The organism is Shewanella aquimarina (assembly GCF_023349185.1).
Classification (GTDB): domain Bacteria; phylum Pseudomonadota; class Gammaproteobacteria; order Enterobacterales; family Shewanellaceae; genus Shewanella; species Shewanella aquimarina.
In genome coordinates this window covers 115,343-230,685 of the sequence record NZ_JAKIKY010000004.1, presented here as the reverse complement: position 1 = coordinate 230,685, position 115,343 = coordinate 115,343, and the positions used below count along the sequence as shown (strand labels likewise).

General features: G+C 53.5%; 103 protein-coding genes and 1 riboswitch (1 of these 104 cut by a window edge). Of the genes, 44 read left to right on the top strand and 59 right to left on the bottom strand.

Annotated features, from left to right (window positions below; translation table 11 throughout):
- The 6 genes from folA to rplU form a co-directional block, all read right to left on the bottom strand.
- A protein-coding gene (gene folA, locus L2731_RS07160; protein WP_249252455.1) for a type 3 dihydrofolate reductase crosses the window boundary here: on the bottom strand, positions 1-140 show its start. The gene continues 343 nt to the left of window position 1, outside the view; 140 of the gene's 483 nt are visible here — the first part of the coding sequence; it begins with the start codon at positions 138-140; its stop codon lies off the left edge, out of view.
- Positions 141-180: 40 nt separating this feature from the next.
- Entirely contained in the window at positions 181-651 is a 471-nt protein-coding gene (locus tag L2731_RS07155) for a threonine/serine exporter family protein (RefSeq protein WP_041510206.1), read from the bottom strand.
- Positions 648-1,409 carry a threonine/serine exporter family protein gene (locus tag L2731_RS07150; RefSeq protein ID WP_249252453.1) on the bottom strand — a complete coding sequence of 254 codons (762 nt, stop codon included), beginning with the start codon at positions 1,407-1,409 and terminating at the stop codon, positions 648-650. Before L2731_RS07150 ends, L2731_RS07155 begins: the two co-directional genes overlap by 4 nt.
- A gap of 35 nt (positions 1,410-1,444) precedes the next feature.
- Positions 1,445-2,608, bottom strand: coding sequence for an Obg family GTPase CgtA (gene cgtA, locus L2731_RS07145; RefSeq protein ID WP_041510204.1), 1,164 nt, complete (start codon positions 2,606-2,608; stop codon positions 1,445-1,447).
- Positions 2,609-2,824: 216 nt separating this feature from the next.
- Complete coding sequence (gene rpmA, locus L2731_RS07140) at positions 2,825-3,079, bottom strand: 50S ribosomal protein L27 (RefSeq protein WP_011864676.1); 255 nt, start codon at positions 3,077-3,079, stop codon at positions 2,825-2,827.
- A gap of 15 nt (positions 3,080-3,094) precedes the next feature.
- Entirely contained in the window at positions 3,095-3,406 is a 312-nt protein-coding gene (rplU, locus tag L2731_RS07135; protein ID WP_011864675.1) for a 50S ribosomal protein L21, read from the bottom strand.
- Between the two features lie 275 nt (positions 3,407-3,681).
- On the opposite strand from rplU, the gene ispB reads away from it, so the two are divergent.
- A complete protein-coding gene (gene ispB / locus L2731_RS07130) occupies positions 3,682-4,653 on the top strand; it encodes an octaprenyl diphosphate synthase (RefSeq protein WP_041510203.1) in 972 nt (323 codons plus the stop codon).
- 107 nt (positions 4,654-4,760) lie between these two features.
- On the opposite strand, the gene mdh is transcribed toward ispB, so the two are convergent.
- Complete coding sequence (gene mdh, locus L2731_RS07125) at positions 4,761-5,696, bottom strand: malate dehydrogenase (RefSeq protein ID WP_239849723.1); 936 nt, start codon at positions 5,694-5,696, stop codon at positions 4,761-4,763.
- A gap of 318 nt (positions 5,697-6,014) precedes the next feature.
- Between mdh and argR the strand changes: the two genes are divergently transcribed.
- Together argR and L2731_RS07115 are read left to right on the top strand one after the other, a co-directional pair.
- Entirely contained in the window at positions 6,015-6,485 is a 471-nt protein-coding gene (gene argR / locus L2731_RS07120) for a transcriptional regulator ArgR (protein WP_041510202.1), read from the top strand.
- 231 nt (positions 6,486-6,716) lie between these two features.
- Positions 6,717-7,175 (top strand): cupin domain-containing protein, encoded by a 459-nt coding sequence (locus L2731_RS07115; protein WP_249252451.1) that lies wholly within the window; start codon positions 6,717-6,719, stop codon positions 7,173-7,175.
- Positions 7,176-7,235: 60 nt separating this feature from the next.
- Here the strand turns inward: L2731_RS07115 and L2731_RS07110 are convergent, their stop codons facing one another.
- The 4 genes from L2731_RS07110 to L2731_RS07095 form a co-directional block, all read right to left on the bottom strand.
- Entirely contained in the window at positions 7,236-8,174 is a 939-nt protein-coding gene (locus L2731_RS07110; RefSeq protein WP_249252449.1) for a Dyp-type peroxidase, read from the bottom strand.
- Between the two features lie 187 nt (positions 8,175-8,361).
- Positions 8,362-9,390, bottom strand: a complete 1,029-nt coding sequence (locus tag L2731_RS07105) for an ABC transporter ATP-binding protein (protein ID WP_249252448.1) — start codon at positions 9,388-9,390, stop codon at positions 8,362-8,364.
- Position 9,391: 1 nt separating this feature from the next.
- Positions 9,392-11,023, bottom strand: a complete 1,632-nt coding sequence (locus L2731_RS07100) for an ABC transporter permease (protein WP_249252447.1) — start codon at positions 11,021-11,023, stop codon at positions 9,392-9,394.
- A gap of 158 nt (positions 11,024-11,181) precedes the next feature.
- The gene (locus L2731_RS07095) at positions 11,182-12,189 is read right to left on the bottom strand and encodes a Fe(3+) ABC transporter substrate-binding protein (RefSeq protein ID WP_239849718.1); all 1,008 of its coding nucleotides are present in this window, start codon (positions 12,187-12,189) and stop codon (positions 11,182-11,184) included.
- Positions 12,190-12,359: 170 nt separating this feature from the next.
- Here L2731_RS07095 and L2731_RS07090 point away from each other — a divergent pair, with 170 nt between their 5' ends.
- A complete protein-coding gene (locus L2731_RS07090) occupies positions 12,360-12,830 on the top strand; it encodes a hypothetical protein (protein WP_249252446.1) in 471 nt (156 codons plus the stop codon).
- A gap of 42 nt (positions 12,831-12,872) precedes the next feature.
- Here L2731_RS07090 and L2731_RS07085 read toward each other — a convergent pair whose 3' ends face one another.
- The 3 genes from L2731_RS07085 to L2731_RS07075 all read right to left on the bottom strand — a co-directional run bounded on the left by L2731_RS07085 (position 12,873) and on the right by L2731_RS07075 (position 15,271).
- Positions 12,873-13,472, bottom strand: a complete 600-nt coding sequence (locus L2731_RS07085; protein ID WP_249252445.1) for a glutathione S-transferase N-terminal domain-containing protein — start codon at positions 13,470-13,472, stop codon at positions 12,873-12,875.
- 10 nt (positions 13,473-13,482) lie between these two features.
- Positions 13,483-14,223, bottom strand: a complete 741-nt coding sequence (locus L2731_RS07080) for a ferredoxin--NADP reductase (protein WP_249252444.1) — start codon at positions 14,221-14,223, stop codon at positions 13,483-13,485.
- A gap of 466 nt (positions 14,224-14,689) precedes the next feature.
- Positions 14,690-15,271 carry a DUF5610 domain-containing protein gene (locus tag L2731_RS07075; RefSeq protein ID WP_041510196.1) on the bottom strand — a complete coding sequence of 194 codons (582 nt, stop codon included), beginning with the start codon at positions 15,269-15,271 and terminating at the stop codon, positions 14,690-14,692.
- 153 nt (positions 15,272-15,424) lie between these two features.
- On the opposite strand from L2731_RS07075, the gene L2731_RS07070 reads away from it, so the two are divergent.
- Positions 15,425-15,961: a phosphoglycerate mutase family protein gene (locus L2731_RS07070; protein ID WP_249252443.1), complete on the top strand. Its 537-nt coding sequence runs from the start codon at positions 15,425-15,427 to the stop codon at positions 15,959-15,961.
- A gap of 353 nt (positions 15,962-16,314) precedes the next feature.
- Here L2731_RS07070 and L2731_RS07060 read toward each other — a convergent pair whose 3' ends face one another.
- Together L2731_RS07060 and L2731_RS07055 are read right to left on the bottom strand one after the other, a co-directional pair.
- The gene (locus tag L2731_RS07060; protein WP_239849713.1) at positions 16,315-16,572 is read right to left on the bottom strand and encodes a hypothetical protein; all 258 of its coding nucleotides are present in this window, start codon (positions 16,570-16,572) and stop codon (positions 16,315-16,317) included.
- A gap of 75 nt (positions 16,573-16,647) precedes the next feature.
- Positions 16,648-18,423: an ABCB family ABC transporter ATP-binding protein/permease gene (locus tag L2731_RS07055; protein WP_249252442.1), complete on the bottom strand. Its 1,776-nt coding sequence runs from the start codon at positions 18,421-18,423 to the stop codon at positions 16,648-16,650.
- A 398-nt stretch (positions 18,424-18,821) separates the two neighbouring features.
- Between L2731_RS07055 and L2731_RS07050 the strand changes: the two genes are divergently transcribed.
- Positions 18,822-18,998: a hypothetical protein gene (locus tag L2731_RS07050; RefSeq protein WP_011864658.1), complete on the top strand. Its 177-nt coding sequence runs from the start codon at positions 18,822-18,824 to the stop codon at positions 18,996-18,998.
- Between the two features lie 95 nt (positions 18,999-19,093).
- Here L2731_RS07050 and aroG read toward each other — a convergent pair whose 3' ends face one another.
- Positions 19,094-20,146, bottom strand: a complete 1,053-nt coding sequence (gene aroG, locus L2731_RS07045) for a 3-deoxy-7-phosphoheptulonate synthase AroG (RefSeq protein WP_249252441.1) — start codon at positions 20,144-20,146, stop codon at positions 19,094-19,096.
- A 338-nt stretch (positions 20,147-20,484) separates the two neighbouring features.
- Here aroG and L2731_RS07040 point away from each other — a divergent pair, with 338 nt between their 5' ends.
- Entirely contained in the window at positions 20,485-21,252 is a 768-nt protein-coding gene (locus tag L2731_RS07040; protein ID WP_249252439.1) for a substrate-binding periplasmic protein, read from the top strand.
- Positions 21,253-21,381: 129 nt separating this feature from the next.
- Here L2731_RS07040 and L2731_RS07035 read toward each other — a convergent pair whose 3' ends face one another.
- The 4 genes from L2731_RS07035 to L2731_RS07020 form a co-directional block, all read right to left on the bottom strand.
- Positions 21,382-22,533, bottom strand: coding sequence for a tetratricopeptide repeat protein (locus tag L2731_RS07035; RefSeq protein ID WP_249252437.1), 1,152 nt, complete (start codon positions 22,531-22,533; stop codon positions 21,382-21,384).
- A gap of 122 nt (positions 22,534-22,655) precedes the next feature.
- Positions 22,656-22,982 (bottom strand): hypothetical protein, encoded by a 327-nt coding sequence (locus L2731_RS07030; RefSeq protein WP_249252435.1) that lies wholly within the window; start codon positions 22,980-22,982, stop codon positions 22,656-22,658.
- A 105-nt stretch (positions 22,983-23,087) separates the two neighbouring features.
- A complete protein-coding gene (locus tag L2731_RS07025; protein WP_249252433.1) occupies positions 23,088-24,338 on the bottom strand; it encodes an ammonium transporter in 1,251 nt (416 codons plus the stop codon).
- Between the two features lie 13 nt (positions 24,339-24,351).
- Positions 24,352-24,690, bottom strand: coding sequence for a P-II family nitrogen regulator (locus L2731_RS07020; protein ID WP_011864652.1), 339 nt, complete (start codon positions 24,688-24,690; stop codon positions 24,352-24,354).
- 252 nt (positions 24,691-24,942) lie between these two features.
- Here L2731_RS07020 and L2731_RS07015 point away from each other — a divergent pair, with 252 nt between their 5' ends.
- Entirely contained in the window at positions 24,943-25,485 is a 543-nt protein-coding gene (locus tag L2731_RS07015) for a hydrolase (protein WP_249252431.1), read from the top strand.
- A gap of 57 nt (positions 25,486-25,542) precedes the next feature.
- On the opposite strand, the gene nrfA is transcribed toward L2731_RS07015, so the two are convergent.
- Entirely contained in the window at positions 25,543-26,943 is a 1,401-nt protein-coding gene (gene nrfA / locus L2731_RS07010; RefSeq protein WP_239849705.1) for an ammonia-forming nitrite reductase cytochrome c552 subunit, read from the bottom strand.
- A 248-nt stretch (positions 26,944-27,191) separates the two neighbouring features.
- Between nrfA and narQ the strand changes: the two genes are divergently transcribed.
- The gene (gene narQ, locus L2731_RS07005) at positions 27,192-28,895 is read left to right on the top strand and encodes a nitrate/nitrite two-component system sensor histidine kinase NarQ (RefSeq protein ID WP_239849704.1); all 1,704 of its coding nucleotides are present in this window, start codon (positions 27,192-27,194) and stop codon (positions 28,893-28,895) included.
- Between the two features lie 61 nt (positions 28,896-28,956).
- Positions 28,957-29,586, top strand: a complete 630-nt coding sequence (locus L2731_RS07000; protein WP_011864648.1) for a response regulator — start codon at positions 28,957-28,959, stop codon at positions 29,584-29,586.
- 148 nt (positions 29,587-29,734) lie between these two features.
- On the opposite strand, the gene L2731_RS06995 is transcribed toward L2731_RS07000, so the two are convergent.
- Both L2731_RS06995 and fkpA read right to left on the bottom strand, forming a co-directional pair.
- Positions 29,735-30,109, bottom strand: a complete 375-nt coding sequence (locus L2731_RS06995; protein WP_041510175.1) for a YacL family protein — start codon at positions 30,107-30,109, stop codon at positions 29,735-29,737.
- A gap of 184 nt (positions 30,110-30,293) precedes the next feature.
- The gene (gene fkpA, locus L2731_RS06990; RefSeq protein WP_041510174.1) at positions 30,294-31,061 is read right to left on the bottom strand and encodes an FKBP-type peptidyl-prolyl cis-trans isomerase; all 768 of its coding nucleotides are present in this window, start codon (positions 31,059-31,061) and stop codon (positions 30,294-30,296) included.
- A gap of 180 nt (positions 31,062-31,241) precedes the next feature.
- Between fkpA and L2731_RS06985 the strand changes: the two genes are divergently transcribed.
- The 6 genes from L2731_RS06985 to L2731_RS06960 all read left to right on the top strand — a co-directional run bounded on the left by L2731_RS06985 (position 31,242) and on the right by L2731_RS06960 (position 37,714).
- Complete coding sequence (locus L2731_RS06985; protein ID WP_249252428.1) at positions 31,242-32,210, top strand: WD40 repeat domain-containing protein; 969 nt, start codon at positions 31,242-31,244, stop codon at positions 32,208-32,210.
- Between the two features lie 13 nt (positions 32,211-32,223).
- Positions 32,224-32,436: a SlyX family protein gene (locus L2731_RS06980; RefSeq protein ID WP_239849701.1), complete on the top strand. Its 213-nt coding sequence runs from the start codon at positions 32,224-32,226 to the stop codon at positions 32,434-32,436.
- Positions 32,437-32,496: 60 nt separating this feature from the next.
- Positions 32,497-33,906 carry a COG3014 family protein gene (locus L2731_RS06975; protein ID WP_249252426.1) on the top strand — a complete coding sequence of 470 codons (1,410 nt, stop codon included), beginning with the start codon at positions 32,497-32,499 and terminating at the stop codon, positions 33,904-33,906.
- Between the two features lie 25 nt (positions 33,907-33,931).
- Positions 33,932-34,525, top strand: a complete 594-nt coding sequence (gene lpoB, locus L2731_RS06970; RefSeq protein ID WP_041510170.1) for a penicillin-binding protein activator LpoB — start codon at positions 33,932-33,934, stop codon at positions 34,523-34,525.
- A 218-nt stretch (positions 34,526-34,743) separates the two neighbouring features.
- Positions 34,744-37,371: an ERAP1-like C-terminal domain-containing protein gene (locus tag L2731_RS06965; RefSeq protein WP_249252424.1), complete on the top strand. Its 2,628-nt coding sequence runs from the start codon at positions 34,744-34,746 to the stop codon at positions 37,369-37,371.
- A gap of 130 nt (positions 37,372-37,501) precedes the next feature.
- A complete protein-coding gene (locus tag L2731_RS06960; RefSeq protein ID WP_249252423.1) occupies positions 37,502-37,714 on the top strand; it encodes a hypothetical protein in 213 nt (70 codons plus the stop codon).
- A gap of 72 nt (positions 37,715-37,786) precedes the next feature.
- On the opposite strand, the gene L2731_RS06955 is transcribed toward L2731_RS06960, so the two are convergent.
- Positions 37,787-38,353: a phosphoribosyltransferase gene (locus L2731_RS06955; protein ID WP_239849697.1), complete on the bottom strand. Its 567-nt coding sequence runs from the start codon at positions 38,351-38,353 to the stop codon at positions 37,787-37,789.
- A gap of 273 nt (positions 38,354-38,626) precedes the next feature.
- Positions 38,627-40,399 (bottom strand): alkaline phosphatase D family protein, encoded by a 1,773-nt coding sequence (locus L2731_RS06950; protein WP_249252422.1) that lies wholly within the window; start codon positions 40,397-40,399, stop codon positions 38,627-38,629.
- A gap of 359 nt (positions 40,400-40,758) precedes the next feature.
- Between L2731_RS06950 and L2731_RS06945 the strand changes: the two genes are divergently transcribed.
- Positions 40,759-41,178, top strand: coding sequence for a CBS domain-containing protein (locus L2731_RS06945; RefSeq protein ID WP_249252421.1), 420 nt, complete (start codon positions 40,759-40,761; stop codon positions 41,176-41,178).
- Between the two features lie 40 nt (positions 41,179-41,218).
- On the opposite strand, the gene L2731_RS06940 is transcribed toward L2731_RS06945, so the two are convergent.
- Both L2731_RS06940 and L2731_RS06935 read right to left on the bottom strand, forming a co-directional pair.
- Positions 41,219-41,908: an LrgB family protein gene (locus tag L2731_RS06940; protein WP_415837067.1), complete on the bottom strand. Its 690-nt coding sequence runs from the start codon at positions 41,906-41,908 to the stop codon at positions 41,219-41,221.
- Positions 41,909-41,921: 13 nt separating this feature from the next.
- On the bottom strand, positions 41,922-42,341 hold the full coding sequence (locus tag L2731_RS06935; protein WP_249252419.1) for a CidA/LrgA family protein: 420 nt from the start codon (positions 42,339-42,341) through the stop codon (positions 41,922-41,924).
- Between the two features lie 100 nt (positions 42,342-42,441).
- On the opposite strand from L2731_RS06935, the gene L2731_RS06930 reads away from it, so the two are divergent.
- Positions 42,442-43,335, top strand: coding sequence for a LysR substrate-binding domain-containing protein (locus L2731_RS06930; protein ID WP_249252418.1), 894 nt, complete (start codon positions 42,442-42,444; stop codon positions 43,333-43,335).
- Positions 43,336-43,339: 4 nt separating this feature from the next.
- Here L2731_RS06930 and L2731_RS06925 read toward each other — a convergent pair whose 3' ends face one another.
- Together L2731_RS06925 and L2731_RS06920 are read right to left on the bottom strand one after the other, a co-directional pair.
- Positions 43,340-43,987, bottom strand: a complete 648-nt coding sequence (locus L2731_RS06925) for a peptidylprolyl isomerase (RefSeq protein WP_249252415.1) — start codon at positions 43,985-43,987, stop codon at positions 43,340-43,342.
- 110 nt (positions 43,988-44,097) lie between these two features.
- Positions 44,098-45,021, bottom strand: coding sequence for a DUF808 domain-containing protein (locus L2731_RS06920; RefSeq protein ID WP_249252413.1), 924 nt, complete (start codon positions 45,019-45,021; stop codon positions 44,098-44,100).
- Positions 45,022-45,586: 565 nt separating this feature from the next.
- Here L2731_RS06920 and rpiA point away from each other — a divergent pair.
- On the top strand, positions 45,587-46,246 hold the full coding sequence (rpiA, locus tag L2731_RS06915; protein WP_041510159.1) for a ribose-5-phosphate isomerase RpiA: 660 nt from the start codon (positions 45,587-45,589) through the stop codon (positions 46,244-46,246).
- Positions 46,247-46,348: 102 nt separating this feature from the next.
- On the opposite strand, the gene L2731_RS06910 is transcribed toward rpiA, so the two are convergent.
- On the bottom strand, positions 46,349-46,990 hold the full coding sequence (locus tag L2731_RS06910; RefSeq protein WP_249252411.1) for an NAD(P)-dependent oxidoreductase: 642 nt from the start codon (positions 46,988-46,990) through the stop codon (positions 46,349-46,351).
- Between the two features lie 131 nt (positions 46,991-47,121).
- Here L2731_RS06910 and L2731_RS06905 point away from each other — a divergent pair, with 131 nt between their 5' ends.
- The 4 genes from L2731_RS06905 (at position 47,122) to L2731_RS06890 (ending at position 50,499) form a co-directional block, all read left to right on the top strand.
- Positions 47,122-48,021: a LysR family transcriptional regulator gene (locus L2731_RS06905; RefSeq protein WP_249252408.1), complete on the top strand. Its 900-nt coding sequence runs from the start codon at positions 47,122-47,124 to the stop codon at positions 48,019-48,021.
- 256 nt (positions 48,022-48,277) lie between these two features.
- Positions 48,278-48,871 (top strand): LysE family translocator, encoded by a 594-nt coding sequence (locus tag L2731_RS06900; RefSeq protein ID WP_249252406.1) that lies wholly within the window; start codon positions 48,278-48,280, stop codon positions 48,869-48,871.
- Between the two features lie 62 nt (positions 48,872-48,933).
- Entirely contained in the window at positions 48,934-49,227 is a 294-nt protein-coding gene (locus L2731_RS06895) for a helix-hairpin-helix domain-containing protein (RefSeq protein ID WP_239849686.1), read from the top strand.
- Positions 49,228-49,311: 84 nt separating this feature from the next.
- Entirely contained in the window at positions 49,312-50,499 is a 1,188-nt protein-coding gene (locus L2731_RS06890) for an AAA family ATPase (protein WP_249252404.1), read from the top strand.
- A gap of 49 nt (positions 50,500-50,548) precedes the next feature.
- Here L2731_RS06890 and L2731_RS06885 read toward each other — a convergent pair whose 3' ends face one another.
- The 5 genes from L2731_RS06885 to nagB form a co-directional block, all read right to left on the bottom strand.
- Positions 50,549-50,923 carry a PH domain-containing protein gene (locus L2731_RS06885; RefSeq protein ID WP_249252402.1) on the bottom strand — a complete coding sequence of 125 codons (375 nt, stop codon included), beginning with the start codon at positions 50,921-50,923 and terminating at the stop codon, positions 50,549-50,551.
- A 40-nt stretch (positions 50,924-50,963) separates the two neighbouring features.
- Entirely contained in the window at positions 50,964-52,877 is a 1,914-nt protein-coding gene (locus L2731_RS06880; RefSeq protein WP_249252401.1) for a peptidase U32 family protein, read from the bottom strand.
- A 167-nt stretch (positions 52,878-53,044) separates the two neighbouring features.
- Positions 53,045-53,362, bottom strand: coding sequence for a cupin domain-containing protein (locus tag L2731_RS06875; RefSeq protein ID WP_249252400.1), 318 nt, complete (start codon positions 53,360-53,362; stop codon positions 53,045-53,047).
- Between the two features lie 17 nt (positions 53,363-53,379).
- Positions 53,380-53,916, bottom strand: a complete 537-nt coding sequence (locus tag L2731_RS06870; RefSeq protein ID WP_249252399.1) for an SRPBCC family protein — start codon at positions 53,914-53,916, stop codon at positions 53,380-53,382.
- 278 nt (positions 53,917-54,194) lie between these two features.
- Positions 54,195-55,001, bottom strand: a complete 807-nt coding sequence (gene nagB, locus L2731_RS06865) for a glucosamine-6-phosphate deaminase (protein ID WP_249252398.1) — start codon at positions 54,999-55,001, stop codon at positions 54,195-54,197.
- Positions 55,002-55,301: 300 nt separating this feature from the next.
- Between nagB and L2731_RS06860 the strand changes: the two genes are divergently transcribed.
- Entirely contained in the window at positions 55,302-55,850 is a 549-nt protein-coding gene (locus L2731_RS06860) for a pseudouridine synthase (protein WP_249252498.1), read from the top strand.
- Positions 55,851-55,919: 69 nt separating this feature from the next.
- Here the strand turns inward: L2731_RS06860 and L2731_RS06855 are convergent, their stop codons facing one another.
- The 3 genes from L2731_RS06855 to prfB all read right to left on the bottom strand — a co-directional run bounded on the left by L2731_RS06855 (position 55,920) and on the right by prfB (position 61,582).
- Positions 55,920-58,400 carry a sensor domain-containing protein gene (locus L2731_RS06855; RefSeq protein ID WP_249252397.1) on the bottom strand — a complete coding sequence of 827 codons (2,481 nt, stop codon included), beginning with the start codon at positions 58,398-58,400 and terminating at the stop codon, positions 55,920-55,922.
- 568 nt (positions 58,401-58,968) lie between these two features.
- Entirely contained in the window at positions 58,969-60,471 is a 1,503-nt protein-coding gene (lysS, locus tag L2731_RS06850; RefSeq protein WP_144203950.1) for a lysine--tRNA ligase, read from the bottom strand.
- Between the two features lie 12 nt (positions 60,472-60,483).
- Positions 60,484-61,582 (bottom strand): peptide chain release factor 2 gene (prfB, locus tag L2731_RS06845; RefSeq protein ID WP_249252396.1). Its coding sequence is split into 2 segments (ribosomal slippage): positions 60,484-61,506 and positions 61,508-61,582, totalling 1,098 coding nucleotides; the frame shifts between segments, so codons are not numbered across the junction.
- A 189-nt stretch (positions 61,583-61,771) separates the two neighbouring features.
- Between prfB and L2731_RS06840 the strand changes: the two genes are divergently transcribed.
- Both L2731_RS06840 and fdhF read left to right on the top strand, forming a co-directional pair.
- Entirely contained in the window at positions 61,772-62,752 is a 981-nt protein-coding gene (locus tag L2731_RS06840) for a pentapeptide repeat-containing protein (protein ID WP_249252395.1), read from the top strand.
- A gap of 295 nt (positions 62,753-63,047) precedes the next feature.
- Positions 63,048-67,280, top strand: coding sequence for a formate dehydrogenase subunit alpha (gene fdhF, locus L2731_RS06835; RefSeq protein WP_249252393.1), 4,233 nt, complete (start codon positions 63,048-63,050; stop codon positions 67,278-67,280).
- A 191-nt stretch (positions 67,281-67,471) separates the two neighbouring features.
- On the opposite strand, the gene L2731_RS06830 is transcribed toward fdhF, so the two are convergent.
- The gene (locus L2731_RS06830; RefSeq protein WP_249252391.1) at positions 67,472-69,136 is read right to left on the bottom strand and encodes a methyl-accepting chemotaxis protein; all 1,665 of its coding nucleotides are present in this window, start codon (positions 69,134-69,136) and stop codon (positions 67,472-67,474) included.
- A gap of 279 nt (positions 69,137-69,415) precedes the next feature.
- A complete protein-coding gene (locus L2731_RS06825) occupies positions 69,416-74,533 on the bottom strand; it encodes a S8 family serine peptidase (RefSeq protein WP_283165034.1) in 5,118 nt (1,705 codons plus the stop codon).
- A gap of 716 nt (positions 74,534-75,249) precedes the next feature.
- Between L2731_RS06825 and L2731_RS06815 the strand changes: the two genes are divergently transcribed.
- From L2731_RS06815 to L2731_RS06800, 4 genes are read left to right on the top strand one after another with little or no spacing between them, the layout of a single operon-like run.
- The gene (locus L2731_RS06815) at positions 75,250-76,086 is read left to right on the top strand and encodes a MipA/OmpV family protein (RefSeq protein WP_239849674.1); all 837 of its coding nucleotides are present in this window, start codon (positions 75,250-75,252) and stop codon (positions 76,084-76,086) included.
- A complete protein-coding gene (locus L2731_RS06810) occupies positions 76,076-76,471 on the top strand; it encodes a DUF3019 domain-containing protein (RefSeq protein WP_239849673.1) in 396 nt (131 codons plus the stop codon). Before L2731_RS06815 ends, L2731_RS06810 begins: the two co-directional genes overlap by 11 nt.
- Positions 76,468-77,172, top strand: coding sequence for a response regulator transcription factor (locus tag L2731_RS06805; protein ID WP_249252390.1), 705 nt, complete (start codon positions 76,468-76,470; stop codon positions 77,170-77,172). The genes L2731_RS06810 and L2731_RS06805 overlap by 4 nt, the downstream gene beginning before the upstream one ends.
- On the top strand, positions 77,169-78,425 hold the full coding sequence (locus L2731_RS06800) for an ATP-binding protein (RefSeq protein WP_249252389.1): 1,257 nt from the start codon (positions 77,169-77,171) through the stop codon (positions 78,423-78,425). Before L2731_RS06805 ends, L2731_RS06800 begins: the two co-directional genes overlap by 4 nt.
- Before the next feature lie 2 nt (positions 78,426-78,427).
- On the opposite strand, the gene chrA is transcribed toward L2731_RS06800, so the two are convergent.
- The 4 genes from chrA to ohrR form a co-directional block, all read right to left on the bottom strand.
- Complete coding sequence (gene chrA / locus L2731_RS06795; RefSeq protein ID WP_249252496.1) at positions 78,428-79,624, bottom strand: chromate efflux transporter; 1,197 nt, start codon at positions 79,622-79,624, stop codon at positions 78,428-78,430.
- A gap of 152 nt (positions 79,625-79,776) precedes the next feature.
- Positions 79,777-80,916, bottom strand: coding sequence for a 23S rRNA (uracil(747)-C(5))-methyltransferase RlmC (gene rlmC / locus L2731_RS06790; protein ID WP_249252388.1), 1,140 nt, complete (start codon positions 80,914-80,916; stop codon positions 79,777-79,779).
- A gap of 42 nt (positions 80,917-80,958) precedes the next feature.
- Positions 80,959-82,200 carry a glycerol-3-phosphate dehydrogenase/oxidase gene (locus tag L2731_RS06785; protein ID WP_249252387.1) on the bottom strand — a complete coding sequence of 414 codons (1,242 nt, stop codon included), beginning with the start codon at positions 82,198-82,200 and terminating at the stop codon, positions 80,959-80,961.
- 33 nt (positions 82,201-82,233) lie between these two features.
- Positions 82,234-82,701: a transcriptional regulator OhrR gene (ohrR, locus tag L2731_RS06780; RefSeq protein ID WP_249252386.1), complete on the bottom strand. Its 468-nt coding sequence runs from the start codon at positions 82,699-82,701 to the stop codon at positions 82,234-82,236.
- A 322-nt stretch (positions 82,702-83,023) separates the two neighbouring features.
- Here ohrR and L2731_RS06775 point away from each other — a divergent pair, with 322 nt between their 5' ends.
- The 4 genes from L2731_RS06775 to L2731_RS06760 all read left to right on the top strand — a co-directional run bounded on the left by L2731_RS06775 (position 83,024) and on the right by L2731_RS06760 (position 86,030).
- The gene (locus L2731_RS06775; protein ID WP_249252385.1) at positions 83,024-83,461 is read left to right on the top strand and encodes an OmpA family protein; all 438 of its coding nucleotides are present in this window, start codon (positions 83,024-83,026) and stop codon (positions 83,459-83,461) included.
- Positions 83,462-83,691: 230 nt separating this feature from the next.
- Positions 83,692-85,110, top strand: coding sequence for a cytochrome C biosynthesis protein (locus L2731_RS06770; protein ID WP_249252384.1), 1,419 nt, complete (start codon positions 83,692-83,694; stop codon positions 85,108-85,110).
- A gap of 108 nt (positions 85,111-85,218) precedes the next feature.
- On the top strand, positions 85,219-85,416 hold the full coding sequence (locus L2731_RS06765; protein WP_011864602.1) for a hypothetical protein: 198 nt from the start codon (positions 85,219-85,221) through the stop codon (positions 85,414-85,416).
- A 209-nt stretch (positions 85,417-85,625) separates the two neighbouring features.
- Positions 85,626-86,030, top strand: a complete 405-nt coding sequence (locus tag L2731_RS06760; protein ID WP_041510135.1) for a hypothetical protein — start codon at positions 85,626-85,628, stop codon at positions 86,028-86,030.
- A gap of 86 nt (positions 86,031-86,116) precedes the next feature.
- Here the strand turns inward: L2731_RS06760 and L2731_RS06755 are convergent, their stop codons facing one another.
- From L2731_RS06755 to L2731_RS06740, 4 genes are all read right to left on the bottom strand, one after another.
- Positions 86,117-87,262 (bottom strand): GGDEF domain-containing protein, encoded by a 1,146-nt coding sequence (locus L2731_RS06755; RefSeq protein ID WP_249252383.1) that lies wholly within the window; start codon positions 87,260-87,262, stop codon positions 86,117-86,119.
- 111 nt (positions 87,263-87,373) lie between these two features.
- The gene (gene ahpF, locus L2731_RS06750) at positions 87,374-88,939 is read right to left on the bottom strand and encodes an alkyl hydroperoxide reductase subunit F (RefSeq protein WP_249252382.1); all 1,566 of its coding nucleotides are present in this window, start codon (positions 88,937-88,939) and stop codon (positions 87,374-87,376) included.
- A gap of 172 nt (positions 88,940-89,111) precedes the next feature.
- A complete protein-coding gene (gene ahpC / locus L2731_RS06745) occupies positions 89,112-89,681 on the bottom strand; it encodes an alkyl hydroperoxide reductase subunit C (RefSeq protein ID WP_041510132.1) in 570 nt (189 codons plus the stop codon).
- Positions 89,682-89,876: 195 nt separating this feature from the next.
- A complete protein-coding gene (locus tag L2731_RS06740; protein ID WP_249252380.1) occupies positions 89,877-90,623 on the bottom strand; it encodes a spermidine synthase in 747 nt (248 codons plus the stop codon).
- A 308-nt stretch (positions 90,624-90,931) separates the two neighbouring features.
- Here L2731_RS06740 and L2731_RS06735 point away from each other — a divergent pair, with 308 nt between their 5' ends.
- Both L2731_RS06735 and L2731_RS06730 read left to right on the top strand, forming a co-directional pair.
- Positions 90,932-91,483, top strand: a complete 552-nt coding sequence (locus L2731_RS06735) for a mechanosensitive ion channel domain-containing protein (protein ID WP_249252378.1) — start codon at positions 90,932-90,934, stop codon at positions 91,481-91,483.
- A gap of 16 nt (positions 91,484-91,499) precedes the next feature.
- Positions 91,500-92,468, top strand: a complete 969-nt coding sequence (locus L2731_RS06730) for a magnesium transporter CorA family protein (RefSeq protein ID WP_239849661.1) — start codon at positions 91,500-91,502, stop codon at positions 92,466-92,468.
- A gap of 74 nt (positions 92,469-92,542) precedes the next feature.
- Here L2731_RS06730 and L2731_RS06725 read toward each other — a convergent pair whose 3' ends face one another.
- Both L2731_RS06725 and L2731_RS06720 read right to left on the bottom strand, forming a co-directional pair.
- Positions 92,543-93,280 carry a dienelactone hydrolase family protein gene (locus L2731_RS06725; protein ID WP_249252377.1) on the bottom strand — a complete coding sequence of 246 codons (738 nt, stop codon included), beginning with the start codon at positions 93,278-93,280 and terminating at the stop codon, positions 92,543-92,545.
- 114 nt (positions 93,281-93,394) lie between these two features.
- Positions 93,395-94,384 carry a 2-hydroxyacid dehydrogenase gene (locus L2731_RS06720; protein WP_249252376.1) on the bottom strand — a complete coding sequence of 330 codons (990 nt, stop codon included), beginning with the start codon at positions 94,382-94,384 and terminating at the stop codon, positions 93,395-93,397.
- A 218-nt stretch (positions 94,385-94,602) separates the two neighbouring features.
- Between L2731_RS06720 and L2731_RS06715 the strand changes: the two genes are divergently transcribed.
- The 6 genes from L2731_RS06715 (at position 94,603) to L2731_RS06690 (ending at position 101,280) form a co-directional block, all read left to right on the top strand.
- Complete coding sequence (locus L2731_RS06715; protein ID WP_249252495.1) at positions 94,603-95,019, top strand: hypothetical protein; 417 nt, start codon at positions 94,603-94,605, stop codon at positions 95,017-95,019.
- Positions 94,994-95,524 (top strand): class I SAM-dependent methyltransferase, encoded by a 531-nt coding sequence (locus tag L2731_RS06710; protein WP_249252375.1) that lies wholly within the window; start codon positions 94,994-94,996, stop codon positions 95,522-95,524. Before L2731_RS06715 ends, L2731_RS06710 begins: the two co-directional genes overlap by 26 nt.
- 25 nt (positions 95,525-95,549) lie before the next feature.
- Positions 95,550-95,837: a hypothetical protein gene (locus L2731_RS06705; protein WP_249252374.1), complete on the top strand. Its 288-nt coding sequence runs from the start codon at positions 95,550-95,552 to the stop codon at positions 95,835-95,837.
- A gap of 113 nt (positions 95,838-95,950) precedes the next feature.
- Positions 95,951-96,628 (top strand): bifunctional tRNA pseudouridine(32) synthase/23S rRNA pseudouridine(746) synthase RluA, encoded by a 678-nt coding sequence (gene rluA / locus L2731_RS06700; protein ID WP_249252373.1) that lies wholly within the window; start codon positions 95,951-95,953, stop codon positions 96,626-96,628.
- 118 nt (positions 96,629-96,746) lie between these two features.
- Positions 96,747-97,208 (top strand): transcriptional regulator AsnC, encoded by a 462-nt coding sequence (asnC, locus tag L2731_RS06695; protein WP_011864588.1) that lies wholly within the window; start codon positions 96,747-96,749, stop codon positions 97,206-97,208.
- Between the two features lie 220 nt (positions 97,209-97,428).
- Positions 97,429-101,280 carry a S8 family serine peptidase gene (locus L2731_RS06690; RefSeq protein ID WP_239849656.1) on the top strand — a complete coding sequence of 1,284 codons (3,852 nt, stop codon included), beginning with the start codon at positions 97,429-97,431 and terminating at the stop codon, positions 101,278-101,280.
- A gap of 114 nt (positions 101,281-101,394) precedes the next feature.
- Here the strand turns inward: L2731_RS06690 and L2731_RS06685 are convergent, their stop codons facing one another.
- The 3 genes from L2731_RS06685 to L2731_RS06675 all read right to left on the bottom strand — a co-directional run bounded on the left by L2731_RS06685 (position 101,395) and on the right by L2731_RS06675 (position 104,696).
- Positions 101,395-102,501: a succinylglutamate desuccinylase/aspartoacylase family protein gene (locus tag L2731_RS06685; protein ID WP_249252372.1), complete on the bottom strand. Its 1,107-nt coding sequence runs from the start codon at positions 102,499-102,501 to the stop codon at positions 101,395-101,397.
- A complete protein-coding gene (gene lysC / locus L2731_RS06680) occupies positions 102,498-103,856 on the bottom strand; it encodes a lysine-sensitive aspartokinase 3 (protein WP_249252371.1) in 1,359 nt (452 codons plus the stop codon). The genes L2731_RS06685 and lysC overlap by 4 nt, the downstream gene beginning before the upstream one ends.
- A gap of 129 nt (positions 103,857-103,985) precedes the next feature.
- Positions 103,986-104,162, bottom strand: a riboswitch (Lysine riboswitch).
- A gap of 102 nt (positions 104,163-104,264) precedes the next feature.
- Positions 104,265-104,696 carry a DUF3293 domain-containing protein gene (locus L2731_RS06675; RefSeq protein ID WP_249252370.1) on the bottom strand — a complete coding sequence of 144 codons (432 nt, stop codon included), beginning with the start codon at positions 104,694-104,696 and terminating at the stop codon, positions 104,265-104,267.
- 577 nt (positions 104,697-105,273) lie between these two features.
- Between L2731_RS06675 and arcA the strand changes: the two genes are divergently transcribed.
- Positions 105,274-105,993: a two-component system response regulator ArcA gene (gene arcA / locus L2731_RS06670; protein ID WP_011864583.1), complete on the top strand. Its 720-nt coding sequence runs from the start codon at positions 105,274-105,276 to the stop codon at positions 105,991-105,993.
- Positions 105,994-106,703: 710 nt separating this feature from the next.
- Here arcA and L2731_RS06665 read toward each other — a convergent pair.
- Complete coding sequence (locus L2731_RS06665; protein ID WP_249252368.1) at positions 106,704-108,956, bottom strand: S9 family peptidase; 2,253 nt, start codon at positions 108,954-108,956, stop codon at positions 106,704-106,706.
- Between the two features lie 203 nt (positions 108,957-109,159).
- Between L2731_RS06665 and L2731_RS06660 the strand changes: the two genes are divergently transcribed.
- A complete protein-coding gene (locus tag L2731_RS06660; protein WP_249252366.1) occupies positions 109,160-110,149 on the top strand; it encodes a class 1 fructose-bisphosphatase in 990 nt (329 codons plus the stop codon).
- An 85-nt stretch (positions 110,150-110,234) separates the two neighbouring features.
- Here the strand turns inward: L2731_RS06660 and L2731_RS06655 are convergent, their stop codons facing one another.
- From L2731_RS06655 to L2731_RS06640, 4 genes are all read right to left on the bottom strand, one after another.
- The gene (locus L2731_RS06655) at positions 110,235-111,263 is read right to left on the bottom strand and encodes a DUF2157 domain-containing protein (protein ID WP_249252365.1); all 1,029 of its coding nucleotides are present in this window, start codon (positions 111,261-111,263) and stop codon (positions 110,235-110,237) included.
- A gap of 65 nt (positions 111,264-111,328) precedes the next feature.
- Positions 111,329-111,673, bottom strand: coding sequence for a hypothetical protein (locus tag L2731_RS06650; protein ID WP_249252364.1), 345 nt, complete (start codon positions 111,671-111,673; stop codon positions 111,329-111,331).
- A 430-nt stretch (positions 111,674-112,103) separates the two neighbouring features.
- Positions 112,104-112,985 (bottom strand): NAD-dependent epimerase/dehydratase family protein, encoded by an 882-nt coding sequence (locus L2731_RS06645; RefSeq protein WP_249252363.1) that lies wholly within the window; start codon positions 112,983-112,985, stop codon positions 112,104-112,106.
- 354 nt (positions 112,986-113,339) lie between these two features.
- Positions 113,340-115,130, bottom strand: a complete 1,791-nt coding sequence (locus tag L2731_RS06640) for a flavocytochrome c (protein ID WP_249252362.1) — start codon at positions 115,128-115,130, stop codon at positions 113,340-113,342.
- Positions 115,131-115,343: the final 213 nt, after the last annotated feature.

The following is a 115,343-nucleotide window of genomic DNA, read 5'->3' as shown; positions in this document are numbered from 1 at the left end:
GTCTTGCGGCCCATGACCACAGGCTTGCCTAAGGTCATCTGTTTAAAGTGGCGTAGGTCTTCGGGCAGATGCCAAGGCATCTGATTATCTTTGCCGATAACCCGGTTATTTGCCATCGCGGCAATCATCGCTATTTTCATGGGCTCTCCAACGGTCTTATGCCGTTTCTAGGGTTAAGAATTAGATCACTGGGCGGGTACGAAAATAGAGCAGACTAGGCATGGCGAGTCCGACAGATAGCGCCCCTAAGATAAAGATGGTCTTCAAGCCATTGCTGATCACCTCGGCAGTCAGCTCAGGGCTCACCTCTGACTGGGCAGACAGCTGCACCAGGGCGATCACTGTGTTGTAGGCATAGGTTCCGGGGATCATAGGAATGATCGCTGCCACCGCGTACATCAGAGGCGGTGCCAGATGCTTCTTCGCAAAGCCTATGGTCAACACGCCCACCAAGGCGGCCGCGGCAAAGGTGCACCACTCTATCGGCATGCCGAAATGCAACAGCAGGGTACGCAGGCTGTGACCCAGGGCGCCGGCGAGGGCGCAATATGGCAAGAAACGTCTGGGAACATTGAAAACCATGGCAAATCCCACGGCCGGAACCGCGGAGAAGGCGGCGTCATTGAGCAGCTTAAGCAGGAGCTCCATCATAGGAAGAGTCCTCCCAGTTGCATGGCAATGGTGATCCCTATGACGGATGAGACGGTCAACAGGGTGGCGTGTCCCCAACGGGAGATCCCCACGTTAAGGTGTCCCTTCACCATATCCGAGATGGCATTGATCATGGGAAAGCCCGGCACTAACATCAGCACGCTGGCGGCCATCGGCAGCTTAGGGGTATCGGTCAGTTGCAGGTGATAGCCCATCTGCGCCACCAATGTGGTGATAAATGCGGTCACCGCAAAGTTCACCAGCAGGTTGAAATGATGCTTGGCGATGGCCAGACGCACCGACATACCCACAGAAGCCGCCAGTATGGTGATCAACACCGCCATGGTATCGCCACCAAACAGATGACAGAAGCTGCCACAGGAGAAGCCTATCATGGGCACCAGATAGCGCTTGGGATAACTCTTAGGCTGAATCCTGGAGACACGCTTGCGCACCTCATTGAGACCGTAAATCCCCTTCTCGGTCAACAGACAGATGCGCTGCAGCTCGCAGATAACAGTCATATTGATGCCATGTTCACGAATACGTCGGGTAGTGGTAATACAGCGACCGTGGACCAGGCTGGTCAGCACCAGGGAGTTAGAGGAGATAGAGATCTCGACGCTGGCGAGACCTAATGCCTTACCCAGGCGCTGGCTGATCTCTTCGACGAGGTCAGACTCAGCACCATAGGCTAGCAAGAGTTGAGCAACCCGGACAACCTGCCGGGTAATATCATTTTGAGTATCGGCGTACACAATTCTCTCAGAATGAAAGGGGTAGCTTAATAAACTTACCTTTGATAGATGATTTCGACATCATAGTCATCATCATCGAAGTCATCGTCGAAGTCATCATCATAGTCTTCGTTGACCACTTCCTGGGTCTTCTGATGATAGTTGTCCCACTTGAACTCGACCTCGGCATCGGGATCTTCCTCGACCTCTGCAGGCAGCGAATCGATAAAGTCCATCAGCTTGAGTGCCAGCTCCTGGGTGCCTTCACGGTTGTAGGCCGAAATACAGTAGACCTCGCCCTGCCAATCCAGCTCTTTGACGATGCGATCGACACGCTCTTGCAGCTCTTCTTCGAGCAGCAGATCAGTCTTGTTAAACACCAACCAACGCGGCTTACTGGCCAGCAGAGGTGAATGCTTCTCTAGCTCACCCACGATGGCGCGGGCACTGTCGACAGGATCTGTGCCGTCGATAGGCTCGATATCCAGGATATGCAGCAGCACGCGACAGCGCTCGAGGTGCTTGAGGAAGCGAATCCCCAGGCCGGCCCCTTCGGCTGCGCCTTCGATCAGACCCGGAATATCGGCGATCACGAAGCTCTGACCATGTCTTGGCGTCACCACACCCAGGTTAGGTACCAGGGTGGTAAAAGGATAATCGGCAACCTTCGGCTTGGCGCGAGAAACGGAGCGAATGAAGGTCGACTTACCGGCGTTTGGCATACCCAAAAGACCCACGTCCGCCAACAGCATCAGCTCGAGTCTCAAGCTGCGTACCTCACCCGGTGTACCCAATGTCTTCTGACGCGGTGCACGGTTGGTACTGCTCTTAAAGCGGGTATTACCCAGGCCGTGAAAACCGCCCTTGGCGACCAACAGCTTCTGACCATGGGTCTTGAGATCCCCCAAGGCTTCCTGGGTTTCTTCATCGACGGCGCGAGTCCCTACGGGCACCTTAAGAATAAGGTCTTTACCGCCATGACCGGTACAGTCACGACCACGACCATTCTCACCGCGCTCGGCAAAATGAAAGCGCTCGAAACGGTAATCGATCAGGGTGTTGAGGTTTTCATCGGCCTGCAGATAGACACTGCCGCCATCACCACCGTCACCGCCATCTGGGCCACCATCAGGCACATACTTTTCGCGTCGAAAACTAACGCATCCACTACCGCCATCACCAGCTTCTACTCTGATCACGGCTTCATCGACAAACTTCATACCAACTCCAGGCGCCAAACAATAGACCGATTATACTGCCTATCGAAACTTACCGCCAAAAAACAATGATGCAACTACCCCAGCTCAAAAGTGGCAGAGGCAATATTGGACTGGTGCTGGAGCGATATACAGGCTCATTCACCAGTAATGATTCTTCATAAACAATAAAGCCCCACCAGAGGCAGGGCTTTAGAAACTAGCTTGGGTAGCTAAGTATTAAGCTTCGATGCTAATGAACTTGCGGTTCTTAGGACCTTTAACTTCGAACTTAACTTTACCGTCAGTTAGTGCAAATAGAGTATGGTCACGACCGATACCTACGTTAACACCTGCGTGGAACTTAGTACCACGTTGACGAACGATGATGTTACCAGCTAGAACTGACTCACCACCGAAACGCTTAACACCAAGACGTTTGCTTTCTGAATCGCGGCCGTTACGAGTAGAACCGCCAGCTTTTTTATGTGCCATTAGTTAGACCCCTTATTAAGCGTTGATAGCTGTAATTTTAACTTCGGTGAACCACTGACGGTGGCCCATCTTCTTGTCGTGGTGCTTACGACGACGGAACTTAACGATAGTTACCTTCTCGCCACGGCCATGGCTGATCACTTCAGCTACAACCTTACCACCTTCAACTAAAGGTGCACCAACGTGTACAGTTTCACCATCGGCAACCAAAAGAACTTGGTCGAATTCGATAGTTTCGCCTGTAGCAACTTCTAATTTTTCTAGACGTACAGTATGGCCTTCAGCAACACGGTGTTGCTTACCACCACTTTGAAAAACAGCGTACATAGCTATTTTACTCCGATATTTCTAGCACGCAGACCCTTTTTGTTTGGCTGGGTGCTATAAAAGCTTTAATGACAATGGTCGCGGAGTTTACGCTAAGTTCGCCTGGCTGACAAGTCCTAATTCACTTTGATCAAAAAAAGATCGGAATTACTCGCACAATACTCTTCTGCTACTGTCAGGCGAGGCTTTTTTAGGTAGAATCTAATAATTATAACATTTTCGCCTTAATTTGGGCTGTCTGAATTACCTTACAACCCTCAAAGTAGAGCCATTATATGGATTTGAATGCCATTCGTCAGCTGGCAGACGCTGATATGAAAGCCGTCGACCAACTTATCTATAAGCAGTTGGAATCGGATGTCGCCCTTATTAATCAACTCGGATTCTACATCATCAACGGCGGCGGCAAACGCATGCGTCCGCTACTGTCTATTCTGGCCGCCCGCGCCATCGCCTATGAAGGTGAAGCGCATGTCAAGTTGGCGGCAATCGTCGAATTCATTCATACCGCCTCCTTGCTACACGACGATGTCGTCGACGAATCCATGCTTAGACGTGGCCGCGAGACGGCTAACGCCCTCTTTGGTAACAGTGCCAGCGTACTGGTAGGTGACTTCCTCTATACCCGCTCATTCCAGATGATGACTGAGCTGAAAAACATGCTGGTGCTAGAGGTACTGGCCGACACTACCAACGTGCTCGCCGAAGGTGAGGTTCTACAGCTGATGAACTGTAACGACCCTGACACCAGCGAAGAGAGCTATATGCGCGTCATCTACTGCAAGACGGCCAAGCTATTTGAAGCCGCCACCCGTCTGGCAGGCGTGCTGGCCGATAGTAGCATAGAGGTTCAGACCGCCCTGGCCGACTATGGTAAATACCTTGGTACAGCCTTCCAGCTGACCGATGACCTACTGGACTATACAGCCGATACAGAGGCGCTGGGCAAGAATATAGGTGACGATCTCGCCGAGGGTAAACCCACCCTACCGCTGATCTACGCCATCGCCAACGGTAACGAGGTAGAGCGTCAGCTGATCCGCGATGCCATCGAGAAGGGCGACGGCACAGAACATATCGACACCATATTAAAGGCCCTAGATCAATGTGGCGCCCTCAGCTACACAGAGAAACGTGCTCAGGAAGAAGCAGAGAAGGCCATACGCGCGTTAGATCCGCTTGCCGATAGCGACTATAAGCAGGCCCTGATATCGCTGGCGAAAATCGCCGTGGCGCGTAATCACTAACGAACTAGTTAGTCGGTTTGTCATGACGAGTTAAACATTACCCATAAAAAATGGAGCCGATTGGCTCCATTTTTTTATTTAGGACTAAACCTTACTCACACAGTGCCTTACTTAACAAAGTCTACACCCAGGGTGATATCGGCTTTCAGCGTGTCTAGCATAGCGTCGCGTGCGTTGGCTTCGAACTCGCTAACCTCACCATAGGCAAGTACCTGCTCGATACCCTTCTTACCCAGTAGTACAGGTTGTGCAAAGAAGTCGGCATGCTCGCTGCCACCATCTACATAGGCACATTCAACAACGTTAGCTTCACCCTGTAGGCCACGAACCAGTGACAAACCGAAACGACATGCCGCCTGACCCATAGACAGAGTCGCGCTACCGCCACCCGCCTTAGCTTCAACCACTTCTGTACCCGCGTTCTGGATACGAGTCGTCAGAGCCGCCACTTCTTCATCAGAGAAGCTTACGCCTTCGATTTGAGACAGTAATGGCAGGATGGTCACGCCACTGTGTCCACCAATAACATTGACTTTAACGTCGGCAACATTTAGGCCCTTCGCTTCGGCAACGAAAGTTTCAGAACGGATCACATCAAGGGTAGTCACACCGAACAGACGGTTCTTGTCATATACACCGGCCGCCTTCAATACTTCGGCAGCGATAGCCACAGTCGTGTTAACTGGGTTAGTGATGATACCGATCAGTGCCTTAGGGCAAGTTGCGGCACACTTCTCAACCAGGTTTCTCACGATACCAGCGTTGATGTTAAATAGATCTGAGCGATCCATGCCTGGCTTACGCGCAACACCAGCAGAGATAAGTACCACGTCGGCACCTTCCAGTGCTGGCGTTGGATCTTCACCCGCAAAACCCTTTACTTCTACCGCAGTAGGGATGTGGCTTAGGTCAACAGCAACACCTGGGGTTACTGGCGCGATATCATAAAGGGATAGTTTTGAACCGGCAGGCAATTGAGTTTTGAGTAGTAGGGCAAGAGCCTGGCCAATACCACCGGCGGCACCAAGTACAGCAACTTTCATAGTTATCTCCGTTAATTCTTGGATATTATGTGATATAGATCTAGATTTACCGATGGCGCAACATTACTGGAATCACGGTAAAAATTCAATTATCCCTTAGTCGTGTGGCCAGATAATTTCGAATTGCCCCAGTCAACTGCCATTTACAACAGATATAAGTTATACTGCCCGGCCTTGCCCACGGTGCTACGTCACAAGACCGCCACAAAACCCACCCGACAAACCTGAATTTTTATTCACGCAATCCGAATAACGCTTGACTAATGGCGCAAAAATATTCAAAATAAGCCAGTTTTTTGAATATAAGAATAATTCGATATGCAAGCCAATAAAAATCAAGACGAACTTGTAAAGACCTTTAAGGCTATCTTGAAAGAGGAGCGTTTTGGCTCCCAGAGCGAGATAGTCAATGCCCTGCAAGCTGAGGGCTTCAACAACATTAACCAATCCAAAGTCTCTCGTATGCTGAGCAAGTTTGGGGCGGTGCGCACCCGCAACGCCAAGCAAGAGATGGTCTACTGCCTACCCGCCGAGCTTGGGGTCCCGACGGCTGGCAGCCCGCTGAAGAACCTAGTACTGGACGTCGACCATAACCAATCTATGATAGTGGTCAGAACCAGCCCTGGTGCGGCGCAGCTGATCGCCAGACTGCTGGACTCTATCGGCAAGCCCGAAGGTATACTGGGCACCATCGCCGGTGACGATACTATCTTTATCTGCCCTTCCAACATTCAGGAAGTGGACAAGACACTCGAGACGGTCAAGTCGCTGTTTAACTATGCCGATTAAGTCTGCCGACTAAATCTAGCGACTCATTATTCGCCGATTAATCCACGCTCGGGCTTAGCCCCAGTCATACTCCTCGGCGAAAACCTCGGCGATAGATATAGAGACACCCTTTGCGCTGTTAACGCCAAAGGGTGTCTTTTTTTATTTACGCTCAAATTGAATACTGTATATACGATAGGATACACTGATGCCAAACCATCCCCTCTGTCACCCGATGGTTAAGGACCCGAGATGAATAACAATAAGATAATCAATATCGACAACCTTTGCTGGGAATCTTGGCAACACTCAGATCAATACGCCAGTCATCAGAAACATATCGGCGATGCCGCCGGTTGCCAGCAGATAGGTGTCACCATGGAGCGACTGGAACCCGGTAAACTCTCCTCCGTCGCCCATTATCACACCAAGGAAGAGGAGCACCTCTACGCGCTACAGGGCGAAGCCACTCTGTATATCGACGGCGAGCCGCATCCCTTTAAACAGGGCGACTATATCTGTTTTACCGCCAACTCAGGTATTTCCCATACCTTAAAAAACGAGTCAGATGCCGACTTTCTGTTTATGGTGTTAGGCAATCGCGATACCCACGATGTGGTGGTGTATCCAGAGCACAATAAGGTGCAGGTGCGCTCCATCGACGAGGTTTATGCCAAGAGGCCGACCAACTATTGGGATCCAGACCGCTAATCCGCTTGTAAGCGAGCATAAAAAACACACCTTAGGGTGTGTTTTTTGTTGGGTTAGGCCCTAGATATCGGCTTCGCGCGCCATAAAATCCAGCGAAGGGGCAAAGAATGCCGAGCCGGTCAGCGCCTGAGTAAAGTGCATCAGGTGATCGTGATTTCCCTCGCCGTCACCATGGATCATGCTGTGTAGCATCTTCTCGAAATTCACAGAATTGCGACAGACTGAGATAAACATCAGCCCCTGCTCTTTCATCGAACCGTAAGGCATACTCTGACGCAGGATCTCCATCGACTTGCCGTCGGCATCTTTCAGGTTAACCCGCTTGATATGACTGGTAAGCGGCTTGTCCTCGGAGGCATACTCGATATTGTCTATCTTAGTACGGCCTATGATATCTTCCTGCTTCTTCTGTGGCAGGCGATTCCACTTGCTGAGGTTATGGGCGAACTTCTGCACATGGATATAGCTGCCGCCTCGGAAGTATTCGTCTTCGTCTCCCACCAGAGCCACATCCTGGCGATGACGTCCCTTGGGATTCTCAGTGCCGTCGACAAATCCAGTCAGATCTCGGGTATCCATAAACTGGAATCCCCGCTCCTCGTCCACCAACTCGACGAGATCTTCAAACATCTGACACACCTCATTAGCCACCAGATGCAGGATATCGTAGCGATCGCAGCGCAGATGCACGAAGAGATCATACTCATGGGCCGGTGCATCGCGGTTGTCGGCATGCATGGCCGGGAAAGGCTTGAGCTCTGAAGGTCTGCGCTCACCATAGAGGCTATCCCAATAGTTAGCACCTATGGCCACGAAGCCGTTGAAGGCACTGTCGGCATACTGGTCGGCCAGTTCATAGATATACTGAGCGACATTGGCGACGCAGGGGCGCAGCTGAGACTCGACGCCATCATTGGCGTTGAACATCAGATACACACTATGTAAATTTCCTTCGGCACACACACCCAGCTGTTCACGTGGCATAACCAGATTATCCATAAATAAACCTACCCTTCGTCAGTCTCAATTTCGGCGCTATTATCCGAAACTTTAGCGATAATTAGTATTACACAACCCACAAACCGTTAAAGCGAAACGTCATTTAATGGCTAGATTAACTTTTTTTTAAGTTGGCAACCATAGCAAGACGTAAATGCGCTTCACAAAAGTGTTACATCAGCCCAGTTTAGAACAATACCGCCGGATGAGGCGTCACCGACAAGGCAACATTCTGCCCCTCTGTGAAATGATGCAAAGGCGATCGCACTGCCAATACCTCCTCGCCAATCAAGATACTGTAGTGGCAGAGGTTACCGAGGAAGCGCCGCGCTATGATGGTGCCCTCCCCTCGCTCATCCTCTGCTATCTGCAGCTGCTCTGGGCGCAGCAAGAGCTCACCGCGATAGCCTTTGGCCTTGTCCAAGTCACTACTGCTTTGCACCTCGCCCAGCAAGGTATTTAGCCTATTACGCGCACTCACCTCACAGCTGAGATAATTCACCTGACCGAGAAATTCCGCCACATACTTGTCGGCAGGCAAGGCATAGAGGGCCTCGGCATCACCGTATTGCGCGATAGCCCCCTCTTTAAACAGCGCCAGCTTGTCGGCAAAGACGAAGGCCTCATCCTTACTATGGGTCACGAACACAGCACTGACCCCGCGCTGTTTTAAGATCTCGCGGATCTCCACCATCATCTCGCCGCGCACCTTAGCATCGATATTGGAAAAGGGCTCATCAAGTAACAGCAGCTCCGGCTCATAGGCGAGTGCCCGGGCAATCGACACCCGCTGTTGCTGACCACCGGAGAGCTCGTGGGGATAACGCCCACCTAGGCCTTCCAGCTTAACCAGCGCCAGCATCTCACTGAGCCGCGACTGCCTATCAGACTTACTCAACCCTTTGACACCAAAAAGTATGTTCTCGGCTACGGTCAGGTGCGGAAACAGGGCGTAATCTTGAAAGATCATGCCGACCTCACGCTGCTCGCTGGGCACAAAAACATCTGGACCAGACAATAATCGGCCATTGATACTGATGCGTCCCTGAGAGATAGGCTGTAATCCGGCTATCGCTTTGAGTAGCGTGGTCTTGCCACAGCCACTGGGCCCGAGAAGGGCGGCTATTTCCCCCTGATGCAACACGAGATCTAAGCCTTTCAGTATCGCCTGCCCCTGATAATCGCTATGCACTTGTTCTATGGTAAGAGTCGACATTTTAGTTACCTTGCTCCAGGGAGCGATTGAGATAGATGAGTGGAACCAGACCTACCAAGACGATCACTATGGCCCCCAGGGCCCCCTGCTCAAGCTGCTCATCTGAGACAAACTGATAGACATAGGTGGCAAGATTTTCAAAGCCGACAGGCCTGAGTAGTAATGCCGCCGGTAGCTCCTTCATGCACTCGATAAACACCAGCAAGATGGCGGCAAAGATGCCGCTACGCAGCAATGGCAGGTGGATCCGTGTAAGTATGCTCCCAGGCCTCATCCCCATGGTCACAGACGCCATATCCAGCGAGGGACTGATCTGTTTATAACTGTTTTCTATGCTGCCGATGGCAATGGCAGCAAAGCGGATGGCGAAGGCAAAAATTAACACAAACAGGGTACCGCTGAAGATAAGTCCCGGCCCATTCAAGTCAAAATAGGCATAGAGATCATTTACCGCAAAATCCAGGTAGCTGAGGGGCACTAAGACACCGATAGCCAGCACTGTGCCTGGCAGGGCATATCCGGTAGAGGCCAGGCGCGAGGGCAACATGTCTATTTTCCTTGGGCTACAGCGCCGGACAAACATCAACAACAAGGCGAACACCACGGTGATCAGGCTAACCACCAAGGCGATCGTCAGACTGTTCAAACTGTATTGCCAGAAATCCTGACTCCAACTCACCTCAAAGTAATCCCAGGCGTACCCCAGCAACACCCACACGGGAAGGCCGAAGGCCAATAAGAGCAGCACCGCGCAATAACCACTGGCCAGCCACGCCTTACTCCCCGATAGCGCGTATCTTTCGTGGGAGGTGATTGGTGTCTGTTTCTGAAACAGCTGCTGCTTACGCCGGGCAAAACGCTCGGCACCGATCAGACAAAAGACCACCAACAGGATGATGGCAGACAACTTAGCAGCCGCCGCCAGACTGCCGTAGCCCAGCCAGGTATCGTAGACCGCCGTCGTTAGCGTGGGCACGGCAAAGTAGCTGACGGTGGCAAAATCGGCAGCCGTCTCCATCGCCACAAGAGCCGCTCCCACCGCCAAGGCCGGCCTCGCCATAGGCAGGTTAAGGCGCCAAAAACTGCGCCAGGGGCCGGCCCCCATCACTCGGGAGGCGTGCAGCAGGCTAGGCGACTGCTCCATAAATGCGGTGCGCGCCAGAAGATAGATATAGGGAAACAACACCAGCGCCAGCATCACAGACGCGCCGCCTAAGGTGCGCACATCGGGAAAGTAGTAATCCATGGGCGACTGCCAGCCATTGACCTGCCTCAGCCAGCCCTGCACCGGCCCGGCATAATCCAGCAGATCCGTATAGACATAGGCCACCACGTAGGCGGGCATGGCTAAGGGCAGCAGCAGCGCCCACTGAAACCAGTTGCGCCCAGGAAAATCACAGCGAGCCACACTCCAGGCGGCAGGCACGGCGATCAGCAAGGCACCCAAGCTGACAAACAACATCAAGGCCAAGGTGTTGAAAATATAGGTAGGCAGTACAGTCTGCATCAGGTGACCGAATACCGCCTCATCTGGCACCAATGCCTGAATGCAGATGGCCCCCAAGGGTAAGGCAAAGCAGATGGCGGTCAGATAACTCAGGGTAGACCAAGATTTGGGGAAGCCTAAAATCATAGAAAATCTCAATAGATCGAGTCAGGTCATTATCGGTGACCAACTTAAATCTAAGCTTAAACGCAAACGATAATTAGTTGAATGATGACCCATCTGGCATAAAAACGAGATAGCCTTCCCGAGGGAAGGCTATCAACTGATGAGTATTCGAGCTCGATTTAGAGGTCAAACTTCACCTGGTCGAGCAACTTCACCGCCGCGCCGTGGAATTCCGCCAGCTTGTGGATAGGCAGCTCATCGGCCTTGTAGTCTCCCCAGGATGCCACCAGCGTTGACGGCTTTACGTCCAACTTAACCGGGTATTCCATGTTAAGTTCGGCGTAGGTCTGCTGCGCCTGTTGACCCGAGAGATATTCCATCAGCTTGATGGCGTTCTGACGCTCTGGGGCATACTTAGCCAAGGCCATGCCAGAGACATTGATGTGAGCGCCGCGATTTTTCTGATTCGGGAAGTTGATGTTAACCGCCTCGGCCCAAGGTACCTGCTTGGGGTCTTGCAGCATCTTACCCAGGTAGTAGCTGTTACCTATGGCGATGTCGCATAAGCCTTCCTTGACCGCCTTCACCTGCGCCCTGTCGTTGCCCTGTGGCTTGCGAGCAAGATTTGCCTTAACGCCTTCTAGCCAGGTCTTGGTATCCGCCTCGCCATGATGGGCGATCATCGACGCGACCAGAGAGATGTTGTAGGGATGCTTGCCACTACGAGTACAGATCTTACCCTTAAATTTAGGATCCGCCAGATCTTCATAATCGATATCCAGCGGGCCAAGTCGCTCTTTAGAGGAATAGATGTTTCTCACGCGCTTGGTGAGGGCAAACCAATCGCCGTCGGGCGAACGAAGATTAGCAGGAATGTTCTGCTGCAAGGTCTCGCTGTCGACCGAGGCCACGAGCCCCTTGTCAGCCAGCTCCATCAAACGGGAAAAATCTGAGGTGAGCACAAGATCCGCCGGTGAAAGACGCCCCTCTCGGGCGATGCGTTCGGCGATGCCCTGCTTGGCAAACACCAGATTAACCTTAATCCCTGTCTCCTTGGTAAAGTCAGCCAGAATAGGATCGATAAGAAAAGCCTGTCGATAGGAATAAACCGTGATGCTGTCGGCCGCATTGGCCATTGAAGTGACACAAGCAAAACCCAAAACAGCCAAACGTTTCATGAATCTCATGCAGATACTCCGCGCTAAAGTTAATGATAATAATTATCAATTGCGACAAGGGTAATCAATCTGGCATGAAACGGCAAGCCAGATTGGTCAAAATTTGCGAGGCCGCTCATTTTGACCAAAAATGCCTCGCTGACTAGACTCAAAGGACTCGGCCAATAAAAGGATCTTATATGCTACTGGAAATTCTCGCGCTGATGCTTGCCGTCATTCTGCTTCTGTTCCTCTTTAAACATAGATTTACTCGGGGACGAGTCCGCCGAGCCCGCAGAGCCGCCATGACTCAGGCAAGCCACGGCACCAGTACGATAAGCGAAGAAGTTCCCCATACTCCAATCCATGATCAGAGCACTAGTCACCCCTATCACTGCGTCGAGATTGTCAACGACAAAGGTGTGTGTGACAGCGCGAAGAAACTAAAAGATAAACGTTTTCTCTCCAAAGACGCGCCGACACTCCCCCTCCCTGACTGCAACGAGGCCGAGTGTCACTGTCGATATCTACATCATGAAGACAGAAGAGGACAAACCGAGGACAGGCGGGTCGACTTTGGCGTGACCAGCGAACTCTATGGCGTTTTCGGCGAGCCCAATCGACGCAATCAACCGGCTAAGGGGCGGCGCCTTACCGATAGCCGCCACTAGAGGCAGAGCCTCAAATGCAAACGGCCTGATGCTAGGCAAAGGCTAGGCGCGGGGACGCGTGGTTAACATGGCCGCGCCCATAGAGAAAGTCTGTAGCCATCTTGCCGTAGCGGGCGCCACCTTACGCCAATCCAGGTCAGGATGTCGAAAATCTATATACTCTAACAGGCAGGCGAGACAAATCTGCTGCAACGACAACTTGCTATGCCCAGAAATGGCCATCAGCTCTATTTGTGCCAGCCCCCTGAGTAAGGCTTGCTCGAATCTCGCCGTCCAGAACGGGCTACGCAATCCTTCATCGTCCCGCATCTGCTCCTGCCTTAATGCCACCGCACTGTCGATCAGCCCCTTGATCAGGGAGTATTGAGTCTCGCCATACCAAGAGTCACCCGGCTGACCAAACAGCTCACCACCGCAATATTCATGATCCAGGTAGCGCAGGATCACCTCGCTGTCATACAAGGCGCCGCCATCGTTTAACAACAAACAGGGGATCTTGGCCAGCGGATTGGCATCTAACAGTAGCTCGGTATTGTCCAATGGGTTCACCGCTACCGGCTCGATCCCCCTGATGGCAAACTGTGCGATGACGACACGCACGGTTCTTGCGTAGGGTGATGCGTCAGAAAACAGTAATTGCATCTCGCTTCCTCTACCAATATTTCTCGACGGTGATCTGTCCTGGCGCGCGGCGAAGATTTTTAGCCAGGCCGCGAGACTGCAACAGGGTATTGAGTTCTTTTATCATCTCGGGATGACCACAGATCATCACCTGTGAATCTTGTGCGCTTAGGCTGAGGCCAACTTGCTGCTCTATCACGCCGCTCTCTACCCCTTGGGTGATGCGGCAACCCAGCGCCCCTTCTACCGGCTCTCGGGTCACTGAGGTGACTAAGGTAAACTGCTCAGGGTATTGCGCCTCGAACGATTTAAGCTCCTGATAATAGGCGAGATCGTCTTGATACCTCACCCCATATACTAAGATCACACGCTCAAATCTCTGCCAGGGCTCGGCGGTTCTCATCATGGAGATAAAGGGACCCACTGCTGTACCCGTAGCAAAAAACCACAGATGTTTGCCCTGCTTAGGCAGCTCATCCAGCGTCAAAAAACCCGCCGCCTTGGTAGAGATATCGACGCTATCCCCCGGCCCTAAGGCCTGGAGCTTAGGCGAAAGCAGCCCGTCGTCGACACTTACCGCCAGCACCTCAAGCAGCGGCGCATCGGGCGCATTGACCAAAGAATAGGCCCGGGCGACACGTTTATCGTCGATATGCAGCGACAACTTGATAAATTGCCCAGCAATAAACTCGCCGATATCCGCCGACAGCTTCAAGGTAAATAACTGATCGCTCCAGTCAATCCGCTCTACAACCTTTGCCTCTCCCCACATATCGCCACCTCTGCTGGCATCAATCGACACTGATACTCCCATGATTCATAGATTTTCCATCCGAGTCAAGACAACAAAAAACCCCTTATATGAAGGGGTTTATCTTAGGGCCTGTTGATCTTTTAAGTTTAATTTTTGTTCAATCTAAACGCGTTTTGCGCGAGGCGAGAGCCATGAAGCATAGTTACTCTATGTGAATGGCGAACAACAAAGAAATCGTCTGGAACGATTTCTAACAGCGTAGCTGACCGCCTGCGGTGAAAGGCAGGAAGCCTTTCATAAAGTGCAGCGCGCGTTTAGATGAACCCGTTGGGCAGCGTTTGTAGGCCTTTTCTACGGTGTTATCGCCAGTTTGTGTAGAAGACTACACGACACAGGCTCTGCCTTGTATAAATCACCTTCAAAATGCTGCAAAAACAAACGGCAAAGATCAACAGGCCCTAGCCAAATGGTATCGAAAGAGACGCTATTCTTGCTCAGGCTCCTGATTGAAACTGTCTCTGAATGCCTGCAGCCCTTCCTGTACCAGGCCGTAGGTCTTGTCGACCCCGGCCTCAATGTCACCTTCAAGCACCTTGAGCCCAGAGAGGATATCTTTGGCCTCATCGAAACCTTGGTCTATCGCCCCGCCGATAATGTCCATGAAGGAGCTCAACTGTTCGTCGAACGACATGCCACTGTTTTGCTCCTGGTGTATGGCAAAAAACTGGGTGGCAAAGCTAACGATGCGCTCGGCCGTCGCCTCAGGCGAGGTATCGACCCCTTGAGCCACAGCCGTCTCAATGGCGTGCTCTCCCATAGTGGGCGCCAGCTCCTCATTGATCGCCTCGATTGCCGCCTTATAGAGCAGCTGCATGGGCTCATTGCCTGCGCTCAAGTTCACATCTTGCTGCGCTTCCAGGATCGCCGTATTCATCAACTGTTTACTGGCCGCCAGGGCCGTCTTGTTCTTAGCCACTTCGGAGACTTGCTGACCATGGTTAGTCGTCGAATCTGTCTTGTTATGCGCCGCCGCAGATACGGCTCCGCCGTGATTTTGAATCTCCATAATCGCCTCACTCACCAAATTAAATTAACCCTCAGCTATAATTATCGTCCATTTTATAAACAACTTTAGCCCTAAGGCCCAATTAATCTGTCATCGGCATACTCAGCGAAATAGGATATGCTAGCCAACTCGTTAAGACAGATAGGGATGCTTATGTTAAGACTCATCAGCTTTGGGCTTCTGGCCCTATTAGGTTACCTGCCTATAGCCCAGGCCAATGCGGCGATTGTCAGTAAGACAGTGATTCTGGTACGTCATGGGGAAAAGGCCACTCAAGGTCGCGACCCTAGCCTGAATGACGCGGGCAAGTTAAGGGCACAAGCCTTGGTAGAGAGCCTGGCCGATACCCCACTCACCCTGGCCATATCGACACAATTTAAGCGCACTCAGGAAACTTTGGCACCGCTTATCGCCGCGAAAGGGATTCCTCTGATCGTTATCGACGCGGGCAGGGAGATGGACAAGCATATAGCGGCTATCGTCGATAGCATCATGGCGCAGGAAGGCAATGTGGTCATTGCGGGGCATTCCAATACTGTACCACTGCTCATCAAGGCACTGAGAGGACCAGAGATACCTCAATTGGGAGAGGATGAATATGACAATTTATTTATCCTTTCCCTGCACCAAGATGGCCCAAGTAGTCTGATAAAAACCCAATATGGTGCAAGTTCAAGCAATACCCAATAAGGATTAGACATTAGTCTAGATAGCGCTAGCTTTATAGACTAAACTTGATTACATTAGCGATATATGGATTAGCAGCAGGTGCTGGCAACAAGCCCAGCCATGGAGAGTCACAGGTGAGTAATTCGTTTTTTGGAGCGGGAAATAAAAGTAAACCCTTGTCGGTTAGCTGTCAAAACTGCAACCGATTAACGGTTATCGAAGGTGAGACTATCTGCTTCAAGGGTGGAGAGATCATTAGGCTTACGCCTTATGAACCGCAAAATAGCAAACTCAGCCTCCTTTGCGACGGCTGGAGACCGGTCAATACCTCAAAGTCAGCCTAATCTTTCTACCTGCCACTCAGGCAATAACCTCTATAACATCCCCGCATAGTCATTCGCGCAATGTTTTACCTCGCGAGTCAGCCCCTCGATCACGGTCGAGGGTGGTATCATCGCCAGGGTCAGGCCCCGAGTCGTGACCCTCAAGTAGGAGCTAAGTTGGGCATAGACGGTTACCAACTCCTCCTGTTCCAGCCCCCGCTCTTTCAAGGTCGCCATGATGGCTAGCCAATCGGTATCCACAACCCGCGCCTGGCCTTCGATACTTGCATGTATAGGGATATTTTTCACGGGACCGCCTCCACAGGTTTGTTATTGACAAATATTATGCAAATCAAACCTGAACGAATACTTAATCCCCTACAATTAATGTTGATTTTGTACCGTCCACAGCTTCTTGTAGAGACCATTAGCTGCCAGCAGGCTCTGATGATCGCCGCGCTCGACGATCTTCCCTTGACTCAGCACCAAGATCTGGTCGGCATCCACGACCGTCGACAGCCTGTGGGCGATAACCAGACTGGTATGTCCCTTGGCCATCTCCTTGAGGGCATTGAGGATCGCCTGCTCCGAATGACTATCTAGGGACGAGGTCGCCTCGTCGAACACCAACAGGGGCGACCCCTTAAGAATCGCCCTGGCGATCGCCACCCTCTGCTTCTCGCCACCGGATAGCTTTAGCCCGCGCTCGCCCACCTTGGTATTCCAACCTTCGCTGAGTTGTGAGACAAAATGAGAAAGATGGGCCAGTTCTATCGCCTCCTTCACTTGCTCATCGCTCGCCCCCGGCAGACCATAACGAATATTCTCCAGCAAGGAATCGTTAAACAACACGGTATCTTGCGGCACTATGGCGATGGCGCTACGCAACGCGTGTTGGGTCAGCGCCTTAGTATCATGCCCATCTATGGTGATAACCCCCTGCTGCGCCTCATAGAAGCGAAACAGCAGCTTCACTATGGTGGATTTACCCGCGCCGCTATCCCCCACAATCGCCACCTTATGACCGGCAGGGATCTCGAAACTCACATCGGACAAGATAGGCCTGTCGCCGTAACGAAAATTGACTCCCTCAAATCTAAGGCTCCCCTGCGTGATCTGGGGCGACTTAGCGCCGGGCGCATCCTTAATCTTTGGCACTCTATCTAGCAGACTAAACATGCGCTCGATATTAGCCAGCGCGCCGCGTATCTCACGATAGACAAAGCCTAAAAAATTCAGCGGCATAAACAGCTGCATCATGAAGGCGTTGATCAGCACGAAGTCACCTATGGTCATGGCTCCCTGGCTGACCTGGCTCGCGGCCAATGCCAACATCAGCGTCATCGCCAGCGAGATGATCAACGCCTGACCGGCATTGAGGGCAAACAGAGAGAGTCGATTCTTTCGCTTGGCCACCTCCCATCGCTCGAGGGCCTGATCATATTGCCCAGACTCATAGGCCTCGTTGTTAAAATACTTCACCGTCTCATAGTTAAGCAGGCTGTCGATGGCGCGGGTATTAGACTGAGAATCCGCCATAGCAGCCTCACGCACGAAGCCGGTGCGCCACTCGGTGGCAAAGATGGAAAAGAGGATATAAGCGACGACGGCGCTTAACGTAATGATGGCAAATGCCCAGCCATAGTTATAAAGCAAGATACCCACCACCAGTGCTATCTCGAGCAGGGTCGGTACTATATTGAACACCATGAAGCGCATCAAGAAGCTGACCCCACTGGTGCCCCGCTCTATATCTCGAGACAGGCCGCCGGTGCGCCGCTCCAGGTGAAACGCCAGATCCAGCCGATGCAGATGATCAAACACAGACAAGCCCAAACGCCTTATCGCCCGTTCGGTAACCCGACCAAATAGCGTGTCTCTCACCTCGGAGATCACTGTGTTCAGCAGGCGTAGACTACCGTATGCCAGCACCAGGGCGATAGGCACCGCAATTATCTGCTCACTCGAGGCCTCGCTCAGGGTATCCACCAGGTGTTTGAGCACGAAAGGCAGGCCGACGCTTGCCATTTTCGCCACCACCAGACAGGCCAGCGCCAATACCACCCGCCCCTTGAACTCCAATAGATAGGGCCAAAGCAGTTTCAGGACCTGCCAGTTCAATTTATCGATAGGACCATCAAAATAGAGAGTGGGACGCATGGCAACTCCAGCTAGCATCAATATTGGGAGGATGGCATTTAGATGAAATCGAGATAAAAGCCATAACATCCACCATCTTACCTTAGTAGACTCATCCGCCACTAGCGCAATTGTTTAGCTTTGCCAAGGGGTTAGCATTTTGCCCTATGCAAGCTGTCCAATATCAGACTTTAGGAGCATTCGCCCGTACAAGTTAGCACAACTTTTGAATGATAAAATGATGGCAAAATTAGAAAAAAGCATTATTCTTGAGAGAATAATTATCACTTTAATGTTTCAACGGGGTAATTATTGTTATCTCTTGCCGGAGATTTTGATAATCTCAAGATCAGCTTAAGGCAGTTCAAGCCGAGCAAAAGCAGAGCGGGAATAACCCCAATTTTTTAAAGGAAGCCGATATGCCACAATCATCTGACGTGCAATACCCTCCACTGCCATTGGTACAAACTTGGGTATGGATGATGACAGAATCGAACAGCCCAGAAATTCAGCAAAAGGGTCAAAACAATTTAATATCGTCTTTTGGCAGTCTGGCTAAGGCCAATGAATATCTGGTGAAACAACAAGCCAAATAAACGGGCCAGCAGAATGCAAAAAAGGAAGCCAATTGGCTTCCTTTTTAGTTTCTCGTCGACTCCCGGCTGAGCAAGCTCAGCAGATGAAGGCCAGACTAAGCGCGACGTTCGAGCACACTCTGGTTGAGCTGTGCCAGCAAGGTTTCGGTATCTTCCCAACCAATACAGGCATCTGTGATACTTTGGCCGTAACACAAAGGTTGCCCTTCGATATAGTCCTGACGTCCCTCAACCAGGTGACTCTCAACCATCACACCGAAAATAGCCCGCTCACCGGCACTTACCTGGCTGGCCACATCTTCGGCCACCAGCATCTGACGCTTAAACTGTTTGCTGCTGTTAGCGTGGCTAAAATCCACCATGATATTTTGCGGCAGGTTAGCCTTAGCCAACTGCTCGCTGATCGCCTGCACGTGCTCGGCGCTATAGTTAGGCTCCTTGCCACCACGCAGAATGATGTGACAATCAGGATTGCCCTTGGTGGAGACGATCGCCGAATGGCCATACTTGGTCACCGACAGAAAATGGTGAGGTGCACTGGCGGCGCCGATCGCGTCGATAGCGACCTTGATGGTGCCATCGGTCCCATTCTTGAAACCGACAGGGCAAGAGAGGCCCGATGCCAACTCTCTGTGTACCTGTGACTCTGTGGTACGAGCGCCAATTGCGCCCCAACACATGAGATCCGCCACATATTGTGGGGTGATCATATCCAGAAATTCACCCGCGGTAGGCACACCTAAGTCGTTAAGATCTAACAGCAGTTTACGCGCGGTACGCAAACCATCGTTCAACTTAAAACTGTTATCCATGTAAGGGTCGTTGATCAGGCCTTTCCAGCCCACAGTGGTACGCGGCTTCTCGAAATAGACGCGCATCACCACCTCTAATTGATCCTTATATTGCTCACGCAATTTGACGAGTCTCTCACCGTATTCAAGCGCCGCCTTAGGATCATGGATAGAACAAGGGCCAATGATCACTAACAGGCGATCATCTTCTTTTTTCAGGATATTGTGTATATTCTGCCGTGCGTTAAACACTGTTGCCGATGCATTTTCGCTTGCCGGAAATCGCTCAAGAATGGCGACAGGGGGTAACAACTCTTTAATTTTATTAATGCGAACGTCATCAGTTTGATAATACATGATATTTATTTTCCACTCCGGCTCTGGATTAAATAAGGGTCTCTCTATTGCACTACTGATTTCAATTTATCCAGTATCCTCCACTATTGCAACCAAACATTAATAAAATTAAAAATATAAAAATAACCAATTGTTATATAAGATTAAATTATTATTTTTATTTAAAACTTCCCCACCTAAGCCTGCGATATAAACGGATTGAGATAAAACAAATTGTTAACATTTGTCTGGAAACCGGCTAGAAGCCTATCTATAGTAGATTATTAATGGTCATAAGAGAGTGATACCGAGGCTCTCGAGATGGCGCTACGGCCCCTGTTGAGGTAACCATCGCCCCGATGAGAAAATTGTTGTTGGCATCTGGTTTTATACTTTTTTCAAATCCGCTTCTGGCACATGCTGCAAACACAGAGATCACCTTTGCGGTCAGCAATACCATTCCCCCCTATTTCTTTGCCAACGGTCAGAGCGGGATTCAATATGAGCGTCTCACGGCGGTGTTAGCCAGGCAATCGTTATCGATCGGGCACATTCATCTATCCCCCAATAAGAGAGCGTTCCGCCAGGTCGCCAGTGGCAATGTCGATTGCCTCATCAATGCCCCCGAGAACCTAGCGGGCCTCTACTACACCCGCAGTCTTATCAGTTATCAAAACAGCGTGTTTACTCTGGCCAGCAATAAACTGCTCATCGACTCAGTCTCCGACCTGGCGGCGATCTCTGTCATGGGATTTCAGAACGCGACGCAATATTTAGGTAAAGACTTCTACCAGATGGCACTCAATAACCCGCAATATGGCGAATCCAACAGCCAGAAAAGCCAGGTGATGATGCTGTTTTCTGGAAGGGTCGAAGCCATTATCTTGGAAGGGCGCATATTTGAATATTACCGCGAACAGCTCAAGTTTAGAGTCGACACCCTTCAGGCAACGGTTCGCCATCCCCTGTTTGCGCCGGCACCACGCAAGATAGCCTGTCACAGCCAAGCCATTGCAGAAAAGATAGACTTGGGTATCGCCCAGCTGGACAGAGAGGAAGCTGAGGAAAAAAGCCAAAGCATCGACTCAGCGCCAGAGCATGAGAAGATGCCTGTAGAGCTAAAATAGTGTTGGTATACGCTGGCGATTCAAATCGCGTCATTCAACCGAGACAGGCGTGACATGAAAGACGCCTCTCACAGGCGCCTTATTTATGAATACCTTAGTGAATATATGCCTTAATTAATAAATACCGGTTTAATGAATACCTTGATGCGACTGCATCGCCTGCAACTTGGCCTGATAGCGTCGCTGGTTATATTCATCCACAGATAAGGACAAGGCCTTTTGCATATTCAGCTTAGCCCTGCGCTCATCCCCCGTGGCCCAATAGGCTCTGGAGAGACCGAAGTAAAACTCATGGCGATAGTCAGCCTTCTCCACCGCGCGTTTGTACCAGGCCAGCGCTGTCTGGTACTCGTGCTCTGAGTAGGCCTGCTGCGCCATGTCATAGTAATAATAGGGATTACGGATCCTGACCAGTTCCAGGGTCTTATGTACCTCAGTCCACTCCTCTAATCTGTCTTGGCTGGCCAGCAGCACACTGTAATTAAACAGGGCATTCATATCCTCACTGTCTTGGGATAACGCCAGCTTATAGAGGGTCTCCGCCCTATCATCCAACCCCTTGTAGCGGTAGAGAATTGCCAGAGTATTCAAGGCGGGTATAAAGTCGGCCTTCAACATGAGGCTCTGTTTCAGGTAGGCATAGGCCTGATCGTAACGTCCCTCCACCAGCGACTCCGCCGCGACATTGTTATAGAACATCGCCATGACGGTAGTTCTAGCAATACGCCGCTTAGCGTAGCCACGCATGGTACGTTCGGGCAGAAAATCGATCTGCAGCGCATTCTTGTCGGCAAGGAAGGTATCACTCGTCTCTCGTGGAATAAGCCGCAGATTGATGTGACCATTCACCAGATAGAAATCACCTGCCTTATCCCACACGGGCGGAACCTCGACCTCTTGAAACTCGACATCAACCCCTAAGGCATCGGCCAGCGAGGCACTCAGCAGCACCAGCGACAGGCAGTTACCGGCCCGGGCGTCAAAGGTATCGGCGGGGATCTTGGTCAGATTATCTCGGTACTTGAAGCCACCTTTATCGGCGTTGATGTAATTAGCCAACCACAAGTTAGCGGCAATATAATCCCTTGCCATTCGGCTACGCTTATAATCTTGCCGCAGATCCACAGTCACCTGTGTGGGCAATGCAAACAGCTTATCTGGGGTGACTTGAACCGCTACCGCCGTGAATTCTTCGTCGGCAAAGTATTGATCTATATTAGCGAGGGTTTCCTTACCCGGGCCGCTGGCACAACCGCTCACTATGAAGAATAACAGCAACATAGCGCGCCTATACTCAAATAGCCTTTTCATATTAAACCTACGCTGATGAGGGCACCGTAAGATCTATCATAAAGTAGGCTTTTTCATTTTGCCCCACGCAAAGCGTTACAAAATATTAACAATCACTGAGCAACTGGCGGATCGACCTGAATATAGAGCTGCCTAGTGGCCTTGCCCTCGTCTCGATACTGATAGGGACGATAGAAATTCGCGCCACAACGATAGTAGGCATAGGGCAGCTTAAACATCACACAGCCCAGGGGGAGACTCTGCAATATATTGATCTGTTGCTGCATACGCAAAGATTCTCGCCACGCGAAATCCTGCTGCACCTTATCTCGCACGGCAAAGGCATCGAAAGGCTCACTCGACTTACGCACCACCACCTGGCCCGCCTGCAGCTGAGCCGACATCATCATCAAAACCAATACCCAGAGAGACTGCTTCATGTTAACGCTCCTCACACCATCCCTGTCGATAGCATAATACAAAAAACAGGGTCCGCACCATGAGGCAGGGACCCTGTTTATCAGACTATCTAGTCTAGAGGAGTATCAGCTGGCGCTCTTGAGCGACACAAACTCAGGATAGGCATCGATACCACAGTCCGATGCGTCCATGCCGTTGTACTCTTCCTCTTCAGAGACACGGATACCCATGGTGACCTTGAGTAGATACCAGGCCGCAAAGGAAGCCGAGAACACCCAGGCGAAGATAACAGCCGCGCCATAAAGCTGACCCAATAGCGTCGCATCGGCATTTGATAGTGGCACTAACACCAGGCCAAACAGACCGGCAACACCGTGCACCGAAATCGCGCCAACAGGATCGTCAATCTTGATTCTATCGAACATCACGATAGAGAAGACCACCAGACCACCGGCTACCAGGCCGATAACCCCGGCCAGAGGCAGCGAAGGCGACAAAGGATCTGCGGTGATCGCCACCAGGCCCGCCAAGGCGCCGTTTAAGATCATGGTCAAGTCCGCCTTACCCCATACCATCTTACAGACTACCAGGGCTGAAACGGCGCCGAAGGCGGCAGCTGAGTTGGTGTTAACGAAGATCTTCGCCACCGCCGAGGCATTTTCGGCGTCAGACACCAGCAGCTGAGAGCCACCGTTAAAGCCGAACCAACCCATCCACAGAATAAACATACCTAAGGTTGCCATCGGCAGGTTAGAACCTGGGATAGGATTCACCTGACCGTTAGGGCCATACTTACCCTTACGAGCGCCGAGTAACAAGACGCCCGAGATAGCCGCAGCCGCGCCCGCCATGTGTACTATGCCACTACCGGCGAAGTCGACAAACCCAGCCTCGGAAAGGAAACCGCCGCCCCAGGTCCAGTAGCCTTCGACAGGATAGATAACACCAGTCATTACCACGGAGAAGATCAGGAAGGCCCACAGCTTCATACGCTCGGCAACGGCGCCAGAGACGATAGACATAGCGGTTGCCACAAACACCACCTGGAAGAAGAAATCCGATTCCAGCGCGTGGTCGGCGTCACTTGCCTGAGCACCGATGAGACTGGCGAACGATGGCAACCAGCCCCCCTCGGCGTTATCCACATACATGATGTTGTAACCCACCACCAGATACATGATACAGGCGATAGAGTAGAGACAGACGTTCTTGGTTAAGATCTCTGTGGTATTCTTAGAGCGCACCAGGCCCGCTTCCAACATGGCAAAGCCCGCCGCCATCCACATCACCAGCGCGCCTGAGATCAAGAAATAAAAGGTGTCGAGCGCAAACCTCAACTCAGATACTGTCGCACCTAATTTTACTAACTCTTCCATTGGAATTTCCCCCTTAAAGTGCTTCGTTATCGAGTTCGCCGGTACGGATACGGATCACCTGATCGAGATCCGTCACAAAAATCTTGCCGTCGCCTATCTTGCCCGTGTGCGCCGCCGCCACGATGGACTCGATAAGGTGGTCGACGTTTTCAGCCTTAGTCGCGATATCCAGTTTGACCTTAGGCAGAAAATCTACCTGGTATTCGGCGCCACGATAGAGCTCAGTATGGCCTTTCTGACGTCCGAATCCCTTCACCTCGGTCACCGTCATCCCCTCAATCCCCAACCCTGCAATGGCTTCTCGCACATCATCGAGTTTGAATGGCTTGATTATTGCGCTGATTAATTTCATTACCGCCTCCGACTCATCTTAGTATTCTTGCTGATGCCAAAGGCAATTCAATCATCAGGCCAACATTACAAACCCTTAACATTCATAAGCTTAGCAACACAGGCTCACTTAGGGGTGAATATAAATGCACCAAATAGGTGCGGCTATGCATTGGCTGCACAGAAATAGCGCAGCCAACTATTCGACTTATGACGGATTGGTAGAGGGGATTATCTGGGTATCATGGAGTCACCACCCATTGAGGAGCGCCCCATGTTAAAACCACAGGAATGTGTACTCATCATCGTCGATGTTCAGGGAAAGCTAGCCACCCTGATGCACCAGGCTGAGGAACTGGAAACCCGGCTCACCACACTGATAAAGGCGGCCGAGCTGTTTGAGATCCCTGTCATCTGGCTCGAACAACTCCCAGATAAGCTAGGCGCCACCAGCCCGGTGTTAGCTGAGCTACTTGCGCCTCACTATCAGCCTATCGCCAAGGCAACTTTTAGCGCCTGGCAGGCCGAGCCCTTCAGACAGGCACTGCGCCAGTATGACAGACCCAAGGTGCTGCTCGCCGGCATAGAGACCCACATCTGCGTCTATCAGACCTGCCGGGATCTGCTGGACAATGAGTACGAGGTGCACTTGGTGACCGACGCCGTCTCCTCGCGAACCAAAGCCAATAAGCAGTTAGGCTGTGAGATGATGACCCAGCACGGCGCCTTGCTGACCAACAGTGAATCTTTGCTGTTCGAGCTACAGGCTGAGGCCTGCGGCGACAGGTTCAAGGCCTTATTGAAGATGATTAAATAAGATCAGACATAAAAAAGCCCCGGATAACCGGGGCTTTTACTATGCAGGGGGGAGAAATTAGTAAGTTGCTTCGCGCTTCTTAGCTTCGGCATCCCACTTAGGAAGTACAGTCTTCTTGAACTCTTCCTTGTCGCCATTCAACTTCTTCATATCCATACCCAGCGCAGCTTGTGCCTTAGCCTTGGTAGAGACATCAGGGAAGGCGATAGGTTGCTTAACACCTTTCTTCGCTAGCAGCTGAGCAAGCTTAACGCGAGCATCACCAGCCTTATCTACTGAGGTACCTAAAATACGCAGTGCTTCATCAGCCGCGTGAGCCGCAACACCGTGAGAGGCAGTTGCATAGTCCCAGCGCCATTGTGAATGACGGATATCCATTAAGATAGGCTTCATTTCAGCTTCGGTTGCACCGGCATCCCAAGCAGCTTTAGCTTCGAAGTGCGCCTTAACTAACTGAGATTCAGCTCGTGCTTTAAGGTCAGCAACTTTCGCTTTACGTTCTTTAGTTAGGTTAACCATGAACTCTTTGCTTTGAGTATGACAAGTCGCACAAGTCTCTTCGAAGCGATCGAATGGATTACCTACCTTATGGTCTGTAAACTTACGGCCTTCAGCATTCTTCACCTTAGGCATGTGACAGTCGGTACAGGTCACATTGTTCTTACCATGCACACCCAGCTGCCAAGTTTCATAACCTGGGTGCTGTGCTTTCAGCATAGGCGTCTTAGAAACAGCATGTGTCCAGTCTTTGAACTCCATGTTGTCGTAGTAGACTTCCATCTGCTCAACAGTTGTACCCATATCCCATGGGAATTTCACGAAGCCCTTACGATCTTTGGTCTTCTCGAAGTAGTACTCTACGTGACACTGGCCACAAACCATAGACTGCTTGTCTTTCTTAGAAGCCTTGTCAAACGGTGTGCCTAGTGTAGCCATTGCGCGCTCGGCGAATGGACGTGACATGCGTAGCTTAGAAGAGCCTTTCTCGTGACAGTCTGAACAACCGATAGTGTTAACGATTTCGGCGCCGCCTTTGTACCACTTACCAGTGAAGTAGCCATCTTCGCCCTGCTCTTCGATAACGCGCGGTACGTCTGGGCTCTTACAAGACCAACATGCCATCGGCATTGGACCATCGTCGGCAGACTTAGGCGCACCGGTACGCAGAGTATTGCGTACGTCGGTTACCGCATACATATGACCACGTGGCGCATTGTAATCTTTCGCGAAACCATAACCTGCCCACAATACGACTAGGCTAGGAACCTCTTCAAGCATATCGACAACTTCTTTGCTTTCGGCAGTGTCATGCCAGCTGTTGTACTGCTTTGAAAACTTGTCTTTGTAGACTTCATTGCGTGGCTCGGTCTTGTCGCTTGCCATAACGCCGGTAGCCATCAGGCCAGCGGCGACCAAAGCACTCAGTGCAAAGGTTTTTGTTGTTAATGTTCTCACCATCTCATCTCCGTGTTACTTTTTTATAGTAGTCTTTAAAACCACAACATCTCCAGGGCCAAAGTTAGTCCCTTAACCCCGTTAAAAATATACCCCTTATGGGGTATCCGGGTTAAAACTTGAGGCAGATCATAATGTGAATGTGTTGTTGGTCACATTTTTACCACATTGTTAATTTTATCAGCGATTGCTAAACAAGTATGATAGTCCAAATTTCCGATTTTTCCCTATTATTTAATGAGTTCTAATACATGAAGAAAGGTAGTCTTACCTCCACCATCTTAAGGTTAATGCTGGCCTTAATTTTACTTTCCACTGGACTTGCCACCTTCGCCATAGCTAATTTGGCTTATAGCCTGGGAGATGCCAGAGCCATCAACGCCTCCGGCTCTCTGCGTATGCAAAGTTACCGCCTGATGTTCTATGCCAACTCGGGCAGCGAAGAAGCCGACGAGAAAATTAAGGAATTTGAGGCCACACTCCACTCGGATGCCCTGAAACGCTCACTCGACTGGATGACGCCGGACGATCTCGCCTCCCAATATCTGCTGGTTATCGAGAAATGGCAGGTAATGAAGCAATATATCGAAGAGGAGAACTCCCGCCTCTATGTCTCCGCCCTCAAGGATTTCGTCGACACCATAGATCTCTTCGTGCTGGAGACTGAAGAATTCGCCGCCTTCAAGCTTAAGCTGCTGGCCGCCAGCCAGATCAGCGGCCTGGGGCTGATGCTGTTGATTGCCTTCTTCGCCGTGCGCTTTACCAAGCGCAAGGTGGTCAAGCCGCTCAATCAGTTGATGGAGTCAGCCAACACCATCTCTAAAGGCGAGTTCGATGTCACCATGCCAGACAGTGAATATGTTGAGCTCAGCTCGCTGAGCAACGCCCTGGCCACCAGCGCCAGGGAGCTGTCGACCCTGTATAACAACCTGGAAAATCAGGTTAAAGAGAAGACCTTCGCCCTCACCCGCGCCAACAACGAGTTGAAGCTGCTCTATGACAACCTGGTGATGCTGCATTCGGGCAAGCTGGAGATCAGCACGTTGAAGCAGGCACTGAATCAACTCAGGGCCCATGAACCCCATAGCTTCCTCAGGCTAGTGATCGCCCAGGACGACAAGGAGAAGCTCTACATAGATGCCGATGGCGGCTGGCCGATAGCCTCCCTGAGCCAGACACGCTTCCCGCTGAAGTTTGCCGACAATGAGCTGGGCTATCTCGAGGTCACCTCCCTGGGCGAGATCAATCACCCCCTGTTTGAGAACTTCGCCATCATGTTGGCCCGCTCTATCGTCATCTATAACGCCGGCGAGCAGCGCCAACAGCTGGCACTGATGGAAGAGCGCGGCGTAATCGCCCGTGAGCTACACGACTCCCTGGGCCAGCTGCTGTCGTTTCTTAAGATTCAGGTCAACCTGCTCTCCAAGGGACTCGATAGCCAGTGCCGCAGCCCTCAGGTGGAGGAACAACTCCAGGAGATCAACGAAGGGGTTAACACCGCCTATGTTCAGCTGCGAGAACTGCTATCCACCTTCCGCCTGACCATTAAGGACCCCAACCTGAATCACGCCATCGAGATGATGCTGGACCAACTCAGGGGGCAAACCACCGCCGAGATCACCCTAGAAGATAAACTGCCGATCCAGCTGCTGGGAGCCCATCAGCATATTCACGTGCTGCAGCTCACCCGGGAGGCGACCCTCAACGCCATCAAGCATGCCCAGGCGAATCATATTCATATCTGCTGCACCCGTAGCGGGAACAATGTGAAGATCAGCATCAGTGACGATGGCGTAGGTCTGGAGAAGCTCAAGGAAAGAGACCAACATTTTGGCATAGGAATCATGCATGAACGCGCAAGTCGCCTCTCGGGTGTGGTAGACTTCAGCAGCAACGAACAGGGCGGGACCACGGTCACCTTAGTTTTCCCTCCCGAAAAAGAGCCAAACCAGTAGGATGCTGGTAATATAAGACACTAATTTTTAAATAAAACAGACCTCAGTGGAGGCATAAAAAATGGGCAAACCCTATTCAGTTTTGGTTGTAGACGATCACCCCCTGTTACGTCGCGGGATCTGTCAACTTATCACCTCTGACTCAGACTTCACCCTATTTGGTGAAGCAGGCAGCGGCCTAGATGCCCTGTCGGCAATTGCCGAGAATGAACCGGATATAGTGTTACTGGATCTCAACATGAAAGGGATGACAGGACTAGATACCCTCAATGCATTGCGTCAGGAAGGGGTCACCAGCCGCATAGTGATCCTAACGGTATCCGATGCCAAGCAGGACGTTATCCGCCTGGTCAGGGCCGGCGCCGACGGTTACCTTCTCAAAGATACCGAGCCGGATCTGCTGCTGGAGAAGCTCAAGAATGCCATGCAGGGTCACCGCGTGATCTCTGAATCGGTGGAAGACTTCATCTATGAGCTGAAAGATGGCGCCGACGAGCAGGCCTGGATAGACAACCTGACACCGAGAGAGCTGCAGATCCTCGAGCAACTGGCCGAAGGCAAGAGCAACCGGGTGATCTCAGAGCAGCTGCATATCAGCGAAGGCACGGTCAAGGTGCATGTAAAGAATCTGCTGCGCAAGGCCAACGCCAAGTCGCGCACGGAGATGGCGGTACGCTACCTGAACCAATAGGCCTTGATGTAGCTTGATTTGGTTTGATTAAGCTCAAAAATGCTCATTAGACGCTAAAAAGGCAGCCCAGGCTGCCTTTCTTCTTTGTAGATTTTTCCCCTAAGCTTTCCCCTAGGTTTCAGGTTCCCCCTAGGTTTCAGGTTCACAGCTATCGACTCTCTTCGATGAAGGCCTGCCAGCTCTTGAGCGCAGCCTCAAAATCCTCCAGGCCACAGAAGGCCTGGGACTCGCCGTCATATAGCGACATAGACTCATCCAGGGGCGTGTCATCATCCATCTCTAAGGCGTTGGCAAAGACTCTCGCCTGCTCCTCATCCAGCTCGAGAGAGATGGCTTTACCGATAAAACCTTGCTCTGTCAGCTTACCCTGCTGCAATGCCTCGATAGTCGAGGCAATCTGAGCGATAAGCGCCTTATCTTCGCCCAGCTCATCGACAAACCAAAGCCCCATAATCTCATGATCCATGGTGAACTGTGCCACCAGGGTGCCGGTCAATGTGTTGCGGCGAAATTCATATTCCATAAGCTGTCTTCCCCAAGGTTACTTTGCAAATTCTAACCTAAGGCCAAGACAATTGCAGAGATATCCAAGCCGCCTGGCGCTAAGCGGCGAAAATTCCCCCTCGGGCAGTTCACTCTGGCATTTCATACAGACGCAAAAAGGGCGCCGAGGCGCCCTTTTTCAATCTCTTTAGGAGAACAGCGAATTACTTAGCCGCTGCCGCCTCTTCTGCTGCCGGTGCGGCCTTCTCGATAGAAAGCAGCTCAACTTCGAAGATCAGCGTCGAATTAGCCGGGATGCTGCCGGTATCGCGGCTACCATAGGCCAGCTCGGCTGGGATCACGAAACGGTACTTAGAACCCACAGACATCAGCTGAACACCCTCGGTCCAACCTGGGATAACGCGGTTTAGCGGGAACTTAGCGCTCTGACCACGGGCGATAGAGCTATCGAACTCTGTGCCGTCGATCAGGGTACCGACATAGTGCACTTCAACTGTGTCTTCTGCAGCCGGCTTATCACCAGTACCTTCGGTGATCACTTCATACTGCAGACCAGATTCTGTCGTCACAACGCCTTCTTTCGCCTTGTTGGCTTCTAGGAAAGCCGCGCTCTCTGCCTGAGCTTTCTCGGCCAGTGCAGTCGCCTGGGCCTGACGCTTCTCGTTTAGTTGCTCGTCAAGGCCTTGCAGTACTGTCTGCATCTCTTCTTCGGTCAGCTTCAGTTCGTCGTTCAGACCGTTGCTAAAACCTTGAATAATCAGGCTACGATCTACGGGTAGACCTAGCTCTTCCTGCTCCTTGATATGACCAGACATATATTTACCGATCGACGCGCCTACGCTATAGGCTTGCTTCTGCGCCTGGGTCTCGAGTTTAACTTCTGCCGGTTTTGTTGTTTTTTGTTCTTGGTTACAAGCAGTTAGACCAACCACCGCCAACGCGACCAGTGACATCTTATAAATGGACTTCATTAAAGCTTCCTCAGCATTTTCTTGTGGTTACAATAACCTTACTCTTCTAAGACGAACCACTTTATACTAGTTAATTAACATATACCAATTACATTGATTAAGTTTCATCAATGATGGTTTGGTAGCCTTGCGCAAGGCGAAAACCTTTGAGCTAAAGACAACTCAACCAGGAACAAGTTCATGAGCAGAAACGGCTTGCTGTATTTTTGTACACTGATTGCTTGTACACTCCTGCTGAGTGCTTGTCAGCCTAAACCTGAGGTCGATAGCCTGATCGCCGAACCTAGCTATGATGCCAGCCTCTCCCCCCAGGCGCGTTTACTTCTGGTCAGCACCACCAGCAACAACCTGCAACTCTGGGACCTCACCCAAAAAGCGCTTAAGTATCAGTGGCTCCATGGCAAAGCGGGCGGCACAGCGATCGCCACCGCCCTGTCGGACAACCTCAAATACGCCGCCTCCCTCAGCAGCGATTCGGTCGCCCTGTGGAATATACAAGATGGACAGCCCCTGGGATGGTGGTCCCTGCCCGCCAAGGGGCAGTGTCTGGAACTTGCCGACAATGGTACCCTGCTGATTGGCCTCACCGACGGCAGCGTCATGTCACTCAATCACCAGACCGACACCCTGATCAAATTCCTCGGGCACAGCGAGAAGGTTAACAGCGTCGCCCTCTCTGCCGACGGCCGTTGGGCACTATCGGGCGGCAACGACAACCGGGTCATTCTTTGGCAGGCCAACACGGGGCAGCCCCAGCAACAGTGGCAACTTCCCAGCCGGGTACTCAGTGTCAGCCTGACCCAGGACGCCAGCCTGGCTTTCGCCGCCGATAGCACCAATAGGGCCGAGATCTGGAAGACACAGACAGGCGAAACTTTGTCTCGCCTTAAAATAAAACGTCGCACGATGAACTTTTCCACCGCACGCTTTACCAAAGATAACCAGACACTACTCACCGGCACCCCTGCCAGAGAAGTGAGCGTTTGGCGGGTAGCCGATGGAAAAATGCGCGCCAACTGGCAAGTTACCCGCACCGAGCGTGCCCAAATCAAGGGCGCCGTTGTATACTCTGTGGCTGAAACCCTTAATGGGCAGATCATCAGCTTTAGCAGTAATGGCTTGCTGGAAACCTGGCCCATGCCCGATTGATAGAGGACTAACATTGGTGCAACTAGAACAAAGAATCGAAGATCTTGAGATGAAACTGGCTTTTCAGGACGACACCATAGAGTCGCTGAACCAGCAGGTGATCAAGCTCAACGACCTGCTGGCCGAGCAACAGGAAAAACTGCGCCTGCTCACCAGCAAGCTCTCCCAGGTCGAGCCCAGCAACATCGCCAGTCAGGCGGAAGAGACGCCGCCTCCCCACTATTAGACCGGCGTACATCGCCCAGGCCATTGAACGGAACTTGCTTCACAAAGGAACTGACCAACTATGCCACACCAAAGCAGCCCTCATAGTCGAGTCTCAAGGCGATACCGCACGACATTTGTTGGCGCGCTCTTATCGCTCACCTTGTCGGGCTGCGCCTTTAACAGCGTCTTTATCAGTTATCCGTCACAGCTTGCGCCGGTAAAGGCCGATCTCACCAGACAGAGCGATGCTGCCCTCTATCGACAATTCGACGATGCCATCACAGGCCAAGATGGGCTCCTGTATGCCCAGGAGGCGGGGCGTATTGCCCAGATCACGGGAGACTTCGAGGCCAGCAAGGCCTATTACCGGCAGGCCGTCGATGCCTACACCAAGTTTGACGACCAGGCGGTGATCAGCGCATCTGATCTTGGTGCTACCGCCAGCAGCCTGTTTATCAACGACAACGTGATCCCCTATCGTGGCCCCGGCTATGAGCGGATCATGTTGCATCAGTATCAGGCCCTTAACTACCTCTTTAGCCGAGATAGCCAGGGAGCGCTGGTCGAGGTGAGGCGCAGCAACGAGCTACAGCAGAGCGAGCAGGCCAGATACCAGAAATCCCAGGCGTCGGTACAGGCGATGGCCAACGGCACCATAGACGCCGAGGTCAATCGACTCGGGCAAGCGGCCGGCACCACCACAAGCTCCTTCCTCAACGCCTATAGTTACTACACCACAGGCCTGCTGCACGAGCTGCTGGGCGAAGAGAATGACGCCTTCATCGATTATCGCAAGGCGGCGCAGATAACCCCGGACAACCCCTATCTACAGCAAGATCTGGTGCGTCTAGCCAAGAAACTGGCCATGCCGCAATATGAGGATTTTAAGCGCCGCTGGGGCGATGCCAAGCTGGCCAAGCCCGGCCAGGGCCAGGTGGTGATCCTGCTCGAGCGAGGTTTTGTCCCCGAGAAGCAAAGCTTTACCGTGCCGTTTCGCATTAGCGGCAACTGGCAGACGGCCTCCTTGGCCACCTACGTTCCCAGCCGGAACAGCGTCCCCCAAGGGGAAATCATTGGCCTGGGTACTGTGCTGAAGACGGCGCCGCTCGCCAATATCGACGCCCTGGCAATCACCGCGCTTAAGGAAGAACTCCCCAGCGCCCTGTTTCGCCAGGCTGCGAGGATCTACGCCAAGGCAGAGATGGCCCGCAGCGTGCGCAGCGAATCGAAGCGGCGCAATGATGAGTTCGATGCCGGTGCCATCGCCATGCAGATCTTCAATGTGGTTACCGAGCAGGCAGACAGACGCAGCTGGTTGACCCTGCCCAGCCAGGCCCAGTTAGGACGTCGCTATCTGGATGCGGGCCAGTATCAGATCCGTCTGGGACAGTCTCAGGTGCAAGCAGTTGACGTACAAAGCGATAAAACCACATTAATTTGGATAATTGAGACTGGTAATTTCACCCGTTTTCATTCAATAATCATCTAATCAAGACTAAGGAATCGGTATTTTTATGAAAAAGTTCAACCTCATTTTTATCATCGCCGTGGCGATTGGCCTGGCGGGCTGTCAATCTAAGGTGCAGTACGGTGATGCCACTGAAGTCGAAACCGTCAATGAAAACTTCGGTTCTACGGATCTGCAGGCGATCACCGCCAAGATGGTCGACAGCATGCTGAGCTTTCCGCCCGTGGTAGCCATGACGGCCAAAGATCGCCCTGTCATCTTTGTCGACAAGATCAAGAACAAGACCTCAGAGCATATCGATACCGAATCTGTCACAGATTCGATCAGCAACAAGCTGCTACGCTCGGGCAAGTTCCGCTTCATCGACATGACCAAGGTCGACGCGGTACGCAAGCAACTGGATTATCAGAACAACGCTGGCATGGTTGACCCATCGACCGCCATCAACTTCGGTCGTCAGATCGGTGCCCAGTACATGCTGTACGGCAACCTGTCGAGCATAGTTAAGCAAGATGGTAGCACCAAGGATGTCTACTACAAGATGACCATGCGCCTGATGGATCTGGAAACCGGCCTAATCGAATGGTCAGACGAGAAAGAGATCCGCAAGACCAAGTCGAAATCTTTCCTCGGCATGTAAGCCAGGTTCACCGTTAAAAACCAGCCTAGTGCTGGTTTTTTTATGCCTAAACCTGGATAACGAAGAGAAATTTTGTCGATAAATTCTACTGCCAAGGGGCAGAGTCGGGTAGAATGTGGCGGCCTTTGGCACTCATGTATGGCGCGGGGTTTTGCCCGCCCATTGAATGCTAGCCGAACCGATAAGCCCTCGAGCCAATAATATAAGAAGGACCCGTTTTGAGACTGTTTTCCCTGTGCGCTAGCCTCCTCCTCTGCCTCCTTATCGGCGCATGCCAAAGCACCTCCCCCGGCAGTCAACAGACAGACGAGAAATCCCTCGGCATCAGCGCCAGCGTCGCCAAACAGCGTGCCAGCCGAGTTAGTCAGGTCAGCTACCAGCTACACCTAGATCTGACCCAGGCGCGACGCTTTAAGGGCGAGGCGCTGATCCAGTTTGAGCTCGCCGACAGCGAACAAGCCTTGAGCCTAGATCTGGAGCAGGCGCTTATCAGCCAACTGCTCATCAATGGTCAGAAGCTCTATCCCAACTATGATGGTCACAGGCTAGTGATCCCGGCCAGCCTGTTACAGGGCGGCAGTAACCAGATAAAGGTGGACTTTAGCAGTCCCTACAGCCATGAAGATCAGGGCCTTATCGAGTTTGTCGACCCTAAGGATGGTCGTCGCTATCTCTACAGCCATTTCCTGCCCTCCAGCGCCCAGACCCTGGCACCACAGTTTGATCAGCCAGATCTCAGGGCCAGCTATCGGCTGAGCGTGTTGGCACCCAGCGACTGGCAGGTCGCCAGCGCGGCCAAGGTGCAGAGCCATCAGGCATTAGATGAGAGCCGTCAGACTGTGGGCGAGAACCATCAGCCAGCAGGCGAAAACAGTCTTTGGCAGTTTATGCAGAGCGAGCCGGTCAGTCCCCATAACTTCTCCCTGCTCGCCGGGCCTTATCAGACCTGGCAGAGTGAGGCCGAGGGCATAGCGCTGCTGCTGTTCGCCCGTCAGTCCCAGGCAGAATCAATCGATGCCGAGACCTGGCTGTCACAAACCCAGCAGGCCCTTAGCTATTATCAGCAGCGCCTGGGCAGCCAATATCCCTTCGGTCACTACACCCAGGCGATAGTGCCTCACTTGCCGAGTGAGTTTCGCGCCAGTCAGGCGCAGACCAGCTTCAGTGAGGAGAGTCTGCCTAGAGTCACGCCTCGGAGGGCTATCCTGCGGGCATTGGCCGAGCAGTGGCTTGGCAATCTGGTCACCCTCAAGTGGTGGGATCAGCTCTGGCTCAATCAGAGCCTGGCCTATCTGGTTGCAGATGATGCCGAGGCGCAGCTGTTTGGCCAGGCCCATACAGGCAGCCAGGCTAGCTTTATTCGCAGCCCTGAACAGGTGCAGCAGCAGATCGCCAACAGCCTGGAGCTGTTTTCACAAGATCCCCTACCGAGTCAAAATAAGGCGATCGCCCAGCTCAATCAGCTCAAGTTCATGCTGGGCGACGCCAGTTTCTACCAGGGTATAGGCCAGTATCTCGAGCGCTTTGCGCTGCAAAATGCCGATCTTAACGACTTTATTTCGAGCCTAGAGCAGGTTACCAAGCAGCCTCTGAGCCAGTGGAGTCAGACGGCCTTTAAACGAGCGGGCATCATCCGCCTGGAGGCAGAGTTCAGCTGCCGCGGCGATCGCATCTCACGTTTTAACCTCATACAGCATAACGGCGATGCCGAGAGCATGCAGAGGGTCAAGGTGGGCCTGTTTACCTTGGGCCGTCATGGCCTGCACAAGAACCTGGTGAGCGAGGTCAATTACCAGGGGGAGCGCACCGAGGTGAAGCGCCTCAAGGGGGTGCGCTGCCCGGATCTCGTGTATACCAACTACCAGAACAAGGCCTATGTCAGGGTCAAGCTGGACAAGGCCTCTCTCGAGACCGCCCTCTTGCACCTTGGCAGCCTGGAAGAGGCAGAACTGAGGCGCATGCTGTGGCAATCCCTGTGGGAGTCTGTGCTGGCGGGCGAACTGCCTCTGCCCCGCTTTATTGGCAGCGCCCTGGTGAACCTGCCAGCTGAAACCGATCCCCAGGTGCTGCTCAGCGTGCAAGACCAGCTTAGAGAGGCCAAGGCCCTGCTGGAGCAGATGAGTCCCAATCAGCGGCGCTATAGCCGACAGGCGCTCAACGCCATCGCCCAGATGAGCCTGCGCCTGACCATCACCAATAAGGCCGAACCCGAACTGCAATCTCTGTGGTTCGACAACTACCAGCACTTCGCCGTCAGCCATCAGGCAAAGCGTCATCTGGCGGCGCTGCTCGAGGAGAGAGAATCGCTACCCGGCATCACCCTCACGCCCGAGCGTCGCTGGCAGATAGTGACCCACCTCAATCGCTATGATTACCCGGGCAGCGAACGACTCCTGCTCAAGGAAAAGCAGCATGACGGTTCGCCCGAGGGCGAGCAGGCAGCGCTCGGCGCCTTGGTGGCCCGCCCCAGCGCCAAGGAGAAACGCCAGTGGTTTGAGCGTATTCAGGCCCACACCAAGGAGAGCGACCCTCAGCTACTGGAGAAGTTGACTCAGGTGATGCGCCACCTCTACCCCAGCGAGCAGAAGGCCCTGAGTCAGGCCAGCGCCGAGCAGCGCCTGACGGAGCTGGCAAGCCTGGATAGACGCAACAGCCAGCGCTTTATGCAGAGCTACACCGCCAATCTGCTCCCCAGAAGCTGCAATTACGCCAGCCTGCTCAGGCTGCAGGCACTGCTCGATAAACCAGAGGGCTTTAGCCCCACGACGCTGAGAGGCATCAACCAGACGATTGCCGCCGAGCAGGAGTGTATTCGCGTGCAAGAAGCGATGCAGCAGCGGCCCTAGCCCACTGCGCAGCCTGATAGACTCAACTAAACAACTTGCTTGAAATGGACTAAGGGGCTGGTGACAAGCCAGTTTTGGGTTATAGTGGGATAATAAGTACAAGGACGCCTAACATCGACAGGAGCACGACATGGGCATTTTTCAAATCGCCGCCATCGCCATCATAGGCGCCTTCGCCTTAGCAGCCTTTAAGGAACACAACCGGCGAAAAGCCAGCGTGGACAATAGTGAAATTGATGCGCTTAAGGCCGAGATAGACAAGCTGAAATCCCGCATCGCCACGTTGGAGAAGATAGTCACTGACAAGGCCTACCAGTTGGGTGACGAGATAGACAAGCTCTAGCCAGGCTAGAGCAAGACTTAGCACCAATAAAAATGCCACCCTAGGGTGGCATTTTTTGTTGGGCTCAGAATATTACACGAAAAGCTCTTTGATGTTCTTCAGATCGCCCTTACCGTTGGCAATCTCCTCTGGCGACAGGCCAGACACCTCGTGCGGGAACACCAACCAGTCTTCAGATTCATGGATGAAGTAATCCGGCTTCAAAGATACCGCGGTATTCTTTGGCTTGTAGTATGGGCAGGCGATGCGCACGTCTCTTGGCATGTTGAGACGCATTAGCTCAGCCAGCTTCTCTTTCAGGGCGTGGATGCTGCGGCCAGAATCGAACACATCGTCGACGATCAACAGGCCATCATCGGCGTTGGCGTTCTCGACGATATAGTGCAAACCATGCACCTTGATCTGCTTGCTCTGCTTGTCTGTGCCTATGCCATAGTAAGAAGAGGTACGTACGGCTATATGATCTGTCTCGACCTGCTTAAAATCGAAATATTCTTGGACCGCGATCCCTATCGGGGCACCACCACGCCATATGCCGACAATAAACTGTGGTCTAAAACCGCTCTCATAAACTTGCGCCGCAAGGCGAAAAGAATCTTCCAGCAATTCCTGTGCGGTAATAAAGTGTTTCTCAGACATCAGGCCGTCCCCATCTTGTTCTAATTTGGTCTTTGAGAGGGAGGAAGGTAATCCATCGATTAGGCTTCGCCCCAAATCCAGCGTAGCACAAGGGGCGCGTATTGAACTTCAACACGACGACAATCGGCGCTGCGGGATTTGGAGCTGAATTTTATACTAAAAAAGCCCCCCATGCAGAACTAAATAACGAAACTTGGACGGGGGATGCACTTTTTAAGACAAAAAAGCCGCCTCTAAGGCGGCTTCAGTTACTTTGAGTCAATTTGCCTCGACTTATGCCGCGCTGATCTTGGCCTCACCCGCCTTGGTCATCGCCGCGTAGTGCTTGTCAGTTGCCTCGCTAAACTCACTATCGAGAATAGTATCGACGAAGTGCCAGTCGCTGCGTACCGACTCAGGAGTGAAGGTCAGCACCATGAAACCACGATCCCTCAAGTTGGTGTACTTGAGGCCATCGACCAGGTCGACGACACCGGCCTCGGTCACGCTCTGCTGATCGGCAGGAATACCAAGGTAATACTCGAGTCCTGGAGAGGATACCGAGCTGGTCGCGTACTCGACGCCAACGATATCGCCATGGCTGTCCTTAAGCTCGTTAGCCCAGGCGTTATGGGTATCACCGGCAATCACCACCAGGTTAGCGCCCGTCGATTTCGCCGTCGCCAGGATCACCTCTCGCTCGTAGGCGTAACCATCCCAGGCATCTAAATTGTAAGGAATAGCAGGCAATTGCAGCAGCGCCATCACCTCGGGTGTCAGCTTGTGCTGGTTACCGATAAGGTAGCTGTATTCCTGCGCCGTCAGAGTCGGGTCATTGGCCGCCGCTCGGGCCGCCAGCTGCGCCAAGGCACCTAGCTCGGCATACTCGTAGACAGAGAGCTTCTGCATGGCGATCGCCGCTGGCAGCATCATGGTGCCCATCAACACCTGCTGTCCCAGCACCTGCCACTTACCCGTGGCACTCAGCAGACTGGCCTGCAGCCACTGTAGCTGATCGGCGCCCAGTAGGGTGCGGTCGCTGCTGGTGACATCTGCCATGAAGCGAGCACTGTCCATGGCGCCAGTGGCGGCATCGACATAGTCGGCATAGTCCAGCTGCTTGTCACGGGCCAGCACCCGGGTGTCTAGCATATGCAGGTCGACCAGATCGCCGAAGCTAAATGAGCGATAGATCTCCTCGTGGTTACCCTCGCGCCATGGGCGGATAGGCAGCCACTCGAAGTAGGCTTGTAACGCAGCCGTCTTACGGGCCTCGAAGTCACCCTCACCCTCGTTGTGGTTTTCGGCGCCGCCTGACCAAGTGTCGTTCGCCACCTCATGGTCATCCCATACGGTAATAAAAGGTACCTTGGCATGTAGGCCCTGCAGTGAGCCATCGCTGCGGTATTGACCGTAGCGGGTGCGGTAATCAGACAGGGTAAAGAGCTCACCCGCAGGCATGACTTCACGGCCCAACTCGGCCGCATTTTCGCTGGCATAACCGCCGCGACCATACTCATAGATGTAGTCGCCAAGGTGCACCACTGCGTCCAGAGCGTCCTGCTCGCTTGCAAGCTGATACACATTGAAATGACCGGCCGGGTAGTTAGCGCAAGACATCACCGCCAGCTTAACCTGCTCAACCGCGCCCTGCGGCAGCGTCTTGGTCATGCCAGCATTTGATACCTGCTCGCCCGACATGAAGCGATAATAGTAGGCCGTGCCCGCGTCCAGGCCGATGGCATCCACCTTGACGGTATAGTCGCGATCGGCGTTAGTGGTAGTCTCACCGTTGGAGATCATCTGGGTGAAATTAGCATCGGTTGCGATCTCCCAGCCGACCTTGACGTCACCGTCGGTGTCAGGAGTGACTCGGGTCCAGAGGATCACAGCGCTGTGGGTCGGGTCACCACTGGCGATACCGTGTAAAAATTGAACCTTAGGGGCGGTTTCTTGCTTATCGTCGTCACTGTTCGAGCAGCCCATCAGGCCATAGGAGACAACGGCGGCACCAACACCCTTGGCCGACATGGCCAGAAAATCCCTGCGAGAATACTTGGTTTTCATTATTATTCCTTTATTTGAGCCGGTTATCCCTTGTGCCCTCGTTTCACAACATGTGAAGCTGAAAACGCCTACTGCGAAAGATAACTGACCTTGTTATTGTTATTCCTGGTAAGAGGTCTAATGACTCTAATTATCAATTAACAATATTGCAAAATTATTATGATCACGGCAACCGCTAGTTTCGACTGAGGGAGATAGCCAAGGCAGCAGAACATCTCGAAAGGGGCGGGGTTAATGCCATGCAGCAGCATTTTTCGCCGTGCGGATATCTGCACCCTCACGCCGATGGCGTGCATTTTTTAATCGCGTCGTAAATAACTGTTATGATAAATGCATCCCCATAGTTGAAGGAGTCGACCATGAGAGTCAGCGATATCATGTCCAAAGACACTGTGTGCATCAGCGATCAGGCCACCACCAAGGACGCCCACCTCCTGATGAGCAGCCGCGGCGTGCGTCACCTGCCCGTCATCAGCGAAGCCGACGGCACCCTGGTGGGCATTCTCACCCACAAGAAGATGATCAGCACCGTCATGGGCATGCTGACCCATTACGGCAACGAAGGGCTGGATCGTCAGGAGCGGCGCACCTCGGTGGCCGAGATCATGGATAGGGAATTTCAGAGGGTCACGCTGGACGAGCCTCTTGCGGTCGTGGTGGATTACTTCATCGACAACAAGCTGGGCTGCCTGCCGGTAGTCGACGAGGCCCACAAGGTGATCGGCATCCTGACCTCGTCGGACTTCGTTAAACTCTGCGCCTCACTGCTAAAACAATGAGGCATCAGAATAGATAGCCGCTCTAGCCGATACAGCCAGGCTAGACCAGCAGATAGGCGAACAGCGGCGCACCGACCACCATGGCGATACCGGTAAAGATCATGGTGAGGCTGGCCACTACGCCCTCTTCCCGACCATATTCGGCGGCCTTGGCCGCCCCCACCCCATGGGCACTGGCCCCAAGGGCGGCGCCTTTGGCCAGCGGGCTGGAGATCTTCGCCAGCCTGAACACCGGGCCACACAAGAGCATACCCAGCACCCCCGTCATCAACACCAGTACGGCGGTGAGATCCGGCACGCCGCCAAATTCGCGGGTCGCCTCCAAAGCAAAGGGGGTCGAAACCGACCGCACCAGCAGGCTGTGAGACAACTCGGGCGGCAGATAGATCACCCGGGTCAGCAGCCAGGAGGAGACCAGGCCCGCCAGCAGGCCGGTGAGCACACCCAGACTCAGGGTCAGCGGGTAGCGACGGATCAGATGACGCTCACGATAGATGGGCAAGGCGAACGCTATGGTCGCCGGTGCCAGCAACAAACTGAGGTAGTGGTTGTACTCGAAATAAGTAGGCAGCGGAATGGCAAACCCCACCACCAAGGCCAACAAGAAGCCCGGCGTCAGCACCATGGGCGATAGCCACCAGTGACCGAAGCGGCGATAGAGACGCTTACTCAGGCCATAGCTGACCAGGGTCGCCAGCAAGCAGCCAAGACCAAGCAGCGACAGGTGCATAGAAGCCAACATATCAGACGCCCACCGCTTTGGCCGCGCCGGCCTGTCTGAGGCGGCGCTCATACTTGAACACCCTGTCTATCACGAAGCCGGTGATCAGCAAGACACTGACACTCCCCAGCACTAAGGTGCAGAGCAGGCTGACACCATACTGCTCCAGCAGCGGCGCATAATGCATGGAGGCGACAACCGGCGGAATGAAGAAGAGCAGCAGCTCGCCGAGCAGCCAGGCGGCGCCGCGGGCCACGAAACGTTCGGGCAACCAGTTGAGCGCCAACAGGGCCAGAAGCGCCGCCAGGCCAATCACCCCGCTCGGCAGGGGTAAGGCCAGGCGAGTCACCAACCATTGGGCGGCCAGGGCCAGTAGAGACAATAACCCCACCTGCAACAACAGCTGCAGCAGATTTCGAAGTGGGGGGAGAAAAGTTGCCATGAAAAACTCTGTGTAACGAGATGATATGGCGATCTTACGCTTGCCATTTAAATAAAAAAAATGAATATTATTTATAAAATAAATCACCAAAAGCTATTTAATGGATCTTAAGGCACTACACTACTTCGTCGAGATCGTCGCCTCGGGAGGCTTTAACCGCGCCGCCGAGCGGATCCATATTAGCCAGCCCGCCCTGTCAAAGTCTATCGCCCTGCTGGAGAGCGAGCTGGCATTGCCCCTGCTCACCCGCGGCAAACGCGGCACTAAGGTGCAGCTCACCCCCCATGGCGAGGTGGTCTACCGCCACGCCATTAGGCTACTGGAAGACAAGCAGGCGATGATGGAGGAGCTGGCACAGCTCAAGGGCCTCAATCGCGGCATACTAAAACTGGGGCTGGCGCCGCTGGGCAGCGCCGAACTGTTCGCCCCCATCATCGCTAAGTATCGCCAGGCCTACCCTGAGATAGAGACCCAGCTGCTGGTTCGCGGCGGTGTCGAACAGACCCAAGCCCTGCAACAGGGTGAAATTGAACTCGCCACCGGCATCATAGATCTCAAGGATCGCTATGAGGGGATTGCCATTCATACCGAGCCTATGGTGGTGGTACTTCCCAGCGAGCATCCGCTGGCGAGGCACGCAGAGATCCCCCTAGGCGAGCTCGATGGCCAGGCGCAGATCCTGTTTGAATCGGAATTTTCACTCCATGAGATGGTGATCAAGGCCTGTCAGCAGGCCGGTGTGAGCATCAAGAATCCCACCCAGGTGAACCAGCCCGAGTTTGGCGTCGCCCTGGTCGCCGCCGGGATCGGCCTGATGCTGCTGCCTAAATTTATTGCCGAGCGCTACCGGCCCAAGGGCGTGGTCATCCGCCCCCTCACCCAGACCGCACTCAGCTGGCAGATGAGCCTGTTTTGGCGCAAAGATCTCAGCCTCTCCTTCGCGGCTCAGGCGATGATAGACCTGGTCAAACGCCATCAGGCGAGCGGCGAATAGCCTATTAGTCTTCCACGATGGGACACTCGCTGGGGGCGATACGCTCGATAACGACCTCCTCCAGCGGGACATCGCTGTACTCCCCCACCCGGGTGGTGGCCACTATGCCTATCTGATCCACCACCTCCATGCCGAAGAGCACCTTGCCGAACACGGCGTAGCCTGGGCTGCTGGCGCTGTAATCCAGCTGAGGGTTGTCTAGGATGTTGATGAAAAACTGCGAGGTGGCCGAATCACTCTGACGCCCACGCGCCATGGCCAGTGTTCCCCTGAGATTGCTAAAGCCCACCCGGGCCTCGTTAGATATGGGCGCACCTCCCGGCTTAGCTACCATACCCGAGGTGAAACCGCCCCCCTGAATGATAAAGTTGTGGATCACCCTGTGGATCAAGGTGCCGTCGTAAAAGCCATCGTCGACATAGCCGATGAAGTTGGCGGCCGATTGCGGCGTATGAAGGCTATCTATCCCCAGCCCAACCTCCCCCAGACTCGTGGTCATGGTGAAGCAGGCATCTATGCTCATATCGGGCACTGGGCCGGTCACCGGCGGATTGACTATCACCCCGTTGCTGCCTGCCTCACTGCCGCAGCCACCCAAGCCCAGGAGCAACAGAGCCCCCAGGACTAACTTGCCTCTTAATTGCTTTTTCATCACAGTCCCCAAAGCGTGTCACGAGAGGGATGTTACGAGTCCGTAAATTAGAAAACAATATAAGATACAAGTTGTTACTGATACATTATGCTACATCTAACGGCCAAATATCAGTTGCGAAGCCGCCCAATCAGCGACATCACAACAAGGGCCACCGCGCCCACCAGAACACCAAACAGGGCGTTGAGCAGACTCGGGGTCATCCAGGCTAAAACCGGCCCCACCAGGCTAAGCTCTGCCACCCAATGGGCCGCCTGCTCAAAATAGTCTGCGATCAGGTGAATGCCATGGGTGAGGATGCCGCCCCCCACCATGAACATGGCGATGGTGCCCACCACGGTCAGGCCGCGCATCAGGTAGGGCGCGGCGTTCACCAGGGCGCCGCCTAACTTACGACCCAGACGGCGCAGCAGGCCATCCCCCTGGCGCTGGCTCAGGTAGAGCCCCGCATCATCCAGCTTCACGATGCCCGCCACCAGGCCGTAGACACCTACTGTCATCAGCACGGCGATGATCGCCAGAGTCACCACTTGGGTCATGAAACTACTCTCGGCCACCACCCCAAGGGTAATGGCGATGATCTCCGCCGACAGCACGAAATCGGTGCGGATCGCGCCGGCCACCTTCTGCTTCTCGAAGGCCTTGAGATCCTCCGCCGCCTTAGCCATCTCGCTCTGAGTCATGGCAGGCTCATGCTTGTGGGTCAGGGAGTGATATACCTTCTCGAAGCCCTCATAGCAGAGAAACAGGCCGCCGAACATCAGCAGCGGTGTCACCGCCCAGGGGATGAAGGCGCTAATCAAGAGCGCCGCCGGCACTAAGATCAGCTTGTTTCGCAGCGAGCCCTTGGCCACCGCCCACACCACGGGCAGCTCACGATCGGCGTTGACGCCTGATACCTGTTGAGCGTTTAACGCCAGGTCATCCCCCAGCACCCCGGCTGTCTTGCGCGCCGCGACCTTACTCATCAGGGCCACATCATCCAAAATGGCTGCAATATCATCCAACAAGCTCAATAGACTCGCGCCTGCCATGCTCTCTCCTTTTCTCTACTCAATATCCTTTACCCGCTACCCGACTTGGGCACGAGGCCTCTAACCAATTAATCGCAAGAGGGCTAATGTTGACAGCTAACGTACTCTGAACCCGGGTATTTTTCCAGTCAGTCCCATGCAAATCCCCCACCACAGGCCTAAGTTGAGAGATTTCACACAAATTTCCCCTAGGGCCTGTTTATCTTTCGCGTTCATTTTTGCAGCATTCTGTATCGCTTTTATACAAGGCAGAGCGATTGTAATGTGGTGTGCTACATCAATGAGCGATAACGCAGTAGAAAAATGATACAGACGCTGCCCGCAGGGTTCGTCTTGAGCACGTTCAACTCTTTGTTACTCGGCTTTTATATAGAATAACTATACTTCAAGCCTCATACCGCGATTTGAACGTGCTCAATTAGAACAAAAATTGTTCTCAAAAGGTCAACAGGCCCTAGATAAATTCTTCGCTAAAGTAACAAACTGCGTCATTTGACATACTCCCGAGGAGAACTAAAGGTATAATGACGACAAAATACTTCGTTTATCCTTATAGGAACTCCTTATGACTCAAGATGAAATGAAAAAAGCCGCCGGATGGGCTGCGCTCGAGTATGTTGAGAAAGACAGTATTGTCGGCGTAGGTACCGGCTCGACCGTTAACCACTTCATCGATGCCCTGGCCACCATGAAGGCCGACATCGAAGGTGCAGTGTCTAGCTCTGAAGCCTCTACCGAGAAGATGAAGGCGCTGGGGATCCCGGTTTTTGACCTTAACTCTGTCGATCAACTCTCTGTCTATGTCGATGGTGCCGATGAGATCAACGGCCACATGGACATGATCAAGGGTGGCGGCGCCGCATTGACCCGCGAGAAGATTGTCGCCGCCGTGGCCGACAAGTTCGTCTGTATCGTGGATAACACCAAGGAAGTTGAGGTATTGGGCGAGTTCCCGCTGCCGGTCGAAGTGATCCCTATGGCGCGCTCTTACGTGGCACGCGAGCTGGTGAAACTAGGTGGCGATCCTGTCTACCGTGAAGGCGTTGTCACAGATAACGGCAACGTGATCCTCGATGTCTACAACATGAAGATCGTTAATCCAAAAGAGCTGGAAGAGCAGATCAACCAGATCGTCGGCGTGGTCACCAACGGCCTGTTCGCCAACCGCGGCGCAGACGTGCTGCTGGTCGGCACCCCTGAAGGCGTCAAGACGGTTAAGCCATAGGCCAGACTAAACCTTATAAAACAGCCTTAAAATAAGGCCTCATAAAAAAGCCACTCATAGAGTGGCTTTTTCTGTATCAGGGCCAGATCCCCTTGTCGCTTCTTAGTAGGCGACGCTGATCCGCTGACGGCCATAGTCATCTGAAGCGATGAGATCTAACATCGCCTTAGCGTAATCCGTTACCGAGATGCGGCTGCGTCCCACGTCATCGGTGAAAAACTGATCCCCGCCAATGCGGTAAGCAGCTTCGCTATCACCTGGATAGATCTCGGCGGCCGGGCTGACAAAGGTCCAGTTAACGGCCGAGTCGCTCTCTCTAAACACCTTAAGCGCTTCACCCTGCGCCAAAGCCTCATCCTTATACTCTGGCGGAAAGTCCGGCGATTGCACTAAGGTCACACCGGGAGCCACCTCAAGGCTACCTGCACCGCCGACCCACAACAGACGCTTCACCTGCGTCTTAGGCAGCACCTCGAGTAGCGCCTTGGCGCTCGATGGCATCAGCTGATGCTGACCCGAGGCGCGTCCGCCCACGGCGGCGATCACCAGATCGATCCCCTCAAACACCTGAGGGTCTATGGCCAGCTCAAGATCTAAGGGCCGCGCCGTAACCTGATCTGCTAACTCACCGGTTAATTTAGCCGGGTCTCTCACCAGGGCGGTGACCGGCAATTGGCGGCTTAAGGCTTCCTGCATCAAGGTACTGCCTATCCAACCCGTGGCGCCAATGATCGCTATATTCATCTTCTGTTCCTCACTATCTGACTAAATTGGCATCAGTTTACTTAGCCCGCTTATCGTGATAAACAGCTTAGGTAGAGCATCATTGTTTCACTCTGTGTTACTAATCTGGATTGCAAAATAAGGTTACTAATTTGGATAAGATCAGGGCTATCCGCAGCTTCGTCGAGGTCGCCAGCTGCGGCAGCTTCACCCAGGCCGCCGAGCAACTGAACCTGAGCCGACTACAGGTCTCCCGCCATATTCAAGAGGTGGAATGCTGGCTGGGGCTGCGCCTGCTGCATCGCACCACACGTAGCGTCAGCCTGAGCGTGCAGGGCGAAGAGGCGTTTCTCTATTGTCAGAAGATCCTCGATGAGGTCGCCGCCCTGCAAAACCGCGCCCAGCGCCACCGACAAGAATTGGTCGGCAGCATACGCATCGCCAGCCCCATCGGCCTGGGTCAGGCGCTACTGTTCGATGCGGTAGACGACTTCACCCAGGCACACCCAGAGGTCAAGGTACAGCTGGTGCTGTCGGATGAGATGGTGCAGCTGGTCGACGAGCGGGTGGATATCGCCCTGCGTTATACCCAGCAGCCCGACGAGAGCCTGATCGCCCGCCGCCTGATGCAGATTGACTCTGTGCTGTGCGCCTCGCCGGACTATCTCGCCGGGCATGAGCCCATCACTGAGCTCGGCGAGCTCGCCGTGCACAACTGCCTGATCCATGTCAGCCAAAACAGCTGGCGATTTGTAAAAGACAATCAAAACATTGAGCAACCGATTAGCGGCAACCTACAGGCTAACGACATGGGCGTGCTCCTCAAGGCCGCGCTACGGGGTAAGGGCATCATCCACCTGCCCTGCGACCTCGCCAATGCACACCTGAGCTCGGGGGAGCTGGTCGAGCTGCTGCCCGACTATCATCTGCCGAGCAAGCAGCTATGGGCCGTCTATCTGTCGCGAAGCTATCAGCAACATCTCATTCGTCACTTCATCGACTTTCTCGCCGAGCGCTGGCAGCAAGACATAGTCAAACACCAGCCCGAATAGCGCTGTCGAAGTAGAGTGAGAAACAGCGAAACCAAGCAAGGGCTGTCATTAACAACAGTAAGTGCAACAGAAAGTGCAACAGTAAGCGCTGCTATATGAGAGTCTGTAAGGAAAGCTGTGCAGGTGTAGCGATAAACTTGCAGCCAGGTCGCCTCGACAGTTTAGGTGATGACTTTACACGCCTGCCATTCAGGATATGATGCTGAGTCCGGGTAAATGGGTTACCCAATGAAATATGCGTCACAAGGAGCCTGGCATGTTGGAATCACTACTTTCGTTAATCGCAGCAACTGGATTACTCCTGGGCTCGCCAGGGCCCGCGCCACTGGCGCTTGCCGCCACAGGGGCCACCTTTGGCATCAGACGCGGCGCCCCCTTTCTTGCGGGCATACTCCTGGGACTCTCGGTCGCCATTGTTGGCGCCAGCATTGGACTCGCCGCCCTGTTTAGCCGCTTTCCCGAGCTAAGGCTCACCTGCCAACTACTGGGCGCCGCCTATATCGCCTTTATCGCCTATAAGATCGCCAGCGCCCCCTGCACCCAGTTGGATGCGGCCCAGCGTGCGCCGAGTTTTAGGGATGGCTTTATCCTCAACCTGCTCAACCCCAAGGCCTATGCGGCCTTTCTGGCCATCTTCTCCCAGTTCTTGCTGCCACTCGAGAACACCAGCCTGGGCTATCTGGCCACAGGTATCTGCGCCCTGCTTGTCGCCACCCTGGTAGACAGCCTCTGGCTAGCCTTCGGAGGCCTGCTGCGACCGCTGTTTTCCCGCCCGCGCGCGGCAAGAGCGCTGCGAATTTTCTTCGCCATCGCCATGCTGATCGCCGTCGGCTACGCCCTGTGGGCATAAAAACCACCAGCAGACCGCCAGTAATAGACCCTACACTTTAACCATATCAATAGGAGCAGCTCATGAACAAAGCCGGGCGAGATTGCATCACCACATTTACCATGATCCCCAATGTGGGCAAGGCCACCGCTGAGGACTTTCAAAAGCTTGGGCTAACGCAGCCGAGCGATCTTATTGGGCAAGATCCTTACCAGATGCACGCCAGGCTCGAAGCCATCACGGGCGAACGTCACGACCCCTGCGTCATCGATGTCTTTATCGCCGCGGTGCGTTTCATGGAAGGGGAGGAGGCGCAGCCCTGGTGGCACTACACGCCCGAGCGTAAGGTGCATCTGGCCAAGCAAAATCAGGGCTAAGCTCATTTTCCTCCTGGCCTTTTATGGCATCGAGAGATTAAAGATGCCACTATTGATCCAAGCTCATCTCAATCCGAATAAGCCATGCTCACCACCTTAGCCATCAGTAACTACCGTTCATTACGCGACATACGTCTGCCTCTTGGCCAGCTCAATCTGGTGACAGGCGCCAACGGCAGTGGTAAATCCAATCTCTATAAGGCGCTACGCCTGCTGGCACAAACGGCACAAGGCGGCGTAGTCAATGCCCTGGCTCAGGAGGGCGGATTAGACTCCTGCTTCTGGGCGGGACCGGAAAACCTTACCAAAGGAATGTTAAGCGGCGAGACAGAAATCACGCCTACGGTTCGCCAACAGACTAAGCGGTTAAAACTGGGCTTTGCCGGCGACGAGTTTAGCTACCTGATTGAGCTTGGTCTGCCTAAGCCCGACAGCACCACCCTCTTTGGGCTAGATCCTCAGATAAAACGTGAGGCGATCTGGGTCGGCAACAAGTATCGACCCGCCGCCGTACTGGTGGAGCGACGTGGCCCCATGGTGAAGGGGCGTGCCCAGCAAGGGGGGCAAGATGGCTGGCAGAGCCTGAATCAGCATATGCAGCACGGCGACAGCATCTTCACCGAGCTGTCGGATCCCACCCGCACGCCCGAGGTGTTAAGACTCAGAGACAGCATCCGCGCCTGGCGCTTCTACGATCATTTTCGCAGCGACAGCGAGGCGCCCGCGCGTCAGCCGGAGCTGGGTACCCGCACCCCAGTGTTGCACCATGATGGCCGGGATCTGGCCTCGGCGATTCAGACCATCTTCGAGATAGGCGATAAGGAAAGCTTCGACGAGGCGGTGAGTGATGCCTTTCCCGGCGCCCATGTCACCATAGACTACCAGGCAGGTGGCCTGTTAAGCGTCAACTTTCATCAGCAGGGGCTGCTCAGACCCCTCAATGCCAAAGAACTCTCCGATGGCACCTTAAGGTATCTGCTGTTGATCGCGGCCTTGCTGACACCCAGGCCGCCGGAGCTGATGGTATTGAACGAGCCAGAAACCAGCCTGCATCCGGATCTGCTACCGGCACTGGCCAGGCTTATCGCCAAGGCATCTGAGGTGTGTCAGCTATGGGTGGTCTCCCACGCCAATCGCCTAATTAACGCCCTGAACGAATTTGAATCCTGCCAGCTCATCGAACTAGATAAACAATTGGGGCAGACCAAGGTATTGGGGCAAGATCTGCTCTCGACCCCAAGCTGGAACTGGCAACAAAAAGCCCAGGGCTAGGCCTGGGCTTGTAAGGGTCGATAAGGCGACTAAATCGAGGAGTCATCGCCTAGAGCGAGAAGTTAGCGATCGTCTTCTGGATACCCACCACGTCTGTGCCCTTCTTCAGCTCCTTCACCAGGGGATCTTTCTGGCCCGAGATCCACAGCTTTAACTCGGCGTCCATGTCGAAGGTCCCGGCGGTTTCCACCTCGAAATGGGTGATCGCCTTATAGGGCACAGAGTGATAACTCACCTTCTTGCCGGTCACGCCCTGCTTGTCGATGAGGATAAGGCGCTTGTTAGTAAACACAAACATATCACGCACCACTCGGTAAGCCAGCGCTAACTGCTCGTTGTCGCCCATGATGGGTCCCAGCTCCTGGGCTAACTCATCCAGGTTCACTTCGGCAGCATTGCCCATCAGCGCATCTAACAGTCCCATATTTGATCTCCTTGAAAGTGAACTTAATTTGTTCCCTAGCCTATACCTGACGGTTAGCGCCGACAACCATCATTTCGCATTTAGGACAGTCGAAGACCAGCTTAAGCACATCTTTACCTATCTCAATCTGCAGCGGCTCCGCCTTTATACCGGGTACCTCTTTCGGGCAGAGGTTGAAGTTAAAGCGCAGGCAGTGCTTAGTCACCATCAGCGGCGCATCCTCGGTCACGCCGTTCTTCTCATAGGTGTCTTCTATCTCGATCACCCCATGACGTGTGTAGAAGTCTTTCGCCTTCTCGTTGGCCACGTTGCCCATGAAGCTAAGATGCTTGAAGGGATAGACGGCGTCTTGGTTGTATTTCCATGCCTGAGGGCGCTCGTAGCCCTCAACGCGCGCCAGCTCCAGGGCGGCAACCGTGTCACGGCGCAGGCCGTTAAGCTGGGAAGCCGGCATAAACCAGGGACTGGCGGTCTCGATATTGATCTCGCGGGCCTCGAAGTCCGTGCTGCCCAGCTTTCTTAGCTGCTTGTTCAGGTTCTTCAGCGCCTTCTCGACGTCTGTGGCCGGGCTCTTGTCGAGTTCCAGCTCGCGGGTGGCGCTCAGGCCATATTGGTCGGTCATGGTCAGGGCGACCCCCTCCGGGGTATCGCTCAGCGTCATGTCCACCTTGATGATCCGCTTAGACGACTCCTTGGCCAGCACGGTTTCGAACGCCTGATCATGGTTACGGTATAGGGTAGCGCCCACCTTAAGATCGCCCGGCACGGCGATCACATACAGCTTGTTGCCGTCGGCGCGGTTGACCCTGAGCCCCTGTAGCTTATCGTCAGACTGCTTGGCCTTCTCATAGTTAGGCGGGAAGTAACACAGGCCGTCACCATTGTTGAAGCTGTGGCTCGATTCTACCTGAATAAAGTCTTTGCCCAGGGCCGCCACCTTGCCCACCTCTTCGCCGATGTATTTTGGCGAACGGAAGTCGCTGACCCCCTGGCTACGCTCGTTAACGAAGTAGTCGGTGCGGCCACGGTTAAAGGTCTTCTCTGTGTTAGGCGTAAAGCTGTGCTCGCAGCGGCCATGGCTCGAGGCGACAAACTCGGGGCGGCGCGCGATGATCTTATCTAGCTCCTGACGATAGTGAGCGGTCACGTTCTTTACATAGCTGAGATCTTTAAGACGCCCCTCAATCTTGAATGAGCGAATGCCCGCGTCGATCAGCGCCTCTAAGTTATCCGTCTGGTTGTTGTCTTTGAGAGACAAGAGGTGTTCGTTCTGCGCCAGCACCTCGCCCTGACGAGTCTTGAGATCCCCCGGCAAACGGCACATCTGCGAACACTCGCCGCGGTTGGCACTGCGATTGCTAAAGGCATGACTCAGGTTACACAGGCCACTGTAGGCGACACACAGGGCGCCGTGGATGAAGAACTCCAGCTGCATATTAGTCTTAGCTGCCACGTCGCGGATCTGACTCAGGCCAAGCTCTCGGGCAAGCACCACCTGTGAGAAGCCTACCTGCTCTAAGAAGGCGACCTTCTCTGGGTTACGGTTATCCATCTGGGTACTGGCGTGCAGGGCGATAGGCGGAATATCCAGCTGCAGCACGCCCATGTCCTGCACGATCAGCGCGTCGGCCCCGGCCTCATATACCTGCCAGATCAGCTTCTGCGCCGCGTCCAGCTCATCGTCCATCAAGATGGTGTTGATGGCGACAAACACCTGGGCGTGATAGCGGTGGGCAAACTCACACAGACGCGCGATATCCTCGACGCTGTTGCCGGCAGTCGCCCTGGCACCGAAGGCTGGGCCACCGATATAGACGGCGTCGGCACCATGCTTGATGGCCTCGATACCATAGTCGGCATTCTTGGCGGGGGCCAGGAGCTCGAGGCGGTTTGAGCGGGTGGTTACCGGCGCACTGGCGGCGCTATCGGGGATAAAAATCTCAGGCTTGTCCATGAGGAGTCTCGAATCAGATCACAGATAGATAAAAATTAGGGGCGCGATTATAACAGACCTGGCTCACAAAACACTTCGATATCGCGCGTTTTTTCACCAAGCCAGCCATTCATCAGGCTCAGATACCACTCGAGCCTCGGCTTTAACTAATGCCGGTCGCCATATACTCAATAATGCACCGCCAGCCAGAGGGTCTCCTCCTGCTCGCTGGTCCAACTGACCCTGTGGCGACAGTGGGCAGGAATATTAAGGTGATCGCCCACCTTAAGGTGCACCACCTCGGCGCCCTCGAACACTAGGGTCGCCTCCCCTTGGAGCACCATGACCCACTCGTTTCTGTCCTGATCGTACCATTGCCCCTCTGGCGTGCGGTGGGCCTTAGAGACGATACGCTCGATCAACACGCCGCCAGTTTCCACCAAGGGTTCGAACGCCTCTAGGGTTAGATCCTCCGGCAAAGACGTAAAGAAGTTGTGCTTTTCCATCGCCATCTCTCTCAGGTTCACTTGCTCTCGAGTAGGGTCTTGAGGTTACTCAGCCCCTGGCTGAGATCCCGCTCGACCATGGCATCCACCTGCATCAGCGGCAGCAGTATGTTCATTGGATAAGCCATGTGGCCGCTAAAGCCCCAATGCACCTCGGTCTGATTTGGCCCCAGGGCATCTGTGGTGATATAGGCGGGCGAGACCGCCTCGAAGGGTGCCTTAAATCTCAGCTCATATTCGATACGCTTGCCGGGAAAGATCGCCATGATCTCCTGCTCGCCCGAACCCACATCGGGATTATCGCTGCGCCAGCCGGAGACGAACCCCACAGTACCATCCTCGCCGCGATAGTATTGCTCCATGGCCGGATCCATCTTGGCCCACACGCTGAACTGATCCTGATTTTTGAGCCTTCTCAGGAAGTCGAACACCTGCTCATTGGGTCTATCTATGACGACCTGGGTATCCACACGATAATCTTCTTCGATAAAGAGGGCGGCAATAAAGGGGGACGAGGCTAGCAGCAACACGAGTATCAAGAGTTTCTTTAGCATGACGAGTTCCTTAGGACTGGCACAAGCTGCCCCAAAGATCTGCTCAGGGCTTGCGCTACTTGTCATAACATAGTCAAGATTGCGGCGACAGGAAAGCCATCGCGCGATTAAAATGAAACAAGAGTGGATAATTAACAAGGCGTTGCGACGCCAGCTCTCCCCACATAAACAAAAAAGCGCATCACAGATGGTGACGCGCTTTACACCGACGTACAACACTCGACGATAAACAGCAGAGTGAGACTAACTTAAGTAAGGCTGGCCTGAGTGAACAGAGCTTAGCGATTGACCTTCAGTGCGGCCAGTCTTGCCTGCAGCTGCTGGTTTTCCACCTCGATATGACGATAGAACGCCTTGTCGGCCAACTTAGATGCCGCCGCCTCATCGATCACCAACACGGCGTCGCGATGCAGCTGTAGCGCAGATGCGGGACAGGACGCACTTAGGGCGCCCTCTACCGCGGCGCGAATCGCCTCGGCCTTGCTCTCGCCGGTTGCCAGCAGCAGTACCTTTCTAGCATCTAGGATAGTGCCTATCCCCATGGTGATCGACAGGTGGGGTTGATATTCCCCCTCGCCGAAGAAGCGGGCGTTATCTTCAATGGTCGCCTTGGTCAACGTCTTCACCCGGGTGCGTGACATCAAACCCGATGAGGGCTCGTTGAAGCCGATATGCCCGTTGCGCCCTATGCCGAGCAGCTGAATGTCGATACCGCCAGCGGCCTGGATCTGCGCCTCATAGGCTTCACAGGCGGCGATGGGATCCTCGGCATCTCCAGGCGGCACATGGGTGTTGGCCTTATCGATATCTATGGCATCAAACAGCTGGCTATTCATGAAGTAGCGATAACTCTGGGGATGACTAGCCGCTAAACCCAGGTACTCATCTAAATTAAAGCTGGTCACGGCCTTGAAAGAGACAGTCCCGGCCTGGTTGGCGACAATTAGGCGCTGATAGAGGGATACAGGGGTCGATCCCGTCGCCAGTCCCAGGACCGAGTCCGGCTTACGCTTAAGCTGATTGATGATGAGATTGGCGCCATATTCGGCCACCTCGTCGCTGTCTCTTAGAATAACAATTTGCATGATTTGATTCGTCTCGGCCCTGGTAATTAACGCGCTCTCTCGACGCCTGTCAGCATCACAGCTGAGCGGCGACAAGAGAAATTAACATTACTATAACCACAAATGACAGCGTTGTCATTATTAATCTGATGGTAAAATCAACACGCCATTCGTGGTAAGCTAGCCCTGCCCTTCATCACAGAGAAACCTATGTCAGTGACGCTCAATCAGACATCCAATCAGACGCACATGCAGGCAGCACCTGGGTCATCAGAACATACAAGCACAGAGGCGCAAGATACCACTCAGCCTCAGCATTTCATGATCTACAAACCCTATGGCTACCTGAGCCAGTTTGTCGCCGAGCGGCGCAAACGTAAGCCCCTGCTGGGCGAGCTGGCCGACTTTCCAAGCGGTATCATGGCGATCGGTCGGCTGGATCATGATTCAGAGGGGCTACTGCTGCTGACCACAAACGGCAAGACCAGCCATGCGGTGCGCAGCAAGTCGGTCGAGAAGGAATACTATCTGCAGCTCGATGGCGAGATCACCGATCAGGCTATCGCCAGTCTCTGCGAGGGAGTTGAGATAGGAATCAAGGGGGAAAAATACCTTACCCTGCCCTGCCGGGCACAGAGGCTGGCGCAGGCACCTAACTTGCCAGGCAGAGGGCGCAAGATCAGGGATGCTCGTCACGGCCCCACCAGCTGGCTGGCGATCACCATCACAGAGGGTAAGAATCGTCAGCTACGCAAGATGACCGCCGCCGTAGGCTTTGCCACCCTCAGGTTAGTCAGGGTGCGCATCGGCGATATTCACTTGGGAACGTTACAGCCGGGCGAGGTTCGCCCGCTTAAGACGCTCGGCTAGCATTAAACGCTAACTCAAACGCTAACTTAATAGCTAGCTCAAGCGCCGAAGCGAGCACTCATTCTGCGTCTAGCCGAGAAACTCATCCAGCTCATCGACCACCCTGGGCTTACTGTAGAGATAGCCCTGGGCCTGGTCACATCCCGCCGCTTCCAGGAAGGCCGCCTGCTGAGGCGTCTCGACCCCTTCGGCTATGATGCAGAGGTTCAGCGCATGACCGAGAGCGATCACCGCCTTAGCAATCGCCGTGTTGTTGCCGTCTCTTGGGATATCGCGAATGAAAGACTGATCTATCTTCAACTTATGTATGGGCAGGCGTTTCAGATAGTTTAGCGACGAATAGCCGGTACCGAAGTCATCCACCGACAGCTCGACGCCGAGCTCGCCCAGCTGTTTTAGCACCTCGATCACCGCCAGTGGGTCGGACATCATGCAGCTCTCGGTCACCTCGAGCTCCAGATACTCGGGCGGCAAGCCCGTCTCGTCGAGCACCTGTTTGACCTGAGTGAAAAACTGCTTCTGTTGCAACTGAGGCCCAGCCACATTCACAGATATCCGCCCGAAGGTTTTCCCTTCGGCCAGCCAGGATGCCCCCTGGGCGGCTGCCTGCTTCAGCACCCAGAGGCCTATCTCGTTGATCAGGCCGATATTTTCCGCCACAGGGATGAACACCGCAGGCGAGATCAGCCCAAGTTGCGGGTCTTCCCAACGCAGCAACGCCTCGAAGCCGACACATTGGCCAGTGCCCAATGCCAGCTTGGGCTGATACACCAGATAGAAGGCATCCTTGCTGATGGCATCGTGCAGGGCGCTCTGCAACTTGAGGTGCTCTACCGACGCCAGAGTCAATGACTGGGTATAGAAGGCATAGTTGTTGCGGCCATTGGCCTTAGCCCTGTGCATGGCGGTATCGGCGTTGCGCAGCAGGGTGTCGCCACTATCACCGTCGCCGGGATAGATGGCCACGCCCATGCTGGCGGTCAGGCGCACACTGCCTTCATCATCCAGCAGAAAAGGCGCATCGAAGGCCTCGCGCAGTCGGCTCACCATGAGGGAGACGCTGTCGTCACTCTCCACATGGGGCAGTACGGCAATAAACTCGTCACTACCTAGCCTGGCCAAGGTGGCTTCCTCGCCCAGCTTCTGCTCCAGGCGCCTGGACACCTCCATTAGGATGGCATCGCCGGTCACATGGCCATAGCTATCGTTAATATGTTTAAACAGATCCACGTCGATGAAGATCAGTGCCAGTTGCGTCTCTTCACGGGCGGCGTGGCGCAGTTCCTGTTCCAGGTTGGCCGACAGCATCAGGCGGTTGGGCAGCTTGGTCAGTGGGTCGTGATACACCAGCCTTGCCATCTCCTTCTCGCTCTGCTTCTGCGCCGAGATATCGGCGAACACGGCGACGAAATAGCGCACCTGGTGGTCGTCGCCATACATGGAGCTGATGGTCAGCTGCTCGGGATAGATGGCGCCACTCTTGCGCCGGTTCCAGATCTCGCCATGCCACTTGCCATTGGTTAGCAAGGATTGCCACAGGCGTTCGAAAAAGGCCTTGTCGTGGCGGCCGGAATTCAAGATGCGTGGGTTCTCTCCCAGCACCTCTTCACGGCTGTAGCCGGTGATCTCGGTAAAGGCACCATGAACCTCGACGATATTGCCGTTGGCATCTGTGATCACCACGCCTTCCACCGAGTTCTCGAAGATATTCGCGGCCAGTTCCAGCTGTTCCTGGGCCGCCTTATGGGAGGTGATGTTACGGGAGATGCCGATCACCCCCTCGAGGGTGCCGTCGGGCGAGACGACAGGGACCTTAGTGGTCTCAAGCCAGGAGTTAGACTGGTCGACATCTTTAGCCTCGCACTCGGCGGCCGTCACCTGCACGCCGCGCACGATAGACTCATAATCTCCCTGCACAAACTCTTCGGCCACCTCGGGGGAAAAGATCTCATCGTCGGTGCGATTAAGCAGCTCCTGCCGACTTCTTCCCCAAGCCACCTCGACACTGTGATTGATCAGCACATAGCGCCCCGCAACATCCTTCATCCATACATGCTCAGGCAGGCTATCGATAAAGAGCTGTAGGTCCACATTAGCAGTCTCTGACGGGGCAAGTTGCAGCAACTGCTGGCGATGGTCCTGGTATAGGTTAACCAGCCCATATTGCATTGACTGGCAGGTCAGTTTGACTAAGACGTCTAGCTGCTTGTCATGATGAGGCTGTTCGTTGGGCACCAGACACAGGGTGCCGAAGAGGGCCTGAGACGGCCAGAAGAGCGGATGCAGTATGATACCGCCGACATCGACAGGTTCACGGGGATGATGGGGATGTTCGATATAGTCGCGAAACAGGGTGAGTCCCTGAGCGCAGAGCTGATTCACACTCTGGCGATGTGTCTCGGTGTCGTCGCACAGGCTGAGCATAGGTGTCAGGCCATCGGTCGCGGTTAAGGCCAGCAAAAAAAGACTGCCGTCAAATGCCAGGGCTAGGGTCTCTAGCGCTTCCTGCCAATCTTGCAATGCATCATCTGGAATCTTGATATCTATCACTATCCTTCTCCGAGAGTGACCGTGAACAAGGGCCTGTTTATCTTTCGCGTTCATTTTTGCAGTATTCTGTATCGCTTTTATACAAGGCAGAGCGATTGTAATCTAGTGTGCTACATCAATGAGCGATAACGCAGTAGAAAAATGATACAGACGCTGCCCGCAGGGTTCGTCTTGAGCACGTTCAACTCTTTGTTACTCGGCTTTTATATAGAATAACTATACTTCAAGCCTCATGCCGCGATTTGAACGTGCTCAATTAGAACAAAAATTGTTCTCAAAAGGTCAACAGGCCCTAGCACTCTCCCATCTTCCCTTCGCTATTTGCAAGCATATCGCCTATTCATGCTAATAGACACCCACAAACGCTAGAAAATTAACCCTAAATTAACAAAAGTATACGAGCCGCGACAAAAAATGGCTCGTGGAGAAACTTAAGCCATCTTACACTAAAAATAGGTAGATTATCAGTGCTTTAATCTAAAACTTCTGTTCGGATGGTTATTTAGCCTCCAATCAATAGCGATAAAAAAACCAGCCCTGGGGCTGGTTTTTAGTGTTGCGTAATGGCTTATCCCTGAGGGCGCATTGCCGGGAAGAGGATCACGTCACGAATGGTGTGAGTGTTGGTAAACAACATCACTAGACGATCGATACCGATACCCTGGCCCGCAGTCGGCGGCAGACCGTGCTCCAGCGCCGTGATGTAGTCGGCGTCGTAGAACATGGCTTCGTCATCACCCGCGTCTTTAGCATCTACCTGCGCCTTGAAGCGCTTATCCTGATCTTCCGCGTCGTTCAGCTCGCTGAAGCCGTTGGCCACTTCACGGCCACCGATGAAGAACTCGAAACGGTCGGTAATGAAGTGGTTTTCGTCGTTACGACGTGCCAGCGGCGAGATATCTGCCGGGTAACCTGTGATGAAGGTAGGCTGCATCAGCTTAGGCTCGGCGGTTTCACCGAAGATCTCTTCCAGCAGCTGACCACAGGTCCAGAACTTCTCGATAGTCATGCCCAGGCTCTTGGCCAGGTTACGCATAAACTCGACGTCTTTAACCTCTTCATAGGTCATAGACTGAATGGTCTCGTTGTCTGGATTGTACTTCTTAATCGCGTCCAGCATGCTCAGACGCTCGTATGGACCGCCGAAATCGATAGTGTGATCGCCATATGGCAGCTTGGTATCACCCAACAGATCTTTGGCGATTGACGAGAGCATCTCTTCGGTCAGGTCCATCAGATCTTTGTAGTCGGCATAGGCCATATAGAATTCCATCATGGTGAATTCTGGGTTATGACGTGGTGACAGGCCTTCGTTACGGAAGTTACGGTTGATCTCGAATACACGCTCGAAACCACCTACCACCAGACGCTTGAGGTATAGCTCAGGCGCGATACGCAGGTACATCTCGATATCCAGCGCATTGTGATGAGTAATGAAAGGACGCGCAGAAGCACCACCCGGGATGCTGTGCATCATAGGGGTTTCCACTTCCATGAACTCTTTGCTTACCATGAAGTTACGGATAGCGGTAACCACTTTAGAGCGCATGATGAAGGCCGCACGTGACTCTTCGTTCACGATCAGGTCTACATAACGCTGACGGTAGCGGGTCTCCTGGTCGGTCAGGCCGTGGAACTTCTCAGGCAACGGACGCAGCGCCTTGGTCAGCAGCTGGTACTCTTCCATGTTGACATAGAGGTCGCCCTTGCCAGACAGGTGCAGCTGGCCGGTCACACCGATAATGTCACCGATATCCAGACCTTGGTACTTGGCCTTAAGATCTTTCTGAACGTCTTTACCGGCATAGGCCTGGATGCGACCGCTCACGTCCTGGATCACCAGGAAGGGACCACGCTTAGCCATGATACGACCGGCGATAGAGCGCTGGACATTCATCTCTTCCAGCTCTTCCTTGCTGTATTGACCATATTCGGCCTGGATGTCGGCAGCCTTATGTTTTCGATCGAAGTTGTTCGGGTGACCGTTAGCAGGGCAAGAAGCGCGAACGTGATCTAACTTGGCACGGCGCTCTGCAATTAACTTGTTTTCGTCTTGAGTTTGTTCAGTCATCTTCTTCTCTCGTTAAAGGCCAGATTTCAGGCTAGCTTCAATAAACTTGTCCAGATCGCCGTCGAGGACGCTCTGGGTATTACGGTTTTCCACGCCGGTACGCAGATCTTTGATACGGGCATCATCCAGCACGTATGAGCGGATCTGGCTGCCCCAGCCGATATCAGACTTGGCGTCTTCGGCGGCTTGTTTCTCGGCGTTTTGCTTATGCATTTCCAGTTCAAACAGCTTAGCTTTCAGCTGTTTCATCGCCGTGTCTTTGTTCTTGTGCTGTGAACGATCGTTCTGACACTGCACCACGGTATTGGTCGGCAAGTGGGTAATACGCACAGCAGACTCGGTACGGTTAACGTGCTGACCACCGGCGCCCGAGGCGCGGTAGACGTCGATGCGCAGATCCGCCGGATTGATATCGATCTCGATAGAGTCGTCGATCTCCGGATAGACAAACACAGAGCAGAAAGAGGTGTGACGTTTACCCGAAGAGTCGAACGGCGACTTACGCACTAGACGGTGTACCCCGGTTTCGGTACGCAATGAACCGAAGGCGTACTCGCCGGTAAACTTGATGGTGGCGCCCTTGATGCCGGCGACGTCGCCGTCGGTGACTTCGATAAGCTCAGGCTTGTAGCCCTTGGCTTCGCCCCAGCGCAGATACATACGCAGCACCATGTTGGCCCAATCCTGAGCCTCGGTACCACCAGAACCCGATTGAATATCAAGGTAGCAATCAGAGGCGTCGTTCGGCCCCGAGAACATACGACGGAACTCTAGCTCTTCTAGGCGCTTCTCTAGGCTGGCCAGCTCGCTATTGGCGTCGTTGAAGGTGTCTTCATCTTCCTCTTCCACCGCCAGCTCCAGCAGGCCTTCCACATCTTCAAGGCCGCTGTCCATATCGTCTATGGTCTTGACCACGGCCTCTAGGGAGGCGCGCTCTTTACCCAGGGCCTGGGCATTCTCAGGATTGTTCCAAACCTCGGCGCTCTCTAGCTCCCGACTGACTTCTTCTAGACGCTCACTCTTGGCATCATAGTCAAAGATACCCCCGAAGAAGTTGGGTGCGCTCGGCTAGCTCCTTGATTTTAAATTTAACCGGATTGACTTCAAACATGACTCTTTCTACTTAAAACTCGATTGGCAGGAATGCAAACGCGCTATTTTAACGCAATCGTCCCTTTTCGCATAGGGGCGAAGCAGTGCTTATTGAGCGAATTTCATCGCAAAATAACCCCTTTATCACTCCCAATGGTCGCACGGGAGAATTCAGCCCCTTTTCGGCAGGCTGGCTATACTGTTCAATATGAAACCGACGAACCAATGCTGCTATCACGAAGACGAAGGCTTCTCCTGCACCGAGCCAGCCGAGGCCTCCGGGCTCTGCTATTGGCATGATCCCAAAATCATTAAAGATAAACCGGAAGATGTCGCCCGTCTGGAGGCCTTCGCCCGCAATGGCGGCATGCTTAGGGGCATCTCCCTCAAGCGGGCTAACCTGCCCGGCATCGACCTAGTGAGGCACCATCAGAAGACAGGCTTCGACATGAGCCACGCCGAGCTGTATCGCGCCAATTTACAGGGGGCGCACATGTTTAACCTCAACCTACAAAACGCCAGCCTGATGAAGGCAGATCTACGCGAGGCCAACGTCCACTGCGCCAACCTGGTGGGTACAAATCTCTTGGGGATCAAGTGGAACGGCGCCAAGATAGAGAACATCAACACAGGCAAGGTGCTCAAACAGGAGCGACTGGCCAACGAGGCGGAAAGGGTGGGCGAAACCGAGATCGCTCTGGATTACTTCGAGCAGGCCGAGGAGATCTACCGAGATCTGCGTAAAGCCGCCGAGCGGGAGGGGCTGTTTGCCATGGGCGGCGATTACCTGCGTAAAGAGCTCACCATGCGCCGCCATCAGATGCCCAAATTTAGCTACTCGCGCATCCTCTCCAAGATGATCGACATCTTCTGCGGCTATGGCGAGGCCCCCACCCGGGTGATAGGCTTCTCCATGGGGCTCATCTTAATCTGTGCTCTGCTCTACCTGTTTACCGGCCTCAACTACGACGGCAATATCCATGTCTTCAACTGGCACAACGATCTAAGCACTAACCTGTCGCTGCTGTTCAACTGCATCTACTACTCTGTCGTCACCTTTACCACTCTGGGCTATGGCGACTTTACCCCCATAGGCTATTCACGGGCGATCGCCGCCGTCGAGGCCTTCACCGGCAGCTTTACCATCGCCCTGTTCGTGGTGGTATTCGTCAAGAAGATGACCCGCTAAACCCAAAGTGTGATCCGCCTCAAATCAAACCCTTCAAAGCATGGCGTAAGCCAACAAACCCAGCGCAATTTGTGAGCACCCCTGCAAATGCTGCACAAAAAATCACTACTAAGACCTGTGGTGAAAAAGGCTCTGGGTATACTCGAGAAAACCTTGTTTCGCTAATTTACCGATACGCCTTGTTACCCATAGGCAATCCATAAAAACCATCAACGAGAGCAAGGTTGTCGAGCTCAAGATTACCAAACTAAAGACTGTCGAGCTCAGGCTTAGATTCTAATAAAAGGTCCCTACCATGATAGAACTCACCTTCGACGGCCAGGTCGTCAAAGCCAACCGGGGCGACGATCTGCTCAGCACGGCCAAGGCCGCAGGCATAGCGATCCCAAATTTATGTCATCTGGGCAAACAACTGGATGACAAACTCGCCGGCAAACAAGATTGCAACCTCTGTTATGTCGAGGTGCGAGACGAAAAGGGCGACCTCCACACAGTCAAGGCCTGTAAGACACAGGTCGAGTCACCGCTCGAGGTGATCACCCATTCTGCCGCCCTAAGCAAACGCCGCCAGGCGGCGTTGAAACACCTTTTGAGCGATCACTTCGCCGACTGCGAGGCGCCCTGCCAACAGGCCTGCCCCGCTGGGGTAGACGTGCAGTCTTATCTGTTACATATCGCCCAGGGCAACCACAGAGAGGCGGTCAAGGTGATCAAACAGACACTGCCTCTGCCGCTCTCCATCGGCCGCGTCTGTCCGGCCTTCTGCGAATCGGCCTGCCGCCGTGGCGAGCTGGACGAGCCCCTGGCGATTCGTCAGCTCAAGCGTCATGCCGCCGATTTTGATCTCGACAGTGAAGACACCTATGTGCCGCCCAAGGCGCCCGCTACCGGCAAACGCGTCGCCATCATAGGCAGCGGCCCGGCGGGGATCAGCGCGGGTTACTACCTCTCTAACGCAGGTCACGAGGTGACCATTTTCGAGTCCATGCCCAAGGCGGGCGGCTGGCTAAGATACGGTATTCCCGAGTACCGCCTGCCCAAGGCGATCCTGGACAGAGAGATAGACCTCCTCAGTCAGAATGGCCTGATAATCCAGACAGATACCCGCCTCGGCCGCGACATACACCTTAAGGAACTCGTCGATCAGTTCGACGCCGTGTGTCTCGCCATCGGCGCCCAGAAAGCCGTGCCCATGAACTACCCAGGGGTAGATCTCGAGGGTTGTTATCTCGGGGTCGATTACCTTAAGGATCACTGCACCGACAACAACTACCACACAGGCAAGAAGGTAGCGGTGATCGGCGGAGGTAATACCGCCATCGACTGTGCTCGCACCGCCCTGCGTAAAGGCGCAGAGGTGACCCTGGTCTACCGCCGCACCCGCGACGAGATGCCGGCGGAAACCTATGAGATAGAAGAGGCCGAACACGAAGGCGTGCGCTTCTATTTCCTCACCAACCCTGTCGAAAACCATAGCGACGCCAATGGCCGTATCGAAGCTGTCACCTTCGAGAAGATGCGCCTTGGTGAGCCCGATGCCTCGGGCAGACGCTCTCCCCAGGCCACAGGCGAGACCTTTACCGAGGCCTTCGATACTGTGATCCCGGCCGTCTCCCAGACCCCGGACATGGAGTTTTTGATCCATCCCGAGAGCCAGCTCTCTAGCGGCGAGGTGGCGCTGACACGCTGGAATACCTTCTCCGGCTGTGAGCACACCATGTCATCCGGGGTCGAGAAGCTGTTTGTGCTCGGGGATTCGCGCACCGGCCCCGCCACGGCGGTCGCCGCGGTGGCCGACGGTCGTAAGGCCGCCGATGCCATCGAGAAGCTGCTCAGCGGCGAGCTGAGCTGCGAGCTGACGCCAGCCCCCTTTAACTCGCAAAAACAGACCGACAAGAAGCCAGATACCCGCCACTTCCCCGCACGCCTGTTGCAAGCCAAGGCCAAGATGCCCGAGCTGGCCATCGACAAGCGCCTGAGCAATTTCGACGAGATTGAACTTGGCTTCAACGATGAGGCGGCGATGCTGGAGGCCGCTCGCTGTCTCGAGTGTGGCTGCCAGGCCAACACAGAGTGCGCCTTGCGCGACTATGCCACAGAATACCGCATCGACGGCGCGGCGCTGGACAAGCAAGGCCACCGCGCCTTCACTCAGGATGACAGTACGCCCTTTATCACCTTCGATCCCAACCGCTGCATCAGTTGCGGTGCCTGCGTCAGCGCCTGCCATCAACAATCGGGCCACAAGGCGATCAGCTTCGAGCCCGACAGCTATCTGGCCCTGCCTCAGGAGAACGCCCAACAAGCTATCCGTCAGGCCCCTCGCGCCGGTTTTCGCGCCACCATGGCCGACAGCCAGTGTGTGCAGTGCGGTAACTGTGTGCAGGTCTGCCCGACTGGGGCGCTGACCGACGCCAGAGACAAGCGTCAGGGGGTTAAGGCGCAGCCGAAACAGACCTCCACCGTCTGTACCTACTGCGGTGTGGGTTGCCGTGTCATCATACATAGCGATCCCGTGACTGGTGAGATCAAGCGGGTATCGGGCGACAACCGATCTCAGGTCAACGAGGGAATGCTCTGCGTCAAGGGGCGCTTCGGCTTCGACTTCATCAACAGCCAGCAACGCCTGACCCAGCCACTGCTGCGCAAGGCTGGTGAACTGGTGCCCGTAAGCTGGTCCGAGGCGATCGACTACATAGGCAGTGAACTTAGCCGCATCAAGGCAGAACATGGCGGCAACGCCATCGCGGGCCTGGCATCGGCCAAGGCGACCAACGAAGACAACTATCTGTTCCAGAAGCTGTTTAGAAGCGTCATCGGCACCAACAACATAGATCACTGCGCCCGCCTGTGTCACGCCTCTACGGTGACGGCCCTGCAGGAAAGCCTGGGCAGCGGCGCCATGACCAATGATATTCCGTCGATAAAATCCTCGGATCTCATCTTCGTCTTGGGCTCGGATACCGAGGCCGCTCACCCCATCATCGCCTCCAAGATAAAGCAGGCGGTGAGCCAGCACGGCGCCCGCCTGGTGGTGGCCGACCCCAAGCGGGTCAGCATCGCCGACCACGCCGAGCTCTACCTGCGTCACCGCCCCGGCAGCGACGTCATGCTGCTCAACGCCATCATGCAGGAGATCATCAAGCAGGGCTGGCACGACAGCGACTACATCAGTCGCCGTGTCGAAGGATTCGACGCACTGCGCGCCGAGGTGATGAAGGACGACTACAGCCTGAGTAACGCTGCCAAGATCACAGGCGTCGACGCAGAGGAGATAGCCCAGCTGGCCCGCATGATAGGCACGGCAGAGAAGACCGCCATCTACTACGCCATGGGGATCACCCAGCACACCTCGGGACACGACAATGTCACCGCCATCGCCAACCTGCAACTGCTGTGCGGCAACATAGGCATCGAGGGCGCGGGGATCAACCCGCTGCGGGGCCAGAGCAATGTCCAGGGCGCCTGCGACATGGGCGCCCTACCCAACTACTTCACCGGCTACCAGAAGGTCACCGACCCCGAGGTGCAAGCCGCTTTCAGACAAGCCTGGCAGCAGGAGTGGCTACCGGATCAGATAGGCCTGGCGGCCACCGAAATGATGCACGCCCTGGCCCACGGCAGACTCAAGGCCCTCTATGTGATGGGGGAAAACCCTGTGCTGAGCGATCCCGATCAGGCCCATGTGATGCAGGGGCTTGAGTCGGCCGAGCTGCTCATAGTGCAGGATATCTTCATGACGGAGACGGCCCAGCTGGCCGACGTGGTATTGCCAGCCGCCAGCTTCGCCGAGAAGCCGGGCCACTTCACCAATACCGAGCGCCGGGTGCAGCGTCTGCAGGCGGCCATCGAGAGCCCTGGGCTGGCGCGCCGCGACTGGCAGATCATCTCAGATATCGCCAAGGCGCTCGGCGCCGATTGGCGCTATGAGGATGAAGAGGCTATCTGGCGGGAGCTGACCTGCGTCACGCCCCAGTACCGCGGCATCCAATGGCATGACACAGACCCCTGCACGCCACAAGGCCTGCTGGGTAAGCATTGGCCCTGCCCAGAGCCTGGCCATGAGGGTACCCGCCTGATGCATAAAGAGCTCTTTACCCGCGGGCTTGGCAAGATGACGCCCGTCGGCTACCGCCTGCCGGCCGAGCTGCCCTGTGAGGATTATCCCTTCACCCTCTCCACCGGGCGCCTGCTGGAGCAGTTCCACACCGGCACCCTGACCCGCAAGACGGACGGCCTCAATACCCTGGGCTCGCCCAGGGTGATGATGTCGGCCATCGACGCCGACCGCCTGGGGGTGAACAACGGCGACGTGCTGACCCTGTCCACGAGGCGTGGCAGCATCAACATCGCCGCCTTCGTCACACGCCGCGCCCAGCCTGGGGTGCTCTTCCTGCCCTTCCATTTCGCCGAGGCGGCGGCCAACAAGCTGACCAACAATGTGCTGGATCCCGTGGCCAAGATCCCCGAGTTTAAGATCTGCGCCGTCAGGGTCGAGAAGGCCAGCGAGGCCATCTGCTGGCCCTGATGCCCGGCGAATAGCCTAGACTGATAGTCCTGGCAGATAAGCCTAGCTGATAAACTGATGAAAAAAGGCCGTAACTTAGGTTACGGCCTTTTTCTATTTTTTAGCCCTTTGACTCGGCAGAGGCATAGCTCCCACGGAGCCTTAAACTGCCCCTAAACCTTAATCTGCCCCTTATACCTTAAACAGCCCCCCTAAACCTTAAATTGGCCTACCAGGGTATCCAGGTTGCTGCCCTCGTTGGCCAGTCCCTGACTGGTATCCGAGGCGCTGTTACTGGCCTGTAGCAGCTCGTTGACGATCTCCTGAATCGCAAACACGTTGCGGTTGATCTCCTCGGTCACCGAACTCTGCTCGGTAGCGGCGGTGGCGATCTGGGTACTCATGTCGTTAATGGAGGTCACCGCCGAGGTCACCGCGCCCAGGCTGTCTGAGATCGCCCGCGACGAGGTCACAGAACGATGACAGCTCTGCTGACTCGACTCCATGCTGCTCACCGCCAGCGACACCAGATTATGTAGCTCGGAAAGCATCTCGTTGATCTCTAAGGTACTGGCCTGTGTCCGGCTGGCCAGGCTGCGCACCTCATCGGCCACCACGGCAAAGCCGCGGCCCTGCTCACCGGCACGGGCGGCCTCGATGGCGGCGTTGAGGGCGAGCAGGTTGGTCTGCTCGGCGATGCCACCTATCACAGTCAGTACGCTGTTGATCTTCTGCGACTGTTCATTGAGCGAGTTGATGTGTCCCGCCGCCATGTCGATTTCGGCCATCAGGGTCGACACCTCATGCAGCGAGCTGTCGACACACTCCTGAGCATTGCCCACATCCTGGGTCGCCGCCTGAGTCGCCTCGGCCACCTGAGTCGTGCTCATGGCCACCTCAGAGGCGGTCGCCGACATCTCGGTAATGGCCGTGACCACCTGATCCGTCTCGTTGTTATGGCTTATCAATTGCTGAGCCATGGCGGCGGTCTGGGAGGAGATATTGTCGGCACCACTCTTCACCTCCACCGTGGCCCTGGCCACATCCTTGATGATCCCCTGTAGCTTATCGACAAACTGGTTGAAGGCGCGGCCCAGCATGGCGATCTCATCGCTGCCCTGCACATCGAGGCGCTTGGTCAAGTCCCCCTCACCCTTAGCGATATCTTCGAGGTTCTGCACCATGTTATGAATGGGATTGACCATGCGCTGGGCTGCCACCAGAATCACTACCGCGGTAATAGCCACCAGCACCAGGGCGAAGAGCATGATCATCATCGCCTTGTCGTTCATGTGCTGGGTCATCACCTCGCGGTAGCTGTCCACCTGCGCCTCGATATCGTCGGTATAGGCGCCGGTTCCTAAGATCCAATCCTTTCCTGGTATCGTCACCGCGTAGCCGATTTTGGGTACCAGGCCCACCGCACCAGGCTTGGCATGTTTATAGGAGAAGAAACCATCACTACGACGAGCGGTATCGATCAACCCCACCACCACCTTCTTACCATTGGGATCTGTCATGCCGATCATATTCTTGCCTTCCTGATCCGGCTTCACCGCATGAAAGATGCTAATGCCATTAAAGTCATAGATGAAGAAGTAGCCAGCACTGCCGAAACGCACATTACGCAGCGCCTTATTCACGTCCCCGGCATCGCCAAGACTCATCTGATAGTTAACAATTTCGAGGGCTATCTGAACTTGCTCCTGCAACTGCGCCTTTCTCTCTTTGTAGAGACTCTCTTTGAAGGTCGCCATATTCTCTTCGAGAGAATTGGATTCCAAGTTATAGGTAATTGAAACTAAAAATAGAAAACTTAATATTAGGGGTAGGAGAGCAAATACCAACAGCTTATTCTTCATTTTTAATTGCCACATGACCAACTCCAACAGGATTTGTTACATTTGTAAGTAAAATATAGCTAAAAAGTACCAGTGTCAGTGCCTAATGCTAGATAAATTGTAGTAGATCAATAATCCCTGCCAAGTTACTCAAATTTTCCACCTAACATAAAAAAAGCCAGCATTCCATCCCTGGAATACTGGCAATCACTTCACTTTTTGGTTTCTGCCTAGGTATCGCCCTGATAGCTAGGCACTAGGCGTTTATCGATTTGTCAGGCGGCTCAGTGACAAACCGCCTGAACGCTCTCAAGATTAGCGTGCTAACTTGCGGCGCAGGCCGGCAAACATCAGCAGCATGAGAGCCGCGAAACCGAGCGCACCACCGTCGTCTTTTTCTTCGACTTCGGGTTCTGTCTCTGGCTCAGGCTGTGGCTCGACACCGTCAGAGACGATCGTCAGCATGAAGCTGGTCGATGCCGCATCTGCCGGGTTTTCCACATCACTCACGGTAACCGTCACTTCAACCTCACCGTAGAAGTTCTCTTCTGGTGTGATGGTGATTTCGCTGCCCGAAGTATGGCCATCGACCACAGCGGTAATGTGCTCACCGGTAACGGTGATCTGATTAACGCTGTTTTGCTCATCGGCGTACATCACTGTGATGCCTTCCAGACTCGTGTTCTCGGTAACACTCTGGTCGGCGATGGCGCCCAGGGTGATGTTAGAAGCAACACTAACTGTGTGGCTCATGCTGATATCGGCCATGCCTTCGACCTGGCTGACGGCATTGACCGTCAGGTCCTGACCGGCGGCATTTTGCTTAACACTGGTCCAGGCGGTTACCTCGAACTGTGAAGACTCAGGGCCCACATAGTCGTAACAGATCACCAGACCGTCAGATAGCTTCTTGTCCAGCTCGCCATAGCTAAACTGCTCACCCAGATACTTCTGCAGTGGTCCATAGGCATACATACCGCCTCGGAAGCCCTGCACACCGATAGAACCGCGACCGCCCTGTGAACCGAAGTCCAGATTGTCATAGGCCATCATCATCTCGTACTCACCGTCGCCATGGCGGGTGTTGACGTTGAAGATCAGCTCGAAGTCGAATCTGTCATCCTGTTCGTCCCACTGGTAGACGCGGTTGGCATCGCGGCCCGCAGGCAGGTATGTACGGGCATTATCGTATTCCAGGATAGCCCAACCAGTTTGCGTACTGGCAATTGAGATACCCGAACGCTCACTGAAGTTGTTGATCAGCGGTGCCGACAAGATACCTCTTGGCGCATTAGGATCCAGTACCTCGAAGCCACGCCACATCATGCCGATCGACTCGTATGGGAAGCTCTGATACGGGAAGATGTCGTGATATGGGAAGAAGAAGGGCTGACCTTCCCATAGCGATACTATGCCGTGCGCATGGATATCCAGTGCATTCTGCTTGCCGATATTGAGGTTTTCGCTGTTGTTATACAGATGGAAGCTGTCATAACGACCGCCGAAGATCACATCGATAGGCAGTGCAATACCCTTACGGTAGAGGATGTTGTTGTCCTTACCGTTAACGGCACGACCATTGGCATCGTATTCCACCGGCGCGAAACCACTGAACATAGGATAGATACGGAACTCTTCGAGGTTCACATAGCCACCTGGGTTGCTGTTGCCGAAGTTCGGCGTACGGCACATGGCATCTTCTAAGTTAGTGGTTATGTTATAGCTGGCTTCAACATCCGCCGTATTAGGCTGAATACCGCTAATGGTCAGAGTACCATCTTCTAAAGTGATATCTGTCACTATCTCTTTTGATGAGGTCAGTACATCTTCCACATTTAGGCTCAGGCCTGCAGGGATATCTGCGCTAATGGTGAAGGCGCGATCGATACCACTGTCGTTAGGCTGCACCTCGAAGGTGAAAGGCACCTGCTCACCCAGATGGGCACCGGTTTGCGGTACATCCAGATGCACATCATCGATACCACGTTCCAGCTTGAAGGCAACCTTGCCTATGTTGCCGGCGTTAATCTCTGAACTGCCAAAGTCAATCAGCGAGTAGTAAACGTCGCCCTCAACCATCTCAGGCAGGTTCCAGTTTACCTGAACATCTACAGTGTCCTGACCATTACTGGCTGGCACGTCGATGCTCATGTTTGACGCCACAGTGTCAGTCACTACCGTAGTCGCAAACTGGAAGGTCTCTTCCATGGCGTCATAGTAGTTGTTCTGCGCCGAGCCCTTTCTTGGGTTGTAGAATACCGCCCAGTACTTGCCCTCTTCTGGCTGGTTGATGTTACAGAAGTTGTCGTATTGAATGTGGCTAGAGACACAGAGTAACTCTTCAAACGGATCCGCTTGCCCGTTATCGTTGTAGTCCTTACCCACAAATACTAAGAGATTCCCCTTATCCAGGCTGCCTTCCAGTTCACTCTCTGTGGTACCGAAAGACTCGACCATCAGACGACGGGCGTTGGCTGGCACATCGATCATCTCGACATGAGTCGCCTCATCCAGACGTTCTTCCATCGGCACAGTCATGTCGCCCGATGCGCTCCATGGGAAGTTACCATCATCATCTTTTGGCAGGGTAATGGTCTTAACATCGGCCTTGACCGGCGCGAAGATACGGCCGTGGATGTTGTCACCTTCAGGCAGGTTGATGCCCTTAATGACGACATTGCCGTCGTTACGATGCGCGGTTGCCGCCAGACGTCCAGGCATACCGTTCTTGTCGTACTTGAAGACCACTGGCCAGTGCGCCTCTGAGGCATTGCCTGTGGTTTCGGTGAAGATCAGGCTTGAATGCAGCTCAACTTCCGCATTGCTGAACCAGTCCTGGGTATCCATGATTGAGGCCTCGACCACGATATCCATGGTCTCACCTGCTTCGAGGCTAAACTCGCTCGGGGTCACCTTGATAGACACACCATTCTGCGTCATCTGTGAACGAGGATCGAATGCCCAGTTCTTCACGTCATCATGGGTCACGCTCCAGCTACCGGCTGTGGTCGCCTTGATGGTACGGATCCACTGACACTTCGGCTTACACTCGAAGTTCACCAGCTGTGGAATGTTGAGCTTATGCACGGCGCCGCCATTTTGCGGATCGGCAGCCTTGAAGTTCTCGGCAGTCTCATCCAGGACAAAACCGGCCTTGGCGGCGTTAGCCACGTTGATACGACCCGTACCTGCACGGTAGGTCGAAGCCAGTGCCACATCACCATTTTCATCGTCGAGTCTGTGATACTGCACCTTGTTCTCGGCAGTCATTGCCAGCGCAGACTGGATCTCGGTAGCACTCCAGTCCGGCTTAGCCTGCTTCAGCAGCGCCATGGCACCAGCCACATGTGGCGAGGCCATAGAGGTACCGCTGAGGAAGGCGAAGTCACCGGATGCGCCACTGCTGACAAACGGATGCTCATCGGCAAAGGCGGCGTAGATATTTACACCTGGCGCCGCTACCGCTGGGATCAGGGCTTCAGGCGTCGAAGGGCTCGGGCCACGTGACGAGAAGGCGGCCAGCCAGTCGGCGCGCTCAGGATCCAGGTCACGATCTATCGTCGTCTCTGAGATGGTCAACACATGGTCGCTGCCTTTAGCCAGCCAATCACTCAGGCCGTAACCAGACATGCCGTTGTCCCAGCGACCATCCCACTCCTGCTTGGTGATATGTATGCTTGGCACCGAGTAGGCTGCGGTTGCTACGATAGCGTCGGCATTGGCATAGTTGTACATGATCATGCCATCGGCGCCGCCCGCCTTGATGTTGTCGGCCTTGGCGGTACGGGCGATACCGTTAGGATCGCTAAGACTGTTACGCTTACATACCACAATCACATCGGTTGGGTTTCCACCAGAATCGGTCAGGTCGAAAGTCCCCGCCGGGAATGGCTCGCCACAATACTCGTCACCATAGTCGCTGGCCTTCACCACCATACCTGTTACCGAGCTGGTGTTTACCGCACCGCCGACAATCTCGCTCCAGCGAGGCATTTCGGCGCCGCCCATAGGATCGACGAGCTTGGTCTCTACCAGAATCTCGCGCGAGTGAGTGCTCGCCGCCACGTTCATCAGCCAAGGCGAGGCATGGTCGATGGCACCGAAATACTCTTTATATCCCTGAGGCTGACCCGAGTTACCCGCCGCGGCCGCCACAGAGATACCTGCTTCGCGTGCCGACAGGAAGGCCAGTTCCACATCGTCGCTCCATGGGTGAGAATCCTGACCACCGATAGAGAAGTTAATCACATCCACGCCATCGCTGATGGCATCTTCGATACCGGCGATAAGCGCTTCACCTGGACAGCCAGCGTTTAATGCGTTCGAAGGATGACATACCTGATAAGAGACGATGTTGGCATGAGGCGCAACACCACTCATGCGTGGGAAGAGTGCCTCTTTCACCACATTACCATCGTTAACCGCGCCCGGCGCTGGGTTCACAAAGTCGACATCCAGCAGCACGTTACCCGCCGTAGTCGAGGCCACGTGAGAGCCGTGTCCCTGGTAATCTTCACCCACTGCCGGACGCGTATCGCCATATTCACCGCTGGTGAAAAAGTCTGTGATCACTGGGTATGAGCGAACGCCGATCAACTTGTCGTTACACAGGCCTTCGAAGCCCTCTTTCAGACAGTCGCCCACATACTGGCCCGCGCCCCATGGGTTTTGATGGTCATAGCCATCGTCGCCCACATCGGCAAAAGATCTGTGGTCTGTGTTTACCCCGGTATCGATAATACCGACGATCACGTTCTCACCCTTGTAAGGCACAGAGTCTGTCACTGTGCCGGTCCAGATCTTGTCGGCGCCAATCAGCTCTGGGCCGACATCGCTAAGCAGATCATAGGTCTTAGAACGACGAACAGAGGCGACGTTCGCCATCTGAGAGACGCGCTTGGCCTCTTCCTGGGTCATGGTCATAGAGAAACCGTTGACCGCATTGGTAAACTGCTGACGCACAGGGCGATCGCCCAGGGTGGCCGACAGTTCAGAGATGACCGACTGCTGCTTGCTCAGCAGCTGATCGCGGTATTGTTTAATCTCGCGGTTAACCGGCTGACCGGCCACAAACAACTTAGCCTCACCAGGTTTACCCTTGACCGCACTGCGCTCGGCGCCGCCTTGAGCCAGCAGACTCGCGCCCGCCTGTGCCAACGGCTTCTGATAGAGTCTGACGATATAGACGTGCTCGCCAGTCAGCCCCTCTTCGGCGACGAACTTCTGGTTCTGATGGCTGATCTGTACGTTCAGACCATCGTTTTGCAACAGGTTAACCTCTTGCGTGCTACCGGCGTTGAGCTTTTTCGCCTGCTCGGCGGTGATCTTCAACGGCTCGAGTCTTTCGACCTTACCCGGCTGTATCGCCGCATGGGCCATACCGGCACTGTAGAGTGCGGCTGCCACGGCTGTTACTAATGTTTTCACTCTCATGAAACTTCCACCTTTTTTGTAGTTATGCCCTGATGAAGCTTGTTGTTTGCATACTTATTCACCAGCGAACTAACATATAATCATGATGGCTTAACTAATGTGGATAGCTTTGGTGTAGCATTTTGTAGTTTTGTTAAAAAACAAACATTTGGTTAACAGCGGGTTATTTTTACAACTTTCAGGTCAGACCACAGAAAAAATCAAAGCCTAAAAACAACGATAACCACAATTAAAACAAAAAATTAAACACAACAACCCGAGTTCCCCCAAAAAACACCATCCGATAACAAAATCACTACAAACCAGGCGTCGAAATGCAATAAGCTCAAGAGGCAAGTGGGATAAGAGATCATCTTGCTACATGATAGAAGGAGCTTCTGCACTAGCAAATGACCAAGCATGATTATTCAATCATTCAGTGCAAGTCGAGCGCTACAAGTCGCACAGTACAAGTCAAGCTGTACAGCCGACCGACACGGGTGGCAGTAGCAAGAAGAAAAACGCAGTACGCGAATGACGGGGGAATACAACAAAGTCACGGCTAAGCTTGGCAGGGGACAGATCTTAAATGCCTCGATTAGCGCTAACCTAAAGGCTCTACTCGAAAAACCCTGCCAAGGCATGTAGCATTTTGTACACTTATATATATTTTTACAGACTTTTAACCTGAGATGGTTTTAGATGCTAATTTCAGTTTCGGGATGTGGATGAAGGCCATGAAGTACCTCTTGTCCGGTCTTATTTTCCTCACAGGGCTGCTCCTGAGCGAGGCTAGGGCCGAAGAGCAGATAGATGACATTACCACGGGCGAATTTCATTTCACCCTCGCCTTGGGCTATGGTGGCATCGAGAACCCCAGGGCCAAGTCAGACGATATCACCACCTATGTCCTGCCGAGCTGGTCCTACTATGATGACCGCTTCTATGTCGAGAACTTCACCCTGGGCTATAGCCTGTATGAGTCAGACAGCCTATTGGTCGACCTGCAGACCCGCCTCAACGAAGATGGCTTCTTCTTCGAACTGGATGGTTGGAACAAGGTCTTCTTGAGTGACATTCTCGGCTATAAGCCCAACAAACAACCCCTGTTTGGTCCGGAAATCCCCGAGGTACCCATTGAGCGTCACATCTCCTACCTGGGTGGCCTCAGCACCACCTGGCTGACTCCCTACAGCGATTTCACCCTGGGCTATTTTCACGATATCAGTGGTGTACATCAGGGCAACGAGATCCACTTCAAGGCCAAGAAAAACATGGCATTTTCCTGGGGTGCACTGGGTTTCGAAGTCGGTGCGATACGCAAGAGCAGCCAGCTGATCAGCTACTACTACCACTTTACCCAGGAGGAACTGGGCCGCGGCCGGGCGCAACAACCCCAATCGGCGGCTATCAACTACCATACCAGCGGCGTCGTCAATGTCCCCCTGTGGCAAGATATTAATTTCGTAGCGATTGTCACCTACACTTGGTTAGGAGATGAGATCACTAAGAACCTCATGGTAGAGAAGGATGGCTACCTATCCGGGTTCATTGGAGTCAGCTATGCCTTCTAACGCCATCAAGCTGATACAGTGCATGTTGTTGCTGGCCCTGACCACCAGCTTCTACTGCCAGGGCAATAGCACCCAGGTCAATATCAAGCCCAAGACCTGCGCGGTACTCGAGGCGGGAAGTCCCTGCCATCTAACGCTCAAGATAAGCTACAGACTAGAGGCCTTGGAGCAGACCTGTATCTGGGTCGCCCTCAAGGAGAAGCCGGAGCAGTGTTTCGACCGCCTGAGCGTGGATCACCTGCTCGAGCTGACTCTCACCAAAGACACCCAGGTACAAATCAAAGATCTCAACAACAAGGTGCTCGATGAGGTGACCATACAGATCGCCACCTATCAGCCCGTCAACACCCGCAAACGCCGAGGACTCAACTGGAACCTGTTATGAGCAAACCTAAGATACTCCTGATTGAAGACGATCTGGATTTGGCCGAGCTCACCCTGCTGTACCTGACGCAGCAAGGCTTCGACCTGACCCACAGCGAATCGGCCCAGGCGGTGGCTAATTTGCCCGCCGATCTCAACTTCGATCTCATTATCTGTGACATCATGTTGCCCGACACAGATGGCTTTAGCCTGTTCGCCGAGTTACAGGCGCGCTACCAGTGCATGATCATCTTCATGACCGCCCTCGACGGCCAGCAGGAGCAGATAAAGGGCCTGGAGTTGGGTGCCAGCGACTATATCGTTAAACCGGTCAACCCTGAGCTGTTGGTGGCTCGCATCAAGGCCAACCTGAGGAAATTCCCCGGCGAGGCAGCCCCTCAGGCCGTTACCCTACACGACTTCACCATAGATCATACCCATCAACTGCTGACCATAGGCGATCGCCCCCAGAAGGTGACCACTCAGGAGTTCGATCTCTTGTGGATCTTCGCCCAACACCCGGGCAAGGTACTCAGCCGCGAATATCTGTTCGAGCAGTATGTGGGCCGCCCCTATGATGGCCTCGACCGGGCGATCGATCTCAAGATCAGCCGCCTGAGAAAGAAAATCGACAGCTATCAGATCGCCGGACTCACCATCAAGACGGTACACGGCCAGGGCTACCTGTTTAACTATCAGCCCCAGACCGCGGATAAGGGATGAAATTTCAATTCTACCGTCTCTACGCCCTGCTGATCTTAAGCAGCGCGCTGATCATCTGGTCCTTCAGCGAGATCCACAGCGCCATGCAACATCAGCTAGAGTCCTACCAGATAGATGTCGACAGCGTGTTTCACAGCCTGAATGAGGCAGACAACAAGCTTCTCATCCGCGAGCTGTCCAGAGACGAGCTCGCGCTGCCTCAAGATCTGGCCGACAAACTCGCCCGCGGCGAAACCATCGCCCTCACCCTGAGCGGTAACAAGACCTACTACTATCGACAGTCGCTCGACTCGAACAAGGCGAAGGACAAGCCGCTAGATAAAGCGACAAAAAAGGTGCTCGCCTTAGGCCCCATTCAGAGCCCAGCCAGACAACCTGTGCCCACAGAGCTTATCATCTTCGCCCTCTATGCCAGCCTGGGCTGCTTGGCCCTGCTGCTTATCTGGCCCCTGTTTCGGGATCTCGCCCGCCTGCAAGCATCCGCGGTGGAGTTCGGTGCCAACCCGAGAAGGATGGAGCAGACGATCAACAAACGCTCGGCCATCTATCCCCTGGCCAAGGTGTTCCATGAGGTCACGCTGCAGATAGTGGACTTCCTGCAGATGCACAAGGAGCTGTCGCGCACCATCTCCCACGAGGTCCGGACCCCCCTGGCTCGCATGCGCTTCGCCCTGCAGCTGAGCAAGGCCGAGCTGGATGAGAAATACTGGCAGCGACTCAACGCCGATATCGATGAGATTGAGCAGCTGGCCAACAACTATCTCTCCTTCGCCAAGCTGGAACACAGGGAGGCGAAAATACAGAAACAGACGATCGCCACCCAAGCCTTTCTCGAACAGTTAGAGGAGAAGTTTGCCCTCTATCAAGACAAGATAAGCATAGAGTTTAGCGCCGACGACAGGCTTGCGGTATTCGATGCCAACTCCATGACCATAGCCACCCAAAACCTGATCATGAACGCCCTGCGCTTCGCCAAACATAAGATCCAGGTGCGCTTTTGCTGCGACAAGGATCAATGCCAGATCACGGTCGAAGACGATGGGCCCGGCTTCGAAGGCAAGGGCAAGCAGCTACTGGCCGCCTTCGCAAGGGACAAGGAACAGGCCGATAGTTCCGGCTATGGTCTGGGGCTCTACATCGCCCGTAAGATAGCCATCTGGCATCAGGGCCGGCTAGAGGTGGCAAAGTCAGATGAACTCGGCGGCGCCAGCCTCACCCTAACCTGGCGCAACCAACAAAACTTAACTCAATAGCACTAAACGAGTGTGCCCAAGGCAGCAAGCAGCATCCCCGCCAGCGCGAAGCAGAGCAAGAGCATGAGAATGCTGGGCCGATAACGCAGCTGCCAGGCCAGCCCCGCCAGCACCAACAAGGCATCGGGCCAGGCGAGGATGGCACTGGTTATCACAGGTGAGATTAACGCCGCCAGCAGCAGGCCCACCACGGCGGCGTTAAGCCCCATGATGGCGCCGCGAAATCTCGCCCGCCCCATCAGGCCATGCCAGCTGCGCAGCAGGGAGAGTTGCAGCAAAAATCCCGGAAAGAAGATGGCGAGGGTCGCCACCAGGGCCCCCAGCAGCGGCGACTCAAACCAGGATTCGGCGCCAAGAAAGGCCGCCAGGGTAAACATGGGGCCCGGCACCGCCTGCGCCAAGGCATAACCGGTCAGGAAACGCTCATTGGTCAGCTGCTGCCCCACGCTCGCCTCCAGTAGCGGCAGCACCACGTGACCACCACCAAACACCAGGGACCCCGCCTGATAGAACTGGGCAAACAACTGCGCCAGACTATGGCCAGTCCCCAGCCAGAAAAGCGACAGGCCAAACAGCGAGATAAACAGCGCCAGCGGCAGCATCTGAGGTCGCAAGGTATCAACAACATAGCCTTGGACGCCTTTCTGTCCGCCCTTCTCGCCATCTTGCAGCGCTGTTGGCGCCAATAACAAGCTCCCAAACACACCGGCCAGAAGCAACATGCCCAGCTGGCTAGCCAGGGTGCCGACAAACAGGGTCAGCGAGGCGCAGAGCAGCATCAAGAGCCTAGTCGCGCCGCGACGGCAGAACTGTTTAAACATGCTCAGAACGGCGTCGGTCACCACCACGACCGCCATCAACTTGAGGCCATGGATAAGCCCCTGAAACCAGCTGGTATCGAGCCAGCTGACACTCGCCACCGCCAAGAGATAGAGCAGCAGAAAGGAGGGTAAGGTAAAGCCGAGAAAGGCGGCGATGGCACCTTGCAGCCCCGCCCTGTGATGCCCGATGGCGAAGCCCACCTGGCTCGAGCCCGGCCCTGGGATCACCTGACTCATGGCGACTATGGCACCGAAACGCTCCGCATCCAGCCAGCTGAGTTCATCTACGAAACGTCGCTTAAAATAGCCTATATGGGCCGCAGGCCCCCCAAAACTCATCAGTCCCAAGAGCAGAAACTGCTTAAACACCTCACCCAATTGGTCACCCTCCGTCAAGCCAGAGCCGAGATTTGGCCGCGCCGCTATGTTGCGCGCAGCCTTTTGAAATATAGGTTAATGAGATTATGACAGACAGATGACCGTCTGATGACAGACCGGGAAGTGTTAGGCGGGCTTAGAGAGCTCAGCGGCTAGTCGCCAATGTGCTGCAACATCACCAGCACCTCGAAATGTTCTGTGTGGGGGAACATGTCAAACAGCTGCACCTTGGTCACCCGGTAGCCTGAGATGCAATGTAGATCTTTGGCCAGCGTCTTGGGATTACAGCTGGAGTAGAGAATTGCCTTAGGGGCAAACTCGCTCAGGGAGTGGCACAGGGCCTCGCCGATACCGCGTCTGGGCGGGTTGACTATGATAAGCTCCGGCTTCTCTTCGCCGCGGCTGTCGCTGGCGAAGCTGGTCGAGTCCAGCGCGGTGAAGCGTACCTTATCAAGCCCCAGCGTCTCGGCCGACATCTTGGCGCAGGCGATCGCCTCGGCCTCGATCTCTATGCCGGTGAGGGCCACCTCTTTCGAGGCGCAGTGCAAGCCAAAACCGCCGACGCCACAGAACAGATCCCAAATCGATTTTGGCGCCAGCTCACCGGTCCACTCCCGCGCGCTAAGATAGAGTTTCGCCGCCACCTCGGGATGGGTCTGGAAGAAGCTCTTGGGGCGAATGTAGAGGGGCACGCCATTAAACTCCTCCTCCAACCGAGTCGCCTCGGTGAGGAAGATCTCCTCCTCTCCCTCCAAAATTGCCATATGTACGGGCTGCAGATTCACCGACACCACCTTGATCTCAGGGTGCTCGGCTAACAGTTTTGGCAGTTCACGTTCGATACGGGGGATGGCCTGCTCCGAGCGCATCACGAAACGCAGCATATACTCGCCGCGTACCTGACTGCGGGTCAGCAGGATAAACTTAAGCTCGCCCTTGGCCTTATCGACCCTATAGGGCGGGATGCCGGCCTGGCGCACGAACGCCTCTAATCGTTGCAGCAACTGCTGCATATCCTGAGGATAGAGGCTGCAATCACATAGGCTCACCGCCTCGCCGCTCGGGCTCACCAGTCCGAGTATCGGCTCATGGGCCGCGCCCAGCACCACCATCTTGGCCTTGTTACGAAAACCTCTCTCAGGCCCCACCACGGGAGGAAGCCACTGCTCCACCGGCAGATCCTTGAGCAATGCCTCTAGGGTCGCCGTTTTCGCCGCCAGCTGATCACTCAGGGGCGTCTCGATATGACGGCAGGAAAGACACTGATTAGCATCGAAATAGGCACACTTCACGGATGGTTTGCTCGCAGCTTGGCTTAAAAAAGGCGCCCTACTTTAGCCTTTTTGGGGAGAAAAATCACCTGTCGCCGTGGGCGATTCGCTTAGCAGCGCCTCATCTGTCACGGGAGTGAGGCGCAACTTATCGACATCGGCGCGTATCGGCTTGGGGCCGCGACGACTCTTGACCCAGGCCAGCGCCTCCTTGGCCGTGTGCCTGAAGGTGGTGAGCTTACCGCCATAGACGGTGAGTAGGTTGGGATGGGTATCGCGTGACAGCATCATGGTATCCCTGGGCAGGTCGAACGCCTCGCCGCCCTGCTTGGGCAGCACGCGCACGCCGCAGTATCGCCCTATGATGCGCGCCTCCAGCACGCCATCATTCTCACACAGGGGAAAGTAATGACGGTAGATCCCCAGCAGATAGGCTTCCTCGGCTGGCGTCACCCCCGCCGCCTCCACATTATCGATTGGGGTCTCTGTGGTGCCTATCATTGTCTTGCCCTGCCAGGGCATGACAAACACCACTCGCTTATCGAAGATAGACTCCAGATAGAAGATGCCGCTGGGCGCGGGGATATCCAGTACCAGGTGACTCCCCTGCACCAGCTCCACCGGCGATACCTCTACCTTAGGGGTGACCCGCTCGAGCGTCTGATTGACCCAAGGCCCGGTGGCATTAATGACGCAGCGACTGCTGAGGCAGCGAATCTCCCCTCCATGGCTAAAGCTGACGATGCAGGAATCAGGCCTGTGCTCTATCTGCTCCAGGCTGACATGGGTCAGCAGCTCGGCGCCCAGCTGTCTGGCACTCTCGGCAACCGCGCGAGTCAGGGCACCATCGTCGGTCTGGGCGTCCCAGTAACGAAACACGGCGCGCAGCCCCTTAAGCTTGAGACCGGCCAGCTCACTCCAGCGACTGGCCGGCACAGACTGAAACTGGCCCAGGGGATCCAGTTCGCTCAGCAGGGCGTACAGACTCAACCCGGCGCGAATGGCCAGGGGGCCGCGCTGACTGCCCCGATAGATAGGAATATAGAAAGGCACAGGCTTGACCAGCTCGGGGGCCAAGGTCAGTAGTGCCTTGCGCTCGGCCAAGGATTGGCGCACCAAACCAAGTTGGCCCGACTCTAAGTAACGCAGGCCGCCGTGGATCAACTTGCTCGAGTTGGATGAGGTCTTCTCGCCCAGATTATCCTTCTCAAGCAGCACCACAGAGTAGCCGGCGGCCTGGGCACACTGGGCGATGCCCACCCCAGTTATGCCGCCACCAATCACCACTAAATCCACTGCTTGCATATCGCATCCTTTCGCTTTATGAATCTAATTAGATTAACCCTGACTCGCCGCATCCAGATAACGGTAGGCCTTGTCACACAGGCGCTTGAGTTCAATAAACTCCTCGGGCTCGCCCCCAAGTTTGCAACGCATCTGCATAGGAATAGACCTAGCCTGCTGCTCTAACGCCTTGCCGGCATCAGTCAGCTGGAGTACCCGCACCCGCTCATCGGCCTCGCTGCGCCCACGGGTCACCAGTCCTTTGGCTTCCAAACGTTTCAGCAGCGGGGTCAGGGTGCCCGAATCCAGATGCAGCTGCTCACCTAGGGTCTTGACGCTGATCCCCGGCTCCTGCCATAGCACCAACATCGCCAGATATTGGGAATAGGTCAAGTCCAGCGCCTCCAGCAAGGGACGATAGGCACGCACCATGGCATTGGCGGCGCTATAAAGCGAGAAACAGATCTGATTTTCGAGGGCCAGGGGGTTAGGCTGAGTATCTTGGCTCGTGGATTGACTCATGAATTGGAACGCCATTATTAAGTTGCACACAACTTTTACCAAGTTTACGCCATGTGCTGGCCAAAGTGAAAAATTATCAAAAAATTTTTTTACTGCATAGTTAGTCAATAATCTGTCATCTTTACAGTGACTTATTAAAATAACTAAGTAAAACCATTTAGATGCGGTTCGACTGAAACCTGACGCCGGGTTAAATACGCAAAAAAGCTGGAATTTTCGCCCATCCCCTACATCAAACATGGTTGCTTTTCGAGCGATAATCCCCTAAATTCCCCCTCCTAATTCAGCTTAATACTCTAAAAACACAATGGAGGTGTTCACTATGAAGCGATTGCTACTGGTGATGTTGTCATGTCTCTTTACCGCCCAAGCCGGTGCTGCCTGCCCACAAAACATTAGCTTTGGCGATATCCCCTTCGAGAAAAACAGCTCTTACTTCGATAGCCGATATGCCAAACAGCTGCAGCAGCTGATCGAGAAGACTCAGACAGATAGCGGTTACCTGCTACTGGAGTTTCCCCTCTTTAAGGGCGAGACAGATAAGAAGCTCAGAGAATACAATTTCTGGCTCGCCAACCGCCGCATCGAACGGGTCAAGAGTTTCCTGACCAAGGCCGACTACAACCAACCTGTGGTCACCAAGTTGTTAACCGCCAGCAAGGAAGATACCCGCACCCTGAGCATCCACTGGTGCCAGCAGAGCGAGCAGGCAACTATCATCGCCAGCACCACAGCTCCAGCCCACCAGCAGCTGAAATAATAGGTTTAGGGTATATACAATTCCAGAGCCCGCCTCCCTGTAAAAAGGCGAGGCGGCAAGTTGACGATAGGCTAAAATCCGCGCCAGTTAACACTTCCTGTACATTTCAAGATTTGCGTTGCAAATCTGAAACATAAACTTAGCCTCCCCCACCACGCGCAGTACACTAGAGGCAGAGGATTCACGCCTTTGTCATCGTCTTTTGGCAAATCAGCTCCCGGGGAGGGATTATGTTTAGAGCCCTGATTTTTTGTTTTCTAATGCTCTCGAGCGCACTACCCAGTTTCGCACAGGCCGAAGGACAGCCAGCACCTCAAAATGCCACCTGGCATTATGTCGACGCCGGCGGTCAGCTGAAGATTAAGCTCTATTTCTTCTGGTCTAAGACCTGCCCCCACTGCGCCGAGGCCCACCCCTTTATCGATAGCCTGCCGGAAAAATATCCCTGGATAGAACTGGAGTCACACATGGTGTCTCAGGCGGGCACCCGGGAGAAATGGCAGGCGGTCGCCGAGCAGACCAAGGTTGCCGCCCGCTCTGTGCCCTATATCGCCGCCTGTGAACAGGCTACCGTGGGCTACAGCAGCGAGGCCGTGACCGGACAATTTATTCTGGGGCAGCTCAAGGCCTGTTATCGCGCCTTGGGTGGCGTGGTGGAGGAAAACGACCAGGCGACTCAGACTGGTACGGCTGCCACTGAAGGCGAGCCGCTGTTTGCCACCTGTAGCGCCAGCAGCCAACCCGGCACCTGTGACCTGGGACTGGAGGAAAGCACCGCTACCGCGCCAGTCACTAAGGTACAACCCATAGAGCTGCCACTTATCGGCGTGGTGGCACCAGAGCAGCTCTCACTGCCCGTGCTGACCGTGGTGCTGGCCGGGGTCGATGCCTTTAACCCCTGCGCCTTCTTCGTGTTGTTGTTCTTGCTCTCTATCATGGTCAACGCCAAGAGCCGCAGTCGCATGTTGATCGTCGGCGGCATCTTCGTCTTCTTCTCTGGCTTTATCTACTTCCTGTTTATGATCGCCTGGCTCAACATCTTCGAGCTGCTGGGCGCGGGTAGCGACGGTGGCCTCATCATTCTTGGGGCGGGGATCATGGCGCTGATCGCCGGTGCCATCAACATCAAGGAATACTTCTTCACCAAGGGGGAAGTCAGCCTCTCCATGTCGGCAGAAAACCGCACCGGCCTTATCAAGCGTATGGGCAAGCTTACCAGTGCCAGCAGCATGGCGGCGATGATCGCCGGCACTGTGGTGTTAGCCATTCTGGCCAACGCCTATGAGCTGCTGTGTACCGCGGGCTTCCCGATGATCTACACCAGCGTACTCTCTATGCATGAGCTGCCGGCCTTCGAGCGTTACCTCTACCTGGCCTTCTACAACATCGTCTATGTGATCCCACTGGCGGCTATCGTAATCGCCTTCAGCGCCACCCTGGGCAAGCGTAAGCTGACCGAGAAAGAGGGCCAAACCCTGAAACTCATGTCGGGGATCATGATGATAGGTCTGGGCGGCATGCTGGCACTCGACCCGACCGCGCTGCAAAACGCTGGGCTGGCCATTGGCTTGATCTTCGCGTCCATCGGCGTCACCTTCGTCATCAGCATGGGACGCAAGTTGCTTGAGAGACGGCGCGCCACCAATTAATTTGGAATAGGCTAAAGTTTTCCCAAACCCTGCCGATAGCACTATAGTTAACCTTAGCGAAAGTTTTTCGGTTAACTATAGGCTCTCACCCAGTTTAAGGCGGTAATCATGGCAATAACAGTTGGAACCAGTAATCTACAACCTAACCTAAGCAATGGAAGCGTTGGGGTTAAAGTTGCACAGCTCGCCAAAGAGCAGCAGCAAGCAGAGGGAGAGATTGCACTACAACTGATTGAAGCGGTTGACTCAGCGCCTAGCGCTGGGCCTGTGGGAAATAGTGGTCACAACATTAATACCACAGCTTAAATCAGAGCGAACTTCGTAAAGCCCTCATCATGAGGGCTTTTTTTTATGGTGGCTCAAAACATACAGGTGACGACTATCACCTTGCGGCAAAACATATTAAGCTGAGCCAATCCGGTCACTAAGGCGCTTATCATAGCGTACATCGAAGCGATGCAATGTAGCCAGTACTTGGAATAGAAAGTGGAAGCTTACACATGGAGGATAGACGAATGAGAGGAGCCGGCGGCAGTTCCGGAGGAATAGGCCTGTTTTTAGTGGGCCTGGTAATGATGTGCGGCGGTTTCTACCTGCTGCTGAACGCCATTTCCGTGACGTCAAACTTTAGCCTTGGTTATCGACTGTACAACGTCGGCGGCATGGGGATCACCGGGGGCACCATACTGATCCCGCTGATCTTTGGCATAGGCATCATCTTCTACAACGCCAGAAATCTGCTGGGTTGGCTTTTGACCCTGGGGTCACTCACGGCGCTTATCTTCGGCGTGCTGGCCAGTGTGAGGTTCAATCTCAGGACCATGACCACCTTCGACCTCTTGGTCATCCTGGTTCTGGCCGTGGGCGGCCTGGGACTGTTTTTACGCTCACTCAAAGCCATAGATGCCAAATATAGCTGAAGCAAAGTCCCTTCTGCCTGCCTAGCCCTCTGGGAGATTCACAGGGATCAGGCTAAATGGTGGCTGACAAGCTTATCGTCGGCCTCCTACGCCTTGGCTACCCCACAGTTAAACCGATCCCGCCCCTGGGACTTACTCAGGTAGAGCAGCCTATCTGCGCTGGCCAGCAGCTCGTTGGCATCCAGCCAAGGTTGCCAAAGGCTGACCCCTTGAGAGACGGTGACATAATCCCCCAGCATCGAGTCTGGATGGGGAATCTCGGCGCTCTTTAGCCCATTACGGATCTGCTCGGCAATATGACGCGCCCCATCGAGATCGGTATCGGGCAATATGATGGCAAACTCCTCACCGCCATAGCGCGCCGCCAGATCTCTAGGCCGAGACGCCACGCCGCGCAGCACCTCACCGAGCCGAATCAAACAGCGATCGCCTTCGCCATGGCCCAGGCTATCGTTGAGGCGTTTAAAGAAATCCACATCCAGTAAGATGATGCTCAGGGGGTCGCCGGTGCGCTCGGACGCCTTGATCTCAAGCGCCAGTACCTCGTCGAAATGGCGTCTATTGCTCAGGTCTGTCAGGCCGTCTATCAGGGCCATCCGCTTAAATTGCTGCAATAGCTGCAATTTTTCGGCGTTACGCAGAATTGCCTTACGAAACCACTGCAGCAGCACCTTCTGCCCGGTAAGTATGATCACAAAGAGACAGATAAACTTAGTGACGGCAAAAATGGGATTTTCCGGGATCTCGATAAGCCGCGTCACCATACTCACCGTCAGCAAGGGCACCACGCTCACCAAGAGCCAGCCGCGCAGGGGATAGAGAGAGATGGCAAAGGTAAACACCAAGACATCGACAACAGAATCGACTGCGGCAAGGGAGCTATATTCCCATTGAATACTTAAGGTGCTGGTCAGCCAGTAATGTCCAATCACAAAATAGATCCAGGCGACTTCGAGTACTAAGAGGTAAGCCAGCACTAGCCCCATGCGATGCTGCTCAGGCTGACGATAGAGAATCCCCGCCAACCCAAACAGGGCGATACACAGAGTGGGCATCTGCAATACCAAGAGATCCTGTAGGGTTAAAACATGATGCTTCTGAAGCATGGTCGCGAGGAAGATGGCAACCAGCAGGAACACCGAGAGATAGGCGGTCCACTTCACCGAGCGGCAAAGATAGAGGTGAGTCTCTTGGGTCAGGAGTTCGTCAAAGCTTTTTGGCTTACTGTTCATCGTATCTGCGCCCGCCCCTCTTCTGCTATCGTCATAAGCTTAAGTAATTATAAAGACGAATAAAAAAACAGCCAGCATAAAGCTGGCTGTTTATCTGTAGCAATTTGTTCCCTAAGCCGCAACCGACTCCGCCGGCTCGCCGAGACGGATCAGATAGTCGAAGGCACCCAGGGAGGCCGTTGCGCCGCTGCCCATGGCGATAATGATCTGTTTAAAGGCCGAATCGGTCACATCGCCCGCGGCAAATACCCCCGACAATGAGGTCTGGCCCTTGGCATCGACCATGATCTCGCCGCGTTCGCTGAGATCGACCGTGCCCTTGAGCCACTCGGCATTTGGCACCAGGCCAATCTGCACGAAGATCCCCGACAGCGGTACATGGTGCTGCTCACCCGTGGCTCTGTCTGTGTAGTTCAGGCCTTGTACCCGTGTGCCATCGCCCACCACTTCTGTGGTCATCGCCTGGGTGATGATGTCGATATTGCCCATGGAAGCCGCCTTACGCTGCAACACCTCGTCGGCGCGTAGCTTACTGTCGAACTCCAGCACGGTAACATGCTCGACGATATTGGCCAAATCTATGGCCGCCTCTATGCCCGAGTTACCACCGCCAATCACGGCGACACGCTTGTCTTTAAACAGCGGGCCATCACAGTGAGGGCAGTAGGCGACGCCTTTGCCGCGGTACTCTTTCTCACCCGGTACATTCATCTCGCGCCAGCGAGCGCCCGTGGCCAAGAGTACCGTCTTGCTGCGCAGCAGTGCGCCGCTTTCGGTCTGGATCTCAAACAGCTCGCCTGACTTGAGGCTCAGGGCGCGTTGGTTATCCATGATATCGACATCATAGTCGTGAACATGGGCTTCCAGGTTTGCCACCAGCTTAGGCCCTTCGGTCGCCTTGACCGAGATAAAGTTTTCGATACCCACAGTCTCGGCCACCTGGCCGCCAAATTTGTCCGCCAGGATACCGGTTCTCAGCCCCTTACGGGCCGCATAGATGGCGGCCGATGCGCCAGCTGGACCACCACCGACCACAAGCACATCGAAGGCCTCTTTCTGGCTGAGCTTTTCCGCCTGACGACTGGCCGCGTTAACATCCAGCTTATTGAGGATCTCGACCACGCTGATACCACCGACAGAAAACGGCTCGCCGTTGAGGTAAACAGAGGGCACCGCCATGATGTTGCGCTCGTTCACTTCATCCTGAAACAGGGCGCCGTCTATCATGGTGTTTTGAATATTAGGGTTGATCGCCGCCATCATATTAAGCGCCTGTACCACCTCGGGACAGGTTTGACAGCTGAGTGACACATAGGTCTCGAAGCGATACTCGCCCGGCAGGTCGCGGATCTGCTCGATCACCTCGGGGGCGAGCTTGATAGGATGGCCACCTGTGTGCAGCAGTGCCAGCACCAGAGAGGTAAACTCGTGCCCCATGGGCAGGCCGGCAAAATGGATCTGACTACCGGTATCAGGGCTAGTCACAGTCATTGACGGAGTGCGCTCACCCTCAACTTGGGTCAATGACACTAATTGGGATAGCGCTGCAATATCGGTTGCCAACGACAATAGTTCTTTTGCTTTAGGACGCTCATCTGCCGATACGACAAGTTCAACTGGGCGCTTGAGGTTTTGCAGATAGGTAGTCAGCTGATTTTTCACATTCGCATCTAACATGATAACTCCTAGGAAAAAGTGGCTCCCATAGGGAGCCAAAACATAGGGAAAAATTGCCGGCTCGCATGCAGGGGGAGGTGAACCGGCAATGAAAAAGAATGATGATTAAACGATTTTGGCTTTCGCCGGGTCGCCCGAGATGATGAGGCCCGGGCAACCTTTAAGAGAGATCTTAGATCTTACCGACCAGGTCAAGTGAAGGTGCTAGGGTCTCTTCACCTGGCTGCCATGCTGCCGGGCAAACTTCACCATCGTGAGTCGCAACATACTGAGCCGCTTGAATCTTACGAACCAGCTCAGAAGCGCTACGACCGATACCCAGGTCATGAACCTCGGCAACCTTGATCTGACCTTCCGGGTTGATCACGAAGGTACCGCGCAGTGCCAGACCTTCTTCTTCGATCATCACGCCAAAGTTACGTGAGATAACACCGGTTGGGTCGCCGATCATTGGGTAGTTGATCTTGCCGATAGTGTCTGAGCTATCGTGCCACGCCTTGTGAGTAAAGTGAGTGTCGGTAGAAACTGAGTAAACTTCGACACCCATAGACTGCAGCTTCTCGTAATGGTCAGCCATATCACCCAGTTCAGTCGGGCAGACGAAAGTGAAGTCGGCTGGGTAGAAGAAAACCACTGACCACTTACCCAGTAGGTCTTGCTCAGTCACAGAGACGAAATCGCCATTGTGGTATGCAGTGGCTGAAAAAGGCTTGATTTCGGTGTTGATGATTGATTGAGTCATTGCTTGCTCCAGTGCTCGTTATTAACAGTAATTTGTGGGGTGTGGCGTCTGCCGTGACCCCGTGTTCTTTGTCGATGAGGAGATAATAACGAGACTGGACAATTAAATATAACGGGTAAAAACTATCATACTAATCGGTTTTTAAGATTGAACTATCTGTGGTGGCAAAAAACCGATTAGGCCAACACCTCAGGATCATGACTCCCAGGGTTCGAAGCGCGTCAGGCTGCGACTCAGGGGAAAATCCAACTGTTGCGACAACTGCTGCGCCTCGGCCTTAAGACCACTGGCACTTATCTGGCGCACCTGTTTGCCGGCGAGTACCACCCAGTTGCCACCGCCGGTCAGACAGGCGCGCACGTCACAGAAATGTTGCTCTAGTTGAGTTAGCAAGGCGGTGTTGCGGCTATGTTCCTTCCAACAGTTAAGCACCAGATACCCCTCTGCCTTAAGCAGACCCGCGGCGTTGGCGATGAAGGTCTCGCTTAGCTGCTGCTCGTCCACCCCGTCACCATGGTAGATGTCGGCGAAGATCACATCGGCCTTCTTGTGGTTAGCCTCGGTCAGAAACTCATTGGCATCTTGGTGGATCAGGTTGAGCTTCTTCCCCAGCGGCAACCAGAAGTAGCGCTTGGCCACCTCGATCACCGCCTCGCGCAGCTCGACGGCGGTAATATTGATCCCCCGGTCGAAGTTACGCAGTGCGTGGATCAGGCCACCACCACCCAACCCGAGTATTATCACCCGCTTGGGCTTAATAAACAGCAGCACCAACAACATGGCCTGCAGATACGTATGCATAGGCACATGCAACGCCGACTTGTGCAGCTTACTCTGCTCATCGTTATCGCCAAAGGAGAGCAGGCGAACCTCCTTATCTTCCATCACCAGCAGGGGGCCGTGGTCATCTTCGCCGGCATAAAGGGTGGTGTAATCTGACATCTGTCTCTCCGTTGCTGCGGCTATGCCTAGGGCTTCAATGAATGGCGCAAAAAAAATGCCACGGTAAAAGCCGCTAGTATGCCGCAAAATCGCAGTTAACACAGCAGGCAAATCCTTTTGACTCTATAAGTGAAGGATAAGGCTAAAGGCCATAAACAGGCATGAGGCCCCCTTCCCCACTCAGCCCGCTTTTGCGCGCTGCATTTGCCCCCACATTTTAGCCTTGCAATCGACCCGGCATTCTCACATTGCAATCATGCTAGGCTTGTAGTATTTGTTTGAAATCTTTGGCTCATTTGTGATTGACCATGACACAAACCCTACTCATCAGCTGCCTCTATATCGGCATCTTCATCTTCGCCCAACGTCTACTGACCAACTGGATCGCCAAGCTTTCCGAGGCCAAACAGGTCTCCTTTAAGCGCACCAAGATGGTGACCCAATATATTACCTACCTGCTGTTTATCATCATCGCCTGTCTCTGGGTGGTTTCTCTGGGCATAGAGTATCAACAGGTCTCCCTGTTTATCTCCTCGGTATTTGCCGTGCTTGGTGTCGCCCTGGTGGCCCAATGGTCGATATTGAGTAACATCACCGCTGGCATATTGATCTTCTTCGTCTTCCCCTACCGTATTGGCGATCGCATCAAGATCATCGACAAGGATGAGGATGTCAGCGGTATCATCGCCGAGATCAGCCTGTTTCATGTGCTGATAGAACGCAGCGATGGCATCACCATCACCTATCCGAATAACCTGATGCTACAGAAAGGGGTGTTGAAACTGACTCAGGCGCACACTCAGGCCAAGCCCTTGAGCGAATCGCCCGAGAAAGACCATACTCAAGTACAAAGCGATTAACCTACAGGGGGCCGCGATGCTCACGACATTACTCTATGATCCGCAAGATGATTCGCTCACCCGGGGAGACGCGTCTCAGGTCGCCAGCTGGCAGCAGCGCGACGACACCATACTCTGGCTCAATATCGACGGTGAGATAGACGATGAGTTGAGCGAGTCGCTGCAGCGGGATTTCGGCCTGCACCCATTGGCGCTACAGGACGCCTCGCGGGATCGCCATCCTCCTAAGATAGAGGACTTCGACGATCATACCTTTATTCTGCTTAGGGGCTTGTCGGCCGATTCAGACTCCATCAACTGCGACAACATAGTACTGGCGCTGTTTGTGGGGCCGCGTTTTATCGTGACCCGACACAGCAAGCGTTCCCTCTCCATCGAGCGCACCATGACCTCGCTTGAGGCGGGCGAGCTGTCGCTGCAAAACACAGGTGCCGTGGCGCTGAAACTCAGTCGCTATGTGATTAAGCGCTACCATAAGATCCTATTCGATCTCGAGAGCCGCCTGGAGGAGCTGGAAACTGTGATGCTCACCACGGCGGACGATAAGATCTTGGCCGAGGTGGTACTCTACAAGACAGATCTCACCCGGCTGAGACGCAACTTTCACTACCATGTGGAGCTGTTCGACAGCCTGCGCAGCGAGCCCTCAGTCCCCTTCGACGACAGCCTCTACCATGAGATCAACGACGTGTGCGAGCATCAACACAGGGCGGCCAGTCTGGCGGACCTCTTCTATCAGGTCTCAAGCGATCTCATCGACGGTTACATTTCCATCAGCGCCCACAGGCTAAATAACATCATGAAGGTGCTGACCATCATTACCGCCATCTTCGTGCCGCTGACCTTTATCGCCGGTATCTATGGCATGAACTTCGAGTATATCCCAGAGCTGAAACATAAAGATGGCTACTTCATCGTTTGGGGCGTGATGCTTAGCATCACTGCGGTACTGATCTGGCTGTTCAGGCGCCGCAAATGGCTCTAACCATTATCTAGGCCAAAGTAAAAAGGCGAACCTTAGGTTCGCCTTTTTGTTCATAATACTTCTACATAATCAGTTTAGCGCAGCACCCGATGGAAGAAGGCCACCGCCTGCTGATAGATCTGCAGCGCCAGCGCGGGATCGTATCTGTCGCCCTCATCACGCATAAAGGCATGCTGGGCATTGACCTCGAGATAGGTAAACTTGCGCCGCGTCTCCGTCAGTCTGTCATAGATGAGCCTGCGCCCCTCGCTCGGCACATGGGGATCTTGCTTGCCAAACACCAGCACTAACTCACCGTCTATATCGCCGGTACGGCTCAGGGAATCATTACCCGGATTGGCCGGCAGGGTACCTGAGTGAATGTCAGTAGGGTAGAGACAGAAGGCACCGACGACGTCGATATTGAGCGCGGCGCGGTAGGCTAGATGACCGCCGATACAGACGCCCATGGCCCCGATCTGATTGGTGCAGAATGCTTGGCTCATGGCAAAGTCGACTAAGGCCTGAGTGTCGCTGTCGTGATGCTCCAGCGCCTTGGTAAACTTGTCCTGATTGCCCTTATCTTTGCCCTCATCGTCATAGGCCAACACTGTGCCTATGGGGTTGAGCTCATGGAAGACTTCCGGCACCAAGACCACGAAACCGTGACCGGCCAACATGGTTGCGGCTCTCGCGATGGGTGCGGTCTGTTGGAAAATCTCCGAGTAAAAGATGATCGTCGAGAACAAGCCCTCGCTGTCGGGACGATAGAGATAACAGCGCATCGTGCCCGTGGGCGTGTCTATGTCGTGAACTTCCTGTTTTACCATCATAATCTTGCCCTCAGGCCAATAAACTTATCCCTAAGTTATCAGCCTGGGCTCCCCTTGTCAGGTGAAACCCGGCTGACGAAACTAAAGAAGTGAAAGAAGTAGAAGTGAAAGAAGTTAAAATAGCTGGTTCGGGCACTCTTCGCCATCGAGCAGCTGACGCACATTGGTCAAGCTAGTGTGAGCAATGGCGCCGAGCGCCTCCTCGGTGAGGAAGGCCTGGTGACCGGTAAAGATCACGTTGTGGCAGGCCGACAGACGTCTGAACACATCGTCCTGGATGATCTGGTTCGACTTATCCTCGAAGAAGAGCTCTTTCTCATTCTCGTACACGTCTAGCCCGAGGGAACCTATCTGTCCGGTCTTGAGCGCCTCCATGGCATCGAAGGCATTTAGCAGGCCGCCACGGCTGGTGTTGATCACCATGACCCCAGACTTCATCTTGTCGAAGCTCGCCTTGTTGAGCAGGTGATGATTCTCTTTGGTTAGCGGACAATGCAGACTGATGATGTCGCTCACGGCATAAAGCTCATCCAGTGACAGGTATTCGATGCCCATATCTAACACCGCCTGGTTGGGGTAAGGATCGTAAACCACGACCTTACAACCGAAACCAAGGAGAATCTTAATGGTCGCCACCCCAATCTTGCCCGTGCCAATCACCCCGACGGTGCGGCCATACATATTGAAGCCCACCAGCCCCTCAAGGGAAAAGTTGGCATCACGGGTACGTTGGTAAGCCTTATGTACCTTACGGTTAAGGGTCAACATCAGGGCCACCGTATGCTCGGCCACCGACTCGGGCGAATAGGCGGGAACGTTTACCACCCTGATCCCCAGGCGTTTGGCCGCCTCGAGGTCCACGTTATTAAATCCGGCGCAGCGCATCGCAATGATCTTAGTGCCATTTTTAGCTAGCTCTACCAACACCTCTTCACATAGCGAATCGTTAACGAAGGCGCAAATCACCTCAAAACCATAGGCCAGCTTGACCGACTGCATACACAGACGATAATCGAAATACTCAATCTGAGCGCCAAAGGCCTGGTTGGTGCGGTTGAAATGTTCCATGTCATAGTGCTTAGCACTAAAAAAACCTATTCTCATCTTAGCTACCTAAAAGTGGTTCAACATTAAGCAGAGATTTGTCACCCTAGTATCACAAAGCCTCTGCCTGTCTTGGCTCCATTATAGCCAAGGAAACATGTGCCTTAGCAAAGATAAATCGCCCTTAGATCACGAAATAGTTAACTTTGTGAGCCGCCAATGTGTTTTATGTGAATTTCCTGCTAAGCTGGCGCAAATTTTCAGCCTTCTTTCGCCCCATGAGTCAAAAGCATAAGCCGATTTCCGAGAAACAGTTTTGGCTGCAACGCCTGAGCAAGACCAGCCTGCGCGCCCTGCACATCTTAGGTATCACAGGTGCCGGTGGCGGCATCTTACTCGGGGTGGATAAAAGCCTGTGGTGCAATTACTGGATCTTGGCCATGAGCACAGGTAGTTTGCTGATGCTATGGGAAGTGGTCAGAGACTGGCGCTGGCTGATCCAACTAAAAGGCGTGCTGACCCTGGTAAAACTCTGTCTACTTGCACTGTTTATTCCCCTCGCCGACTACAAGCCCGAACTGCTGATCGCCATCGTCTTGCTGTCGGTGATCGTCTCCCACGGCCCCGCTGGGCTCAGACATTTCTCGGTAATACATGGACGACGCCTCGATGGACGAAAAGAGATTAAGGGCTGAAGCCGCCCCGCTGCTGACTCAATGCAACCAGATTCTCGGGCTCGATAGCCATCCCCAGGTACTCGACCTTGCCTGCGGCACAGGGCGTAACGGCCTCTGGCTGGCCGCCCATGGCGCCCATGTCACCTTTATCGACAGAGACCTTGGCAGGCTAGCAGCTGTACCTAAGCAGTGTCAGGCCTTAGCGCTCGACTTGGAAAGCGGCGAGCCACGACTCCCCGAGTCGCGATATGACATAGTCCTGGTGTTCAACTACCTGCACCGCTCGCTGTTTGAGCTCATCAAAGCGAGCATCAAGCCCGGCGGTCTCATCATCTACGAGACCTTCATAGAGAAGCAGGCCGAGGTGGGCAGACCCAAGAACCCCAACTTCCTGCTGGCCGAAGGCGAATTATCGCAGCGCTTTTGTGGCTGGGAGACTTTGCACGCTTTCGAAGGTAATGTAGGCTGTGAAGAGACGCCCTGCTTCAAGGCGCAATATATTGGCCGTAAACCGGCTAACTAGGATCTCACAGCGTTAAGGACGATAGATGTTTCCCTATCCCGAACAGTACCGGCTCGCCGCGCCACCATTGGTCACCGCCTTCATGGTGTTATGGTCAATCCTGTCACGCGCCCTGTTCGGCGACGACAGCGCCATCGCCTTCTACCCGCTGTTTATGCTGTTTCCCCTCAATATCTTACTGCATGGCAAGTTGATCTGGCAGGCCAAGGGGATCGAGCGGTTGGATCAGAGCATTTACGCCTTTATCCACCTCAGCCTGGCGTTCGTGGTCTGGACCTTTGCCATCATGCATGTCAATGGCCACAGCTTTTAGCCCCAAGCTCTACCGATACACCCGTCTAAACCACATAGGTTTCGTCCACAATACTTGCGCCGCCCGCGCCCTAGGGGTATCTTTGCAGCCCGATTTAACCCCCAAGGTTTGCTATGACTGATTTTGTGTATGCGCCGCCTACCGAGCCCTGGCTCGAGATCCTCCATGAGGATAAAGATATTCTGGTGGTCAATAAGCCCTCTGGCCTCTTGTCGGTGCCGGGACGCGACCCCGCCTATCATGACAGCGTCTACACCCGTGTCTTACGCGACCACCCCAACGCCCAGATCGTTCACCGCCTGGATATGGCGACTTCAGGCGTTATCGTGGTGGCGCTCAGACGCAGCGCCGAGCGGGAACTTAAGCGCCAGTTTCGCGATCGCGAGACCCATAAGATCTACTACGCCCGGGTCGCCGGTCATCTGAAGGCTGAGCAAGGTAGCGTCGACTATCCGCTGATCTGCGACTGGCCCAACCGCCCGAAACAGAAGGTGGATCATCAAATCGGTAAGGCATCTAAGACGCTGTTTGAGGTCGTCAGCCGCGCCAAGCGCTCGACCCTGGTTAAACTCACCCCGATAACGGGGCGTTCTCATCAGCTGCGTGTTCACATGATGGCCATTGGGCATCCCATTTTGGGCGATAACTTCTACGCCGATCCTCTGGCTAAGCGTCTGGCACCGCGTCTGCTACTGCATGCCCAGTCACTGAGCCTGACCCATCCCTACAGCAAGCAGCCTATGACCTTTAGCACACCTATTCCTTTTGTAGATGTCACCGAGCAGCAATAGGCCCGTCATTCACAGAGAAATTTTGCGATAAAATCTACTTAACTCGCTAAAAGGTTAGCAGTTTGCTAACCAATGCCGTAAATTACCTCATAATATTGATTCAAAACGGTATATGGCAATGGATAGTTCATTTCAACGAGACCAACTCGACAACCAGATCCTCTCGGCGCTCATGGAGGAGGCACGCACCCCCTTTGCCGAACTGGCTAAACGCTTCGGCGTGAGTGCTGGAACCATACATGTGCGGGTAGAGAAGATGAAGCAGGCTGGCATCATCACGGGCGCCCAGATCACGGTCAACCCCAAGGCCTTAGGCTATGATGTCTGCTGCTTTATCGGCATCAACCTCAAGAGCGCCGGAGACTATCCTGCCGCCATCGCCAAGCTCAACGCCTTAGAAGAGGTCACCGAGGCCTATTACACCACAGGCAACTACAGCATCTTCGTCAAGGTGATGTGCCAGTCGATCGATGGCCTGCAACATGTACTGATCAACCGCATCCAGTCGATCGATGAGATCCAGTCCACCGAGACACTCATAAGTTTACAAAATCCAATCAGCCGCGCGGTGAAGCCTTAAGTCAGTACCGTTGCGGCTTACAGGCTTAGCGAATACTACTATAAAAAAACCGCTTACAACTTTTTCTTCTACCAGCTTTAACTTTGGTAATCTTTTGTGTTAAAAAGAACAAGCCGTCAACATGGCGGCAACAAAATAAGAAAAGATTAGTAACCAAAGTTACAGCAATACCAATAGTGTTTTGTGTCTGAAAACACTTCTATTTGACAAGGAAGAAGTTGTGAAAACTAAATTATCTCTAGCCATTTCAGCGGCGCTGATCTCGAGTGCGGCTGTTGCCAGCAACCAGTACACCGCAAATCCCTACGCACCGGAAATCACTTCTGCCGATAGCTACAAGAAGCCAGCAGCTTCTCAGCCTTCACAAGTGGCTCCCCAGCGCTTCATAATTGAACTAAACTCTCCAGCCGTCGCTAAATACCAAGGCGGCATTGAGTCAATGGCAGCTACAGCCCCTAAGAAAGGCCAAAAGGTTAACGTACAGTCTGCACCAGCTCAAAGCTATGCCAGCTTCCTCGCCAAAGAGCAGTCACAATTTGTGAGTGAACTGGCGAAGAAAGTGCCTAACGCCAAAGTCGAGCAAAGCTTCAAGACCCTATTTAACGGTGTGACTATCGTTGGTCAAGGTCTAAGCATCGAGCAGCTAGCGGCCATGCCAAACGTTAAGTCTGTGTACCCAGAGACCATGTACGAAGCTAACATGGACTCATCTCACGACGTCATCAACTCAGCGGCGATGTGGGAAGCGGTTTCTGGTATGGAAAACGCTGGTAAAGACATTCGTGTAGCGGTAATTGATACAGGTATTCGCCCAGAAAACCCAATGTTTGCTGGCGAAGGTTTCACAAAACCAGCCGAAGGAATGCCAAGCGACGACTACTGTTCGACAGTAGATGCAAGCTTCTGTAACGACAAACTAATCGTTGCCCGTTGGTCACAACCTACTTTTGAAGTGTGTGCCGAAGAGCACATGAGCCCACTGGGTTACGGTGGTCACGGCTCTCACGTTGCCGGTACTTCTGTAGGTAACAAGATCACCACTACCTATGAAGGTGTTGAAGTTGAACTGTCAGGCGTTGCACCTGCTGCCTACCTGATGGTTTACAAGGCCCTATTCACTAAGACTGACTGCGCTCGTGGCAGTGGCTCTAACATCATGCTGATGGAAGCGATGGAGCACGCGGTAAACGATGGTGCAGATGTAATCAACAACTCTTGGGGTGGTGGCGCCGGTGGCGACCCAGCCAACAGCCCATACAAGGCGATGTATGAAGCCGCTGAAGCCGCTGGCGTAGTGGTTGTTACCGCTGCGGGTAACGACGGTAACGGCCCTCAAACTATCGGTTGTCCAGCCTGTATCGAATCTGGCATTACCGTAGCCAACACCACAACAGGTCGTTTCTTCGCTAACACGCTAACCGTGGATGGGGAAGAAATTCTAGCTCTTGAAGGTAACAATGGTCTGCTAGAAAGCGATATCTCTGGACAAATTATCGCTGCAGCTAATATTGATGCAGAGAACACTATTGGCTGTACGCCATTTGCTGCCGACTCTTTCAAAGACGGTATCGCGCTTATCTCTCGTGGTTCATGCTCATTCGCGACTAAGGCTGAAAATGCAGAAGCTGCTGGCGCGAAAGCTATGATCGTTTACAACAGCGTACCAGGTGCTCCAATCACTATGTATATGCCAGATTCAACACTGCCAGCAGTGATGGTCTCTGACGCTGATGGTGCTGCAATTCTTGAAGGCCTAGGTGATGACACCACAGGTACGATTGCTGCCGAAGTTACTCGTATCGTTAACAGCAAGTTTGCCGATATCCTGAACCAGTCTAGCTCTCGTGGTCCTAACGGTAACCAAAACATTCTGAAGCCAGATCTTGCAGCGCCAGGTACCTCTATCCTGTCTGCAACCTCTCCTGATGAAGATGGCACTGACTTTACCACTATGTCAGGTACAAGTATGGCGAGCCCACATGTTGCAGGTGCTGCAGCCTTGATGAGCCAGCTACACCCTGATTGGTCTGCTAACGACATCAAGACTGCTCTAACCTCTACCGCTCATATGGATGGCGTGCTTGATGATGATGCAGCCACACCAGCCGATCCATTTGCAATGGGCGCGGGTCGCATGGATTTAGATGCTGCGGCTAAAGCAGTTCTGACCTTCGACAAGCCTTCAATCGCTTCTGACTCTTGTGTCGGTCCTTGTACTTTCACTCGTACCGTATACAACAAGAGCGACGAGAAGACCTCTTGGGAGCTTTCAGCTTCTTCTGACAGCGCAGGTATCAGCGTATCGCCTTCATCACTGGAACTGGAAGCTGGCGAATCAGCAACCTTCACTGTGACTGTTGATTCAACCTTCAGCGAATACGGTGCTTGGATCTTCGGTAACGTAATGATCAAGAGTGCTTCTCACCAAGATGCTCACCTACCTGTTGCCATCTTGGCGAAAGAATCTAGTGATGATTCACTGATCTCTACCATGGCGACCAAGGCGGATCTAACAGCCGCTGAGGATATGCCAATCAAAGCCGTTGTAAACAACACTGTGTTTGAGAACACTGTGACTGTTACCGCTATGGCACCAGAAGGCACTAAGCTCACTTCTGCCGATGATGTTGAGGTGACACTAAATGGTGCAACGCAAAACGGTTTTGAAGTTGATGAAGCACTTGGTCGTATCACTTGGGTAGGTAGACTGGATCTTCCAGAGATCAAATCGGCTAAAGGTACTGGCGCAGCGCCAAGTATCTTCGACCTAGACCTGGCTTATGTTCCAGCTTGTACTGATGGTTGCGATGAGAAGTCATTCACCTTCAACCTGCCTGAGTTCAAATACAACGGTGCAACTTACACCCAGCTAACCATCTCTGACAACGGTATCGCTATCGTTGGTGGCGGTTCAGCTTCTGGCACTTGGAACAACAAGGAACTACCAGATAGCGCGAATCCAAACAACATCTTGGCACCGTTCTGGAGTGACTACGACCTGAGCGATGGCACTGTTGGTGACACTGGTGGCGGACAGCTAGGTATCAGCGTTGTTGCTGCTGGCGACAAGAAGTGGATCGTTGTCGAATGGAAAGATGCCCAGCTCTATGCAGACGATTCTGGTAACAAGTACAGCTTCAGCCTGTGGATTCAAACTGGTGACGTAGAAGATATTTGGTTCAACTACCTAGACATCCCTAACATGCCTAGCAATGTCACTATCGGTGCAGAGAACATCAGCGGTAGCGTAGGTACAACCTTCCACTACAATGGACAAGGTGGCACTGTTACTTCTGACGACTATGTTGCACTTCAAGCAACCTCTTCAGGCAGCGTAGAGATCGACTATCTGGCAACACCAACTAGCTTCAACCCAGGTCAAACAGACAACTTCTCAGTTGACGAAGAAGCGACCTTGGAAGCAAACGTGTTAGAAAACGACACTGTTAGCCAAAAAGTGGCTCGCGTCTCTATAACTGGTGACGGCATGACGGCTAATGCGCAGCGCATTATCGATGTTGCGCCTGCTGGAGCCCTAGGTGAAGCGACACTGGTTGATGAGCCTGAGCATGGTGAAGTAACTGTAGATAAAGATGGTTCTATTACCTACACACCAGAAGATGACTTCTTCGGTAAAGACTCATTCACCTACACCTCTAAGGATGCCGAAGGCAACCTGAACGCAGCGACTACTGTCAACGTGATGGTGAACAACATCAACGATGCGCCAACTGTCGCGCCTAGCGGTATGACAAGTACCGAAGGCTTCGTGGTTACCGCTAAGGCTAACGGTAAAGACGTTGATGGTGACAAGCTAACCTACACTTGGACACAGACTGCAGGTACACCTGTTACCTTTAACAACGGCGGTGCAGAAATTAAGTTCACTGCTCCAGCGGGTAACAACACCCTGACTTTCTCTGTTGTCGCCAGCGATGGTGAGCTAGAGAGTGCAGCAGGTACTGCAACAATCACAGTTAACGCCAAGGAAGAGAAATCTTCAGGTGGTGGTTCACTGGGTTGGTTCGCACTACTGATGCTACCATTTGCAGCGCTACGTCGTCGCAAGTAAGCATCTAGCATGAACAGAAAAAGGGAGCCATTTGGCTCCCTTTTTTATTGGTAACGCTTCGGGCGATTAGACCAAACTCTACGCTAACACGCTAAGTCTTAACCAAGCCTATAACTAAAGCGGAAACACCTTGGTCATCACCTTGTAGAGTTCCGTGCCTTGGTTGACAGATGCCGAGGCAAAATGCAGTACTGGCACGCAGTCTACAGGCAGACTCAGAGGCACTATCGCATCCTCCTGGCCATATCTGTCGACACGCAGGATGTTGGCGAGCGGTTCACCGGCCAAAAGAGGCTGCCCAACCTTCGCCTTATACTCCACCAAACCACCCAGTGGCGCATGATACTTCTTATAGTCTTTCAGGTGGCAGGCATAGCGTGGCATGCCCGAGGGCGAAATGCGCTCACCTATCACGCCGCGCAGGCTGAGATAGGCCAGTATCCCTTCAGCATCCACCAAGGCATCCGCCAGGTCGACATTCTCTTGACTACCAAGCTCCAAGGTAAAGGCCGATACGGGCACCTCAATCTCTCGCGCCTGAGTGGCCAGATATTCACTCAGCTGCCACCAGGGACAGAAGATAGACTCATCCATGGCCCCGCCAAACTCGTTGGGGATCAGCAGGGTATAGGGAATAGAGAAGTACTTGGCGGCATCTTGGTCATACTCGGGGCAATAGAGGTGCTTGCACGACTTAGGGCCGGTATGCAGATCCAGCACGATATCCGCCTCATGGCCCATCTGCTGCAGGCTCACCGCCAGACGATGGCCCGTAGTGATCCCCCAGGGCTCATGCAGACGGCTATAGCAACGCTCAACCAGCAAGGCCCTGAAATGGGCGATCAGCTCGGCATCATTCAGGTGTTTATGGCCCTGATACCAGCTAGCAATATCCAACTTATGGTCGAGATATTCACGGTTCCAGTTCACCCCGGTAATGGGATCGAACCGGCCCAGGGTAAACTCGCCACTCTTTTGATTAATTCCCAGAGGATTAGCCAGAGGCACCAGGGTGATCTTGCCGCGCAGCTCGCAGCCTTCGAGCGCCTGCATCAGCTGATAGATCACCGCATTACCCTGCACCTCGGCGCCGTGGACGTTGGCCTGAATATAGACACTCGGCCCGGTCAGCACCTCAGGGGCAAACTCAAACAGGTTCAGCTCGAGATCTTGGCCAGTGGCGAGCTCGCCAATCTTTAGCGTGGAACGACCCAGCTTCATAGCGCCCCTTCGAATAAGTTTTGATGTAGGGCGCTGACGACCTGAGCCGCCTCAGACTCGGCCACCAGGACACATAAGTTGTGTGGACTTGCGCCCTGACAGATCATGCGCACATTGTGGGGCTCTAACACCTCGAACACGCGGCGACATACACCCGGCGTGGTGGCAATCTTGTTACCCACTATCGCCACCAGCGCCAGGCCATCTTCGACCCGCACCCGGCAATGCTGCGACAGCTCCTGCAACAAGGCCTCGCTCAGCAGGCTGTTTCCGGCCGAATCTGAACCCGTCTTATCTAGCGTCAGAGAGACGTTCACCTCTGAGGTGGTGATTAAGTCCACACTGATCTTGTGGCGCGCCAGGGTGGCAAAGGTCTCGGCCAGGAAGCCTTGGGCGTGCAGCATCTGCAAGCTGTGCAGGTTAAGTAGCGTCTGGTCGCGTCGCACCACCACGGCGCGATAGATGGGCTCGTCATTCACCTGATGACGTATCCAGGTGCCACCGAGCTCAGGGGCCTTACTGGAGCCAACAAACACCTGAATCTTGTGTCTGACCGCCGGCAAAATGGTTGCCGGGTGCAGCACCTTGGCACCGAAGGTGGCCATCTCGGCCGCCTCGTTAAAACTTATCTCAGGGATAGGGCGCGCATTCGGCGCTAGGCGTGGATCTGTGCTGAAGATCCCCGGCACATCCGTCCAGATCTCAACCGCAGACGCATCCAGCGCCTCGGCAAGCAGGGCCGCCGAATAATCGCTACCCCCACGGCCTAACGTAGTGGTGGCCCCCTGTTCATCGGCGCCGATAAAACCTTGGGTCACGATACGCTGCTCACTAAGCAGTGGTAGCAGATGCTCTGTGCAAAGCTGCTTCACCGCTTCGATCTGCGGCTCGGCACGGCCGAAATGACTGTCGGTACGCATCACCTGACGCACATCGAAGGCGCTCGCCCGCTCGCCCTTCTCTCTCAGCACAGCAGCAAACAAGACTGATGAACACTGCTCACCCTGGGCAAGCAGTTCGTCTGTAGTCTCCTTATTACGGTTTTGGGAGAGCGACTCGCTCAGGCTGGCAATCTTACTTAAGATGGCATCGAGGCGGGCGGCCACATCATGGGGCTGACCCAACTCGTCGAGGATCTTATATTGAATCGAGGCGATCGCCTTGAGCAGCTGCTGACGACGCTCAAAGCCCACATGCTCCTGAGTTAGCTCCACCAGGAGATTGGTCACACCGCTCGAGGCGCTAACGACCACCACGCGGGGTTCAGGATTGGCCAATACGATATCGGCGCAGCGGTTCATCGCCTCATAATCGGCAACCGAGGTACCACCAAACTTAGCAACAACAATAGACATTAGCGCACCTCAACCCAAGTAGCTGACGATGACACGAAAGAAATAGATAACATTGAATACGCTCCGAACTTACTTCGTTCGAAGAGCCTGGTGCAAAGATGACGCACCCCAAGACGGGAAACAGCGATTGCCACCAGAAGCTCTCCACCAAAAAACAGGTGACAATCGATGGGATTCAGCCCAGTCGACCGATAAATAGATGAAACCAAACATCTCTTTACCTCGGCGTTAATCTCCCTCATAAACCGTCAACGGAGTTTGGACTCCTCGGGCTTACTACCTAGTTAACGCTCCTCTTCTGTATCACTAACCTTAAGGTCAGGATGCAAGAAAACTATCAAATAACAGAATAAAAAGTCAACGATATTTTAGCTTGTCTTGATGAAAGCCTCTCAAGTTCCCCGCCTGCTAGCGGCTGATGTCGGGCAGCTCGCTGACCAGACAGACCCGGGCAGAAAACTTGCCCAGGGTGAGCTCGTCATACTCCACCAGACAAGGCACCAGTTGCAGCTCGTCCTCATCGACAAAATAGATGGCGTTTTGATTAAACACCTTGCCAAGATCTACGGCTGCGGCCTTATCGATAGACACGGCCCAGCTCTTCTCCATATGGCCTCTGTCACTGGAGGCACCGATCAGGGCACGATAGGGATATTGGAGACGTTGAATATGACGTTGAAGCTGTTTGTCGAGGAGACGGTTTTGCGAGGGAGAAAGGTGTTGGCCTTTAGGATTATGAGCGGTAATGATTGCAAATGATAACGAAGGGGAGAAAGGTTGTGTAAGTAAGAACTGCGTTTGCTGATAGCATTGCCAAAGGTGTTCGCTTGCTTTACTCATCACTAAAATATTCCTAAATTAGATTCCGTCGATTATAGCAAAATTCCTCCGCCTTCCTAGAGGTGTGAGACAGGTCACTTTATTAAATTTTATTAATACCATTAAAATCAGAACCTTATGCGCACAAATGTGATTTACATCAAATCTCAAAGGAATTTTGTTAACATTTCATTTGTTAACAAATGACTAAAACGAGTACAATAAGTTCGTTGATTCACTTCCACTCATCTCACGATGAAATACTTTTTGTTACATCTTGTCGACTACAAGGTCATCAAAAGTTAGTCAATTTCCTGTATAAAATGTGAGCTTAGGCTGATTTAGCATTTAAACTTGAAAATATTAGATAGTTAACGGAACTATTCCCAACTATTGTTAATCGAAGTGAGTAACAGTTCGCGTGTCTTTTGAAAGAGATACGTATACTTTACTAATCATGAAGTGTGTTGCTGTACCAATTGGGTTTGATAAAAGCACTACGTGAGTTCGGTAATTGTCGCGAAGACAGATAGGGCGCAGCAGCACCAACTAGCGCTCATGGTTAGAACAGTTTTAAACAAATATTAGGTAAATAAATATGCAAAACCCGCACATTCTGATCGTTGAAGATGAAGCCGTTACCCGGAACACGCTAAGAAGTATTTTCGAGGCTGAAGGATATGTGGTAACTGAAGCCAATGACGGCGCAGAGATGCATAAAGCCATGCAGGAAAACAAGATCAATCTTGTGGTAATGGATATCAACCTACCAGGTAAGAATGGTCTACTGCTTGCGCGTGAACTTCGTGAAATCAACAACATCGGCCTTATCTTCCTTACCGGCCGTGACAACGAAGTTGACAAGATCTTGGGTCTGGAAATTGGTGCCGATGACTATATCACCAAGCCATTTAACCCACGCGAACTGACTATCCGTGCACGTAACCTGCTGACTCGCGTCAACAGCACCGGCGGCGAAACCGAAGAGAAGAGCGCCGTAGAATTCTACCGCTTCAACGGTTGGAGCCTAGAGATCAACAGCCGTTCACTGGTAAGTCCACAGGGCGAGTCGTACAAGCTGCCCCGCAGTGAGTTCCGCGCCATGCTGCACTTCGTTGAGAACCCAGGCAAGATCCTGACCCGTGCCGATCTGCTGATGAAGATGACAGGCCGTGAGCTTAAGCCACACGACCGTACTGTGGACGTGACCATTCGTCGCATCCGTAAGCACTTCGAAAGCTTGCCAGATACGCCTGAGATCATCGCTACCATCCACGGCGAAGGCTATCGTTTCTGCGGTAACTTAGAAGAAGCATAAATCACATCCAGCTAGCGCAAATGTGATTCGATTAATAAGCCAGTCTAACGACTGGCTTATTTGTACATGGATTGTACTTATCCCCGGTGGCCAAGGAAGGCCAAAGAGGGGGGTTGTACATGGATTTTCTGTTTATGGAGAGGTATCCCCGGTGGCCAGGGCCTTGAAATGTTCCAGACATTTCGAGGCATTTCCTCCCTGACCCACAGGGAAGTGGGGAATGTCTAAAATCCTAGGGAAGGATTTAGACCTGGAGGTCAGAAGGCCAAAGAGGGGATTTGTGTCTGGTACACTATGCCAAAGCCCAAGAATGGATAGCTTTGGTATTTGCACCTACAAATTTTGTCACACTAACCTAATTAACCTCATCACACTTCATTGCTTTGAATCACCTGCCCGGCGAGGGATGTGCAAACACAATTTTGGCACGCCGTACTTCCATCCTTGGAGGCTCCACGACGACGTCCTGTCGTCAAGGGCCAAAATCGTGTTTACACAGGTATCTTCTATCTCTTCGATTTCACTTCTTTTGATAAGTGCAGCAAGACGCAACGGCCAGGCTATCTAGGATAAGTTCAGTTTATTCATATCTTATTGAAGTTAATTAAAAACAGAGTCATCTAACTTCAATACTAATTCCCCAACAAAAAGCCCTGCTGCTTTCGATAAACAACAGGGCTTTTGTTTTGCTAAGGCCTAGCACCGATAGCTTAGTGCTTCAACTGTCTGTCGAGGAAGTCGGCCAGTGAGCGATAGAGGTGGGTACGCACCTTCTCACCGCGCATCGAGTGCTTAGAACCGGGGTAATCTATCATCTGGAACAGCTTGCCCTCATCCTGTAGCGCCTTGTAGACACGGGTGCTGTTTTCAAACAACACATTGTCGTCGGCCATACCGTGATACATGAGCAGACCAGACTGATAGCCTTTGACGTACGGCAGTACACTAGAGGCCGCGTAGCCTTCGGCATTGGTCTCTGGATGCGACAGGTAACGCTCTGTGTAGTGAGTGTCATACAGAGACCAGTCGGTCACGGGGGCACCCGAGATAGCCGCCTTAAAATGATCCGGCGCCTTAAACAGGCTCATCAGGGCCATGTAGCCGCCATAGCTATGGCCATAGATGGCGATGTTATTGCCATCCACATAGCTCAGGCTACGCAGGTAGTCGACGCCCGCTTTCTGATCGTTCACCTCGGCCTCGCCCAGATGTTTATAGATCACTTGCTCGAACTTAGTACCACGATGGGCCGAGCCGCGGTTATCCAGCTGGAACACGATAAAGCCCTGTTGCAGCAGATACTGGGTAAAGTAGTCGTGCTCGCTCCAGCTGTTAACCACCAGCTGGGCATGGGGACCACCGTAGACGCGCACCACCACAGGGTACTGCTTAGTGGCATCAAATTGCGTCGGCTTAAACAGACGATATTGCAGTGCCTGACCGTCTTCAGCCTTTATCTGGCCAAACTCGGGCAGCTGCCACTGACCAAAGTAAGGATAGAGAGGGTGCGCCTTATCCACCTTGTTCTGCTCCACCCAGGCCAGACGCTTGCCCTGCTCGTCGTGCAAACTAATCTGCGGCGGCTGCGCCAGGCTGTTGAAGTAATCCAGATAGATTGCCTGATTGTCGGCAAATACCGGCGCGTGCATGCCGCTACGCTTGCTCAGCTGCTCTATCTTGCCGCCCTTAAGCGGTACGCGGAACAGGTGCTGCTCGACCACGCTCGCCTTGCGGCCGGTGAAATAGACCCAACCCGCCTGCTCATCCACATGCACCAGCTCGTCCACCGCCCAATCGCCCTTAGTCAACCGCTTAAGCAGTCGTCCCTGCTGATCGAACAGATACAGATGGTTAAAGCCATCGCGCTCCGATGCCCACAGCATCTGCGTTGATTTTTTGAGGAAATATAGGTCGTTATTCAGGTTCACCCAGGCGTCACTCTCCTCGCGGATCATGGTCATTGGGGCATCCTGGCTACGTAGATCGACAATACGCAGATCTAAGGTTTTCTGATCTCGGCTCTGCCACTGAAAGGAAAGCTGCAGGCTGTCTGGCAACCACTTCACTCTCGGCAGATAGATATCCTTCTCCTCTCCCAGGTCGACCCAGCGCACTTTTTTATCGGCCAGGGTCACCACGCCCAAGTCGATGACCACGTTGTTCTTACCCGCATAAGGGTAACGCTGCTCGGTTAGCTTGATGCCATCGGCATAGATCTCGTTGCGGGTCACCAGCTCTACACCGGACTCGTCGATACGTGTAAAGGCGATGGCCGACTCATCCGGCGCCCACCAGTAACCCGTCATCCTGTCCATCTCCTCCTGGGCGACAAACTCGGCCATGCCATTCTTGATGGCGCCACCACCGTCTGTGGTCATGGCAGTCAGCTTCTGGGTTTTCAGATCGAATACATAGAGGTTCTGATCCCGCACGAAAGAGACATAATGCCCCTTAGGCGACAGCTTGGCATCTGTGGTAAAGCCCTCCCCTACAGGCAGTTGCGTCACCTTGTTATCGCTCAGCGAGTAGTAATAGAGGGCGCCCGATGCCGGGATCAGCAGCGCCTGGCTATCGTCCGCCCAGAAATATTCCATGATCCCCTGACCATAGATGCGCTGGCGCTCACGCCGCGCCTTCTCTTCGTCGGACAGTTCGGCACTTTTTAACTTATCGGCATCGAGCAGCAGGCTCTGTTTACCCGTTGCCACCTCCATCTGCCAGAGATCGTAGAAGTGTTGATCCTCTGCCCGACCAGCCAGATAGGTCACACGCTTACCGTCGGGCGACAGCTTTAATCCTCTTGGGCTACTGCCCGCCAATGCCGGAGAGGCATAGAGCCTCTCTACGGTGAGGGGCTCGTTGCCGCCAAGTGGCTGTACAAGTTGGGGTTGTGACGCACTTACCGCATGAGATAAAAACATAGGCACCGCCATTAAGGCTGAACTTATCCATTTTTTAGTCATTATTATGTCCGGATAGAAAACAGTTAGGTCAAATTGCAGGCTGACATTGTGCCCTAAAGTGACCCAAAACGAAAACCGCGATCCAGCCGACCTAAATTGCCGCTGAAAAAATGATTCATCTGGGGTAGAATCGCCCGCATAACAAGATAAACAAGATCTGACCTCCAGTGCGAGCCTAGCTCCCATTTGTCATAGGAAATAACATGCAAACTCTGGCACAACACCTTAGTTCACAAGGAATTCAAGCTCCGCTAGCCCAGCTGTTAACCACGCTGGCCGATACCTCTAAAGCCATCAGCCACGCGGTGCGTCACGGCGCCCTCGCAGGCGTGCTGGGCGCCACAGAACAGGAAAACGTTCAAGGCGAAACCCAGAAGAAGCTCGACGTGATCACCAACGACATGCTCAAAGAAGCCTTAACGGCCGACAGCACGGTACGTGGTCTGGCATCTGAAGAGGAAGATCATATTGTCGAGGTAGGTCAGAGCGGTGACTTCCTGGTCTGTTTCGACCCACTGGATGGTTCGTCAAACATCGACATCAACTCTCTGGTCGGTACCATCTTCTCGGTACTGCCGGCTCCTAGCGGTGAGCTGAGCGAGCAGAGCTTCCTACAGGCGGGTCGTCAGCAGGTCGCCGCTGGTTACGTGTTATATGGTCCATCGACCATGCTGGCCCTCACCACTGGCCAAGGGGTACAGCTGTTTACTCTCAACCCTGAGACTAACGAGTACCTGCTGACCAACGACGCCATGTCCATCAGCAAGGACACCAGCGAATTCGCCATCAACATGTCTAACCAGCGTTTCTGGGAAGCACCGATGCAGACCTATATCGCCGACCTGCTGCTTGGCAAAATCGGACCACGCGAGAAGTCATTCAACATGCGCTGGATCGCGGCCATGGTTGGCGACGTGCACCGTGTACTGTCACGCGGCGGCCTGTTCACCTACCCAACCGACAACAAGAATCCAGAGAAGCCATACAAGCTACGCCTAATGTACGAAGCTAACCCTATGTCTTTCCTGGTCGAACAAGCTGGCGGCAAGGCCTCTACCGGTTATGAAACCATCATGGACATCCAGCCAAGCGAGATCCACCAGCGCGTCGCTGTGATCTTAGGCTCGGCCAACGAAGTCGATGCCTGCCTTGAATACCACGGCCAAGACTACAGCGAAGAGCCAAGCCTGTAAACTAATCTTCTCCTGTTTATTAAATGAAAAAGTCGCCAACTGGCGACTTTTTTATTGCCTCACGGGAAGCATGTTAAAAGCCAATTCACGACTTTGATTCCAGCAGTTCCCTAAGTGGCGCCGGCAATAATGCTCTCGATTTTTCGGTAATGGCTTTTTCATGCTTCTGCCAGAGCACGCCGAGATAAACCACCCCGAGCCCGATTAACGATAATGCAATCGGGAACAGCCAGCTATCCTTAAAGACGTCGTAAGCCAAGTAACTGAGATAGCCGCAACTGCCAAGGGCACCAAATACCACGAATACTCTTCGAACTAACAGCGCGCCAACCCCTATCATCAAAAGGTTAATGCAGAAATAGATAAACTTTGATAGTTCGCTGTCTGAGTGCTGGAAAGTTAAGCCACACCAAAAGGCGATGACGCCGAAAATGTAGATCCAAAAGCCATAGTCAGCCTTATGGTGAGACCTGATGTCGACCCAAAAGGCGAGCCCTATCATTAATAGGCCTAAATACATTGAGACTAAGGATCTAAGCTCCCATGTTATTTCATCACCCGAGATCACCACTGTCATGTCCATCGTCATATACCAGAGGGTGACCGCGATAGGCATGATTAAAAAGGGATATTTATATCGCCACGCGGTGATGACGCCGACGACGAGTGTACCCAGTTCCATGTATAACCAATGCCATTTTATGACTCTGTGATAATCCCTGTAGGCACTCTCATCTGGCCATACACCTAACCATTGTTGCAGGCCATAAATCGCTAGAGGGGTTAAACAGACGACAAAGGTGGCACAAATGCCAGCTGGGATGATGAGGCCTCTTGCCGAAAACCTGTTGGTCAGGGTTAAACCAACAGCCGCATACAGCATCGAGATAAACAAAATACCTGCGCCGCCGAAGGACTCCCACCCTAAGTTCATGAAAAGCGTCATTGCGCCGATGGCGATAAGCCCACCCAAGTAATAGAGCACATGGGTAAAGGTAAATTTGGGATTGGCACTAGGCTGAGCGGCTAAGAACTGATAGAGAGCTTCAGCTTGCTGAGCTGAAATGATATTTTCCCGCGCCGCAGCATCTAACTGCTTCTTACTGACATCCATGTTTACTCCCTGACATTAATTTGTAACTAGCATAGTGACAACAGTGGTATTGCGATAGTCACTTGTTAGCAGCGGCTTTCTCGATTGAGTTTATCGATAAGCGCACGCAATTTTGTCAACTTAAGTTCGGTAAGCAGCACGACGACAAACAACCACAGGGCTCCGGCAATAAAAACAGCATTAATTAAGCTGTCACTATGCTGTTGATATCCATAAAGGCCGAGCATAAGAACCAAAGAAGCGGATAACGACATGCCCCAATCGTTGCTACCAAGCTTATACTCGTCCTTCGCAATATCCTTGGTGACAGTGACAGGGTTAGCGAGGCCATCTAACTTTACTAGAACTTTGCTATTCTTTTGACGAACGTTAAACCCTTCGCTCTCTAGCACTTCAACAACGCTTTGCATAATTTAAGGTCTCCTTTCCTTATCGTTTCTCAATACCCAAATAGATACAGTCAATGCATAAAAGCTATCGAAAGACAGCACTCACCTCTTTCGCAGCCTAAACTCTTTATTAGCTGATTTTTCCTAAAGCGCTGCGTCTAAACCAGTAGAAACAATATATCCAGCCAACCGGCGGCATAAAAACATTTAGGATGCACGTATAAAAAACAACCAAAGAAAGATTGTTAGAAATGCCTTTTGCATACCTAATTGTCAGATAAATAACGATAAGAGCAAGAACCAAATACACTTGCCCCCAAACAGTTGCGTTTAAATCCATTCGACTTAACACTCCATTTTCTAAACTGCGCTTAATTATAAGATGCGAAATATCCTACTTAGACAAACTTAAGACTCTAGGTTCGAATCATACAGGCAATTTGTTTCTTTGCTAACTTTGACTTTTCATTGGTAGAACCTCGGCGCTTTCATTATCGAGCAAACTCAATACACTCTCATAACCATATTTGGGCTGCCAGCCAAGCTCATGCTGTGCCAGGCTTGAATCATACACACGATCGAGCGATTGTGGCATGCTCCAACCTCGAACCGCAAAGCTCTCGGCAAGCCCCGGTATCGCCTCTCGAATAACATCATTGGCATCTCGATAAAGCCTTTCACAACATGCTTTGCTAAAGGGGGTCTTACCGGAAATGATGTAACGCCTGAACCCTGACAACCTACGCTTCACGGCGCAGGCATGGGCACGGGCAACGTCTCGAGCATCTATGCCGCGGGTCAAACGATAGACAGCCATTAAGTTCACCGGTTCAGGAAAACAGCGCGACATCTGCAGAACCGTGACAGGTAAATCAAACGAGCTTGAGATATTTTCGAGTAACTGCTCAGCCTTAATCTTTGAATGATGATAGATCGTCTTAGGCCTTGGCATCACAGTTTCATCAACCCATCCAGCACGTCCTTCGGGAGTTGACGCAAAACCATAAAGGGCAGTAGTGCTGGTGAATACAAAGTGTTTGATCCCCTTTTTTACCCCCATCAGAGCCAACTGCTCTGTCGCTTTGATATTGATCTCTTCAAATTCATCATCTGGTACCAACCCAACATGGGGCGCATGAAGCGCCGCGGTATGAATGATCACCTCGACACCTTCTAACGCTTCTGCCAATAAGGCAGTGTCACGGATATCTCCGACAACATCAGCGGTCGAACATGGTGTCCTATCGATCCCAACGACTTCATGCTCTTTCATTAGGTGAATATAGATGGCCCGACCGACCCTACCCGCAGTGCCTGTAACTAAAATTTTCAACTTTGCTGCCTATTTGAATACAGGAAACCATTCTAACAACGAAAAGCCTAATAGTACGAAATCCCAAACGCTTAACCCTTAAATGGCAGAGTTAAAGCCTAATCTAAGAGGTAAAACTTCCTGTATAGATGCATCTGCGAACGTCGATAGCAGGGCCACCGGGGATAACGTCCCCATAAACGTAAGTCCCTATACAAACACCAATGCCTTCCATCCCTGGGCTTTGGCATAAGTGTTCCTGACACAAAAAAGCCACGGCGGAGACCGTGGCTTTTTTAGCGGTGGCTTCCTAGCCACCTTTGGGATGTTGCTAAACTATGTTAGTAACCTATGAGTTAGGTTAGTTAAGAAGATTTAGTTCTTCTTAGAGTATTTCGCTGCTTCTTCACCCGCTAGGCGACCGAAGGTGATGATGTCAGAGATAGCGTTACCACCCAGACGGTTTGCACCGTGAACGCCACCAGTTACTTCACCGGCACCATATAGACCTGGAATGACCTGCTTCTTAGCATCCATTACCTCAGCCTTGGTATCGATCATCACGCCACCCATGGTGTGATGAACACCAGGAGTTACTTCGATGGCATAGTAGTTACCTTCGTTTAGTGCACGTGGCAGGTTAGGACGCTCGAAATCAGCATCTTTACCGGCAGTCACGAAGCTGTTGTAGCGTGCAACGGTTTCGGTAAGTGCTTTACCGTCGATACCTTCCTGTTTACCTAGTTTCTCTAGGCTATCTGCGCTAGGTGCAACACCCAAGCCGATATACTTATCGATCTTCTTCAGAGACTTACGAACTGAGTCATCGAAAATCAGATAGGCAGACTTACCAGTTTGCTTCAGGATAGCCGCGGCAGCCTTGTCACGAGTAGTGATCTCGTTGACGAAGCGCTTACCTTCACGGTTAACTAAGATAGCGCCGTTACCACGAACCGCTTCTGTCACCATCACACCACCTTTAACAGATAGGGTTGGGTGAGCTTGGATATATTCAAGATCTTTCATCGCCGCGCCAGCGTTTGCTGCTACGTCGATACCATCACCTACTGCACCTGGTTGGTTAGTCGATACGAAACCTTTCAGCTTAGGATCCAGCTTAGACACGCGCTCGTTGTTCTTAGCGAAACCACCGGTAGCCAGAATCACTGCATCGGCTTTCACCCAGTAGTAACCCTTGTACATACCCTTAACCAGGATACCTTTTACCTTGCCGCTATCATCTTTTAGGATCTCGATGCCGCGAGTGTTCATACGGATGTCGATGTTGCGCTTAACCGCGTTATCGTAAAGCACCTGTACCACGTGTGCACCTACACCTGCACCACCCGTTGGACGGTGTGAACGGTTAACCGATGCACCACCCATACGACCTACGTCGCTTAGGTCGGCGCCCATAGCGGTCATCCAATCAACTGAACCTTTAGAGTGAGAAGAAAGGATCTTAACCAACTCAGGATCGTTGATGTTACGGCCACCTTTCATGGTGTCTTTAAACATGATCTCTGGGTCGTCTTTGATGTTTTTCGCTTTTTGCTGATCTGTCCAAGCGGCGTTCATACCACCGGCCGCCAGCTTAGCGTTACCACCGATAACAGGCTCTTTCTCAATCAGAATGACTTTGGCGCCGTTATCATGGGCCGATACTGCGGCAGAGAAACCTGCGCCGCCTGAACCCACAACCACTACGTCAACGGTATCGCGAGGTGCGCTAGCAAGAGCCGCTTGACGTTCTGCCTTGTCTTTCGCCAGTTCGGCAATAGTAGGCTCGTGACGCTCCCACTTCTTGGCATATGGCATGTTGAAATCGAAGCTATGGCAAGAATCACAGTAGACCATAGACTTTTCGTGGGCGCTGTGACATGAGGTACAGGATACATCGCCAGGGAAGTGAGAATCGTGGGCGTTGTAGTGTTCATGCTTAGTGGTTTCAGCCACTTCAGCTAAGGTACCATGACAAGATACACACTGCTCGTTCTCATAGGTCAGGCTGTCGTTTGACAACTCACCATCGGGTTGGTGGCAGCTATCACATTCTTGATTTTGGGCGTGGAAGTCAGCCAGGTTATCGGCTGCCATGGCGTTGCCCATGAATCCGGCTGTGCCCATTAATGTGGCTAGACAAACCGCAAGTTTCATCTTTTTCATCTTTGCTCCCCCTTCTAAACTTACAGGCTTAACCCGCTGAATTTAGAAGCACTTACATTATATTTAGATTAAAGTGATTCACACTTAACTTTAGAAGAAAGCCTTAACAGGTATTGATGAGTACCTAGGGCCTTCACTATCGCTCGATATAAATGATTAACCAGGGATGACAAAGCGGCAAACGGATACCCTAAATAACCCTCAGAAATGACA

Excerpts from the sequence above, each read along its gene's own strand:
- L2731_RS07110 (WP_249252449.1), bottom strand. The coding sequence starts at position 8,174 with ATGGATAATCTGGTTATGCCACGTGAACAGCTGGGTGTGTGTGCCGAA.
- L2731_RS07055 (WP_249252442.1), bottom strand. The coding sequence starts at position 18,423 with ATGCGTCCCACTCTCTATTTTGATGGTCCTATCGATAAATTGAACTGG.
- L2731_RS06940 (WP_415837067.1), bottom strand. The coding sequence starts at position 41,908 with ATGCACCTGTCGCTGCTTGGTCTTGGCTGCTTGCTGGCGACCCTGGTC.
- L2731_RS06945 (WP_249252421.1), top strand. The coding sequence starts at position 40,759 with ATGAGAGTCAGCGATATCATGTCCAAAGACACTGTGTGCATCAGCGAT.
- L2731_RS06860 (WP_249252498.1), top strand. The coding sequence starts at position 55,302 with ATGATCTACAAACCCTATGGCTACCTGAGCCAGTTTGTCGCCGAGCGG.
- L2731_RS06665 (WP_249252368.1), bottom strand. The coding sequence starts at position 108,956 with ATGACTAAAAAATGGATAAGTTCAGCCTTAATGGCGGTGCCTATGTTT.
- rluA (WP_249252373.1), top strand. The coding sequence starts at position 95,951 with ATGACTGATTTTGTGTATGCGCCGCCTACCGAGCCCTGGCTCGAGATC.
- arcA (WP_011864583.1), top strand. The coding sequence starts at position 105,274 with ATGCAAAACCCGCACATTCTGATCGTTGAAGATGAAGCCGTTACCCGG.
- L2731_RS06830 (WP_249252391.1), bottom strand. The coding sequence starts at position 69,136 with ATGTGGCAATTAAAAATGAAGAATAAGCTGTTGGTATTTGCTCTCCTA.
- L2731_RS07040 (WP_249252439.1), top strand. The coding sequence starts at position 20,485 with ATGAGAAAATTGTTGTTGGCATCTGGTTTTATACTTTTTTCAAATCCG.
- L2731_RS06900 (WP_249252406.1), top strand. The coding sequence starts at position 48,278 with ATGTTGGAATCACTACTTTCGTTAATCGCAGCAACTGGATTACTCCTG.
- L2731_RS06910 (WP_249252411.1), bottom strand. The coding sequence starts at position 46,990 with ATGAATATAGCGATCATTGGCGCCACGGGTTGGATAGGCAGTACCTTG.
- lysS (WP_144203950.1), bottom strand. The coding sequence starts at position 60,471 with ATGACTGAACAAACTCAAGACGAAAACAAGTTAATTGCAGAGCGCCGT.
- mdh (WP_239849723.1), bottom strand. The coding sequence starts at position 5,696 with ATGAAAGTTGCTGTACTTGGTGCCGCCGGTGGTATTGGCCAGGCTCTT.
- L2731_RS06765 (WP_011864602.1), top strand. The coding sequence starts at position 85,219 with ATGGCAATAACAGTTGGAACCAGTAATCTACAACCTAACCTAAGCAAT.
- cgtA (WP_041510204.1), bottom strand. The coding sequence starts at position 2,608 with ATGAAGTTTGTCGATGAAGCCGTGATCAGAGTAGAAGCTGGTGATGGC.
- L2731_RS06705 (WP_249252374.1), top strand. The coding sequence starts at position 95,550 with ATGTTTCCCTATCCCGAACAGTACCGGCTCGCCGCGCCACCATTGGTC.
- L2731_RS06640 (WP_249252362.1), bottom strand. The coding sequence starts at position 115,130 with ATGAAAAAGATGAAACTTGCGGTTTGTCTAGCCACATTAATGGGCACA.
- L2731_RS06870 (WP_249252399.1), bottom strand. The coding sequence starts at position 53,916 with ATGCTAAAGAAACTCTTGATACTCGTGTTGCTGCTAGCCTCGTCCCCC.
- ohrR (WP_249252386.1), bottom strand. The coding sequence starts at position 82,701 with ATGAGTCAATCCACGAGCCAAGATACTCAGCCTAACCCCCTGGCCCTC.
- asnC (WP_011864588.1), top strand. The coding sequence starts at position 96,747 with ATGGATAGTTCATTTCAACGAGACCAACTCGACAACCAGATCCTCTCG.
- ahpF (WP_249252382.1), bottom strand. The coding sequence starts at position 88,939 with ATGTTAGATGCGAATGTGAAAAATCAGCTGACTACCTATCTGCAAAAC.
- L2731_RS07000 (WP_011864648.1), top strand. The coding sequence starts at position 28,957 with ATGGGCAAACCCTATTCAGTTTTGGTTGTAGACGATCACCCCCTGTTA.
- L2731_RS07155 (WP_041510206.1), bottom strand. The coding sequence starts at position 651 with ATGATGGAGCTCCTGCTTAAGCTGCTCAATGACGCCGCCTTCTCCGCG.
- L2731_RS07085 (WP_249252445.1), bottom strand. The coding sequence starts at position 13,472 with ATGCAATTACTGTTTTCTGACGCATCACCCTACGCAAGAACCGTGCGT.
- nagB (WP_249252398.1), bottom strand. The coding sequence starts at position 55,001 with ATGCAAATTGTTATTCTAAGAGACAGCGACGAGGTGGCCGAATATGGC.
- aroG (WP_249252441.1), bottom strand. The coding sequence starts at position 20,146 with ATGTATTATCAAACTGATGACGTTCGCATTAATAAAATTAAAGAGTTG.
- L2731_RS07105 (WP_249252448.1), bottom strand. The coding sequence starts at position 9,390 with ATGTCGACTCTTACCATAGAACAAGTGCATAGCGATTATCAGGGGCAG.
- L2731_RS07100 (WP_249252447.1), bottom strand. The coding sequence starts at position 11,023 with ATGATTTTAGGCTTCCCCAAATCTTGGTCTACCCTGAGTTATCTGACC.
- fdhF (WP_249252393.1), top strand. The coding sequence starts at position 63,048 with ATGATAGAACTCACCTTCGACGGCCAGGTCGTCAAAGCCAACCGGGGC.
- L2731_RS06770 (WP_249252384.1), top strand. The coding sequence starts at position 83,692 with ATGTTTAGAGCCCTGATTTTTTGTTTTCTAATGCTCTCGAGCGCACTA.
- L2731_RS06815 (WP_239849674.1), top strand. The coding sequence starts at position 75,250 with ATGAAGTACCTCTTGTCCGGTCTTATTTTCCTCACAGGGCTGCTCCTG.
- L2731_RS07095 (WP_239849718.1), bottom strand. The coding sequence starts at position 12,189 with ATGAGATTCATGAAACGTTTGGCTGTTTTGGGTTTTGCTTGTGTCACT.
- L2731_RS06805 (WP_249252390.1), top strand. The coding sequence starts at position 76,468 with ATGAGCAAACCTAAGATACTCCTGATTGAAGACGATCTGGATTTGGCC.
- L2731_RS06840 (WP_249252395.1), top strand. The coding sequence starts at position 61,772 with ATGAAACCGACGAACCAATGCTGCTATCACGAAGACGAAGGCTTCTCC.
- L2731_RS06650 (WP_249252364.1), bottom strand. The coding sequence starts at position 111,673 with ATGCAAAGCGTTGTTGAAGTGCTAGAGAGCGAAGGGTTTAACGTTCGT.
- rpiA (WP_041510159.1), top strand. The coding sequence starts at position 45,587 with ATGACTCAAGATGAAATGAAAAAAGCCGCCGGATGGGCTGCGCTCGAG.
- L2731_RS06735 (WP_249252378.1), top strand. The coding sequence starts at position 90,932 with ATGACACAAACCCTACTCATCAGCTGCCTCTATATCGGCATCTTCATC.
- L2731_RS07070 (WP_249252443.1), top strand. The coding sequence starts at position 15,425 with ATGTTAAGACTCATCAGCTTTGGGCTTCTGGCCCTATTAGGTTACCTG.
- L2731_RS07025 (WP_249252433.1), bottom strand. The coding sequence starts at position 24,338 with ATGGAAGAGTTAGTAAAATTAGGTGCGACAGTATCTGAGTTGAGGTTT.
- fkpA (WP_041510174.1), bottom strand. The coding sequence starts at position 31,061 with ATGAAGTCCATTTATAAGATGTCACTGGTCGCGTTGGCGGTGGTTGGT.
- L2731_RS06675 (WP_249252370.1), bottom strand. The coding sequence starts at position 104,696 with ATGAGTAAAGCAAGCGAACACCTTTGGCAATGCTATCAGCAAACGCAG.
- L2731_RS07080 (WP_249252444.1), bottom strand. The coding sequence starts at position 14,223 with ATGTGGGGAGAGGCAAAGGTTGTAGAGCGGATTGACTGGAGCGATCAG.
- L2731_RS06685 (WP_249252372.1), bottom strand. The coding sequence starts at position 102,501 with ATGAAGCTGGGTCGTTCCACGCTAAAGATTGGCGAGCTCGCCACTGGC.
- lysC (WP_249252371.1), bottom strand. The coding sequence starts at position 103,856 with ATGTCTATTGTTGTTGCTAAGTTTGGTGGTACCTCGGTTGCCGATTAT.
- L2731_RS06930 (WP_249252418.1), top strand. The coding sequence starts at position 42,442 with ATGGATCTTAAGGCACTACACTACTTCGTCGAGATCGTCGCCTCGGGA.
- L2731_RS06825 (WP_283165034.1), bottom strand. The coding sequence starts at position 74,533 with ATGAGAGTGAAAACATTAGTAACAGCCGTGGCAGCCGCACTCTACAGT.
- L2731_RS06710 (WP_249252375.1), top strand. The coding sequence starts at position 94,994 with ATGGACGAAAAGAGATTAAGGGCTGAAGCCGCCCCGCTGCTGACTCAA.
- L2731_RS07075 (WP_041510196.1), bottom strand. The coding sequence starts at position 15,271 with ATGGAGATTCAAAATCACGGCGGAGCCGTATCTGCGGCGGCGCATAAC.
- L2731_RS07030 (WP_249252435.1), bottom strand. The coding sequence starts at position 22,982 with ATGAAGCAGTCTCTCTGGGTATTGGTTTTGATGATGATGTCGGCTCAG.
- L2731_RS06725 (WP_249252377.1), bottom strand. The coding sequence starts at position 93,280 with ATGATGGTAAAACAGGAAGTTCACGACATAGACACGCCCACGGGCACG.
- L2731_RS06730 (WP_239849661.1), top strand. The coding sequence starts at position 91,500 with ATGCTCACGACATTACTCTATGATCCGCAAGATGATTCGCTCACCCGG.
- L2731_RS06995 (WP_041510175.1), bottom strand. The coding sequence starts at position 30,109 with ATGGAATATGAATTTCGCCGCAACACATTGACCGGCACCCTGGTGGCA.
- L2731_RS07090 (WP_249252446.1), top strand. The coding sequence starts at position 12,360 with ATGCTACTGGAAATTCTCGCGCTGATGCTTGCCGTCATTCTGCTTCTG.
- L2731_RS06740 (WP_249252380.1), bottom strand. The coding sequence starts at position 90,623 with ATGTCAGATTACACCACCCTTTATGCCGGCGAAGATGACCACGGCCCC.
- L2731_RS07115 (WP_249252451.1), top strand. The coding sequence starts at position 6,717 with ATGAATAACAATAAGATAATCAATATCGACAACCTTTGCTGGGAATCT.
- L2731_RS07050 (WP_011864658.1), top strand. The coding sequence starts at position 18,822 with ATGCCACAATCATCTGACGTGCAATACCCTCCACTGCCATTGGTACAA.
- L2731_RS07015 (WP_249252431.1), top strand. The coding sequence starts at position 24,943 with ATGTTAAAACCACAGGAATGTGTACTCATCATCGTCGATGTTCAGGGA.
- L2731_RS06955 (WP_239849697.1), bottom strand. The coding sequence starts at position 38,353 with ATGTCTGAGAAACACTTTATTACCGCACAGGAATTGCTGGAAGATTCT.
- L2731_RS06800 (WP_249252389.1), top strand. The coding sequence starts at position 77,169 with ATGAAATTTCAATTCTACCGTCTCTACGCCCTGCTGATCTTAAGCAGC.
- L2731_RS07035 (WP_249252437.1), bottom strand. The coding sequence starts at position 22,533 with ATGTTGCTGTTATTCTTCATAGTGAGCGGTTGTGCCAGCGGCCCGGGT.
- L2731_RS07020 (WP_011864652.1), bottom strand. The coding sequence starts at position 24,690 with ATGAAATTAATCAGCGCAATAATCAAGCCATTCAAACTCGATGATGTG.
- L2731_RS06660 (WP_249252366.1), top strand. The coding sequence starts at position 109,160 with ATGCAAACTCTGGCACAACACCTTAGTTCACAAGGAATTCAAGCTCCG.
- L2731_RS06920 (WP_249252413.1), bottom strand. The coding sequence starts at position 45,021 with ATGGCAGGCGCGAGTCTATTGAGCTTGTTGGATGATATTGCAGCCATT.
- L2731_RS06810 (WP_239849673.1), top strand. The coding sequence starts at position 76,076 with ATGCCTTCTAACGCCATCAAGCTGATACAGTGCATGTTGTTGCTGGCC.
- L2731_RS06715 (WP_249252495.1), top strand. The coding sequence starts at position 94,603 with ATGAGTCAAAAGCATAAGCCGATTTCCGAGAAACAGTTTTGGCTGCAA.
- ispB (WP_041510203.1), top strand. The coding sequence starts at position 3,682 with ATGGATTTGAATGCCATTCGTCAGCTGGCAGACGCTGATATGAAAGCC.
- nrfA (WP_239849705.1), bottom strand. The coding sequence starts at position 26,943 with ATGGTGAGAACATTAACAACAAAAACCTTTGCACTGAGTGCTTTGGTC.
- L2731_RS06720 (WP_249252376.1), bottom strand. The coding sequence starts at position 94,384 with ATGAGAATAGGTTTTTTTAGTGCTAAGCACTATGACATGGAACATTTC.
- rplU (WP_011864675.1), bottom strand. The coding sequence starts at position 3,406 with ATGTACGCTGTTTTTCAAAGTGGTGGTAAGCAACACCGTGTTGCTGAA.
- lpoB (WP_041510170.1), top strand. The coding sequence starts at position 33,932 with ATGAAAAAGTTCAACCTCATTTTTATCATCGCCGTGGCGATTGGCCTG.
- L2731_RS06885 (WP_249252402.1), bottom strand. The coding sequence starts at position 50,923 with ATGGGACTGTTAGATGCGCTGATGGGCAATGCTGCCGAAGTGAACCTG.
- L2731_RS06890 (WP_249252404.1), top strand. The coding sequence starts at position 49,312 with ATGCTCACCACCTTAGCCATCAGTAACTACCGTTCATTACGCGACATA.
- L2731_RS06880 (WP_249252401.1), bottom strand. The coding sequence starts at position 52,877 with ATGGACAAGCCTGAGATTTTTATCCCCGATAGCGCCGCCAGTGCGCCG.
- narQ (WP_239849704.1), top strand. The coding sequence starts at position 27,192 with ATGAAGAAAGGTAGTCTTACCTCCACCATCTTAAGGTTAATGCTGGCC.
- L2731_RS06875 (WP_249252400.1), bottom strand. The coding sequence starts at position 53,362 with ATGGAAAAGCACAACTTCTTTACGTCTTTGCCGGAGGATCTAACCCTA.
- L2731_RS06950 (WP_249252422.1), bottom strand. The coding sequence starts at position 40,399 with ATGAAAACCAAGTATTCTCGCAGGGATTTTCTGGCCATGTCGGCCAAG.
- L2731_RS06935 (WP_249252419.1), bottom strand. The coding sequence starts at position 42,341 with ATGGCAACTTTTCTCCCCCCACTTCGAAATCTGCTGCAGCTGTTGTTG.
- L2731_RS06895 (WP_239849686.1), top strand. The coding sequence starts at position 48,934 with ATGAACAAAGCCGGGCGAGATTGCATCACCACATTTACCATGATCCCC.
- L2731_RS06975 (WP_249252426.1), top strand. The coding sequence starts at position 32,497 with ATGCCACACCAAAGCAGCCCTCATAGTCGAGTCTCAAGGCGATACCGC.
- L2731_RS06985 (WP_249252428.1), top strand. The coding sequence starts at position 31,242 with ATGAGCAGAAACGGCTTGCTGTATTTTTGTACACTGATTGCTTGTACA.
- L2731_RS06655 (WP_249252365.1), bottom strand. The coding sequence starts at position 111,263 with ATGGATGTCAGTAAGAAGCAGTTAGATGCTGCGGCGCGGGAAAATATC.
- rpmA (WP_011864676.1), bottom strand. The coding sequence starts at position 3,079 with ATGGCACATAAAAAAGCTGGCGGTTCTACTCGTAACGGCCGCGATTCA.
- L2731_RS06925 (WP_249252415.1), bottom strand. The coding sequence starts at position 43,987 with ATGAAAAAGCAATTAAGAGGCAAGTTAGTCCTGGGGGCTCTGTTGCTC.
- L2731_RS06960 (WP_249252423.1), top strand. The coding sequence starts at position 37,502 with ATGGGCATTTTTCAAATCGCCGCCATCGCCATCATAGGCGCCTTCGCC.
- L2731_RS06755 (WP_249252383.1), bottom strand. The coding sequence starts at position 87,262 with ATGAACAGTAAGCCAAAAAGCTTTGACGAACTCCTGACCCAAGAGACT.
- ahpC (WP_041510132.1), bottom strand. The coding sequence starts at position 89,681 with ATGACTCAATCAATCATCAACACCGAAATCAAGCCTTTTTCAGCCACT.
- L2731_RS06785 (WP_249252387.1), bottom strand. The coding sequence starts at position 82,200 with ATGCAAGCAGTGGATTTAGTGGTGATTGGTGGCGGCATAACTGGGGTG.
- argR (WP_041510202.1), top strand. The coding sequence starts at position 6,015 with ATGCAAGCCAATAAAAATCAAGACGAACTTGTAAAGACCTTTAAGGCT.
- L2731_RS06760 (WP_041510135.1), top strand. The coding sequence starts at position 85,626 with ATGAGAGGAGCCGGCGGCAGTTCCGGAGGAATAGGCCTGTTTTTAGTG.
- L2731_RS06775 (WP_249252385.1), top strand. The coding sequence starts at position 83,024 with ATGAAGCGATTGCTACTGGTGATGTTGTCATGTCTCTTTACCGCCCAA.